Source organism: Asticcacaulis sp. MM231, assembly GCF_964186625.1.
GTDB lineage: Bacteria > Pseudomonadota > Alphaproteobacteria > Caulobacterales > Caulobacteraceae > Asticcacaulis.
In genome coordinates, this window is sequence record NZ_OZ075110.1 from 485,172 (window position 1) to 570,284 (window position 85,113).

The 85,113-nt window shown below is 56.3% G+C and carries 54 protein-coding genes and 5 pseudogenes; 29 read left to right on the forward strand and 30 right to left on the reverse strand.

All coding sequences use genetic code 11. The annotated features are described in order from the left end of the window. Positions 1-96: 96 nt before the first annotated feature. Positions 97-288 (forward strand): annotated as a pseudogene (locus ABQ278_RS21280) (transposase); the annotation flags it as partial. A gap of 222 nt (positions 289-510) precedes the next feature. On the opposite strand, the pseudogene ABQ278_RS21285 reads toward ABQ278_RS21280, so the two are convergent. Then, a pseudogene (locus ABQ278_RS21285) lies at positions 511-894 on the reverse strand (transposase); the annotation flags it as partial. Between the two features lie 204 nt (positions 895-1,098). Here ABQ278_RS21285 and ABQ278_RS21290 point away from each other — a divergent pair. Next, positions 1,099-2,148, forward strand: a complete 1,050-nt coding sequence (locus ABQ278_RS21290; protein ID WP_349323005.1) for a Fic family protein — start codon at positions 1,099-1,101, stop codon at positions 2,146-2,148. Positions 2,149-2,210: 62 nt separating this feature from the next. Here the strand turns inward: ABQ278_RS21290 and ABQ278_RS21295 are convergent. The 3 genes and pseudogenes from ABQ278_RS21295 to ABQ278_RS21305 all read right to left on the reverse strand — a co-directional run bounded on the left by ABQ278_RS21295 (position 2,211) and on the right by ABQ278_RS21305 (position 4,148). Next, positions 2,211-3,207, reverse strand: a pseudogene (locus ABQ278_RS21295) (IS5 family transposase). A gap of 367 nt (positions 3,208-3,574) precedes the next feature. Continuing rightward, complete coding sequence (locus tag ABQ278_RS21300; RefSeq protein WP_349323006.1) at positions 3,575-3,865, reverse strand: type II toxin-antitoxin system RelE/ParE family toxin; 291 nt, start codon at positions 3,863-3,865, stop codon at positions 3,575-3,577. Then, positions 3,849-4,148, reverse strand: coding sequence for a type II toxin-antitoxin system RelB/DinJ family antitoxin (locus ABQ278_RS21305; protein WP_349323007.1), 300 nt, complete (start codon positions 4,146-4,148; stop codon positions 3,849-3,851). The genes ABQ278_RS21300 and ABQ278_RS21305 overlap by 17 nt, the downstream gene beginning before the upstream one ends. An 889-nt stretch (positions 4,149-5,037) precedes the next feature. On the opposite strand from ABQ278_RS21305, the gene ABQ278_RS21310 reads away from it, so the two are divergent. Next, complete coding sequence (locus ABQ278_RS21310; protein WP_349323008.1) at positions 5,038-5,625, forward strand: class I SAM-dependent methyltransferase; 588 nt, start codon at positions 5,038-5,040, stop codon at positions 5,623-5,625. Positions 5,626-5,868: 243 nt separating this feature from the next. Here the strand turns inward: ABQ278_RS21310 and ABQ278_RS21315 are convergent, their stop codons facing one another. The 4 genes from ABQ278_RS21315 to rfaE1 form a co-directional block, all read right to left on the reverse strand. After that, complete coding sequence (locus ABQ278_RS21315) at positions 5,869-6,408, reverse strand: GNAT family N-acetyltransferase (RefSeq protein ID WP_349323009.1); 540 nt, start codon at positions 6,406-6,408, stop codon at positions 5,869-5,871. Then, positions 6,405-6,716, reverse strand: coding sequence for a DUF1778 domain-containing protein (locus tag ABQ278_RS21320; RefSeq protein WP_349323010.1), 312 nt, complete (start codon positions 6,714-6,716; stop codon positions 6,405-6,407). The genes ABQ278_RS21315 and ABQ278_RS21320 overlap by 4 nt, the downstream gene beginning before the upstream one ends. Before the next feature lie 428 nt (positions 6,717-7,144). Beyond that, on the reverse strand, positions 7,145-7,693 hold the full coding sequence (locus ABQ278_RS21325; protein WP_349323011.1) for an HAD family hydrolase: 549 nt from the start codon (positions 7,691-7,693) through the stop codon (positions 7,145-7,147). Further along, positions 7,686-9,173, reverse strand: a complete 1,488-nt coding sequence (gene rfaE1, locus ABQ278_RS21330) for a D-glycero-beta-D-manno-heptose-7-phosphate kinase (RefSeq protein ID WP_349323012.1) — start codon at positions 9,171-9,173, stop codon at positions 7,686-7,688. Before rfaE1 ends, ABQ278_RS21325 begins: the two co-directional genes overlap by 8 nt. A 621-nt stretch (positions 9,174-9,794) precedes the next feature. Here rfaE1 and ABQ278_RS21335 point away from each other — a divergent pair. The 3 genes from ABQ278_RS21335 to ABQ278_RS21345 all read left to right on the forward strand — a co-directional run bounded on the left by ABQ278_RS21335 (position 9,795) and on the right by ABQ278_RS21345 (position 22,353). Beyond that, entirely contained in the window at positions 9,795-18,986 is a 9,192-nt protein-coding gene (locus tag ABQ278_RS21335; RefSeq protein ID WP_349323013.1) for a hypothetical protein, read from the forward strand. A 144-nt stretch (positions 18,987-19,130) separates the two neighbouring features. Next, positions 19,131-20,957 carry a sulfotransferase gene (locus tag ABQ278_RS21340; RefSeq protein ID WP_349323014.1) on the forward strand — a complete coding sequence of 609 codons (1,827 nt, stop codon included), beginning with the start codon at positions 19,131-19,133 and terminating at the stop codon, positions 20,955-20,957. 61 nt (positions 20,958-21,018) lie between these two features. Beyond that, positions 21,019-22,353 (forward strand): tetratricopeptide repeat-containing glycosyltransferase family protein, encoded by a 1,335-nt coding sequence (locus tag ABQ278_RS21345; protein ID WP_349323015.1) that lies wholly within the window; start codon positions 21,019-21,021, stop codon positions 22,351-22,353. Between the two features lie 368 nt (positions 22,354-22,721). Here the strand turns inward: ABQ278_RS21345 and ABQ278_RS21350 are convergent, their stop codons facing one another. Together ABQ278_RS21350 and ABQ278_RS21355 are read right to left on the reverse strand one after the other, a co-directional pair. Continuing rightward, positions 22,722-22,961 (reverse strand): hypothetical protein, encoded by a 240-nt coding sequence (locus tag ABQ278_RS21350; RefSeq protein WP_349323016.1) that lies wholly within the window; start codon positions 22,959-22,961, stop codon positions 22,722-22,724. A gap of 8 nt (positions 22,962-22,969) precedes the next feature. Beyond that, positions 22,970-23,488, reverse strand: a complete 519-nt coding sequence (locus tag ABQ278_RS21355; RefSeq protein ID WP_349323066.1) for a nucleotidyl transferase AbiEii/AbiGii toxin family protein — start codon at positions 23,486-23,488, stop codon at positions 22,970-22,972. A gap of 203 nt (positions 23,489-23,691) precedes the next feature. On the opposite strand from ABQ278_RS21355, the gene ABQ278_RS21360 reads away from it, so the two are divergent. From ABQ278_RS21360 to ABQ278_RS21375, 4 genes are all read left to right on the forward strand, one after another. Beyond that, positions 23,692-24,051 carry a helix-turn-helix transcriptional regulator gene (locus ABQ278_RS21360; protein ID WP_349323017.1) on the forward strand — a complete coding sequence of 120 codons (360 nt, stop codon included), beginning with the start codon at positions 23,692-23,694 and terminating at the stop codon, positions 24,049-24,051. Further along, positions 24,048-25,910, forward strand: a complete 1,863-nt coding sequence (locus ABQ278_RS21365) for a HipA domain-containing protein (RefSeq protein ID WP_349323018.1) — start codon at positions 24,048-24,050, stop codon at positions 25,908-25,910. The genes ABQ278_RS21360 and ABQ278_RS21365 overlap by 4 nt, the downstream gene beginning before the upstream one ends. Before the next feature lie 628 nt (positions 25,911-26,538). Continuing rightward, positions 26,539-26,784: a type II toxin-antitoxin system ParD family antitoxin gene (locus tag ABQ278_RS21370; RefSeq protein WP_349323019.1), complete on the forward strand. Its 246-nt coding sequence runs from the start codon at positions 26,539-26,541 to the stop codon at positions 26,782-26,784. Between the two features lie 207 nt (positions 26,785-26,991). Continuing rightward, on the forward strand, positions 26,992-27,864 hold the full coding sequence (locus tag ABQ278_RS21375) for a hypothetical protein (RefSeq protein WP_349323020.1): 873 nt from the start codon (positions 26,992-26,994) through the stop codon (positions 27,862-27,864). 16 nt (positions 27,865-27,880) lie between these two features. Here the strand turns inward: ABQ278_RS21375 and ABQ278_RS21380 are convergent, their stop codons facing one another. The 8 genes and pseudogenes from ABQ278_RS21380 to ABQ278_RS21415 all read right to left on the reverse strand — a co-directional run bounded on the left by ABQ278_RS21380 (position 27,881) and on the right by ABQ278_RS21415 (position 36,251). Next, complete coding sequence (locus ABQ278_RS21380; protein WP_349323021.1) at positions 27,881-28,429, reverse strand: PadR family transcriptional regulator; 549 nt, start codon at positions 28,427-28,429, stop codon at positions 27,881-27,883. Positions 28,430-29,335: 906 nt separating this feature from the next. Then, positions 29,336-29,715: pseudogene (locus tag ABQ278_RS21385) on the reverse strand (transposase); the annotation flags it as partial. 229 nt (positions 29,716-29,944) lie between these two features. Then, positions 29,945-31,195: a HipA domain-containing protein gene (locus tag ABQ278_RS21390; RefSeq protein WP_349323022.1), complete on the reverse strand. Its 1,251-nt coding sequence runs from the start codon at positions 31,193-31,195 to the stop codon at positions 29,945-29,947. Then, positions 31,185-31,520: a helix-turn-helix transcriptional regulator gene (locus ABQ278_RS21395; protein WP_349313590.1), complete on the reverse strand. Its 336-nt coding sequence runs from the start codon at positions 31,518-31,520 to the stop codon at positions 31,185-31,187. Before ABQ278_RS21395 ends, ABQ278_RS21390 begins: the two co-directional genes overlap by 11 nt. A gap of 229 nt (positions 31,521-31,749) precedes the next feature. Continuing rightward, entirely contained in the window at positions 31,750-32,592 is an 843-nt protein-coding gene (locus ABQ278_RS21400; protein ID WP_349323023.1) for a DUF3658 domain-containing protein, read from the reverse strand. Between the two features lie 86 nt (positions 32,593-32,678). Further along, positions 32,679-32,771, reverse strand: a pseudogene (locus tag ABQ278_RS21405) (exonuclease domain-containing protein); the annotation flags it as partial. 413 nt (positions 32,772-33,184) lie between these two features. Further along, positions 33,185-34,645 (reverse strand): carboxylesterase family protein, encoded by a 1,461-nt coding sequence (locus ABQ278_RS21410; RefSeq protein WP_349323024.1) that lies wholly within the window; start codon positions 34,643-34,645, stop codon positions 33,185-33,187. Between the two features lie 70 nt (positions 34,646-34,715). Further along, positions 34,716-36,251, reverse strand: coding sequence for a carboxylesterase family protein (locus ABQ278_RS21415; RefSeq protein ID WP_349323025.1), 1,536 nt, complete (start codon positions 36,249-36,251; stop codon positions 34,716-34,718). Between the two features lie 698 nt (positions 36,252-36,949). On the opposite strand from ABQ278_RS21415, the gene ABQ278_RS21420 reads away from it, so the two are divergent. The 11 genes from ABQ278_RS21420 to ABQ278_RS21470 all read left to right on the forward strand — a co-directional run bounded on the left by ABQ278_RS21420 (position 36,950) and on the right by ABQ278_RS21470 (position 54,348). After that, entirely contained in the window at positions 36,950-37,480 is a 531-nt protein-coding gene (locus ABQ278_RS21420) for a hypothetical protein (protein ID WP_349313595.1), read from the forward strand. A 3-nt stretch (positions 37,481-37,483) separates the two neighbouring features. Continuing rightward, entirely contained in the window at positions 37,484-38,224 is a 741-nt protein-coding gene (locus ABQ278_RS21425; RefSeq protein WP_349313596.1) for a 4'-phosphopantetheinyl transferase superfamily protein, read from the forward strand. 240 nt (positions 38,225-38,464) lie between these two features. Beyond that, the gene (locus tag ABQ278_RS21430; protein WP_349323026.1) at positions 38,465-39,334 is read left to right on the forward strand and encodes a phytanoyl-CoA dioxygenase family protein; all 870 of its coding nucleotides are present in this window, start codon (positions 38,465-38,467) and stop codon (positions 39,332-39,334) included. Beyond that, positions 39,331-40,665: an MFS transporter gene (locus tag ABQ278_RS21435; RefSeq protein ID WP_349313588.1), complete on the forward strand. Its 1,335-nt coding sequence runs from the start codon at positions 39,331-39,333 to the stop codon at positions 40,663-40,665. The genes ABQ278_RS21430 and ABQ278_RS21435 overlap by 4 nt, the downstream gene beginning before the upstream one ends. A 66-nt stretch (positions 40,666-40,731) precedes the next feature. Then, positions 40,732-45,744, forward strand: coding sequence for an AMP-binding protein (locus ABQ278_RS21440; protein WP_349323027.1), 5,013 nt, complete (start codon positions 40,732-40,734; stop codon positions 45,742-45,744). Position 45,745: 1 nt separating this feature from the next. Further along, complete coding sequence (locus ABQ278_RS21445) at positions 45,746-48,763, forward strand: beta-ketoacyl synthase N-terminal-like domain-containing protein (RefSeq protein WP_349323028.1); 3,018 nt, start codon at positions 45,746-45,748, stop codon at positions 48,761-48,763. A 46-nt stretch (positions 48,764-48,809) separates the two neighbouring features. Beyond that, positions 48,810-49,907 carry an LLM class flavin-dependent oxidoreductase gene (locus ABQ278_RS21450; protein WP_349323067.1) on the forward strand — a complete coding sequence of 366 codons (1,098 nt, stop codon included), beginning with the start codon at positions 48,810-48,812 and terminating at the stop codon, positions 49,905-49,907. Continuing rightward, on the forward strand, positions 49,883-50,347 hold the full coding sequence (locus ABQ278_RS21455) for a 3-hydroxyacyl-ACP dehydratase FabZ family protein (protein WP_349323029.1): 465 nt from the start codon (positions 49,883-49,885) through the stop codon (positions 50,345-50,347). Before ABQ278_RS21450 ends, ABQ278_RS21455 begins: the two co-directional genes overlap by 25 nt. 101 nt (positions 50,348-50,448) lie before the next feature. Next, a complete protein-coding gene (locus tag ABQ278_RS21460; protein WP_349323068.1) occupies positions 50,449-52,209 on the forward strand; it encodes an ABC transporter ATP-binding protein in 1,761 nt (586 codons plus the stop codon). Next, positions 52,206-53,387, forward strand: coding sequence for a nucleotide disphospho-sugar-binding domain-containing protein (locus ABQ278_RS21465; protein ID WP_349323030.1), 1,182 nt, complete (start codon positions 52,206-52,208; stop codon positions 53,385-53,387). The genes ABQ278_RS21460 and ABQ278_RS21465 overlap by 4 nt, the downstream gene beginning before the upstream one ends. Before the next feature lie 52 nt (positions 53,388-53,439). Continuing rightward, positions 53,440-54,348 (forward strand): FkbM family methyltransferase, encoded by a 909-nt coding sequence (locus ABQ278_RS21470; protein ID WP_349323031.1) that lies wholly within the window; start codon positions 53,440-53,442, stop codon positions 54,346-54,348. Between the two features lie 248 nt (positions 54,349-54,596). Here the strand turns inward: ABQ278_RS21470 and ABQ278_RS21475 are convergent, their stop codons facing one another. From ABQ278_RS21475 to galA, 5 genes are all read right to left on the reverse strand, one after another. Then, positions 54,597-57,905, reverse strand: a complete 3,309-nt coding sequence (locus ABQ278_RS21475) for a DEAD/DEAH box helicase (RefSeq protein ID WP_349323032.1) — start codon at positions 57,903-57,905, stop codon at positions 54,597-54,599. Positions 57,906-58,434: 529 nt separating this feature from the next. Then, a complete protein-coding gene (locus ABQ278_RS21480; protein WP_349323033.1) occupies positions 58,435-58,701 on the reverse strand; it encodes a hypothetical protein in 267 nt (88 codons plus the stop codon). A gap of 120 nt (positions 58,702-58,821) precedes the next feature. Further along, positions 58,822-60,327: a tryptophan halogenase family protein gene (locus tag ABQ278_RS21485; protein WP_349323034.1), complete on the reverse strand. Its 1,506-nt coding sequence runs from the start codon at positions 60,325-60,327 to the stop codon at positions 58,822-58,824. 9 nt (positions 60,328-60,336) lie between these two features. Beyond that, complete coding sequence (locus ABQ278_RS21490) at positions 60,337-61,392, reverse strand: glycoside hydrolase family 76 protein (protein ID WP_349323035.1); 1,056 nt, start codon at positions 61,390-61,392, stop codon at positions 60,337-60,339. Between the two features lie 90 nt (positions 61,393-61,482). After that, positions 61,483-64,620 (reverse strand): beta-galactosidase GalA, encoded by a 3,138-nt coding sequence (gene galA, locus ABQ278_RS21495; RefSeq protein WP_349323036.1) that lies wholly within the window; start codon positions 64,618-64,620, stop codon positions 61,483-61,485. 23 nt (positions 64,621-64,643) lie between these two features. Here galA and ABQ278_RS21500 point away from each other — a divergent pair, with 23 nt between their 5' ends. Further along, on the forward strand, positions 64,644-65,537 hold the full coding sequence (locus ABQ278_RS21500) for a DMT family transporter (RefSeq protein WP_349323037.1): 894 nt from the start codon (positions 64,644-64,646) through the stop codon (positions 65,535-65,537). Positions 65,538-65,563: 26 nt separating this feature from the next. On the opposite strand, the gene ABQ278_RS21505 is transcribed toward ABQ278_RS21500, so the two are convergent. The 6 genes from ABQ278_RS21505 to iolG form a co-directional block, all read right to left on the reverse strand. Further along, positions 65,564-67,867, reverse strand: coding sequence for a GH92 family glycosyl hydrolase (locus ABQ278_RS21505; protein WP_349323038.1), 2,304 nt, complete (start codon positions 67,865-67,867; stop codon positions 65,564-65,566). Between the two features lie 110 nt (positions 67,868-67,977). Then, on the reverse strand, positions 67,978-70,851 hold the full coding sequence (locus ABQ278_RS21510; RefSeq protein WP_349323039.1) for a TonB-dependent receptor: 2,874 nt from the start codon (positions 70,849-70,851) through the stop codon (positions 67,978-67,980). A gap of 463 nt (positions 70,852-71,314) precedes the next feature. Next, positions 71,315-72,739, reverse strand: coding sequence for a 6-phospho-beta-glucosidase (locus tag ABQ278_RS21515; protein WP_349323040.1), 1,425 nt, complete (start codon positions 72,737-72,739; stop codon positions 71,315-71,317). Further along, positions 72,714-73,646, reverse strand: coding sequence for a carbohydrate kinase family protein (locus tag ABQ278_RS21520; protein ID WP_349323041.1), 933 nt, complete (start codon positions 73,644-73,646; stop codon positions 72,714-72,716). The genes ABQ278_RS21515 and ABQ278_RS21520 overlap by 26 nt, the downstream gene beginning before the upstream one ends. After that, a complete protein-coding gene (locus ABQ278_RS21525) occupies positions 73,643-75,067 on the reverse strand; it encodes an amino acid permease (RefSeq protein ID WP_349323042.1) in 1,425 nt (474 codons plus the stop codon). The genes ABQ278_RS21520 and ABQ278_RS21525 overlap by 4 nt, the downstream gene beginning before the upstream one ends. Before the next feature lie 14 nt (positions 75,068-75,081). After that, positions 75,082-76,068: an inositol 2-dehydrogenase gene (gene iolG, locus ABQ278_RS21530; protein ID WP_349323043.1), complete on the reverse strand. Its 987-nt coding sequence runs from the start codon at positions 76,066-76,068 to the stop codon at positions 75,082-75,084. Between iolG and ABQ278_RS21535 the strand changes: the two genes are divergently transcribed. The 6 genes from ABQ278_RS21535 (at position 76,067) to iolB (ending at position 82,908) form a co-directional block, all read left to right on the forward strand. Next, on the forward strand, positions 76,067-76,207 hold the full coding sequence (locus ABQ278_RS21535) for a hypothetical protein (protein ID WP_349323044.1): 141 nt from the start codon (positions 76,067-76,069) through the stop codon (positions 76,205-76,207). The two genes, iolG and ABQ278_RS21535, sit on opposite strands and share 2 nt — an antisense overlap. Positions 76,208-76,317: 110 nt before the next feature. Further along, complete coding sequence (locus ABQ278_RS21540; RefSeq protein WP_349323045.1) at positions 76,318-77,205, forward strand: MurR/RpiR family transcriptional regulator; 888 nt, start codon at positions 76,318-76,320, stop codon at positions 77,203-77,205. A 195-nt stretch (positions 77,206-77,400) separates the two neighbouring features. Further along, complete coding sequence (iolC, locus tag ABQ278_RS21545) at positions 77,401-79,341, forward strand: 5-dehydro-2-deoxygluconokinase (RefSeq protein WP_349323046.1); 1,941 nt, start codon at positions 77,401-77,403, stop codon at positions 79,339-79,341. Continuing rightward, complete coding sequence (gene iolD, locus ABQ278_RS21550; RefSeq protein WP_349323047.1) at positions 79,338-81,182, forward strand: 3D-(3,5/4)-trihydroxycyclohexane-1,2-dione acylhydrolase (decyclizing); 1,845 nt, start codon at positions 79,338-79,340, stop codon at positions 81,180-81,182. The genes iolC and iolD overlap by 4 nt, the downstream gene beginning before the upstream one ends. Next, entirely contained in the window at positions 81,179-82,087 is a 909-nt protein-coding gene (iolE, locus tag ABQ278_RS21555; RefSeq protein WP_349323048.1) for a myo-inosose-2 dehydratase, read from the forward strand. Before iolD ends, iolE begins: the two co-directional genes overlap by 4 nt. Next, a complete protein-coding gene (gene iolB, locus ABQ278_RS21560) occupies positions 82,084-82,908 on the forward strand; it encodes a 5-deoxy-glucuronate isomerase (RefSeq protein ID WP_349323049.1) in 825 nt (274 codons plus the stop codon). Before iolE ends, iolB begins: the two co-directional genes overlap by 4 nt. 16 nt (positions 82,909-82,924) lie before the next feature. On the opposite strand, the gene ABQ278_RS21565 is transcribed toward iolB, so the two are convergent. Beyond that, entirely contained in the window at positions 82,925-83,134 is a 210-nt protein-coding gene (locus tag ABQ278_RS21565) for a hypothetical protein (RefSeq protein ID WP_349323050.1), read from the reverse strand. A 295-nt stretch (positions 83,135-83,429) separates the two neighbouring features. Between ABQ278_RS21565 and ABQ278_RS21570 the strand changes: the two genes are divergently transcribed. Next, the gene (locus ABQ278_RS21570; protein WP_349323051.1) at positions 83,430-84,473 is read left to right on the forward strand and encodes a family 43 glycosylhydrolase; all 1,044 of its coding nucleotides are present in this window, start codon (positions 83,430-83,432) and stop codon (positions 84,471-84,473) included. The last annotated feature ends 640 nt before the right edge of the window (positions 84,474-85,113 follow it).

The following is an 85,113-nucleotide window of genomic DNA, read 5'->3' on the forward strand; positions in this document are numbered from 1 at the left end:
TCATGCTACTCGCCAATGTCCGTCGTTCGATATTTATGGAAGAAATCCATTCTTCTTTGCAGGGCGTCAATGTCGAAGTTATAGAGCAAGATCTACAAGTCGGCGCTGATCCGTCAGGCCTGGGAAGATAGCGGCCAGATCTATGGCTATCGCAAACTCCACGACGATCTGCGCGACCAGGGCGAGGATTGTTCTCCGAACCGCATAGCACGCTTGGCAAGCCTTGCCGGCATTGCTGCCCAGATTGGCTACAGGCGGCTTCCAGGCCGTTATGGCGGCAGCCCTGCCGACGTTGCCCCTTGAAATATTATTTAATCTCGAGTTCGCTCGGGCGGTCAACTTGCCATAACAAATGGACGCTACTTAATTTAACAGGCTGTGGAAATAGCGCCAATTTTTCCACCGATCATCGCTAGACGGTTCGAAGATGAGCCGTGATAAGGCCTTTTCAGCGGCCTTCTCGGCCGATTTTGTCTTAATCCGGCTTCTTTCGGCGGTTTACGGGCGCGATTATGCTGTCGTCAGCAACTTTGGTAGCCTCACCAGATTATAAGCGGTGGCTGTGAGGGTGAACATCCAGCCGACGCGATCCTTTCCGCGATGGCGTGTCTTGCGTATTCCGCCGCTGGTCTTGGCCCAACCGAACACTTCTTCGATGCGCTTGCGGACGCGCTGACTGACGGCGTAGCCGGAATGATGGGTGGTCCGACCGTCTATGGCCGAGCGTCGGTTCGTCGTGTTCTGCGCGACGTGTGGCGTAACCTTTATGTCCCGCAAGGCGGCAACGAAGTCGGCCGTATCGTAGGCTTTGTCTGCAGCCAATGTGATGCGATGACGCCCCTCCATGCGGCCAAGCATATCCAGTGCGGCCTCGCGCTCCGCGGTTCCGCTTGCATGGGGCCCCACAGTCTCAACAGCAGGAAAGGGATTCAATCGATCAAGGAAAGATGGTGGCCTGAAACACCGAGGATCTGGCGGCACCGCCAGCGACAATTAACCGGCAAGACTCTCTCTTAAGCCTGCCCAGTTTCTGTCCAACTCATGGGGTCCATAATTGGGTTGGCTAAATGGGTGGAATTGGGTGTATAATTGGATGTCATGATTAAAACCGACACATTGACGATTACGCCAGACATTCTCGGCCTGATTGCCGAACTTGATGAATTCAAGGGCGCTTGGCGTGCTTTGGGCACCTTAGCCCCCGAACGCTTGCTGGCCTTGCGCCGTGTCGCCACCATCGAGAGCATCGGCTCCTCCACCCGCATCGAAGGCAGCAAGCTATCCGATAAAGACGTGGAGCGCCTTCTATCCAAACTCGAGATTAAATCCTTCGAGACCCGCGATGAACAAGAAGTCGCAGGGTATGCCGAAGTGATGGAGATGATCTTTCAGGCATGGGAGGACATTACTCTCACTGAAAATCATATCAAACAGCTTCACCGCGACTTGCTCAAATACAGCGAGAAAGATGAGCGCCATCGCGGCGCGTATAAAACCCTGTCCAACAGTGTAGCCGCCTTTGATGAGAACGGCCAGAAAATCGGCATAGTCTTCGAAACCGCAACGCCGTTCGATACGTCACGCCTGATGGGCGAATTGGTCGAATGGACTACTGCCACCTTTGAGACCCGACAGCTTCACCCACTTCTGGTCATCAGCATTTTCATCGTTGTATTTCTTGAAATACATCCGTTCCAGGATGGCAATGGACGTTTGAGCCGTGTTCTGACTACCTTGCTTTTGCTTCGCGCCGGATATGCATACGTCCCCTATAGCTCGCTTGAAAGTGTGATCGAGCAAAGTAAGGAAGGCTACTATCTGGCCCTTCGCCAAACCCAAGGCACAATCAGAACAGAAACGCCCAACTGGCAGCCGTGGCTCGTCTTTATCTTGCGCGCACTTCAACAGCAAATGAAGCGCCTTACCAAAAAGGTCGAACGCGAAAAAATCATCCTCTCGGCAGTGCCGGAATTATCGGTGCGCATCCTGGAACATGCGCGCGAGCATGGCCGCGTCACTATTGGCGAAATGGCCAGGATCACAGGCGCAAGCCGCAATACCCTGAAAGAGCATTTCCGCCAACTACACGATGCAGGGCAGACGGTTCTGCACGGTCGTGGACGCGGTGCGTGGTATAGCCTGCGATAACCATTCGATTTCGGTTATCGTGAAATTTCGTTATTTTGGCAATAACTCAATCGCTTGTACGCTCAACCGAACACTTCTTCGATGCGCTTGCGGATGCGCTGACTGACGGCGTAGCCGGAATGATGGGTGGTCCGACCGTCTATGGCCGAGCGTCGGTTCGTCGTGTTCTGCGCGACGTGTGGCGTAACCTTTATGTCCCGCAAGGCGGCAACGAAGTCGGCCGTATCGTAGGCTTTGTCTGCAGCCAATGTGATGCGATGACGCCCCTCCATGCGGCCAAGCATATCCAGTGCGGCCTCGCGCTCCGCGGTTCCGCTTGCATGGGTCAGCGTGGCGTCGACGACCAGGCCATTGCGATTTTCCATTGTCACGTGACCCATATGGCAAAGCTTGGCGGCCTGGCCACGGGCCTTCTTATAAAGCCTGGCATCCGGGTCGGTGGTCGACGCGTGAGTTGCGTTGCTGCGCTTCTCGCCGTGGAAATCGCGCTCGGAGTTGCGTGCGGTGGCCTTTGGCGGCTGCTTCGCTTCAGCGCCAGAGCCGCTGCCGTCAGCGGCCACCATCGGTCTCGTCCTTGGGCTTGAAGCTCTTCATGCTCGCCCAGGCTTCGATCAAGGTGCCGTCGACCGAGAAGTGCTCGTCTGACAAGAGAGCCTTAACGCGCGGCTGGCTCAGCAAGGCGGCCAGGAACTTGGCGGCGATGTCGGCAACCAAGAGCCTATCACGGTTCTTGGTGAATACCGTGACGTCCCAGATCGGTGCGTCCATAGACAAGCCGACGAACCATCGGAACAGCAAATTGTAGTCCATCTGCTCCATCAGCTGGCGCTCCGAGCGGATCGTGTAGAAGGCCTGCAACAACAGGGAGCGCAGCAGCTTCTCCGGCGGGATCGATGGGCGGCCGATGGCTGAATACATCGCCTCGAAATCAGGGGACAGAACTTCCAACGCCTCGTCGACAATCGCGCGGATGGACCGCAGCGGAGGGTTTGTCGGGACGCGTGCTTCGCAGCTCACATAAGAAAACAGACCCGCCGTCTGGATATCACTGCCGCGCATGTCTTACTCCTGCAGATCAACCAATAAAGGATGGAATCACGGCAATACGCTCGCAGCAAGCGCCTTTTTCCGCATCCTGTTAAGCTTAGACGGTCAAATTAGTATTTATCAGATTTAATTTTTTTGGAGTAAGTGAATCAATGACAAACAGAACGGCGACATCAACTTAACTTTCCGATACGTCTCAGGCCTCGTATGATCAGCATGATTACCCCGGGCTTTGTCAATCTATTTATATCAATCGAATAATTGAAAACGAAAGCTTGCGGTGCCGTTTTTGGCGCCGATCTACAGGTAGATTTAGCTGGCCAGTATTGGCCATCTCAAGGGTCCTTTCGTAGGTCGAGATATGCTGACCTTGGTGGGGCTAAAGCTCCGCTGGAGGCCATTGCTGTGCGGCGTGCAAGATACGAAGAATGGTAACGGCGCGGGCGTTCTCACTGTACACCACGAGATAATTCGGCCGAATGACGATCTCACGCGTGCCAGGCACACGACCGGGCCTATAAAGTTTAGGCCTTGATGGCAGTTTTGCTGCTTTAACCTCGATTTCATCCTTGAGCCGTTGTGCGGCGTCAACGTTGTCATCCGAAATATAATCAATAATTGCCAGCAGGTCCCGGCGGGCGGTGTCGCGCCATTCAAGCTTTAGCGACACGGCGCTTCCGGTCGATTAGGGTTTGAACGTCATCCATGACCTGCTGATGAGGCAGCGGCGTCCGCGTATCATCAAGTGCCTCCTGTACCATGGCGCGGAACCAGACGTCATAGGATTCCGAAGGGGCGGTCAGACCGGTGGGAAGGCCTCCCTCCCTTGCTATGCGGGTTAGCAAGATCCGCACAGCATCGGACACGGTAAGCCCAAGGGCGGATAGCTTTTCAGCCGCGCGTATTTTGAGTTCATCATCTATTCGGACATGCAGCATAGACGTGTGTGCCATTGGCAGTTTCCCTCAGTTTGAAAGACTGATGCCACTATGTCTCTCATTTGAGATACAGGCAATAAATTTTATGTGAAATAGAGGGAATTGGATATTTCGCGTTAGTTGGCATGTCGCGAAGTAGTCGGTTCATTGTCATGACGTCCGCAGGTGGTTGGCCTACCGCAACCTAGGGGGATTTGGTGAACCATTGGAGACGCTCGACGGCACGGCCTATCGGCTTGATGGGCAGGGCCACATTAGTAGTGGCGACGTTTGCATTCGCGCTTCTTCTAGCGTCTTGTGGTGCCGCCTCGCTTTGCCAGAACGATATTAAGGAGCGGTCGATTAGCCCAAATGGCAAACTGGCTGCGGTAGTTTTTTCGCGAGACTGTGGCGCCACAGTAGGGGAAAACTATCAAGTGTCTATCATAAGAGCCGACGAAACACCCGATGGGGCGGGTAACGCACTCATATTGGACCACGGCCCAAGTCATTCAATATTGCCCAGCCCCATTTGGAGTAGTGACACGGAATTAGCAATCGCGGTCCCACACGGTGCACGTGTTTTCCGTAAAACTGAACGTGTTAACGGCGTGCGGGTAACATTTTCCAACTCAAATTGACGCTTGCTGTATAAATTTCCCTACCATGAGGCGCGTTTGCTGTAGACCTAAGCCGTGCGCTAAGTGCGTGCCAAGACAGGACAATTGTCGTATATCTTTGGCAATCATCGACCACTACCTAAGTTGGCAGAACGACCGCAACGGGCGCGCAACGGCCAACAGCAGACTTTGCATGTCCGAATGTGACAAAGGTTTTCCAACTTTCCGATTGACCGAAGAGCATTGTTTTCCCAATGTTCAAACAGAATCCCCCATCCTTACCGGTGAGAAAATTGACGTAACGCATGGCGATTGATCATTCTCTGGGTTGGGACAACATCGCCGAGCAGTTCATGGCGGCGCGTTCCAATATAGGTGCTGAGACGGTGCTGGCTTGGGCACGAGATACCATATCACCCGGCAACTCCATCATCGATGTGGGTTGCGGATCGGGTGTGCCGATTTCTAAAGTACTAATAGATGGCGGGTTTGAAGTCCTAGGTGTCGATGCATCGCCTAATTTGGTCGCAGCATTTGCTAATCGGTTTCCCACCGCTAAGGTAGCATGCGAACTGGCACAACATAGCGACTTCTTCAACCGAAAGTTTGAAGCGTGCGTCTCCATTGGTCTGATTTTCTTGCTGAATGAAGACGATCAGCGAGTGGTCATTCGTCGAATTGGGGCAACTCTAAAACAAGGGGGGCGCTTTTTGTTCACCGCGCCGTATGAGCAATGCGAATGGCGAGACGTATTAACGGGACGAGAGTCGAAATCACTCGGTTTTGACGCTTATGAGCGACTCCTCTTAGACGCGGGACTGCGTTTAATTGGTTGTCACGTCGACGAGGGGCAGAACAATTATTATGATGCCATCAAGCCTCCCTCAGTGTGAGCTTTTGGATAGGCTGACGCGCTGATATTCATCTCGGCCTAGGCCAACTTCGGAGCTACGTCGCTACGTCCGCTTACCCGGAAGCGGCGGTGCTTGATCCGAAGCGATCATCCTATTCTCTCCGAATTACTGGCGGGCGAGTAGTCTTAAGACATACCTGATGTCTTCGCGACCGGCGTCCAGCCGACGGTGTTCGGCGCCCATTAAGAGGCCCAGCGGCCGAGGGGCCGACCAGGGTGACAATCAGGTTAAGAATTCTTTCCGTAAGGTTTCTGCAGGGATGAACAGCCGCAGGGGCTGACTAGGCAAGGCCTGGAAGCCAAAACCTTCATAGATTGCTCTGTGGCGAACGACGGCTTCGGCATCTCCGTCGTCCAAGACGTCGAGTATGACCACGGCTATGCCCAGCTGTTCGGATATGTGCGCGATGCGGCGCATACAATCGACGAGCAGGTCGGCACCCAGACCGGAACCTTTGAAGCGGATGTCGCGACCGATCATGGAAATATAGGCAGCAGGAATGTTGCCATGACCCGGACGTGTTCGCGCGTATTTGGGGGGGAGATTCTCGTATGAGATCGAATGCGCATTTAGCGCATAGAAGCCTGCGACCGTGCCGGCGGCATCCGTCATGACAAAGACGCGTACATTGTCGGCGCGCGACAGCTTGCCAGCCGTTCGCTTGAAGAAATTGTCTACGGCCTCAACACCGCATGAAAAAGCCGCTCGATCGTGCTTCTCTGGATCGAGCGGCTCTATCTTAAAGCTCGGCGCGTCGGTCATATCATCGACTGGGTCCGGCCTTTGTAGCGAGCGTGGGCGGCTTGCAAGACAGCAGTTGGTGTTGCCGGCGTATCCAGCGCTGTGAAGAAGGTATGGAAGTCCGCGGCCTGAAGCTGAGTTTGCTCGTGAGCCTTGATAGTCTCCATAGCGGATCTATAGGCGGCGCTGATCATGAACGCGGAATCGTCAACGCCAGACAGGGCTGCGGCGCGCTGAATTGTTTCCTTCACGCGCGCATTAGTGCGAAACTGCATGCGCGCATCATTCGGTTCGTCGACGGCATCGGCCGGGTTATTGAACGCTAACATCTGGCCCTCCTTGGCACTTCCTATAATGTACGGCAATCTGGCGTACATTTCAAGGCCTCCAAATACGACAAGCATGTCTAGTTTAGCTGCCCGTCACACTGCCAATCGGCTTCCGCTTTCGGCATATGTCTCGTGACTGGCCGAATGTCCGTGTGGGCGCACAGGCGAGGTCGAGTTTTTCCCCATAATTGGATATAGCTCTGCGTCCGGACGAATAGGCTCAGCGCGGCTGTCCGCTTCCGAGCAAGAAATTGCAAACGGCAACGCTCGTGTAGCCATTTCCACATAGGGCGTCAGGCGGCCTTTCCGCTTTGCATCGCACCAATTGGAAACGGTCGCAAGGCAGGTATCCGCCCCGCGACCGCTGACATTACTTCCGTGAACGCTCTGTGCCGATCGTCCCTAATAAATATAAGGGCAGCGTCCCATCACGTGACGCCATGGACAAGCGATCTGGCGATTGAGGGAATATCAGGGAAAACCTCAAAGCCTTGGCTTGTCGCCCAGGGGATATGTGTATCTGCGTGCCCGCTACTGACGAGGAAGCCTCGCATCCCGAGATTGGCAGCAAGGAGCAGGTCTGTATCCTTGTCGCCAATCATAATCGACGCGGGCAGATCAATCATGAAGACGCTTGATGCCTGCTCCACGAGGCCAGGCCTGGGCTTGCGGCAGTGGCACAAGGCTTCGGGGGTGTGTGGACATATATAGAAAGCCGCAATATCAATGCCTTGGATGCGCAACATGTCATCAATACGTTGGTTTACAGAATGGGCCGCTGTCTCTGTGAAGTATCCGCGGCCTATGCCTGACTGATTGGTAAGAACGACAAGGCGAAAACCCTGCGCTGACAGCGCCTTAAGGCCCTGCGCGACCCCGGGCAGAAGCATGGCCTGGTTTGGATCTGAGAGGTAGTTGCGCTCCTCGATCAACGTACCGTCCCGGTCAAGAAAAGCGCAGCGCTGACGTTCAGACATGCGATCCGCCGCGCTTAGCCCTTTCAATGGTGTTGGATGAGGCCTTGCCGGGTACGAGTTGGGCCAACAAAACCTTACCTTGGTGAGCCAATACGAAGTCAGCGCCAACGACGGTCTGCAGCGTATAGTCAGCCCCTTTCACAAGCACATCAGGTTTGATGGCCATAATCAGCTCAAGGGGGGTGTCGTCCTCAAAAATGACAACCGCATCCACAGCGCCCAATGCCGAAAGAACGATCGCGCGGTCGTCCTCACTGTTTATGGGCCTGTCCGTGCCTTTAAGACGTCGAACCGAGGCATCACTGTTGAGACCTACGATCAGGCAGTCGCATTGGTCGCGCGCGTACATCAACAAGGAGATGTGACCGGGATGCAGAATGTCAAAACAACCGTTGGTGAAGCCGACAACCTTGCCTTCTCTGCGCCGGGTTCTCGCATAGCGCTCAGCCTCTGCCGGCGTCAGCATGATCGGCGTGCCTTTGCGCGCGCCGCGCTCCCCCTCCAAGGCAAGGATGAGTTCGTCCGGTGAGGTGGTCGCTGTGCCGCGTTTGCCGACCACGATCCCGGCGGCCGCGTTCGCCATGTGCGCCGCCTCTGCCATGTCTGTTCCGCAGGCCATCGCCGCCGCCAGAGTAGCGATGACGGTGTCTCCGGCGCCGGCGACGTCAAATACCTCAGTGACCCGGCTGCGAATATGAAGAAGCGATCCGTCCTGTGACAGAAGGGTCATCCCCTGTTCACCACGCGTAATCAAAACGCCTCTGGCCTGGCTGGCCCCGAGGTAAAACTGAGCGGCCGCTTCGGCTTTTTCATCCGTATCCGGATATATCCCGCAGGCATCCCTTGCTTCCTGGGCATTGGGCGTTATGAGCGTGGCGCCGGCATATCTGCTAAGGTCTGGCGATTTCGGATCGATGATGACGGGTACGTTCAGGCTGCGGGCGCGTTGAATCGCCTGACCCAGCAAGCCCTCCGTCAAAACCCCTTTGGCGTAATCCGACAGAACCAGAGCATTATGTTTGGGCAGATGCTCTATGACGGCTGAAAGGCATGCGGCTTCAGACAGGGAAGAAATAGCTGTCGTGACCTCCTGGTCGACGCGCAGCAAGTGATGGCCACGCACCCCAAACCGTGTTTTCACGGTTGTTGGCCGATCCTCTGCTACCACCATAATGGAATCGATGTCGCTGTTTTCGGCCAGGGTTCCCAAGAGCGTGGTTGCGGCCTCATCCTTGCCGATGACACCTATAAGCGTGCAATGGCCTCCCAAGGCGCTGATGTTGCGTGCGACATTAGCAGCGCCACCCGGCACGATCGTCTCGCCCTGATAATGAAATACCGGCGACGCGCTTTCCGGGGAAATCCTCGATACCCGACCTTCAACAAAGCGGTCCATCATGATGTCGCCGAGACAGAGCACCTTGGCATAGGTCATGGCCTTGACCTGTGCCGCGAGGCCTTGCGTATCGTCTATGGACATTGGCGCTCCTTTAAAGACTCCGCGGAGCCCGATCCAGTGTCAGCCCGCGCGGTTATGGGGCAAAGATTGCACTTCTCGGGCGGCAAACCATCGCCTAGCGTCTGAGTTGGCATAAAAGGCCTGGTGGATCAAGCGCATGCCATTCTGTCAAAACTGCACGAAGCGAGTTCACAGCCAGAGGTCACAGATCTAAGCTACAGCTTAACCGTCACGACCCGCATGGGTCGAGGTGATTCGTTTCGAGGCTTGAGAGTGCGAAATGACGTGCCGCTCCCGGGATGTCGAAACAAGCGCGGCAATACGACGATAACGCGCCTCAAAATTGTTTTGAAAAAAATATCTTTATAATCAAGACTGTATGGCGGGTTTTTCTGCTGCAGGCACAAGGCCTTTGCCAGAATTTTTATCGTGCTGAGCTTTTTTTGCATCCGCATTGTCACGGCGGCAGGGGCTGTATATAGCCGGCGGTAATAAGGTAGTGTTTTTTGTCGAGCCTGAAGCAATCTATTAATGAAATGTGACCTATTGGATATCCCAACAACGCAACGTTGTTGTCTGCCAATGCAGCGGCTGCGCAAGATATAAAATCCTTTGTCCCTGAGCGTAATTAAGAGTTCTGAAATGCACCTGATTGTTCATCAACGACACGTTACGGTTAGCCAGAGCCTGTCGAGATCGCTGTTGAACAGTTGCGCTGCCATGGCTTTGGCCTTGGCGCCTGCCGTCGTGACTGTAGGCGTGACGCTCGCACCTACCTCTCAGGCTCAAGCCCAGACCAAGACGTTGCCGGGGACCAGTTCGGGCATCACACTCAGTAATTATCCCGGATACACCAGCTTTCTGATCACGCCATCAACGACGGACAGTGCTATTTCCGGCAGCGCTGTCGCGGGCAGCGGTTCCAATATCTGGACCCTGACCAACCAGGGCACGGTTACCGGCAATGCTGTCCCTGGCATGTCCTTCGACGGCGGCGGTCTGGTGACCAACAGCGGCACCAGCTCGCAGATATCCGGCTCTATCGGCGTGAGCATTTTAGGTGCCCCAGGCACCGTGGTGAACGAGGGCACCATCACCGCCAGCAATCGGGGCATTTATTTCAATGCCGGCGGCACGGTCACCAATTCCGGCACCTCGGCATTGATCACCGCCGGCGGCTACGGCGTCTATATCCGGGATGGCGCCGGCACCGTCACCAATTCCGGCACCATCCGCAGTACGGGCGATCATGCCATCGCCATCTGGTATGCTGGCGGCAGCGTGACCAATGCCGCCACGGGCGTGATCGCGGGTGCCAACAGTGGCGTGACCTTCGGCTCCACCGGCGGCGTCAACGCCACGGTGACCAACAGCGGCTTGATTACCGGCACCAATTCATTCGCGGTGAATGTCGATCAGGGCGTCATCAACAACAACGCCACCGGAACCATATCGGGCAAGAGCGGCGTCCAGATCGGCACCACGGGCACGCTGATCAACGACGGCACCATCACCGCGAACGGGGCGTTCTCCGGGACGGTGGCCAACGATGCGAACAGCGCCGGCGTGCGCACCAATCAGTCTGCCGTCCTGATCACCAACAACGCCAGTGGGACTATTACCAGCGCCGCCTTGGGTATCCGTTTGGGCAACGGCGGCCGGGTGACGAATGCGGGCACCATCAGCGTGGGGGCCGCTGCGGGATTCGGCATCTATGCGGAGGTCGGCGTCGCCACCATCACCAATTCCGGGACGATTCTGGGCGGTTCCTCGGGGACGGGTGTCTACCTCGCCGCTGGCGGAACGGTGACCAATAGTGCTGCTGCGGCGATCATCTCCGGCGGGGCCAAGGGTATCGCCATCAAGGGCGCGGCCGGCACGGTGTCGAACAGCGGTACGGTGATCAGCGCTTCTGGCGTCGGCGTCGCGTTGTCGAAGGGTGGCCACGTGACCAACAATTCGGGAGGGACCCTTTCCGGCACCGTCGGCGTGACGAGTACCGGTGCCGTCACCACGCTGATCAATTACGGCACCATCATTGGCAACAGCGGCACAGCCATCCGCCTGACCGGCGTATTTAATGATTCGGTACAATTGCGGGCGGGTGCGGTGGTCACCGGCGTCATGGATGCCGGCTTAGGCACCGACGCATTGCAGTTCGGCGGTTCCACGGCAGGCACCATCGCCAATGTCAGTGCCATCAATTTCGAGACCGCCACGGTCACGACCGGATCGAACTGGACCTTTACCGGCTCTAATTCGCTGGGCACCGCCGCCTTGAGCAACTCAGGTCAGGTGGCGGTCGCCGCCGGCGGCACCTTTACCAATTCCGGCTCGTTCACCAATGCGCAGACGCTGACTGCCGCGGGGACCTTCACCAACAGCAGCGTGTTGACCAACAGCGGTATAGCCAGCACCGTCATTGTTGCCTCCGGCGGCCTGTTCGCCAATAGCGGGACCGTCACCAACGGCGGCACGGTCAATGTCGCCTCGGGTGGCTTGTTCAGCAATAGCGGAACCTTGACCAATAACCGCGTGCTCTCGATCGCATCGGGCGGCTCCTTCGCCAATAGCGGAATTCTCACCAACGCCGCCACCCGGACGATCACCAATGCGGGCCTGCTGACGATCACGTCTGGCACCTTCACCAATAATGGTCTTCTGACCAATACCGGCAGCATCGCCGGTGCGGTGACGCTCACCGCCAACGGCACATTGAACAACCAACTCGGCGGCGTCATATCCGCCACGGGCAATGCGATCGTGAATGCCTCCAGCGTGACACCAACGCTCACCAATTTGGGCACCATCACCTCGTCCGGCGGCACCGGCATCGCCCTGTCCGCTGGCGGCAAGGTGACCAACAGTGGCAGCGCCTCCTCCATCGCCGGCAACAAGTCCGGCGTTAACATCTCCGGGGGCGCGGGCACGGTCATCAACGATGGTGCCATCAGCTCTTCGGGCGGCGCTGGTTACGCTGCCGTCAATCTGGCGGGCGGCGGCAGCATCAGCAATACGGGCGCCGCCAGCGTGATCTCCGGTGCCTATGGCGTCAACCTGAGCGGCGGCACGGGCACGTTGGTCAATAGCGGCACCATTTCAGGCACCTCGGGAAATGGGGTGTTCTTCTCCGCCGGCGGCGCGGTGGCCAACCTCACCAATTACGGCACCATCATCAGCACGGGAGCCTCGGCCCTCTATCTGCAGAGCGGCGGCGTGGTTACCAACGCTGCGGGTGCGACGATCTCCGGCAAGAGCGTCGGCGCTACCATCCTGAACGGCTACGGTGCCGGTTCCACCCTCACCAATGCCGGCACCATCATCGGCACCGATACGGCCTCCGGCATCGGCGTCTTCATTGATGTGTTTGGCCAGAGCAATACGGTGATCAACAGCGGCACCATCATCGGCACTGGCGGCACCGCCGTGCAGTTCGGTCGCAACACCGATGATCTGGTGCGGCTGCTGCCGGGCGGCGTCTTCACCGGCGTGGTCGATGGGGGCGGAGGCACTGATACGTTGGAGTTCGGCGGCACGGCGGCGGCCAATTTCAACGGGTTTGGCGGCTCGAGCTTCATCAATTTCGAAGTGGCCAGTGTGTTGTCCGGCGCCGACTGGACCTTCACTGGCGACAATTCGGTCGCCTCGACCCTGTCCATGACCAACAGCGGCAACATGACGGTTGCCACGGCTGGCACCTTCACCAATGCCGGGACCTTCACCAATGCCGGCACGCTGACCGCCACAGGCACGCTGATCAACGCGAACAGCATGACCAATTCCGGCACCATTGCTGGCGCCGTCACACTGACCGGCACAGGCGTGCTGACGAACAGCGCGACAGGCGCCATCACCGGCCCTGCGACAGGCGTCGGTGTCTTTGGTTTTGCGGGAGCCTCGGGGCCCGTCCAGAATTACGGGACGATCACCGGGTACGAGGCCGTCTGGATGGATGGCGGCGGCATCGTCAATAATTTGGGGACCGGGTCGCAGCTTATCGGCTCGTATATCGGTGTGGTCGGCTTCAGCGGCGCGGTCACCGTGACCAATGCCGGCACCATCCGGGCAACCACGCTGTCCACCATCGCCAGCCACGCCTACGGTATCTATGCGCGAGCGGGCGGCACCATCACCAATTCCGGCAGCGCGTCGCTGATCTCTTCGCCGGACATCGGCATCGGCTCCGGCTCCTTCGGGGCCAACGTGGTGAACAATCAGGGCCAGATCATCGGCACCAACTATGGCGTTTGGCTGACCAACGGCACATTCAACAACACCATCACCAATAGCGGCACCATTTCCGGCGGTACCAAGGCGGTGGCATTAGGCGCCGGCGACGACCTCGTGACCCTGCAGGCGGGCGCCACCTTCATCGGCGTGGTGGATAGCGGCGCCGGCACCAATACCTTGGCCTTCGACGGCACCGGCGGCAGCTTCACCGGCCTCGGCAGCGCCAGCTTCACCAATTTCGGCCTGGTCTCGGTCAATAGCGGCGCCAGCTGGACCTTCACCGGCGCCAATACCGTTTCCTCTGGCGTGGGGTTCACGAACAGCGGCACCCTGGCCAACATCGGCTCTCTGAGCAACGCATCTTCGCTGACCAATCAGGGTCTTCTGAGCAATACAGGCACCCTTTCGAACAGCGGGACTTTGCTGTCGTCGTCGGGCACCTTGCTCAACAGTGGGCTTCTGAGCAATACGGGACGTATTTCCGGCACGGTCACGACGACCGGCGCGGGCGTGGTGCGCAACCAGTCTGGCGGCAGCATCACCGGCGTTCTGGCGGGCATCACGGGCAGCGCGTCTGTGGTGGACAACTCTGGCACGATCAGCGCCAGCGGCGCCTCGGGCACGGCGGTCGCTCTGAGTTCTGCGAGCACGGTCAACAATACGGGCAGTACTGCGCTGATATCGGGTGGGCTGACAGGGCTGTCGCTTTCGGGTGGTGGCACGATCGTCAACAGCGGCAGCATCGCCGGGGTTCTTGGCCAGGGCGTGGTTCTGTCGCAGGGCGGCAGCGTCTCCAACAGCGGTCATATCAGCGGTGCGACGTCGGGCATTGAGATCACCGGCGGCACGGCTCTGGTGACGAATACGGGCACGATCATCGGCAGCGGCGCTTCGGGCGTCGGCGTGCTGTTCTCGGGCGGTTCCGGCACGATTGACAACTTCGGTGAGATTTCGGGTGCAGGCGGTACGGCAATCAGGTTTGCCGGCGGCACCAACCAGTTGATCCTGGAAAACGGCAGTTCGCTGAACGGCATTGCTGATGGCACGCTCGGGGTCAACACCCTGCTGGTGAATGGCAGCGCTACGCTTGCCGGCGTGACAGCCATCGGCTTCCAGTATGTCGGCTTTATCAACGCGACTCAGGCCGTCGACAGCGCCTCGACCATCACCAACGCTTCGGTGATGTCAGGGACACTGACCAACCTGGGGACGCTGGACGGCGCTTTACAAATCACCAGTGGCGCCACGCTTGTCAGCAGCGGTGTCGTGTCGGTGGATGATGACTCGGTCAACAATGGCATCTTTGCCAACAGCGGCGCATTACGTGTCGCCTCCGGTGCGTCGTTCACCAACATCGGCTCTCTGAGCAACGCGTCTTCGCTGACCAATCAGGGTCTTCTGAGCAATACAGGCACCCTTTCGAACAGCGGGACTTTGCTGTCGTCGTCGGGCACCTTGCTCAACAGCGGGCTTCTGAGCAATACGGGACGTATTTCCGGCACGGTCACGACGACCGGCGCGGGCGTGGTGCGCAACCAGTCGGGCGGCAGCATCACCGGCGTTCTGGCGGGCATCACGGGCAGCGCGTCTGTGGTGGATAATTCTGGCACGATCAGCGCCAGCGGCGCCTCGGGCACGGCGGTCGCTCTGAGTTCTGCGAGCACGGTCAACAATACGGGCAGTACTGCGCTGATATCGGGTGGGCTGACAGGGCTGTCGCTTTCGGGTGGTGGCACGATCGTCAACAGCGGCAGCATCGCCGGGGTTCTTGGCCAGGGCGTGGTTCTGTCGCAGGGCGGCAGCGTCTCCAACAGCGGTCATATCAGCGGTGCGACGTCGGGCATCGAGATCACCGGCGGCACGGCTCTGGTGACGAATACGGGCACGATCATCGGCAGCGGCGCTTCGGGCGTCGGCGTGCTGTTCTCGGGCGGTTCCGGCACGATTGACAACTTCGGTGAGATTTCGGGTGCAGGCGGTACGGCAATCAGGTTTGCCGGCGGCACCAACCAGTTGATCCTGGAAAACGGCAGTTCGCTGAACGGCATTGCTGATGGCACGCTCGGGGTCAACACCCTGCTGGTGAATGGCAGCGCTACGCTTGCTGGCGTGACAGCCATCGGCTTCCAGTATGTCGGCTTTATCAACGCGACCCAAGACGTCGACAGCACCTCGACCATCACCAACGCTGCGGTGATGTCAGGGACACTGACCAACCAGGGCACGCTGGACGGCGCTTTACAGATCACCAGCGGCGCCACGCTTGTGAGCAGCGGTGTCGTGTCGGTGGATGATGACTCGGTCAACAATGGCATCTTTGCCAACAGCGGCGCATTACGTGTCGCCTCCGGTGCGTCGTTCACCAACATCGGCTCTCTGAGCAACGCGTCTTCGCTGACCAATCAGGGTCTTCTGAGCAATACAGGCACCCTTTCGAACAGCGGGACTTTGCTGTCGTCGTCGGGCACCTTGCTCAACAGCGGGCTTCTGAGCAATACGGGACGTATTTCCGGCACGGTCACGACGACCGGCGCGGGCGTGGTGCGCAACCAGTCTGGCGGCAGCATCACCGGCGTTCTGGCGGGCATCACGGGCAGCGCGTCTGTGGTGGATAATTCTGGCACGATCAGCGCCAGCGGCGCCTCGGGCACGGCGGTCGCTCTGAGTTCTGCGAGCACGGTCAACAATACGGGCAGTACTGCGCTGATATCGGGTGGGCTGACAGGGCTGTCGCTTTCGGGTGGTGGCACGATCGTCAACAGCGGCAGCATCGCCGGGGTTCTTGGCCAGGGCGTGGTTCTGTCGCAGGGCGGCAGCGTCTCCAACAGCGGTCATATCAGCGGTGCGACGTCGGGCATCGAGATCACCGGCGGCACGGCTCTGGTGACGAATACGGGCACGATCATCGGCAGCGGCGCTTCGGGCGTCGGCGTGCTGTTCTCGGGCGGTTCCGGCACGATTGACAACTTCGGTGAGATTTCGGGTGCAGGCGGTACGGCAATCAGGTTTGCCGGCGGCACCAACCAGTTGATCCTGGAAAACGGCAGTTCGCTGAACGGCATTGCTGATGGCACGCTCGGGGTCAACACCCTGCTGGTGAATGGCAGCGCTACGCTTGCTGGCGTGACAGCCATCGGCTTCCAGTATGTCGGCTTTATCAACGCGACCCAAGACGTCGACAGCACCTCGACCATCACCAACGCTGCGGTGATGTCAGGGACACTGACCAACCAGGGCACGCTGGACGGCGCTTTACAGATCACCAGCGGCGCCACGCTTGTGAGCAGCGGTGTCGTGTCGGTGGATGATGACTCGGTTAACAATGGCCAGATCAATTCAAACGGGCTTCTGATTAACACCACCACCCTGACCAGCAATGGCGCCATCGCGAATACCGGCACGCTCAGCAATTCAGGATCCGTGATTAATAATGGTTCGCTGAGCAATACCGGCAGCCTTGCCAATACTGGCATGATGACCAACAGCGGCGGTATGAGTAATACCGGCACCATCAGTAATTCCGGCGTTTTCAGTAACTCAGGGACGTTCAACAACAGCGGCGACGTGTTGGCATCGAGCATTGGCGTTACGGGCGGGGGAAGCGTCAATAACACCGGCACGATCATCGGCACCGATGATACCGGCGTAAGTCTGGAGGCGGGGGGTGTGCTCACCAACTCTAGCAGCGGCTTTATTCAGGGTGGCATTTTCGGTGTGCAGGTCGCCAGCGGCGGCACGGTCGTCAATGCAGGCACCATTCTTGACGATGCGATTGCCGGTCTTGCACTCGGCAGCCAGGCTTCCCTTACCAACAGCGGCGTGATTGGCGGGGTTATCGGCCTTCAGTTTACCGGTCAAGACGCCAGCGCTATCAACAGTGGTACGATCTATGGCACGGGCGGTATCGCTGTGCAGTTCGGCAGCGGCGCGAATGCCCTGACTCTGACCACCGGATCTGTCGTCAATGGAGATATAGACGGCGGTTATGGCGCGGGTCAGATCACACTTGCGGGTTCGGGAATTTTGGCCAGCCAACTGGCCAATTTCGGTGCCGGAAGTCGGCTATCCATTGCTGAGAAGGCTGTGTGGAGAGCCAGTGGCACTTGGACGATAGGGTCTGTGATGAACGCCGGAACGCTGCAGCCCGGTGCTGCCGGCAGTGCGTTGCAGGTCAAGGGCGACTTCATACAGACGGCTGGCGGTACGCTGCAGGTCGCTGTCAATGCGGCCGGCGAGAGTTCACAATTGCAGGTCTCTGGCAGCGCGACGCTCGACGGCACCTTGTCTGTGCTGGCGGCCAACGGCACCTATAACACCTCTACCGCCTACTCGGTCATTTCCAGCACTAGCCTGACCGGTGAGTTCAGCAGCGTGAAGACCGATCTTGCGTTCCTGACACCCCAGGTGACCTATAACCCGAACGGAGTCACCCTGACGCTCACGACCGGTCGTGAACCTGTGGACTTCTCCAGTGCGGCCAGCACCACCAACGAACATAACGTCGCCGTCGCTGTACAGGCGGGCGGAGAGGACACGACGCTTTATCAGGCAGTCCTGGGACAGAGCTTAGAGGGCGCCCGCAGCGCCTTTAACATGCTTTCGGGTGAAGCCTACGCCTCCGTCACCACGGCCTTGCTGGACGACAGTCGTGCCGTGCCAAAAACCATGCTGAACAGACTACGACAGCAGACCTATGGCGCTGCCGCCGGTGAGTTTGCCGCTCTGGGCACCGGCGAAGCGAGTACGGTCACGTCTGGAAGTGAGTCCTCAACCTCCACTGTGATCACATGGGCCGAAGCCTTTGGTGGCCGAGGCAAGATCAGAAACGACGGTAACGCCGCATCGCTGAGTCACGATCGATCTGGTTTCATGACCGGCATGGACGCGCGCTTCGGTCAGAATTGGCGGGCGGGGGCTGCGGCCGGCTACACAAGTTCAAGCCTCACCCTATCTGAGCGGGCGAGTTTCGCCGATGTCGATACCTATAACCTTGGCCTTTATGCCGGTCGCGCCTTCGGCCGTGTCAATCTTCGGTTGGGCGGCGCCGTTAGCTGGAGCCATGTTGACATGGGACGCCGGGTCACCTTCCCGAGCTTCGAGGACGCACTGATCAGCCATTACGATGCCCGTACAGCGCAGGTGTTTGGTGAGATGGGTTATGGCTTCGTCTGGAAAGGCGTTGCTATGGAGCCGTTCGCCGGCCTGTCGCGTGTCCACCAGACGCGTGGTGTCGCTCAGGAACAAGGTGGCGACGCGGCCCTGAACGTGCAGAGCGCCACCACGGAGATGACCTACTCTACGCTGGGACTGCGCTCAGGCAGCCACTGGATATTCAGTAACGGCGTCAGGCTCGTCCCACGCATGACCTTGGGTTGGCAGCACGCCTACGGGGATCTGAACCAGGCCAGCTATATGACCTTGACCAGCACAGGCAATAGTTTCAAGGTAAATGGTGTTCTGCTGGCAAGGGATTCGACTGTGGTCGAATTGGGCCTGGACTGGAAGGTAAGAGACGAAATCAAGGTGGGCCTCTCCTATCAAGGGACTCTCTCCGAAAACGCAGAGGACCATGCCGTCACCGGTGTCTTCTCGTGGGTATTTTAAGGTCGTCGCGCATCTTGACCGGCGTGGATTGCAACGCTGATCAATAGTTTCTATCAGGTTCTGCCGCTTCACCAACAAAGGGATGGGGCGTCAGACCACAGGGCGGCTTAGTAGGAAAAGCCGGACCAGTCCGGGATACAATATATGAATCGTTTACAGCCAAATTTCTGTGCCTGTGGCAGCGGGCTCAGTGCATTGCGCTGTTGCCAGGCGGATCTTCAAAATTTTGCCGCCACACCCTCCAGCCGTCACCTGTTGCCTCTTGTTGACGAAGCCATTAGCCGACATGCCAATGGCGCTTTGAAGGAAGCGGAGGCCCTGTGTCTTGAGGTGCTGGAACTTGCACCTGGTCAGGGCGGGGCGTTGGCCGTCCTCTATCAGATACGTAAGGCCGAAGGCGCTATGGCGGCCGCTGAGGCGCTGGTAAAGCGCCTGGTGTCGCTGGATCCCAACAATATCTGGGCCACTCAGGAACTCGCTTTGCTATTGTTTGGCAGGGGCCATCTGGCGGAAGCGGAAGGCCACGCGCGCAATGCCGTGCGTATTGCGCCCACCGATCCGGTTTCACATAATCTGATGGGCATGATTTTGACGGAAATGAACCGACCGCAGGTTGGCGAATTTCACTATCGAAGGGCGCTTGAACTTCTGGGGCACCGGCAGCCCATTCTTCTCGCCAACCTCGCCTGGAACCTGAAGAATCAGGGGAAGATGGCCGAATCGCGGGCGCTTTATGAAGAGTTGGTTGGCCTCGACCCATCTATTCTGCAGACCTTGCTCGGTTGGGCGCGCATGGAGGAAACCGACCGGGATTTCGCGCGCGCGGACGCGTTGCTTGATCAGGCTGAGGCCATGGCGCCTGGCCATCCCAGCATATGGTTGCATCGCGCGGTCGTGCGCGGGCGTACCAAACATTATGACGACGCCTTGGCCATACTTGATCGCATCGCTCTATCTAGTCCTGGAGCCGGGCTTGGCACCAATGAGATGCTGGAAAAGGGGCGTTTGCTGGACAAGATGGGGCGCTTCGATGAGGCTTTCGAGGCCTTTAGCAGCGGAAAACGTCTGAACGTGGACCAGGGTGGCCCGGTGTACATGGCGGCGCATGCCACGCAATTGGTTGAGCGACTGAAGGCCTACTTCACCAGCAGCCGCTTACGCATTGTGCCCCGCGCCACGACGCTTAAACATGACCCGAAGCCCATTTTCATCCTTGGATTTCCGCGCTCTGGCACGACGATGGTTGAACAGACCCTGTCGGCCCATCCTAAGGTGTCCGCCGGAGACGAACTGACCTTCGTTAATGATGTGGCTGATTTGATGCCCCGTATGTTGAATAGCCCTCTGACCTATCCCGAGGCCCTGGCGGACCTATGGATGGGGGACCAATGCGAGGGGCTGAACAATCTGCGGGATTATTACCTGCAACGTGTGAAGCAACTGGGTATTGTCGAGCCGGGCGCCACGCGCTTTACCGACAAGATGCCTCTGAATGAAACGCACCTTGGGCTGATTGCGCTGATGTTCCCGGATGCGCCGCTTATACATGTCCTGCGCCACCCTCTGGATATTGTTCTGTCGGTCTATTCTAATCACCTGACCCACGGTTTTTACTGTGCCAACCAACTGGAGACCATCGCTCAGCATTATGTTCTGGTGATGGATCTGGTGGCGCACTATCGGCGTGAAATGACGCTAAAATATCTGGCTGTAAGATACGAAGATATCGTCGAAGATCAGGAGCCCAATGTCCGTCAGATTTTGGCGTTCGCGGATTTGCCTTTCGACAAGGGATGCTTAAAGTTCCATGAAAATAAACGTTATGCGCGCACAGCGAGTTATGCTCAGGTAACAGAACAGCTCTATGACAAGTCGCGTTACCGTTACAGGCATTATCTGAAGCACCTGGCGCCGGTGATCCCGATTCTGGAGCCAACGATCGCGCGTCTGGGATATTCGATAGATGGCTAGTGTGGCGCAAGGTCAGCAGCCGTCCCTTCAGGGGGGGGGATCTCGGACGGTCGACGCGTGGTTGGCGGAAGCTGAGGCGCACGTACAATCGGAGCGTTTCGACGCTGCCGAAGAGATTGTGTCACGCGTCCTGGACGCGCATCCCGCCTATGCGCCCGCTCTGCACCAGGCCGCTATCCTTGCGCACAGGCGAAAGCAGCCGCAGTTGGCTTTGCATTGGCTCGAAAAGGCGATTGTCAGCGCGCCCGATCAGCCGATTTTTCATCGCAATATCTGCGAGCTCTATCGCAGTCAGGGGCGTTTGGAAGACGCGGTCATGCACGGCAGGAAGGCTGTGGAACTGGCGCCTGAAGACGCAGGCGCTCACTACAACCTCGGTGTCATTCATTACGATCGCATGGAGATCGACGAGGCGATTGCCTGTGCGCGTCATGCCTTGTCACTCCAGCCGGACATGGCAGCCACACACTTTGAACTAGCGGAAGCCTTACTGTTGAACGGCGCGTTTGAAGAAGGGTGGAGGGAATATGAATGGCGGTTTGATATGCCGAATTCCCCGTCCTTACTGCCCCACAAGGGTAAAACTCTGTGGGACGGTAAAGCCATGCCCGATGGCGCCTTGCTTCTGATCGGCGACCAGGGTTTTGGCGATACGATCCAGTTTTGTCGTTATGTGTCAGAGGTGGCGAAACTTTGCCCCAACCTCATTATGGCGTGCAGTTCCGAGATGCGGCCCATCGTGGCCCAGCAAAATGGGATCGTCCATTATGCCGATCGTTGGGAGGAGGTGCCGGCATTTGACGCCTATTGCTCGCTTTCTGGTCTCCCGCGCCTCTTTGGCACGGATTTGCAATCGATCCCGGCGCCAGTGCCCTATGTACATGCCGACGCCTCTTTGGTGGCCAAGTGGCGGAAAAGACTAGAGGCTTTGATCCCTAAAGGGTTTCGGACCGTGGGGATTGTATGGGCGGGAAGGCCAACCCACGGCAATGATCTGAACCGCTCGATGTCGCTTAAGAAGCTTGCGCCTTTGAGCGCTCTGGAACAGACCGTCCTTGTGTCGTTGCAAATGGGGCCAGCGGCCGCGCAGGCGGCGGATTACTACGGCAGGGCACCGCTGATCAATCTGGGTGCTGAAATTGTCGATTTCACCGACACCATGGCCATTCTGGAAATTCTGGATCATGTGGTCGCAGTCGATACGTCCATTGTTCATTTGGCAGGCGCTATGGGCAGGCCGGTTTCGGTCTTATTGCCGTTCGCACCAGACTGGCGGTGGCTGCGTGATCGCTCGGACAGCCCTTGGTATCCGACTGTTGAGCTGTTCCGTCAGACCTTTCCAGCCGACTGGTCTGGTCCCGTGGCGCGTGTGGCCGCTCGCCTTAAGCTCATCTAGTCCCCGCCCGTTCATTCATGGCGAGAGAACTCGCCACTCTATAGTATTGATTTTTCGCGGACCGGTTTGGTGGCTTAGTGTTTTCCGCCATGCGCCTAGGGGGTGGTCTTTCCCTAGGGGTAGAAAAGGACAGCGCCGGCCGTTGGGGCCATAGGCCGGCCTTTTGTGCTGTAGCCGGTTTGAGCACGGCTTTGATTTGGCAAAAGAGATTGGCCTCGGACAGGCGAGAGGATCTTACGCTGCGGAATGCTATTTTGATGAGCCGTTGACAGCTCGCCTGCGAGCCTGGCTAATTCGGCCACGCCATTCAATCCGTGGAAAAATTACCGCTCTACATCGCTTCTAACAACGGTATTGTCTGATAGGGATTACCCGTTGATCATCTCTTCCAGCTTGCTGATCGTCTTCATCACGGTATCGAAATCCGGACCATCACCCATGAACATTTCGCCCATCGCGGCGTAGTCGCGTTTTTGGTCATCAACCGGATTTCCTGTCGGCATGAGTTTAAGTGTGCCGAAGGCAGCGGTTTCATAGGATGCCTTGGCATCGCGGAATAGAAGGCTTTTGTTCCGTACAACAGATGCCAGCAAGTCCGGCTTAGCCAATGCGGTATCTAAACACCGGCCATGACCAGCATATGCAAATCGTAATAGTGGCGCGACATCCGGTCACGCATCTTGGAGCCGTGATGCAGCGCGTGCAGGATCGTCGCTTTTTCCCAGAACGTGCGTTCAGCTGCCAGCGTTGAGAAAGCCGTCTCGGCATTGACCAACAGATCAGGAAACCGTTCGGCCAAATAAGGCTTGATGACCCGCGTTTCGTTGGGCTCAATTTCACCGCGCGCGCCAAACTTCAGCTTGATTTGCGGCTTGATATAGCCGATTTCACCTTCACCAAACCGTCCGACTCCATATCCACCACGTCCGAAACCCGTCCCGTAATTGGCCAGACGCGGATAGCGGAACAGGATCGTCTGTGCATCGTCTTCCGCAACAACCAGCTTCCAGCCATCCACAGTGCCAAGCGCCTCGCTAATGGACGTTGCAAGTGCGGGGAGGGCGACCTCGGAAATATAGCGCTCTGCCGCTGCCGTCAGAGCTTCGGCACGGCGTTTGAGTTCATTTGACCCAATAGTTGCGCCTTTATCCGCAAATTACGTGGGAATTTTAAAGTGCCAATTTTGGCGCATTGGGACCGTTTTTTACCATTAAGGTGCCAATTTTGGCAATTAATTGGATGTATATATTTTACTCGCTATAAAAAGGACGTATAGGGCTGTTCGTAATTGGTCAAATATGGCATGTTACGCCCGAAAATCGTTTTAAGGCGCCAAATATGTCTACTAATAATGTGTCAATTGAAACGGTAGGTCACTTCGAGGCTCAACTCGGTGATCGATTATCGAAACTTAGATTGAGCCGCAATCTGACACGCGCACAACTCGCAAAGGAAACCGGTACCTCCCAACGAACGCTAGCCAGATTAGAGGCGGGAGAGGGGGGATCGCTTGATTCTTTCATTAGGGTGCTGTTAGCGCTTAACCTGGAAACGAATTTACTCAGTGTGCTGCCTGATCCGGCCGTTCGACCGATTGAACGTGTAAAGCTGCAAGGAAAGGAGCGTCAACGCGCGCGTCCGGTTCAAGCTGAGACTAAGCCTGCATCCGAATGGGCTTGGGGAGATGACGAGGAATGACAGACGCTCACGTCCGCCTGTGGGGCAAAAACATCGGTGCGGTCAGCTGGCTCAGCGATCGTCAGATTGGTGTCTTCCAGTATGAACCCGATTTCCTGGCTAGTAACATCCAACTTGCACCGGTTACCATGCCCCTAATTGCTGACCCGTATGAGTTTCCTGGCTTGCCCCGAGATGCTTTCAAGGGCTTGCCTGGCTTGTTGGCGGACTCATTGCCAGATAAGTTCGGAAATGCCCTGATCGACGCTTGGCTCGCCCAACAAAGCCGGCCGGCCAGCAGCTTTAATCCCGTCGAACGCCTATGCTACATTGGAACACGTGGCATGGGCGCTCTGGAGTTCCATCCGGTTATTGCGCAGGGCCAGAAGGGTTCGCGCACGGTAGAAATTGATGCACTCGTCACACTCGCCAACCTCGTACTGAACAACCGAAAGCAATTGTCCGGTGTGCTCACAGGAATTGACGATCACGAGACCTTACAGGACATTCTGCGCGTCGGAACTTCAGCCGGAGGCGCAAGGGCCAAAGCCGTTCTCGCCTGGAACCGGGAGAGCGGGGAATTTCGGTCCGGACAAATAAAGGCTGGGGAGGGCTTCACCTACTGGCTTATGAAGTTCGACGGCATCAGTAACAATAAGGACAAGGAATTGGCCGATCCTCAGGGGTTCGGCCGGATCGAATATAGTTTCTATCTGCTTGCGAAGGCCGCCGGCATCGATATGACTGAGAGCCGCCTACATCTCGAAGGGGGACGTGCTCACTTCATGACGCATCGGTTTGACAGAACTGAGAGCGGCCAGAAGATTCACATGCAATCCCTCGCCGGCATGAGGCACTACGATTTCAATGCGGCCGGCGCCTATTCATATGAGCAATCCGTCGAGACAATTCGCATGCTCTCCCTGCCGCAATACGACATAGAACAGCAATTCCGCCGTTCTGTTTTCAACATTCTGATCCGTAACCAGGATGACCACGTCAAGAACATCGCCTTCCTGATGAACCGTAAAGGGGAATGGCGTTTGTCGCCGGCGTTTGATGTCTGTTACGCCTATAATCCGTCTGGTCCTTGGACTAGCATGCATCAGATGAGCCTAAACGGTAAACGTGATGACTTCGAACTAAAGGATCTGCTCGATTTCGGCGAGTTTTGCGGTCTGAAGCGACCGACTGCTGAAAAGTTGGTTCGTGACATCCACGATGTCGTCGAGACATGGCCACAGTTAGCCGCCGAAGCGGGCGTTGACGATGACAGTATCAGGCGGATACGCGATACGATGCGAAGAGAGTTGGTGCTTCCATCACGTACCTCCAAAAAAGCCGAAAATTCGGGCTCTGGCCGGCGAAAAGCCCCCGCCATTTTTAATATCTTGGTGAAGGACATGAAGGGGCGGCCGGTAAGCGGCGCGCAAATATTTCTCCAAGCTGATAATGGGACGACAGTTGATGGGGAGACCGACAGTGAAGGTAAATGCCAGATCGAAGTGACAACACTGAGACCATATACGTTGCTCGCTGCGCATCCTGGTCACCCAGGCGAGATAGTAGAAGCTATCGATCCGACCACGCCAGTCTCCTTGGTGATGCGAGATATACCCGAGACGGGATCCCTGATCATCCGTTCAAACGGTTATATCCCAGGATTAAAAGGACGTCTGAATCCGGTCACGAACCCGAGCAGCCACTATTTCCTCTACGCTGACAATATTTCCATAGACGGTAACACAACCCAGCCCGCACCTTTTGAAATCGGCGCGCCGTTGGCACTGGAGGACGCTGAGGGCACGACACTCGATCTGACTGTCAGACGCTTTTCTGCGACTGTCGCCTTGCTGGATTATACTAGGTCAGATACCTGACAATAAGGCACCGGAAATCTAGGTGTCATTCTCAGAGCGATGTAGGTTGGGATACGTGTTGGACCTTACCCTTCAGCGTGACGACAAACTGTAATTCCGCCAGCGATGGGAGCACAAGGCGCATATGGCCGTGGTAACCGCCGTCAGATGGGGTCCAGCAAAAAGCATCGCTCTCCACTTTTTCCGGGCAAGTCCATGTTGAACACCTCGTCGCTGCGAGAGGTCATGCGTCAGAAGCCTGCACATTCAGGGAGATCGAAGGGAGGCCAGGGTGAAGCACTGTCTAACTGTCCCTCGTTGAGGCCCCGAAATCCGGCACGCTCAGGCTACCCGAATTTTCGGGCCTGACTGGACGGAGTAGGTTGAACTCTGGGGCTTAAGTGCCTTGCAGTGGGTGTTAATCGTCAATTCAGACGAAATTGTCCCGGACTGGCTGCGGCGGATGCACATGCCGCCGTTGCTTGAGGCCATCAAAGAACGTGCCGTGCGCGAGGGATTGGAATTATCGCACTGACAGTCTGCCAAAGTCCCCCTAGACAAATGCCCATGAATAAAATGAAAGGTTGGTAATTTGCGTTGGGCGTGTAAAATCGCACCAATAGTATGACGACCCCGTGGAGGATTCGACATGGCGACCGTGCGCAAGACTATCACCATAACTGACCAGCAAGACGCCTGGGTTAAATCTCAGATCGAAAACGGCAACTACACAAACGACAGTGAAATAATCCGTGACCTGATCCGACGAGAACAAGAGAGAACTGCCGAGATCGAGAGCATCCGAGCCGCCTTGATCGAAGCCGAAAACAGCGGAGAACCTCAACTCTTCGACCCCGAAGCTTTCAAGCGACGGATGCAACAGGCACATGGCTAGATTCCGCCTTGCACCAACTGCAGAGCGCGATCTGGAGCATATTTGGCGGTCCACCTAAATCAACCTTGGCGCATTATGTCGATCGGCATACGAAAATGGCCCAATGAGCTCTAAGCCGCGCAGGCTGGTATTAATCAAATCCACGCGCCTTGACTAATGGTACGCTTCGCACTAAATTGTGGTTTGGGTCAAAAGCGGGGTGAGCAAATGAAAGTGCGTCTAATTCTAGCCTGCCTCGGTTTGGCGGCATTGCCTGCTTTGGCCGCGGCAGATGCGTCGTCTCCGCTCAAGCGATCCTATCGCGAGGGCGAGACGCTCACCTATCGCATGACCACTGTGAATGAAGGCGTCCACTACTCGGCGGTGGCCAAAAGCGTAGCGACGAGCCAATCTGGTGTATTTCAGGAAGAGATTACATGGTCAGGGCTCACGATGAACGGTTCGCCTTCTCCGATGACGCCGGCGATGCAGGCTTACCGTCAGCCACTGTCACTTGATCCTGATCACATGCCTTCGCCCCCCGATTTGTCGGGTGTATCCCCTGCCCTTGTCGGGCCGGTTACCGATTTGATGACGGTGTATGTCGATCTGTGGCTGGCCAACAAGTTCAACGCTCTCCATAAGCCCGGTGACCACTTTTACTTCCCAAATCCAATGACGGCGTCTTGGGCCGACGGTGAGGCGGTGGTAATTGGCGAGGATGCTGTTGATTTCGATATGACCCTTGAAAGCGTTGACGACGCCCAAGGAACCGTTGTCTTGCTGGTAAGGCACGTCCCGCCACCGCAGCCGAAGATCCATATGCCCGCGCCGTGGATGCAGGCCCCTGTTGCGGATACGGCCAATAACTGGGTCGAGGTTCGGAAACTACCTGACGGATCCTTCAAGGCTGCCGTGGGGCAAGAACGGTTTGACGTACGCATTACACTCGATCGCGCCAATGGCCGGATTCTAAAGGCCCATATGGATAACCCCGTCACCACCTCTGAACGGGTCTGCAAGGATGCCGCCCTGACGCAGTGTGGCTCTCCAACGCCACGGCCCATTTTGCGCAAGGTAGATCTGGAGCTGGCGCCTTAGCGCACGTCCACGCCGGTCATGATTTCGGATAAGAGGCGGCGGAGTCGATCAGACGGTCACCGCGTGCCCATTCGGCCCAGTTGGCCGCGCTTTCGAGGTTTCTGATACCGTAAATCACCGCCACTTGGCTTTGTCTCGACAGGGATTGCCCAGCAGGACTTTCGATAAATTCCTGCAGGGCCTGCTTCTCGGACAAAGCTGCGGTTTCGAATGACGTAAGAAATGCGGCCGTCAGGTCTGGGCGGCCTTCCAGAAAGGGAAAGCGGAGCATCGCGGTTGACAGGTCTTTCGGATCGACGGGCAGGCAGAGCCAAGATTCAAACGCGCGCCTTCCGGCGTCAGTGATATGGAAGAGCCCCTTACCGCGCTCGCCTTTTATCGTCTCAATAAGGCCTTTGCGCACAAGGCTTGCCATGGCCGGGTAGATACTGCCCTGACTGCTTGAATAGTTTCCTATGGGGGTGGTTTCGAAGATCTTGCGGATAGCATACCCCGTCGCCGGTTTGCGCAGGACCAAGCCAAGAAGGGCGTAGTTTAGCGGCGTAAGTTTTTGACGTTCAGTCATTCAGTCATCCTGCGGCATCATTTACGCATTTGTTAAGTTAGAGCACCGAGTAGGAAGCTAACCGAAATGCCATGTGTTTGTTGCATTGGAGCCCGTTTTGGGTGCAGAAAATGATAGCCTGGCTTTAGGCTTTAGGGCCACGAGTTTTTCGACATTCGATAACGGGCAAGAAGGTCGTCGGTTCAAATCCGCCCCTGTACCCTTTCTGAGCGGTTTGGATTATTCTAGCCGTCACGGGTCGGCTGGTCGAGATTAGCCTTTTGCCCCCTGCGTCCTTGAACGCGTGGGGGGACATGCACCTCGATCGGTTGACTGCGGAGCACGCCCAGTGGGGAGTTGCGCCAAGGCTATATAGCCTGGAGCGCCAGTACAGGGAACGGCGAAGCGACGCAGCGAACTCGACATTGACAGGAAGCGCAAATGTTAGACGAGCCGACTTTATTTGTCGGTGTAGATTGGGCAAGCACAGAACATCAAGTTTGTATTTTGGGACCTTCAGGTCTGGAAATCTAACTAAATAACGACGCAGGACTGGCACAAAAACCTTCCCCGCTGGCGGGTGCCGTGGTTGCTTTCTGAAATGCCCGTTCAAAAAAAACCTAAAACCATTAAAACTTCCGCCAACTCGCACGTGCTTGGCCGCAAGGCATTTGCAGCAATTAGTGCAGTTGAAGGTCTGAAGTTGAACCGCGAAAGCTCAAAACGCTTAAACAGTCTTCGATCGGAAGATGTGAGCCCTGAAGAGAGACGGCAAGCTGTTATAAGGGCGTATTCCGAGAGCAAAGTTCATAAATGAGTTTCGGAGGCTACGACGCCTTCGACGATCCCTATGTTTACAAGGGGACAACTGTTCTGCGGAATAAGCTGAATATACGAGATGAATCAAAACTTGAGAGTTTTTGAGTTAGAGATGGCGCCGACCTTCAAACCAAAGCCTCGAAGAATGCCGCGCAGGCTTGTCTCGATATCCAAAAGCTTCGTTTGCAGAAGTTTACGGGCTGTCAGGATCGCACGAACTTCCTGAGCCGGTTGAGATTTGCAATGCACTGGCCGATACCAGCCTAACCGCATTAATTGGGCAATCCCACGAGCATCCTTTTTGTCAGTCTTGACCGGCATAATCTTGAAGGCTGTGCGCACATGCCCGTCTCGATCAGTTGGCACACCTGCCCCTGGGTGGTCATTTCGGCGTAAAGCCATTGCGACAACGGCCCGGCTTCCAGACCGACGAGTTCGAGCTCAATTCCGAAGGCCGCGAACCACGCCATCAGCGCTTCAGGGTCGCTCAGCGCGTCACCCTCACGACAAATTTTATGTGGAGGCGTTGATGCTATCCCGTCAACCATTGCTCTGGCTCTACGGCCGTACTCACGAATGCGATGACCACATGTTAGGCCAGACGCGGATCGTGTCCAATCAATCCGGCTATCCTAAGGCGCGAGGCCGTTTTGAGTGCGCCGATTTCGATCTGGCTGGACGGGTCGTAGGGGTTTGATACTCAACTAAAAAGTTAGGTTACGTGCTGAAGCCCTCGTACGCGAATGCCCCCGCCAGGGTTTGAGTATCCCCTTCGGATACCCCGCATCTGCGGCAAACTGCATACCATTGCTGCTTGAGGGTTTGCGTCATCGTGTCGATCAACGCTTGGGCTTCCCTATCCTGCATCAGGAACCGCGCAGCCTGCGTCAGCATGTTTCTGCCATTGGCGAAGCGCCCCATGTCACCGCACTCCATGGCGAGGTCACGGCGCTCTATCGAGATAGCCAGCGAAGGCGTCAGGTCATAGGCTGGTGACAATGCCCAATCGCGTTTTTTGGCAATCAGCGCATGGTTACGCGGGTGATCGTCGATATTCGAAATCAGGCCGTTGAAAACCATCCGCCGGAATAGCTCTCCTGCATCGCCCTTCGGCTGTGCAACCACACGCCGCAATTCTTCCGCCAGCAGTACATACGACCAGCGTTCGCGCTCCTGCGGGCTGTCACCCGCGCGCAGCAATGTTAGCGCGGAGACCATGCGCGCCCGCGCATAACCGTCGCCTGCCTTCTCTCGGTCAAAGCGTTTGACCATCAGCACATCCTTACCGGCGACCGTCACCAATTTGCTTTCCGCCGCTTGGATGCCGCATTGCTTCGCCAGTTCCAGCATCGCGTGCTCAACGCGGGCGCTGTTCCACCGGTCATCGTCACGGTTAAATTTGGCCAGCCATAACCCGTCTTCATCTTCAACTACCGCCTTCGGCCTCGCACCGCCCATCGATGTACCGAGAAGCAGCAGGTCTTGCACCTGTGCAATGTCCGGGTTAGCCCCGTCCGCGTGGGACGCAATCAGCTCATCGGCCAAGGTCTGTAACTTGGCCAGATCAATAGTTTTGTTGAAGGCGCGCATTGGTGCGGGTGGCACGGCATTTAGCCCAAAACCCAGCGCTCCCGCCCGGTCGTCTGGGGAGTGCAGCAGGTAATCGAGTTCGCCCATTGCCACCTGGCCGGAGTGCTTTTCAATTACGCGCCGTCCCCAAAAGTCGGGGCCCGAATCACGCAGAGCGCCAAACATGCCGTTGAGGCGTGTGGTTTCATACGTCGTGTCGGCCAGTTTCAATTCCAGCGGATCGAAGGCAACGGCGTTGGGATTATCCAGATAGCGCTTACCGTACACGAACCGGCCAAGCGCGTTGCCGCTCCTGTCTTGATCCAGCACCAGCCTGCCTGCCGTGATCGCTTTGGTGGTTCCGGGCAACGTAATGTAAACAAAACACTCAGAAGTCATTGTCTAAACCCTTTCCCGTGCGGGCGCGTTTCTTTTCTTTTCTGGCAGCCAGCGCGGTGCCTTCCTTGTCTTGTAAAGGATCGGCCAATTGTTCAAACGCAGGCAGCAGGTCATATATCCAAAGCAAGGCAGCATAGGTTGCCACACCGGTAGAGGCTTTTCCTTTTTCTGCATCCATCACCGCGCGCACACCTGTGCCGATGCGCGATGCCACTGTTTCCAGCGTCAGGTTGCGGCGTAGCCGCGCCGTGCGCAAATTATCGCCCACCTTTCGCAAGGCTTTCTCGACGTCATAGGGCTGTGTCGTGAGTAGCGCGTTGCGCATATTTCCCTCAAGGGCATGTTATCGCTGTCAATGTACTTTTGAGAGCATACCTGAATCTAACTAACATTTCAAGAAAGATGCTCTTTAGGGCATGAATAGCGCATTTATATGCCTTTAAGAGCATAAAATTTAAGTAGGGCTGCGCTCCTCGCGGTCAAGACCTTAGGGCAAGCGGATGCCAAAACCGTGTCGTCGCTGCGCTACAGCCCGCGCCATTCATGGTATCCGATCATTGACCGCTTTCCCCCCTCATTGCCGGGTGCAAGACTGGAAGTCTTACCTTGAAGTCGCGTGCATAAGGATCGCCAAGCCCTTCAAGTGCACCGCGTTCTACCAAGGCGTGGACCCGTGCGAACAGCACCAGATCGCCGCACTGGAATACCCCGCGTTCCCGGAAGCTTTCAACCATCATATCACCCAACACTTGGCCGACTAAGGAGCGATCAAAGGCCCAATCATTGGTGGCATGCTTCAGTAACTGCTTGTCGAAATAGTCGATCTGCGCCGAGACCAGACCTTCTGGTGTCATAACGCGCAGTGGTGCATTTTCGGTTCGCAATTGTTCCCATAAACTCGCCCAATTTGACAGGCTTTGCCGATCCGGGGTAATGGCACGATCCCACAGGGCGTACTTTGCAAAGAGCTCTCCACGGACCAATGAGACGCATTGCACTGGGGAAGTTATCCCAGGTGTACGGGGATCGGGAAGTGAATGATCGGTTAGATTGACCAAATTGAAGGCTGCATCACCGTTGCGCCGAAGCCATTCGAGGAATCCGCAATATTCCATAGTTGACCATTGCGAGAGCCACACAATTCGCGGATGCGTTGGATTGAGGGCCTTCTGCCAAAAAATCTCGATGCTGGTTCGATCGTCTTGGTCGATCTCTATTTCCAGTAAATCTTCAACGACATCCAATCGCGCATTCAGATCTGTATTGTCGAGCGGCCCTTGAGACCAGTCGTCTTGAAGGCCTACGACCTCCTCGTTACGTCCAGCTATAGCCAAGCCTTCACGTAGGGAGCCAGCGGCCGATAACGTGAAAACCACATGAAGGGCGGTATTGGTCATGGCGCTCCTTATAGCTTTGAATGATCATCGTGCCTTTGCGCCATAGCCTTACCATGCGCTGCCGCTCCACTAATAGTGGCGCTAATACCCGCCTCGTTGAAGCTGAACGCCACGACGCCAATTTCGATGACTTCGTCGGTCCGATGACTGAGCCCTGTCGTCTCGGTGTCAATTAACAAGCTGTTGATTATTGAACTGATGGGGTGGATGCCCCCTCCCACTGGGCAGTGTATAATGCCTGAACATCACATGGTGCGGTGGATACGCAAAGCGTCTGGAAAAATCTCAGTTTATCTGGCCCAGGGTTGGGCCTGCTCGTATCTAGCTCAACCACGTTCAGGCGCTTGCCTTGCTCGATGGTCTGGACTGGAAAAAGGTTCGAATGATGGCGGTCAAAACCCCTGAAATCCTTGGTTAAATCCGTGAAATTGTTCGGCGAAACGGCGTAAAAACCTAGGCAAATCAAGCCGATATGTGCTATGTTCGGACCCATGCAGACCCCCTATAAGTCAACGTCAATCAGACCCGATGGCGATTTTCCCTTACGAAGCGCAGCGTCAATGTGACGTATCGGGGGCACAAAGTGTGTCCATTATTCGCGCTGCGTCGCAAACAAAGTGAAATCAGGCAGGGGGTGTGCCTTCAGCTCTGCCTCATTCCCGATGCGAAGCACCGTAGGATGGGATCCGTCGTAGGCGGGCCAAGCGGCTAGGGCAGGGCCATTGGGGGTACCCGTCCGGGCGAAATGGAGCCAGGTATCTGCGAGTTGCGTTGCCAGTTGATGGTCTTTGGCAGTCCAGGGTCGCGGATCGGATTCAAGATTGTAAAACACGTATGGGACTTCGGCGCCGTGCCCCGCGCCACCGCCATAGGAGCAGGGAACCAGCGGTTCAGCGGGCTGGTGCGCAAAGAAGTAGAGGTAAGATTTGGACCGGCCGTACTTCGCCTGTAGGCCTGCCCAATACGCGATGCGCCACCCCCACCAGTCGTTCATAAGTTGATCGATAACGGCCCTTTCAGGTGTAGCGGCTATAATTCCCGGATAGGCCGCCAATAGAGCGGCGGATGGCTCGCGGCCCAGAAGCCTTTTCACCAGTTCCTGGACTTGAGAAGGCGTCAGATCATCGATTCCGTTGATCTCTTGGGTGAGGTCCTTGCCCTCTTCGGCATTCCACCCTGCCAACAGAGGCACATCGTTTTGATGGTGATTGCGATAAGTCGTTGTGAGGTCGTCGTGCAATACATATCCGTCGACAACCGTACGCGGCGAAAAGAAAGCTGCGTGGAGACTCTCGACGCTCATCTTGCGTAAATCCGCCAAGCTATTCGCGCCAAGGCTTTCGGCATACGACAGCCCCGTAGCTTCGGCCGCCGCCTGTTGATCGAACCGAATGTAATCGTCGGTATTAATCGGCAGAGAGTCATTACCACTCTGAGAGATGGCCCGATGAAAGAGCCCTTTGGCCAGCGGAGAAGCGATCAAGATCGCCACGGATTCACCACCAGAGGACTGGCCCATGATGGTTACTGAGCCCGGATCGCCACCAAAGGTGGTGATGTTGTGCTGCACCCAGTGCAGCGCGGCGATCTGATCCTGGAGCGCCTGATTGCCTGATGCGTGGTGCGGCGATTCCGCCGTGAGTTCGGGATGAGAAAAGAACCCTAGAACGCCGAGACGATAGTTCATAGAAACTATAACGGCGCCGCGCCTTGCCAAGTTGTCACAGCTATACTTTCCGGAACCTCCGTAATATCCACCCCCGTGAATCCAGACAATGACAGGCAGATTCTCGGCATCCTCAGGCGCCCAGACGTTGAGATAGAGACCGTCTTCGCTTTTGGTTTCGTTTAACCACACCGCAGTCTGGGCACACGCAGGAGAGAAGCTCGTGGCTTCTTTTATACCGTCCCATGGCACCACAGGCTGAGGTGCGCGCCAGCGTAAATCTCCGACCGGAGGCGCGGCAAAGGGAATGCCCAAGTAGGTTTTCAAACCTTCGGCATGTACGCCCACAATGGTGCCGCCCGTGACAGTTACCGGACTGGTGCGCATCAAAGTCTCCATGAATCTCAACGTTGTCGGCGTCCTGAACGAGAGCCGCTCCTAAGCAGACTTAAGACAATTAATCGGTCTGTTTCAGAAAGACGGAAAAATCGGGCAGGGGATGCGCCTTCAGTTCCGCTTCGTTACCGATGATCCGAATGGAGCTTTTTGATCCGTCGAATTCAGGCCATGTCGGTAACCCCTCGCTATTCGGGCGGCCGGTTTTGGCAAACTGCACAACGGTGTCGGCCAGTTGCGTCGCCAATTGACGATCCTCCTGGCTCCAGTTGCGTGCATCCACATCGAGATTGTCAAAAAGATACTGCAGTTCGACGCCATGACCGGCGCCGCACGCCCAATAGCAGGTGGTCGCGGGCTCCGTGGGACGGTGCGCGAAGTAATAGACGTAAGGCTTTGCGTGACCATATTTGGCTTGCAACTCAGCCCAATGCACTGTGCGCCAACCCCACCAGTCATTGGTCAATCGTTGAATAGAGGCGGTGGCCTCCGCATCGGTGGCGCCAGGGTAAGCCGCAAGCAAGGCCTGAGAGGGTGGGGCACTCAGCAAGGACGTCATATGCTCGACGTGCTTAGCTGCGGTGAACTCATTGGTACCGAGATAGATGCCGGCCAGGTCCTTGCCTTCCTCGGCGGTCCAGCCCGCCAATAGGGGGACGTCGTTTTGCAGATGCTTTTGGAAGAGCGTCGTCATATCCGAGGTGAGGACATAGCCGTCGACGTAAACGCGCGGTAGCCATGTCTGCGCCTGCAAGTCCTTGACGCTGAGTTTGCGCAAGTCCGCCAAATGCTCCGCGCCCGCGGCCTTGGCCAGGGTCACTCCATTCGCTTCAGCGACTACCTTGGAATTAAATCGGTGCGTATCGCTGGGATTGATCGGAAAAGCATCGTTACCGCTTTCGGCTACGGCGCGCTGGAAGAGGCCCTTGCCCAAGGGAGAGGATACCAGAATGGCCACTGACTCAGCACCTGATGAGCCGCCCATAATGGTTACACGCTCCGGGTCGCCGCCGAATTTTGCGATATTCGCCTTGATCCATTTCAAGGCGGCCACTTGGTCCAGAATGCCTTGGTTCCCCGAAACGTGCTGCGGGGATTCTTTGCTCAACTCCGGATGCGAGAAGAAGCCGAATATGCCGAGCCGGTAATTGAGGGTGACCACAATGGCGCCACGCTTGGCCAGATTGGCACCATTTTGAACCGGGACAGCGGCTGTGCCGCCCTCATAGGCTCCGCCATGAATCCATACTAGCACCGGCAGTTTCGTGGCTTTTTGCGGCGACCAAATGTTCAAATACAGGCAGTCCTCGCTTTTGGGACTCGCAATCCAGTCGACCTTTTGCGCGCAGGCTGCCGAGAACTCCGTCGCCGTTTTGACGCCTTTCCATGGCACGACAGCTTGCGGGGCGCGCCAGCGCAAATTCCCGACAGGAGGCGCGGCGAATGGGACGCCGAAGTAGGTCCGCAGCCCGTCTTTTTCCGCGCCGATTATCGAACCGCCCGTTACCGAAACCGGCGCTGTCGTTAGTTGTGCTTGAGCCTGTCCTGTCGAGAGCACGATCATGGCCATGCCGAACGCGATAGCGAGTTTACGCATACATATCTCCCCTTGTGATTATAGATTTTAGGTCTCCACTCCGCCCGGGTGGGCCTATTTGTAGGCCCGTCCTTTCGTGGTGTTGCGAACCTCGTGGTGGCGTCATGCCATCGCACCGTGCCGGTCACATGGATCGATAGGTCTCACTGGCACGCTCACGGTCCACCTGGCCGTGGTGGATACAAATCGATTGCGATGAATTCTGAACCGCATATCAGTCCTCTGACAACGTTATCATTTTTTTCACAACTTATCCGGTGGAGGCTTGCCGTCAAGCTAAAATCATATAAATTGGCAAGAACTTGGGGCGAGGCGAATAAAAATAGGTTCATTTTCAGATGTGAAAAAGAAACATTTGCAACAAATGTAACGCGTTTGGCTATGTATACTGTATTTTGTGCGACGCAATTGTGATTACATGCGTGAAAAGTTGCACAAAATAAGTGTATAATTTATTTCGTGAAAATTAGTAACCAACCGACAAAAGTGCATCTCTAAAGACGGAAGGTTAACCGCTTAAATCTTAGCCGAACGACCATCTGCTTTGCGTATGCAAAAACTACCATATGTGGAACTGTCATCTGCAAAATTTGTTTCGCCTGCGAAATGCATCAAAGCAAAAATATGGGCGTTACTCGTAACGCATAAATACAAACGGCGCCGCAAGGCGTGTAGGGAAAAAAGAGGGAAGCGGCGCCATGGAAGAAAAGGTGAGGACCTATGAATACCGCGAAGGTTTGGAGATGTTCTATAATGGCGAAGTTTTGGGAGAAGCCGTTTACTCGGCCCTGATCGCCTCGACCGAGGATCTGACCATTCAGTTGAAGCTTTCCTATCTTTTGCAATTGGAAACCGAAACCAAAGCCTGGCTTCGCCGGTACCTCCTCGCCGCCGGTATGAATGTCGTCGAACCTGATGATATCCGCACCATGGGCGCCTCACTTGCCGCCACGATGAACGCGATGTCATGGAAGGAAGGGATGCAGGCGATTTACACGATCGCGACAGACGACCTCCTACCGCATTATCGCAGATACGCAGACGAAAGCCGTTTGCGCGGCCGGCCAGACGAAGCGGCGGTCTGCGATCACATGGTCGAACACGAGGAGGCACAGGCCGAGTTCGCCCGACGGGAACTCGACGGGAAGGACTTCGCCTATTCGGTCGAACCCTTGACGCGCCACAGCAAGTATCCGCTCGAAGCGTTGGCCGTGACGGGCATGGGCTGAGCCATGGCCCTAACCGCCTTGACACTCGAAGATCCTACGCTGCCCGCCGCGGCCATTATTGCCGTACTGGAGAGCGGCCGACTGTTTCCGCCGGGGGCGAGCCTTGTTGCCGGGCGGATTCCAGATGTTGCGACCGTGGTCTATCCCGAGGAAGAGGTGAGCTTGGCGTCCGCGTCGGCAAAACGCCGCCGGGAGTTTTCGGCGGGCCGGACCGTGGCGCGCCGCGCAATCCGTGCCTTGGGGATCGAGGTTGAAGCCATTCCCGCGCGGGCGGACCGGTCGCCGGTTTGGCCGGACGGCATAACGGCCTCGATCAGTCACTCAGGGGACATCTGTGCGGCGGTTGCAGCCCGCAAAGGCGTTCTTCTCAGTATCGGTCTCGACGTTGAAATCACAGAACCGTCCGGCCGCGGACTAGCCCGATATATAGCAGGCGAGGAGGAGTTGTGCCGTGCATCGGGGGCTCTGGGTGAAGACGGCCTGGCTCTTCGTGTCTTGTTTAGCGCCAAGGAAGCGTTCTTTAAGGCGTGGCATCCGCTTTTCGGCACATGGCTCGACTTTCATGATGTTCGCGTGGGGCTCGGGCAAGGGGCACAAAATGGAACTGACGCTTCAGCCCTTAGCTTTGATGCGCCCAACATGAGCACGGTCAGACCGCTAAATTTTCAAGGTCGATGGCAGCTTGTGGAACGGGCAGTTCTCGTTGGCGTCACCTGTTCTCTGTCAGGCTCGGACACAGGTTAGGGGTGGCAGCCCGGATGCGTCGCCTTCGTGCCTGTTCTCTAAATCCCGCCAAATCTTATGGAGCTGCGCAATTTGGAAAAGTGGACGAATTGGAAAGGTTGCCAACAAAAATCGCCGTTATATCAAAGGCTTGCTAAATCCTAAGCTGAGTATCGTTACAACCGCAACCGTGTCGGGAAAAATAAGCTTGACAGCGATGTCAGGGGCATTTTACCAACTCCACATATAAAAATTTATTCCATGATAAAAATGGAAAGCCGCTTGCGGCATCGGGGGACTATGCTCAATTTTCGACCACAGGCTTATTGGGACACTGGAATTGTGTCTGTCGCAAGCGCGCTGAGCGCACAGGATATTCGCGAGATCAACGCCAAGGTTGACCTTTATCTCGCGAACCATACCTACGGCGTGGTAAGGGAAGACGGAGGCGATAGCGTCCGCGCGGTGCATGGCTTGCATCTGGTGGACCCTTTCTTCGGATCGCTTTCTGAACGTCCAGATTTCGTCGATAGCGTCGAGGAAATCCTTGGCGGATCAGTCTACGTCCATCAGTTCAAGATCAATCTCAAAGTCGCCCGTTTCGGTGAGAGCTGGCCCTGGCACCAGGATTACATCTTCTGGAAGGAGCTGGACGGTATTGGCAGGCCCGACCTCGTCAACCTGGCGATTTATCTTTCAGATGCTGACATTGACGCCGGCCCACTGCGGTTTTTACCGGGCTCCCACCATTGGGGGGATGTGTGTCAACGGGTGACACGAGACGCGGGGGCGAACGGCTCTGGGATTGACAGCGACTGGCAATCGAATGTCGCACGGAACCTGACCTTTCAGGTGCCTGCGCCGGCATTGCAGACGCACTTGGCACAGGTCGCGCCGATCACCGCGATCCGGTCAGCCGGCGACGCTGACATCTTCCATCCCCAGCTCGTCCACGGGTCTGGACCGAACACCTCCGCGTTCGACCGAAGGCTTCTTATTATCACTTATAATCGCACCGATAACCTGCCTGAGCTAGGCGCACGCCGGCGACCGGACTTCCTGTGCTCGCAAAGGTTTGAGCCTATTCGCCTTCCCACAAAAAAAGAAGTTTCAGAGGACGTGCGCATATGAAGGCTCTCAAGCTTAAGGAACTGGTGAGCTACGGCGTCGGAGACGCCGGGCAGGCCCTAATCGGTACGTTGATCGGTTTCTATCAACTCTACTATTTCACGGACATTCTGAGGCTTCCGCTTGGCAGCATCGCGGGTCTCTTCATGCTGACCAAGATTTTGGACAGCGCGAGCTTTCCCCTGTTCGGGCTTATGCTTGATCGCGTTTCGGGCGGCGTCGGCGCCTTCCTGAAATGGCGTCTTTGGCTCGTCATACCGTTCTTCGTCGTCTCTGTGCTTTTGTTCACCTACGATCCCAATTGGAGCACCGAGTTCAGGATCATCTACGCCTACGCCGTCGTGAGCCTTTTCGTGGTCCTAAGCGCCCTGATTTCGGTCGTTTACACGAGCCTGGTGTCTTCGATCGCGACACAGGCCAGCGACCGCGCCAGACTGTCGACCGTACGCTTCGTGTTCGCCTTCGGCGCCAGCACGCTTGCAACCTTCTTCATTAAATACCTGGTCGATTATCTCGGCGGGAAGACGGGCGGCGGTTTTCAGTCGGTGGCGTTTATCTTTTCGATTATGGCGACCGGCCTTCTCTATATCACCATGTCCGCGACCCGGAACCGGACCGTGGCGAGACCGGACGAACCTCCCCACGGTATCGGCAGCGCGTTCGCTATTGTCAGGAACCCGATGTTTCTGGGCCCTGTCGTCGCGACCTTTTTCGCAGGGCTTTTTGTCGCCTTTAAATCGCAGATGACGCTCTATTTTATCAACTATGCCATGAACCGAGAAGACATCGGCAACTTCATGCTGGCGGGCGGTACGATCTCTTGCGCCATCGGCGTCGGCTTGGTTGGATTTGTCATCAACCGCATCAATCGGAAATCTCTCTATGTTGTCCTGATGGCGCTCAACGCGCTTTTTGTCGGAGCGATCTATTTTGTCGACAGGTCCAATATCTACACCATCATCGCGTTCCATTGCCTGAACTCGGCCCTGGGCGGCGCATGCTCACCCGTCATCTTTTCCATCTATTCCGATGTCGTCGACTACCTGGATGAAACCTTGAATTTCAGGGCGCCGGCCCTGGTCAATTCGGTGGCCATGCTGGCGGGGCGCCTCGGCGGATCACTGGGCATGGTGCTTACGCCCGTGGGACTGGCCATATCTCAGTACCACCCCAATCAGCAGCAAACTTCAGGGTCGATCCTGGGAATCGCATTGATGTTCACGCTGGTTCCCGGCCTCTTCGCCTTCATTTCGGCCATGGCGATGGTGACCTATAAGCTCACGAACAGGGCCTCAGAGGATATTTCGGAGCGACTTGCGGGGGAGGCCGGGTAGATGGGGAGTGGGTCCAGAGCCAAGGTTGGCGCAACGACGATCCTTGACAGCCTGATAGCGAACGCCGTGGCCAGACCCGATGATGTCGCATGGGTGTTTCCTCAGGACGTGCGCGAGCTTTCGAACGCGGCCCTGCTGTCAGAAGTTCGCAGGCTTGCGGCCGGACTCGCGCGCTTTTGTGAGCCGGGCGACCGGCTAGCCATCCAGCTCCCTCAAGGTGCGGATTACGTGCTGGTATTTTGGGCCTGCATTTATGCGGGAGTGATAGCCGTACCACTTTATCCCGGTTCCAAGCGTGACGTTAAGGCACGTCTGTCAGCGACGATCGCCGATTGTGGGGCCAAATACACAATGGTCGCTCAGGCCGTCGATCCCAGCCATCTAACGGTCCGGGACCTCCAGGGCAGCGCCGATACAGTGACTGAACCTTCATCCGCACACTCTGGACTCGCCTATATTCAGTATAGTTCGGGATCGACCGGTGCGCCGAAAGGCGTGATGATTTCTCACGATAATATCCTAGCCAATGTCACTATGATCGCTGAGTTGGCGGCGGTGACATCGGATGACGTCTTTATCAGTTGGTTACCGCTGCACCACGACCTGGGGCTCGTAAACACCGTCCTGTTGCCGGCCTTTATGGGATGCAGGTCCGTGATTTCCACGCCTTTGTCGTTCATGCGCAATCCCCAATCCTGGCTTGGCCTGATGACGCAATATCGGGGAACCGTGTCCGGCGCGCCGAATTTTGCCTATCAGATGTGCGTCGACCGTATGCGAACAGGCGCGCTTGAGGGCCTCGATCTCCGTGCATGGCGCGTGGCTTTCAACGCTGCTGAACCTGTGCAGGTGGAGACGCTTCGCGCGTTTGCACAAGCCTACGAACCCGCGGGCTTCAGACGGGAGTCCTTCTTTGCTGCCTATGGGATGGCTGAGGCGACCGTTTTCGTGAGCGGTGCGTTCTGGAATCAATCCCAGGAGACAACCAACGCCCAAGGCGACAACGGCGGGGTGGTCGCGCATACCATCAATTGCGGAACCGTCCCTCCGGATGACCTGGTCGTGGTGGATGAGTCCCGACAGGTCTGTGCGGATGGGCAACGGGGAGAGATATGGATACGAGGCCGGCATGTCTCCGCCGGATACTTTGGCACAGACCAGGGAGAGGCCTCGCCCTTCGCCGTTTTCACTGCGGACGGTCGCGGACCCTTTTTCAAAACCGGCGACAACGGCGCGATCCTGGGCGGGCGTCTTTACGTCCTCGGGCGAATCAAGGAAATCATCATCCAAAATGGCCGTAATCTCTATCCAACGGATCTTGAGCATGTCGCGCACAACGTCCTTGCCGGGGACAAGCGTTTTGGCGTCGTCGCGGTCATTGGCAAGGCCTGGAAAGGGACTGAGGTTCCGCTGGCGGTTGTCGAGCTTCGCGACGCATCGGACGCAAATGGGGCGGAGGACCTGCGCCGTGTGGCCGGTGCGGTCTTTGACGCACTCGACGTGGTGCTGTATGATGTTCTGACCGTTCCGGCCGGCTCCATACAAAGAACCTCGTCTGGCAAGATCAAACGTGGCGAACTGCGCCGGATGCTCGAAGAAGGCCTTGTCGAGGGGCGCAGCCAGATGGAGCTTGGCGCGACCGGTACACCTGACGCGAACACAGCCTATGCCTTTGAACCACGCCTGATCGAACTGGTGCAAACTCTTGCCAATGAGGAGGTTATCGACCCCAACAGGTCGCTGCTCAGCTACGGCCTGTCCTCCCTCCAACTGAGCCAGCTCGCCGTAGAAGCCGAGACGATCTCGGGCGTGGCTCTGGCGGCGCGAGACATATTCGAGACACCTACGGTACGGCATATCGCCAGACTGATCCAGGCCCGCTTGTCCAAAGACGTTGTCACCGCAACGCCCGCGGCGCCGATCGGCCTGACCTGCAATCAGCAGATGATGCTTTCCGTCGATGTGTTGTCGCCCGGACATCGGGGCTACATTCTGCCGTTGGCGCTGCGACTCTCCGGAGATCTCGATCAGGCGCGCCTAGCGGCCGCCATGCGTCAGGTCGTTGCCCGCCATGACATCCTGCGAACAATCTATCCCTTGACGATAGAGGGCGTGCACAGCTCTGCCGTCTTGGAGACCGCGCTTGAGATTTCTCAAGAAACCGTCCCGGAGGCATCAATTTCGGCGGCGGTCTGCGCGTTTGCCAGTCGTGCCTTTGACCTTGCCGCCGATATACCGGTGCGTGCGAAGATATTCAGCCTGGATGAATCTCGGGACATAGTTCTGGCGCTCGTCATTCATCACATCGCCGCCGACGGCTGGTCACTGCACCTCCTGGCGCGGGACATCGTCAAGGCCTGTCTTTCGCTGGCGGAAGCAGGGCCTTGCGTGAGGTTCGATCCGCCTCAGATCGATCAGAACGTGGTCACAAGCAGCTTGGACTATTGGCGCGCGCATTTGGCCGGATTGCCATCGGTCCACAGCCTTCCTGTGGATGCCCCCAGGCAGTCGCATCGGGAGAAGAACGGTCGGCGGTATGATCTGGTTTTGCCGCCCAGGGAGGTCAATGCGCTGAAGGGTTTGTGTGCAGCGGAGGGTGCCACCCTGTTCAGTGGCCTTCATGCCCTCTTTGCCCTGGCCCTGGCGCGGGCAGGTAATGAACCGGACATTGTGCTGGGGACATTCCTCAGTGGCCGGGACCGCTCGGGCGACACGGTACGGATCGGTTTCCTTGCGGAGACGACCTTATTGCGCACCCGGGTCGATCTGGGTCGATCACTGCGGGACGTCATAAGATCATGCCATGGCGTCTTGCAGGAGGCTCGGCGACATCCCGGTGTCTCTTACATGGACCTGCTACGGGAATTGAAGCCTGCGCGCGAGGCCACCCACAATCCACTGTTTCAGGTTACGCTGAATCTTCATGACTATGCGTTCGATTGCCTCACTGAACAGGAGGCAGGGAAAAAAATAAACGCGAAGCGATTGCCGGTGGATCTCGGTGTGACGCGATTCGACCTTGGCCTCGACGTCTATGCCGAAGCGGACGCGATGCGCCTCTCGCTTGAATACGACGTCGACCTGTTTGAGGAGGCCTCGATCCATCGTTTGGCCGACTACATGTACGAACTGCTCCAGGCCGGTTTGGCGCAGCCGACCATTCCCACCGGGCTTTTGCGGGCCGGAGGGCTGCTTTCGTTTCCCGAAGCGGTCACGGAAAGAAGTTGGAGCAACCTTTATGACGCCTTCGATCGCGTGGCCCGTGAGAAGCACGAAGCGCCGGCAATCCGGTTCGCCGGGCAAACCTGGACATACGGTATGCTCGGTGAGGAGGTCGCAAGGATAGCAGAAGGACTGCGTGAAGGGGTGCGCGCGGGGGATCGTGTCATCATCTTCATGCGCCGTTCGCCGGCGTATATTGCGTCGCTTCTGGCGATCCTTTCCCTCGATTGCACCTATGTTCCGATTGATCCCGACTTCTACCAAGACTCAATCGGCGCGAAGATCCGCCATATTTCCCCGGCCTTCGTGTTGGTGGATGGCCACACTGCCGAGATGGTTGAGGATCTGAGCAACTCCGTAAAGTTGGTCAATGTGGCAGACCTCTCGCATCCAGCTTCTTTGTCAGTTCCGCCCGATCGAGGCGCGCAACATGCGGCCTATATACTGTTTACCTCGGGTAGCACGGGCGAGCCCAAGGCGGTGTCGATGGGCCATATACCGCTGCTCAATCTGATAGACCAAATTGCAAGCACAGCGGATTTGTCATCGCCTGTGGTTCTGAACTATTCGTCGATCGCCTTCGACATGCACTTTACCGAGGTGTTCAGCGCCCTTCTTCTTGGCGGTGTTGTCGTTCTGGCCGATGAAGCGACACGGTTGGATTCCTTAGGCTTGCTTAGGTTGGTAGCGGAGGAAGGTGTCACACTGCTAAACCTGTCCTATCCGGTACTTTGTGAGCTCGCGAGCGCATCCAATCAAAGCCGGATCGAACTGACGTCGGTCAATACGGTCTTCTCGACGGCGCAGCAGTTGAAGATCACGCCCGTGCTGAGGTCTTTCTTCCAGAGACATGGCCGGGCAAGACTTTATAATCACTATGGGCCGACCGAGACCCACGTGGTCACCATCGCCGCGCTGAAGGGGCCTTCGGAAGCCTGGCCCGACATTCCGGACATTGGTCAGGCAATCGGCGGTTGCCACTGCTTTGTCATCAATGCCTCCGGCACGCCGGAACCGCAGGGTATGGTCGGTGAGCTTTGCGTGGCGGGCCTGCCGCTAGCGGAGGGTTATTACGCCAATCCGACCATGACGGCCTCGCGCTTCATTTCCATATCTGACGCGTCAGGCAAGCCTGTGAGAGCTTACCGGACGGGCGACTTTGCTCGCAGGGCGCTTGATGAGAGATGGCAATATTTAGGCCGGAAGGATCACCAACTCAAGATACGGGGCTTGCGCGTTGATCTGCCGGATATCGAGGCGTCGATCCTGCAATGCACGGGTGTGTTGCAGGCGGCTGTGGTGGCGCGTGAGGTGGGCCAAGGCCACCGCCTTGTCGCTTATGTCCAGCCAGCGGATATGGACGCGACCGCGGCTGAAGCATTGCCCGTTCTGATTGAAGACACGCTTCGCCGCAGTCTTGCCTCCTATATGATTCCCGACATCTACATTCTTGTCGAGCGTTTCGACCTCAATCAGAACGGCAAGATCGACGTGTCACGGTTGCCTGCGGCCGCGTTTGGGGACGAGGTGTCCTTCGAAGGGCCGGCCAATGCGGAAGAAGCGTTTCTCTACAGTGTCTGGCGACGCGTGCTGGGGCATGACCAATTCGGGCGGCGGACCAATTTTTTCGAAGCGGGCGGCGATTCCATGGCGCTGATGTCGGTCAAGCGCGAACTCGATCTCCAGTTTGGCTTCGAGGTCGATTTGGTGGCCGTCTACGGTAGTCCTACCATTGCTGACCTAGCGTCCATTGGATCGCGACAAAGCGATGATCGTGACTGGCGCGGCCCGCGCCGGAAAAACCTGAACATACTCCGTCGCCAACGCGCGGTGCCCCAACGACAGTCCGGAGGATAGAATGGCTTCTGCAGCGGATCTCGACATTGCTGTGATCGGTGTCTCGTGTGAATTCGGAGGCGCGTCAGGCCTCGATGAATATTGGCGTATGATCGCCAACCAACGATCGTTCATTCGTCAGCTCGATGTAGATGAGATGGAAGACCGGGGCGCCCTACAGCAATTCGGTGCCGAGGATGTCGTGTTTCGGATATCGCCGTTAAAGGACATCGCGATTTTTGATAATCGCAAGTACGGCATTTCCAATCGCGACGCGAATATCGTCGATCCGCAGCTGAGGCTCCTGCTCAAGCATGCCAGCCTGGCGTTACGCAACAGCGGCTACGACCCAGCGCTCTACTGGGGACAAATAGGCGTGTTCGGCAGCGCTTCCATTTCCATGGAATGGGCTTGGGAGGTTCGTGACAGCCTGGGGGCCGGAAAGACGATGGCAATCAGTGAAGTGCCCTATGTTGAACGCGACTTCTACATGACGCGTCTCGCGTATCACCTCGGACTTCGCGGACCGGCGATCCTCTTGAATTCGGCGTGTTCATCCTCGCACGTAGCGATCCATACAGCCATCCAGTCTCTACTGGCCGGCGATTGCGACATCGCGCTGGCCGGTGCTGGGTCGGTGCGACCTTTCTGGGCCGGCTACCACCATCAGGAAGGTGGGTTCTTCTCGCCGACAGGCGTCTGCGCGCCGTTTTCGGACGCCGCAGATGGCACCGTTCCAGGCGAGGGCGCCGCGTTTGTCGTGCTTAAACGTCTGGAAGCGGCCCGGGAAGACGGTGACAAGATTTTTTGCGTGATCAAGTCGACCGCGATCAATAACGACGGCAATCAGAAGCCAGGCTACGCAGGGCCGTCGGAGCGGGGCCAGGCCGAGGTCGTCGAGGCGGCATTGGCGGGCGCCAACATCTCGCAAGACCAACTGGTCTATATCGAGACCCATGGCACCGGCACCAGGCTTGGAGACCCCATCGAAGTGTCTGCGCTCAACCGGGCCCTGAAGCGCTGGGGTAAAGCCGACCGCATCCACATCGGTTCCGTCAAGGCGAACATTGGACATACGGATGTGGTGGCGGGGCTCGCCGGCCTGATCAAGGCGGCCCTCATCCTGCGTCACGGCGAAGTGCCTCCCGAAATGCCCATCGACACGCTCAATGACCTGTGCCGTTTCGAGGAGACGCCTTTCGACCTGGCGCAGATCGCGACCGAATTGCCCGAAAAAGAAGGTCCGTGCGCCGGGATCAGCTCCTTCGGCATCGGCGGGACGAACGGGCATATTATCATTGAAGTCGGCCAAAAAGACTTCCCGCTGTCTTCACCGGTGGTGGAGGCGGGAACGCGGTTCGATGGCATCCTTCGCAAGCGCAATGCGCGCCGCACAGATCGGGCTTCCGGAGGCGCGACTATCGTCGAAGACGATTCCGGCGACGGTGCCGCCCCTGAAACGGAGACCATTCTCGCGATTTTGCGGGAGCATGCCTCGAAAGCCGATATTTCGCTCAGCGCGCCCTTACAAGACCTCGGCATAGATTCCATCGGTGTTGTCATGATTACCGAGGAATTGGACAACCAGTTTGGCCACACGCTTTCGGCTGCGCGGTTCGCAGAGTTGACGACAGTCGCGGACCTGATCGATGCCATGCGATCACCGGAGGGGCCGACAACAGAAGGGGGTTCCGAACGGCCACCGACCGTCATTCAGGACGTCTTCCTGGAGGGCTTTCCGGAAAGTTCCAAGCTGACCCTCGGCCAGAACAGGTTTTTCTATCCCAAGGTCGCCAACCCGTCGTCAGAGATGTGCGCCTCGATCATGGAGCTGATTGGAACCGTTCTCCCCGCGAAGGTGAAAGCCGCCATCGCCAAGACAATATTGCGCCATCAGGCCTTGCGGTCCCGATATCTGCAAGATTCCACAGGTCAGTGGTCCGTGCACTACGACGACTATCCCGCCGATGGCTATTTCAGGCACGTCAACATGGGGCCGTACGAGACGTTTGATACCGCTGTCTATTGCGACACGGTCTTCTCGAATGTCGATTTCTCCTTCGCGCCGCTCTTCTTCGCTCACATGCTCCAATTTGAAGGTGGTAAGTGCCTGCTGATACTGTTTTCGCATAAGGTGATGCTGGACGGCACCTCCTTCAGACTAATGATGAACGATTTCGCGGCCTTCTATCAAGACGAAAATCCCAACCTGCCATCGGCTACGCCGATTTCAATTTATGCTCAGTACCAGAACAACTGGTTTGAGACGTTCGACATCGAGCAGGACCGCGCCTACTGGCGACGGGACGAATGGGCACTTTGCGGCAATCTCCCGGTCGACCAGGAAGCCGGCATCGGGGGAAAAACCGGGGAGGAGACCGAAGCACGCGAATACGTGTCCGTTGACGACAGTGCCGCCCTGTTGAGCCGGCTGAAGGCGCACAGGGTAGGGCTGATGGATCTGATCCTCACCGCGGTGTCGACATTTGCAACGACCCAAGCCCGAAGCGATTGGACACAGATGTCCTGTACCTTTGGCGGCAGGTCGGATGTCCTGGGCGCTACAGGCCGCGACTTTTCCAGTACAGTCGGCTTGCTTGCACTGAACGGTCTTCTGCTGTTGCAAAAGCCGTCGGGGAAGACCGTGCTCGATCGGGTCGAGGATATGAAACACCAGTTGTCCGCCATTCCGTCTAAAGGACTGTCCTACTTCATCGGGTCCGATGCGCCGGTAAAGCTTGGTGTGGAGCGCGTGAACGTCGATAGCATGCCGTTGTATAACCGCGAGCTGACGGTCAATTTCCACGGCTACGAAGGTTACAACGTGCCGCACATCGAGACGGCTCAGGTGGTGCCTCTAAGCAATCATATTAACGTCCCGCCTGAATATGACCGCTGGTGTCGTCTCGAACTTAATTTCGGCTTCGAAAACAGCAGATTCTACATCAGCTGCAAGTATTCCGGGGTTCAGTACCGGGGAGAAACGATCGCCTCTTTCGTGGCTGAAATCCGCAACGAAATCATGGCCTTACCGGAATGATGGGGCGCAGCGATCCTACCGTAAAGTGTGACAGGGCGGAATTTTGATGGACTGGAGCCTTTTTCTCATAAACGCACAGCCGCCGGGCATGAGCGCCACTGAAGTCATCAGCAATGGCGTCGAGTATGCCGTGGCGTCGGAGGGGCTCGGCTTTTCAACGGCCTGGGTGCTGGAGCACCATTTCACCCAGTTCGGACTTGTCGGCTCGCCGCTGTTTTACGCGTCCTTCCTGCTGGGTCGTACGACGTCGCTGAAGGTCGGTACGGCGATCCAGGTGATTACCCTCGACCACCCGGTCCGACTGGCCGAGCAGGTTGCGCTAATCGACCAAATGAGTGGTGGGCGTCTGATATTTGGTTTTGGTCGGGGCTATTTTTTGAAGGATTTCGTCGTTTTCGACAAAGACCGCCTGAAGACCCGCGAGATTGCGGACGAATGGCTGCGGATTATGAAATCGGCATGGACGACCGGCCGCGCTTCGGCGGATGGTGAGCATGTTCGCTTCCCAGAGATCAATGTGTATCCGCGGCCGTACACGAAGCCGCACCCGCCGCTCTACACCGTCGCCCAAACCGATCAGACCATCGATTGGGCGGCAAGACAGGGAATTCCCCTGTTGTTGCCCTATGGATTCTCGGATCAGGATATCCTGGATATTCTCAATCGGTATAACGCCTTTGCCGAAAAAGCGGGTCTTGATCCGACAGGGCTGCCGCACGTTCTCACAGCCCTCGCCGGTGTGTCCTCCGACGGACGCCGGATCAAGGAGGCCGCGCGAGAGCGAACACTATGGTGGGAAGAAGCGAGCGAACGCGCCATGAAGTTTGGGGACACCTTGGCCTTCGAGCGATATGGGCGGCGCCCGACTGAGGGGACCACTTGGGGGGGGGGCGGGCTCTTCGACAGAGTGAACGCCTACATGGCCAATAGCCCTATTGGTACGCCCCAGGAATGTATCGATAAGCTGAACCGGACGGTGGAGACGACGGGTATTCGCCGAATTGCCTTGGCGGTCGAGGGCGCCGGCTCGAAAGCCGCGGTTCTGCAATCGCTGCGCCAGTTTTCGGAAGAGGTTATCCCGTTTGTCGGCGATGGCGGACAGGTAAGGGGAGGGCGGGCATGTCCGACCGAAACGGCGACGTAAGTCGGGAGGAGATCCTGCAATTCACGCCCCACCGTGATCCCATGTTGTTCCTTGATCGTGGCGAAGAGTATGTACCCTTCAATCGCATGGTGGGCATCAAGACCATCGCAGTCGACGAGCCCTTTTTTCAGGGCAGCCAGCCCCACGATGGCTGCTTTCCCAACACGCTCATTCTTGAGGCAATGGGGCAGGTGGGCGGCGTGCTCATGTCAAAATCTTTTGGCGCCGATCTTTCGGGCAAATTTGTCGCCTTTATTACCATGGATAATGTTCGTTTTCTGCGCCGGGCCCGGTTAGGGGACGTGCTGCGAATGCCGGTATCCATTACGAAGTTTCGCGACAATTTTTTCCGTTTTCATGCCGAAGCCTATGTGAGTGACCGCCTTACCGCCGAATGCGATTTTTCCGGCATTGCGGTCGATGCGCCGGTGAAAGCGTGAGTACCATGTCCCAGCCGCGGATCGAACCAACGACGAAGCCGCCGACAGTCGACACAGCACCAACGCGCGGGTCTCGTTCTGAGGCAAAACCCGATCACAGAGTGTCATATTTGAAAATCTGTCGGCGCATCTGGGCAGATTATTTGAGTGCGAAATCCGGGCCTCTTATAATCGCGGGAGGATGCGCGGTTGTCGCTGCGCTGGCGACCGGCGCGTTCGGCTGGTTTTTGGAGCCAGCTTTGGATCTTCTGTTTCGCGTTCCGGAATCTAAGTACCGCTCTCTGCCTGCATGGCTTCAAAATCATGCGCAGGTCGCTGTACCCCTGTGCCTTTTTGCGATCGGCGCGGTGAGAGTTCTGGCACAGGTAGGCTTAGCGCTCTGTGTCAACACCGCCGGGCATACCTTGGTCGGGCGCTTGCAATCGCAGTTGTCGTCGCGCTTGATCGAGGCCGATCTTAAGCATCTCCGTAAAAACCATTCGGGACAGCTCCTGTCGTCAATCTTATTCGACACGGGTTTGATGCGCGAGGCGGCGACCAACGGCTTCGTCTATTACGTCCAGCATCTCCTAATTGTCGCGGCCTCCTTGTTTGTGATGATCTCCATCGATTGGCGTATCACGCTTGTCGCCATAGGTGTGGGACCTCTGGTCGGCTACATCTTTTCGTGGGCAACGGCCTGGCAGAGGCTTGCGTCTGATGGCGCTATGACGGCGACGGCCAGCCTGAGTGAGCGGCTGAAAGAGGCCTTCGACGGCATAAAGATCATCAAGATCAACAACCGGCAGGCCGCCGAGCGAGCGCGCATCGATGCCATCATAGCCGAGCGCAGCGGGTTTATGATCAAGGGTGCCAATACCTATGCAGTTGCGGCGGCGCTCATGGAGGCCATGGTCCAAGCGGTTATCGCCTTGGTCTTTGCCTATGTCGGTTGGCAATCCCATTCCCAGAATATTACGCTGAGTGGCTTTCTGGCGTTTACGGCGGCGCTGGCCCTGGCGGGCCAATCCATGCAGCAACTCGCCAGCCTCCAAACGGTGATGATCGAAGGTCTGACCGCCGCCGACAAGCTTTTCGCCATCCTCGATGTGGCGCCCACGACGGCGCACGCCTCCCTGAACAAAACCTTGAGGGCCGATTTCAGGACGATCGAATTCCAGAACGTGTCATTCGCCTATGACGGCAAGCCCGTCATAAAGGATTTGAGCTTTACGGTTGAGCGAGGTCAGAGCGTTGCCATCGTCGGCCAGTCTGGGGCGGGAAAATCGACGCTTTTAAATTTGCTGGCGCGCTTCGATGATCTGACCGGCGGCCGTATTCAAATCGACGACGTCGATCATCGCGACTACACTCTGGCGTCCCTACGCGATCAAATGTCCTTCGTGACGCAGGAGACATTTTTGTTCGACGACACCATCAGCGCTAATATCGCGTACGGTCGCTCAGGTAGCAGCCCCGAGGACATTCGAAAAGCCGCTGAGCAGGCCAGCGCCCACGCGTTCATCGAAGCGCTGCCAAAGGGATATGATACCCGCGTTGGCGAAGCGGGGGTATCGCTTTCGGGTGGGCAGAGACAGCGTATCGCTATCGCGAGGTCGTTTCTGAAGAACGCGCCGCTGTTGTTGTTGGATGAAGCCAGTTCTTCACTCGATTCCGAAGCGGAATGGCAGGTTCAGCAGGCGCTTCAGAGGTTGATGGTGGACCGTACGACCTTTATCGTTGCGCATCGCCTCTCAACGGTCCGCAACGCCGACGAAATTTTGGTCTTGAGCGACGGAAGTATCGCGGAGCGGGGGACCCACAGCCTACTCATGGAACAGAAGGGCTTGTATAGCCTGCTCGCGAAACGGCAGTTTTCATGAGCAGGGGCGAGCGAGATTTTGTCAAATCGTCAGATGCGGCGCCAAGCACAAGGGAACCTGCCAGGCGGGCAATCCTTGTCACGACGGGGACGCGTGGCGATGCGGCCCCGTTTGTCGCTTACGCTAAGGTCCTGATGGCGGAGGGTTGGGACGTCGTCCTTTTGGCAAATTCCGACCATGCCGGTATGGCCGAACTCCACGGCGTTCCCTTTGAAGCTGTCTCCCCGCCGGACTGGCCACAGATCGGTCGAGATGGGAAAGCCTTTTTCCGTACTCAGGTCATCCCAGCATATGACCGGGTTTTCAGGTTCATAGCAAATGAAGCTCGCGATAGAGGCCGTCCGCACATTTTTAGCCGTACAGGCCATTGGGGCGCACAGTTTGCTGCCGAGGCATTGGACGTGCCCTTCACACGCATTGCCTTGCAGCCCTGTGCTATTCGGCGATATGGCCACCCGATCGCGTTCGGAGATCTGGCCATCATAAACGACTGGCGAGAAACACTGGGTTTGAACCGGTTGCCATTTCGCGGCTTCTTGAAGGAGAGATGGCAGAATACCTTGTCGTTTTTCCCTCAGGCGTATGGCGAGCCGCAGAGCCGGTGGGCGCAGGCAGGGGATTGCGTCGGTTTTCATTATCTGGACGATCCCGCTGAGCCTGCCTCCGATATCCGCACGTTTGTGGAGCAGGGGCGTCCCGTTGTTATGTCCCTCGGAACCGGCATGCAGGATACCGCAGTGTTCCTGCGTATCGCTGAAAATGTGGCCAAAAGGACGGATGTACCAGTGCTGTTTCTCAGCCCGTTTGTTGAAACCGAGGACACGCGACAGGATGGCCGCCTTCTGTGCCGAAAGCGGGTAGACCACGGTTATCTTCTGCCCCACGCGAGACTCATGATTCACAACGGTGGCATTGGGGCCGTTGGCCAAGGCCTAAGGGCCGGCATTCCCCAGGTGATCGTCCCGAGGCTTTATGATCAGCCGGACAATGCACGCCGGGTTCTGCGTATTGGTGCCGGCGTTCGTATTCTCCCGCCGCTGTTCTGGAAGGGTCCCGGCCTGGCCGTATTCGAAAACCGTTTGATCGCCCAGATCGAGCACCTGCTCGGGACATCATCCACCACGACGGCACACGCAAGTGTACTCGACAGCATGTCGAGCCAGAGAGACGGGGCGTGAAAATGCCACACCGACACAGTGCATATGAGTTGCCATCAAGGGGACTATGGGGATGATCGAACGCGAAGGACGGCCCGCACGGGGGAGGGGTGAAAAATGCGAAGTCTGTGATCGCATCTGGCAGTGGATCGGATCGCCATTCTGGCTATTGTCACGCGTCTATGTCTTCATCTTCGGGCGTGTGTTATTCCAGAGTTTCAATGACTTCGTTTTCGAAACGCTGCTGAAGGCGCGCGGCTACAACAACTGCTGCGACCTTAAGACGACGGGTGAACGCAACTTCCTCAAATTGGTCGCTCGCCTGAATCCGACCCATTGCATAGATGTCGGGGCTAATGTTGGAGCATTCTCACAACGTCTTTTAGAGACAACCGGCGCGTCCGTGCTCGCTTTCGAGCCTTTGCCTCTGGCTTTCGACAAACTTCGCCAACTGCAGGACCGTTACCCAAACCGGTTTGTCCCGATATCTAAGGGACTTGGCAGCGTACCTGGCATGTTCGATCTGGCCTTTGGGAAGGAGAATATCGAGCTTGCGACCTTTAGTTCCGATGCCCGGAAAATTGATTACGTAGAGTTTTTCAATAACGACACGGTTAAAGCAGAAGTGGTCACATTGGACGCGTTTATCGAGAGTACAGACATCGATTTTGACTTTTCAAACGTTGACCTCCTCAAGATCGATACGGAGGGCTTTGAACAACATGTTCTGCTGGGCGCCAAGAACTTCATTGCCACCCGTCGACCCAAGCTTATTCAAATTGAGTATAACTGGCATCAGTTGTTCACGGGGCATACCCTCTATAGCTTTGCAGCCTTGCTCTCAGGCTACGAGGCTTTCGTAATATTGCCGTATGGCACGAAGCTAAAAAAGGTGGACCCGTCAAAGCCCGACAACAACATCTTTCATTTCTCCAATTTTGTCTTCATTCGGAACGACGTAGAGTTTAGTCGCTATTCATAGTGCCTATTCAATATCAAAAACGCCTTCGCCTTTTGGAGGCAAGAAGACTGAAGCACATTGAGCAATTTGCGTGCCCGCGCGATATTCTCAGTCCGGCCACCATTGGCGAACAAGCCGCAATGGCGGATGCGATGGAAGCCACTGGGAAGCACATGGATATGGCACGCATTTCTCCTCAACGGGGGATGAAGATGAAATGCAACCATAAGAATAAGATACGGTTTGCTATTATGGTTACTGGAGGATGGCTAACCGAACAGGTTTTCAATATCAGCATCCGACAACATATCAACGGCCTGTGCGTCCTCGTTAAAGAGGGCATCCGCGATCCCTTGCTTGCGCGCTTTCATCTCGTCCATCTTGTCTTCTATAGTGCCCTCAGCACATAGCCGGTAGACAAAGACGGGCTTGTCCTGCCCGATGCGGTAAGATCGGTCAATCGCCTGGGCCTCTACGGCGGGATTCCACCAGGGATCGTAGAGAATAACGGTATCTGCATGCGTTAGATTAAGACCGGTGCCGCCGGCCTTGAGGCTGATCAGGAAGATCGAGCTACGGCCTGACTGAAAACCATCTACCTCCTCTCGGCGATTTTTAGTTTTGCCAGTCAACATACCAAATGTCAGACCGGCATTTTCGAGGCGCGCGGCGATCAGGTCGAGCATGCTGGTGAACTGCGAAAAGACGATGATGCGTCGACCTTCCTCTGTGAGGGCGCTCACCATTTCCATCAGTCTATCAAGTTTGGCCGAAGGCGCGCTTTCGGCACCAGGCACGTCCAGAAGGGAAGGGTCACAACAAACCTGTCTGAGTTTTAACAGCGCGTCCAAGACGATGATATGACTTTTGGCGAGCCCACGTTCGGAAATGGCCTGCCGGACCTTCTTGTGCAGGCTTAGCCGGATGGTGTCATAGAGATCGCGCTGTTTGCCCTGCAGGGTGATACGCTCGATGATTTCCGACTTTGGTGGAAGCTCTTTGGCGACATCGGCTTTGGTCCGGCGCAACAGGAATGGCTTTACGCGCCTGACAAGGAGTTTCTGGACAGAAGAGCTCGCACTTTTTTCGATGGGGGTGCGAAAATCGCGGGCAAAATTGGAGCGGTCGCCCAGAAAACCCGGATTAGCGAAGTTCATCAACGACCAAAGTTCGCCTAGGTGATTTTCCATCGGCGTACCGCTAAGGCAAAAACGGTGATCGGCCTTAAGCTTGCTGATGAGACGTGTTGTCGTAGCGGCAGGATTTTTGATAGCTTGTGCTTCGTCCAGAATAAGCGCGTACCATTGTATGTTTTCCAGCCATGCGTGGTCACGGGAGACCAACGGGTACGTTGTCAGCACGATATCAGCCGTTGGGGCCTCTTCTTGCAAGGCACGCCGGTCTTTGCCGTGAAGCACCATCAGTTTAAGGTCGGGGGTGAATTTAGCGGCTTCGGCCTGCCAATTGGCAAGCAGACTTGTGGGCGCCACGATAAGGGCGGGCCGGGTCAGCCTGACGCAGGCTTTTTCATGGGCCAGAAACGCCAGTACCTGCACCGTTTTGCCCAGTCCCATATCATCGGCTAGAATGCCCCCGAGGCCGGTCTCTCTTAAAGCATTGAGCCAGGCGACACCCGTTTGCTGATACGGTCTCAGGTCAGCTTTGAAACCGTCTGGCAAGGTCAGAGGCGCAAGCGTCTCCGGCACGCAGAGCTGGCGATAGGCGCTCTTGACGGTGCCGATATCGGTCGAGCCTGAGCCAGTATCGCCATCAAAATCGAGAAAGGCTCTGGACGCCTTATGGAGGCGGAATGCTCCAGAACTTGTCACCGAAAAGCCGCCCAGACGCAGTTCGTGCAAAGAGATGATCAGTGGCAACAGACGGGTGATGGCGACTGAGAAGTAGCGGCCCGCCCTGTTTCTAAAGAAGTAGTTATGGTCGAGATCGGCCATGGATCGCAGATCGTCAAGGTCAAGAGCAGGGTTCGATATGAGATCAGCCAGCAGGGGGGCCAGATTGACCTTTTCACCGTCGACTTCGATACCCACATCCAGCTCTAGCCAGTCCAAGCCCGAGCTTTCGCGGAAGTCAAAATCAAGATCGCGCGTAACCTTGCCAATCTGAAAGGGGAAATTCCTGTCGATCTCGATCTCAACGCCCTGGGACTGAAGCGCGGGCAAAATCTCGTCAAGAAACGCCAACCACTCCAGATCGTCTTCGAAGGTCAGGTGGTGTGCGTAGGTTTTGGCAAGTGTAGGATAAATGGATGTGGCCTTTATAGCATCGCACTGAATGAGGGCGGTAATCAGAGAGGCCTCGTAGTCGAAATGGCGAAGGGCTCTTACGATGCGGCCATCTTTAACGGCTTCGACGTGGGTCCCCACGTCGTTTGCAAGGGCGCTCCACGTTCTGCGAATATTGGCGTAACGCATGGCGATTTCGATCAGTGGCACACTGTAGCCTTGGCCATAGCTTCCCGCTTTCGCCGTCATCAGTCTCAGGATGCGCACGGGTGGCTCCTCAGTTTCAATTGACGGCAAGGGTGGTTTGGGTAAAAGGTCGCGCCCCTGTGGCAGGGCCGTTTGCAGGGCGATAGCGACTTGGGCGGCATGTTCGGGTTTGAGCGCGGGGGCCTCAAGGAGGGCCTTGGCCTGTTTCAGGCCTATCGGGAACTCTATATCCCCGATCCGGCATTGCTCGGTGTCAACGTAGACCATGAACTCACCGCTAAACGCACCTGCGCCTTTGACCCGCAATCTGGGACGAAGTTTGTAGTCTCTGTCGCTGAGCTCCCAGTCAATCTCTCCGGGCAGGGGCTCGCCGCGATGCAAGGGACCAGTTTCCAGATCCTCCCAGTAAAGCCGGCCCGTCGCTATAAGCCGCTCAAGCGTGTCGACACTTGGGAGGGTGAGCCCCGTTGAGGTATTGGAGTACCAATAGCTTTGAACCTTCCTGTTGAGCGAAAGGTAGAGATCGATATCCTCCTGTAGAATGTAGCCGGGCCTGACACCTCGCTCAGCCCGATCAAAATTAGCGCGTTCGAGACGCTTCGAAAGTGCCCCAGACCTGTTCTGTCGTGACACCATGACATCGACGCAGAGACCGGCGGGGCCTTTAGGCAACAGAACGGGGCGTAGGATGTAGACCACACGTTTATTGACGCTGGGAGGATAGGTATGCGGTGTAGCTGCCGTGATCACGCCGTTCATCCAGATCTGCGTCTCGTAGGGTAGGGCGGCTGCTTCAAGCTCAAGCGCGGTGCTGTCCGGCGTGGCTTCGTGCGCTTCGTCTGACTGGAAATAGGTGATCAAAGTCGCTGCGACGTGTTTACAGTTATAGCCGACCGGGCAGGTACAGGAGCCTCGAAGCGCCGGGGACGGGCTCATTATTGCCTGGAGGCTGACCTCGGTGATGTAAGAACTGCGTCCTGAGCCTTTGACGCGAGATTGCAGGAAATTCTCAGAGGTCTTGCTTATGTCGAGGACGTGTCCATCCAGCGCATAGGCAAGTCCCGCCTGAAAGGTACGGGTGTCTATCAACCGCTTTAGCGTGCGGACGTGATCAATGGGCGCGTTCAAGTGGTCTCGCAGGTGTGGTGTGCAGGCGTCCAGGCTATTGAGCAACAACCGCTCACCGAGACAAGCCGGAAAAAGGAAGAAAAACCTATTTCAGCCACGCGACTATTTCAATTTGAATTTCTTATGGCCGTGTTTCAGTGGCGGGCCGGACGACCGGGTTCATCTGTCCTCACTTTCACCAGTCGCGCGCTCCCCCAACGGAAGTCTGCAAAAAAAGACGGTTATGGAGCGAATTATACAATCTCGCTTTGGCGGGACGCAGCGCATTCGCGAGATAAAATGCGATCCAGAAAAAGATGAAGTAGCGGCGATCGTGACGCTATCGGCCGCACGGGTTCGTGAAACCACACTGGATGGTCGATCGAATTCGGACGCGTGGTCATGGAGAATGAGTGGCTATGAGACGCTAAAAAATAGATAGCCAGGAATTGAGGGTCATTAACCGGCCCAATTTAAGATAGGGGCGGACATATCGCGCTCGTAGGATGTACGCTGTTTTCTATTTTCCAAAATGGTATCGACAATTTTCTCATATTTTGTCGTTGCCTGGAACAAGTTTTTCGCCACGCGAGGCCACATTTTCACCCAAATTCAATACGAATTTTTTTATCGTATTGAATTGACAATCTCCCGGGGAATAAAAACTTAGCGACGAAAAAAAACTCGCGCTGTGAAAGAAATCTGACAAGTGAGTTCCGTAAAACCGAACGTCTGCACCCGCGGCTCCATCAACCTGAGCCACTGCGATCGTTTTTTTATGTACGTCCAACCCGACAAAGAGTGTAGTCTGTTCCATGGTCCGCCTCCAGTGTCTGGGGATAGGCTCCCTATGAGCAACCCCCGTTGCGCTTGACGCCTTAGTTGACACTTCGAGGCGGGCCACTTCAATTGGCTAAGGCCTCACGGACATGATGGTCTAAGTCCTTTGAGCTGTCTTTAATGCGACGGTGTGGGCGGGCATTTCGCTCAATGCCTGCAGGCATGTTTGATGGATTTGTTTCAGGGCTGCCAGCATGCCCGCTTCTGGGACCCCACCGACCAGTGGATCAAAGGTTTGCGGCACGAGGCCTTGGCCCAGCATGACGGACATCCAGTTCTCCTCCTGAAATACGGTTTGATTTGGAAAAGAGGTCAGCCCCCGCTCACAAAACAAGTCTATTTTTTCGGCCAATGATGGGGGAATGCTCATATGACGTAGATAATCCCACATCGGTTCGCCGTGGCGACCATTGACGTGATAATGAAAGATCAGAAAATCGCGGATCGTTTCAAACTCCTCGCTCATGACGCGATTGTAAAGCCTCGCGGACACGCCATCTATCCGGCGCGTCGGAAATACCGTGGATAATCGCGTGAGTGCGTTCTGAATCAGATGAATACTGGTCGATTCAAGGGGTTCGAGAAAGCCTCCCGATAGACCTATCGCCAGGCAGTTTTTTACCCAAAAGGCTTGACGACGCCCTGTTGTGAATTTCAGGACGCGCGGATCTGCCCTAGGGGGCGTATCAAGGGCTTGAATCAAACTTGCCGCAGCGGCTTCGTCGCTGATGAAGTCGCTGGCGTAGACGTAACCGTTCCCCGTGCGATGCTGTAAAGGGATACGCCAGTGCCAGCCGGCACTTTGCGCGGTCGATTGGGTATAAGGTTTAATGTCCTCGCTCCGCCCTGACGGTATGGCCACGGCGCGATTGGCGGGCAGGTGGTTCGACCAGTCCTCAAAGGGGACATTCATTGCCTCGCCGATGAGTAAGGCGCGGAAGCCTGAACAATCGAAAAAGAAATCGCCCGCCACCTCGCGGCCATCGCTGAAACACAAGGTGTCGATACCACCGTCTTCAACATTTCTTTTGGCCTTGGTAATGGTCGCTTCTAGCCGCTGCACGCCGCGTGATTCTGACAGACGACGCATGTAGGCGGCATAAAGGCCTGCATCGAAATGATAGGCATAGGCCAGGGTGGATTTGGGTGATGCAGGATCCGCAGAGGGCCAGTCGAATTTACCGGCATAGGCAGCCAGGGTGTTCAGGCTGTAGTCGGCAAAGGCATGCCCCTGACCCATTTGCCGGGCTCTGATCCAGAAGGGGTGAAATGAATGGCCATTAATTTTGGCGCCTGTGTATCCGAACGGATGCATATAGCTGTGGCCGGGTTCACGCCAGCCACAAAACTCGATGCCGAGCTTGAAGGTGGCCTGCGTGGCGCGCATAAACTCGGCCTCGTCTATGCCGAGGCTGTGATTAAAAGCGCGTATGGGAGGGATGGTGGCCTCACCCACACCGACCGTGCTGATGTCGGCGGATTCAATAAGGGTGATGGTCGTCTGATGGGGGGAAAAAAAACGCGTCAGAAACGCGGCTGTCATCCATCCCGCCGTACCCCCGCCAACGATAACCAGCCTTTTTATCTCAGAATGATCAGGCATCTTATGATCCTATTGCAAAGCGTTAAACAGATCCAGAACGCTGTGCTGCCGGCCGGCGCTCCTGATATCAAACGGTCCGGCCCAATGCAGACCGTAGGCGCTGGCGCCGTCGTTATTTTGTCGGGTGACCGTTTGTGCCTGGGTCATAAGGTAGGTTCGATAAGGGTGATGGCCGATGACGCGGCTCAATTCGCCGAGATTGCGCACAAAGATGCCCTTGAAGGATGTGCTGTCGAGGTCGCAGGTCGAAAGCGGCTCGCAAGGTTCCGTAAGAATGCCGCCCGGCGAGAGATGCGGGCTGGCAATGACGGCATCGGCGATTTTCTGTGCCTCTTTCAGATAGGCTTGATCTTCAGTGGCGATCGCGAGTTCGGTCAGGCCACCCAGAATAACGCCTTGATTGTAGGTATAGGTGGCGCCCGCATTGTTGGTGCATGTAGGGGTATCAAGGCCATCATTGACCAGGCTATTTGGGTTGACCATGCCGCTGGCTTGCAGCCACCGCCAAGTGGCGATCGCGCGATCAAGATAGACGGTGTCTCCTATCGTCCGGTTATGGAGCGCCGCGGTGAGTTTTATATAGAGCTCATTGCTGATGGCATTTTTGTAGGTCTTGGTTACATCCCACCAAATACCGCCGCCACAAACCTCATCCCAGTAGCCACGAATATAGGCTTCGTCTGTGCGTGCCAGATCGAGATACATAGGGTCATGAGTCAGATCGTACATATCTATCAAGGCTAAAGCCCACCAGGCCGTATCATCGGTTGAGTCCCCCTTGAAGTCACCGAACTGATAGGACTGATTTTTCCTGAAGCTATCCTTCACGATCAGCAGGTAGGCCTCCGTACCAGTGGCCTGCATATAATCTATAAGGGCCGTCAACACATTGGCAGATTGCCACCAGTTGACATCCTGCCATTGACCCGTCTCGTTATTGTAGTCAACAGACAGAACTTTTGCTGCGCCATCTGCAGCGTGTGTAACCGAGACATCGGCGCTTTGGGTCTCATGACTTGCAAAGAGCGTCAGAGCAAGAGAAGTCAGAATAAGCCATAAGCGCATTATGTTCTTCCATCTCCATAAGGGCCAGACGTCATGTACGAGGCCGACTTTAGGCCGGTGCGGCTGATGCTTTCTGCGCACGGTCATGACTCAGAACGCTTGGAACCGCTGACGGACAATCACGTTTTGCTGAAAGGCATAGGGCATATTTGCCAGGGTTCTAAATAGCAGATTGATGCGCCGCTCGCCTGCCCTGGGTGGCAAGCTAACGCTTAAAGAACCTTCGGCAGGATCGGCTTTGGTGCCGATCAAGGTGGTGTCGTCATAAACGTCCACGGCGCCGGTTAGGCGGGGAAAGTCGATGATACCGCCCTCGGCCTGCACCTTGGCGAACGGCGTGTAACGGGCAGAAACGAGTGTATAGCCATCTTGGGGCTGCCCGGCTTGCAACTCACGCGGCCCGAAATCGTGCCACAACGTCATATCAATAAGTCTGTTCTTGAGCGCGTCTTCCCGCGTAATCTCTGGCGGAGCGTCATACCAATAATCAAGGACTTGAACAGATGTGGTGGTCGCCTGGCGCGCCGGGGCTTGCAGTGGCGCGATCCCGACACGAGATGTCGCGGCTTTTAGCCCTTCGGCTTGTGCCTGTAAGATCAAATCACCTGCGTGCGCCTGCGTCAGTACGATCACCTGAGCCAGGCCGTTGAAGAGGGCGCGTTGGTTACCCTTTTCCGAGGCCGCACTATTGGGATCGCCATTGCCAAGACCAATAATTTCGCCGTTGGTTACGGAAAAATGCACAAGGTTTTGCGCGATGGGGACGGCGCGTCCACGGGCGTCCACCGCCTCAATGCGAAAAGCCACCGCGTCAAGTCCGTCGCCCTTGGCGGTTTTCCGGTCTGGCGTCACCTTAAGCGCCACCGCTTCGCCGGTGGTCGCCACGCGCGTTCGGGCGACGACCTTACCGGCCTGATAGGCCAACGCCTCAAGGCGCCCTGGTGCGTAGGGAACCTGCCAAAAATTCATCTCGTACGTATCGACCACCTGTCTTCCGAGTGAGTGTCCATTTAGAAAGAGCTCAACATCATCGCTGTTGGCGCACACCATGACCTTAATCGGCTGGCCCTCACGGCCCACCCAGTTCCAGTGTGGCACGATATGAAGAACCGGCTGTGTCTTTATCCATTGCGTCTGGTGAATGTAGAAGGCATCCTTTTCAAAGCCGCACAGGTCCATAATACCGTACATCGAAGAATTGGTCGGCCATCCCCAGGGTGAGGGTTCACCATGGTAATCGAAACCGGTCCACACAAAGCCACCAGCGATGAAGTCACGTTCTGCGATCATCTTCCAGGATCCACGGTGCGTGGCCCATCCCTTCGGAGGATCGTCATAGCCAGACGTCAGCCGTCTGTCCTTATCCGTGACATAGGCACCGCGGACACTGTAGTTGCTGGTATCCTCTGACGAGGTCAGCGCAATATCGGGATGCGCCTTGTGGAAAGCGTCATACTTGTCCTGCTGATAGTTAAAACCGACAACATCGACGGCTTGAGAGACGTTTATCGCAGAGAACATGCCGCTGTTCATGGCGGCCGTCACGGGGCGCGAGGTGTCGAGCCGTTTCACCTCGTGGGCCATGCGCCTCACCATTTCATATCCGGCAGCCGAGCCCTGCATCGGTTCTTCGTTGAACACTGACCACAGGATAATGCTCGGATGGTTGCGATCACGCCGCACCATCCAGCGTACATGATCCATGTACTCCGGAGAGGGATTAAAGAGGCGGTTCTCGTCCATGACCAGCAAACCATACTGGTCGCAAAGATCAAGAACGACGCTGGAGGGCGCGTTATGGGTGCAACGCACGGCGTTGCAGCCCAGCTCTTTAAGACGCCGAATACGATAATCCCAAAGGGCATCGGGTATCGCGGTGCCTACACCGGCATGATCCTGGTGGATGCACACACCCTGAATTTTGAGCGGCTCGTCATTCAAATAAAAGCCTGTTTGTGCATCGAACCGCGTCGTGCGAAAGCCGCAGGTCGTTACGAGCCTGTCCACACATAGGTCGCCGTCCATGACGCAGGTTTCGACGGTATAGAGCGTCGGGCTCTCTACACTCCATAATGCAGGACTATCGTGTCTGAGGCTTAGCTTAGCCAGGCTTTGATCGAGGGCCGGCACCGTGACGGATAGGGTCTCGGTGTCGATGATCGTACCCTCTTTATCTTTCAAGCTGACCTTTACAGATAGGTTTCTGTTGTCTTTTGCCGCGCTATAAAGCGTGACCTCCACAGGCAATGTCCAGCCGGACGCCAGTTTTACAGGATGGGCAAAGACCCCATCGGTGATGATATGAACCGGATGGCGCTTGACGATGCGCACCGTACGATAAAGGCCCCCACCTTCGTACCACCAGCCCTCCATAGCCTCGGCATCAACGCGTATGGCTAAGGTGTTGAGCGCGCTGCCGTAAGTTGTAAAGGGGGTCAGGTCGATGTAGAGACTGTTATACCCGCTCCAGTTATGGGCGATAACGTTACCGTTGTACCAGATGGTTGCGTGGGTGGCGACGCCTTCAATCTGAAGTTCAATGTGCTTAGCCGTATCGTCGGGCTCAAAACGCAAGACATTACGATACCAGGCTATGCCGCGCTTTCGATAGCCCTGGGCGCGATTGAAACCTTCTTCAATGGGCTGGAAACTGACAAAATCATGGGGCAGGCGTACAATGGGCCACTCTGAGTCGTCAAAGGTCGGCGCCGCAGCGCCCCACGCCTTGCCGGCCTTGGCATTATCGTAGGAATCGTCCTGAGATAAAATGTCGGGGAAGGGCACGTCGCCCTCATGAAAGCGCCAGCCGCTATCGAGCAGGAGGCTCTCCCGCGGCGAAGCCCCCTGGGCTTCAACAGCCAAAGCCGGACGCCCAAAGGCCAGACCTGCCGCAACCAGAGTACTGCCACCTACCAAAAGGTCTCGTCGGTTTATAGACATGTGCGCCTCAAACTTTCGCATGATAGTTGCCACAAGATAAGCATGTCCAGCCAGCGAACCCCATCTGGTGTTGGGCCACAAAGCGTTATCGACTTTTTTAACAAAGAGAGACAGGCCGCGCAATAAATATTCCAATTTAATAATTCGTAGAATATTGATTGCGCAATGCGGGTATGTGCCATAGTCTAGACGCAGCCTTACCTTATCGCCTCCACCAATATGTTTAGTCCCTTTTGCACCCCTTTTTTTCATGGCCACGCTGACCCCAGACTTGATACGGCTCGGCATGTAAGCCCTGGTCCGATCACGTTATGAGGCGGGTAGGATCATTCTTAGGCTCAGGCATAGCCTTTGCGCTTTTGGCCTACGCGGCGTTCGCTTTGAGTGATGCCTGCGTCAAGGCGCTGCAGGGGCGTGTTGTGCCCTGGCAGCTTGGCTTTTATGGCAGTGCCTTGTCATTTCTGATTTTACCCTTGATGTGGCGACCCGGTGACAGGCTCAGTGATCTTATACGCCCGCGGCGGCCGGCGACCTGGTGGTTGCGAGGCGGGCTTGCGACCGTCAATATGTTCGCCAGCATCATAGCTTTTAGCCATTTGCCAATGGCCGAGGCCTTTGCTTTGATTTTCCTGATGCCGCTCCTTATCACTATTCTGTCCGTGCTGTTTTTACGAGAGCGGGTCAATGTGAAGGCGTGGTTCGCGGTTATCCTGGGCTTCGTCGGCGTAGTGACAGTTTTGCGACCGGGATTCCGTGACATTGGCATTGGCCACATAGCTGCCATGCTGTGTGGCTTATCGGGGGCAGGGCTGTTCGTGCTTTTGCGGCACACGCGGGACGGTGAAAAGCGGATCACCTTGTTTGGCGCCGGTGTGCTGTGCCCTATGATGGTAAGCTTCTTACTCATGCTGCCTGGCTACACCCCGCCTGACCTTTGGGAATGGGTGATTGTTAGCGGATACGCCCTGCTGGCCGCCCTGGCTAACATGCTGATGATGTACGCTTCGCGACTCTCGCCGGCCAGTCATCTGGCGCCGACACAATATTCCCAAATGCTCTGGGGTGTTGGCCTGGGCTATGTGCTTTTTGGCGATCATGTCGATGCCTGGACCTATGTTGGTATCGGCTTGATCTGCTTCGCCGGGCTGTGGCGTTTCCTGCCCAAGCGCTGGCTACGCGCCTTACTGCCCGTAGCCCCAAGGTGATGCGGCGCTGACGGCGCCTTGTCACCCTAAACCACCGTGAACGAGGGGGGCCTATGCGCCTTGTCCGCGCCAAACTTAAGATTGGGTTTGGGGCCCATTTCGAACATCAGCACGCCGCCTGACATGAGGTCGGCATGACTGATCCAGGACCGTGAGTGCGGTTTGCCATTCCATTTAACGCTTTGAATGTAGATGTTGGCCTCATTGGTTTGCGGTGCCAGAATACGCAGTGTCTTGCCATTGGCGAGCGGAATCTCTACGCGCCTGAAGAGTGGTGATCCGAAGACATAGATACAACTGACCGGATCGACGGGATAAAAGCCCATGGCGCTGAGAATATACCAGGCGCTCATCTGACCACAGTCTTCATTGCCAGCCAGGCCGTTGGGATCGGCGCGGTATTGCGATCTTAACAACATGCGAACCCGTGCCTGGGTTTTATAATGTGAACCGGTATAGGCATAGAGATAGGCGATATGGTGGCTGGGCTCGTTGCCGTGAATGTACTGACCGATCAGGCCTGTCATATCCGGTGGGGCATCAGATGGCAGGTCGGAGGATGCATTGAACAGGGCGTCGATCTTGGCTTCATACTGCGCATCGCCCCCGAACAGCGCCATATAGCTATAGATATCATGCTGGACGCCAAACGTGGCTTGCCAGCTATTGCTTTCTGTATAATCCCACCAGACCTTAGGGTCATGCCCCATGCCGCGAGGGTCAAAAGGCTCGGCCCACGCGCCTGTTTTTAAGCGGGGCCTCGCGAACTGCGTGTTCGTGTCAAATACATTCCTGTAGTTTTTGGAACGGAGGCGAAGGGCGGAGGCCGCCGGCTTATCGCCCGCCGCGTCAGCGATCTGTGCCATCGACCAGTCATCATGGCAGTATTCGATGGTTTTTGAAACCGACTGATCTTCCTGGTCCGCAGGGATGTAGCCCTGAGCACGATAGGCATCCAGACCTGAGGTTGAGGTCTTGAAGGCAAGCTCTTTATAAAGGCGCCAGGCTTTTTGCACGTCGATACCTGGCAGGCCCTTAACGATAGCTTCGGCGATGACCGAGTCAGAGTGCCAGCCGATCATGCAGTGGGTTTCTCTTCCCTGCAATGGCCATACGACCGGACCATAGGGGCTCTCCACACCCTGGTCTATCAGGTTTTGCGCGAAGATCGCGGCCCGTTCCGGGGCTATGAGGGTCATCAGGGGATGCCAGGCACGATAGGTGTCCCAGAGGGAATAGGTCGAAAAGTTGTTGCGCCCTGTCGGCAGCTTGTGCACGGCCGAATCCATGCCGCGGTAACGTCCATCGGCATCGCAGAAGAGGGTTGGCGCCATGTGGGCATGGTAAAGAGCTGTGTAGAAGATCTTGCGGTCTTGATCATGGGGCGTTTCGACCCGGATACGTGACAATTCGCTTTCCCATGCCCTGTCCGCCGCTTGACGCAAGCTTTCGAAATCCCAGTCTGGAATGTCGTGCGTCAGATTGTTCAGAGCGCCCGCGATATCCACCGCCGACACCGCCACCTTGACCATCAGAGGAGCCGAGAGGCCTTCACCGTATTTGAGCACGGCCTTCAGGCAATCGCCTTCAACACGCTCGCCGTCTACCCGCTCATCTTTGCTAAAGAGCTCCAAAGAGTCAAAGGGTTGTGAGACCTTAAGGGCAAAGTGGAGAATCCGGCCGTCAGCCCACTGATTGACGCAACGTGTACCCACAATCGTGTCATTTGAAACGCGTTCCATGTGAGCGAGATAGACGACCGGGCGCTTGTAGACATCTTCCCGCGCCCCGTGTTGCCAGTCCAGCAGCACATGGGCGGGCCGTCCGGCCGGAAAGGTATAGCGGTGCAGCCCGGCGCGGGCAGAGGCCGTCAGTTCGGCGTGAATGCCGCTATCAGGGAGGGTAAGGCTGTAATAGCCCGGCGCGGCCGTTTCCTGCTCGTGGCTCACGCGCGCGCGATAGCTGCCTTCCGGCGCCTCAAGCGTGCCTGGCTTGAGGCTGACCTCGCCTATCCGCGGCACCACGAGCAGATCCATCATATCACCGACGCCCGTACCGGAGAGGTGGGTATGGGAAAAGCCAAGGAGGCTTTTGTCCTCGATATAGTAGCCCGAAGAGGCGTCCCATCTGGCGTTGTCCGTATCGGGCGAGAGCTGCACCATGCCGAAGGGCAAGCTGGCCCCTGGATAGACGTGCCCGTGCCCGCCCGTGCCGATCATCGGGTCGACGAAGGACGTATAGCGTAGAGGTTTCGCGCCGGCGATGGCGTGAAAGGGCAGGCTGGCGGCCACGCCTGTTGCGGTGGCTAGGAGTTGGCGGCGTGAGATCATGGTGGCGCTCTTGAACACTGCTAATGGCGAAAAAAAGCTCCGGACAGCCATGCTGCCCGGAGTTCCGGTGACCTGGCCTGGCTGTTCAGGCCCTGGGAGACGGTGCCGGATTAGTAGGCGTATTTCAAGGTCAGCAGAGCCGTACGTCCCGATTGAATGATATCGGAAATGGCTTTGGATTTTTCTCCGATATGGGAATAGTAGGTGTAGTTCTTGAACAGGTTGGCGATGGACAGATCAAGCTGAACGACGCCAAAATCATAGCCTGCGTGCACATCGAGATGCTGTACCGGATCAACCCACAGATTGTCCCATGAGCCGCCCTTGCCCAGAACGTCGTAATTGGCAACGTAGGCACCGGAGTAATGGTAGGTGATATCGACCGTAACCTTTTCGCGGGCGTAGTAAAGACCCAGATTGGCCGTCACGTCCGGAGCGTTCTGCATACGCTCATCATGGCCCCAACTGGTGCCAATATCGGCTTTGGAGGTTTGTAAGGCCAGATTACCACCGATCGACAGGCCATTGAAAGGCGCGGGCATGCCGTCAAATTTCTGTTGCCCTTCAAACTCGATACCCAGGACCGAGGCATCGCCGCCGTTTTTCGGCTGGCTGATCAAAACCGCGCCGCTACCCGAGGTGGCACTGTTGATATAGCCGGTGCCGCTGTCGTAAATATAGTTGCTCAAGTCTTTGTAGAAAATACCAACACCGTAATAGCCGCCATTGCTGGTGCGCCACGTGCCGTTGGCATCGAAGTTGACCGCATCGATCGCTTTCAGGTCAGGATTGCCTTTTGTGATGGTGGTCGTGCCGGTCGACGGATCGTATTTGCTGCTGGAGCTGCCCCCAAGCTGAAACATCGGCGGACGCGTGTAGCTCGTCCAGATCGAGGCACGATAGACCGTTTTGGCGTCAGGACGGTAATTCAGGAATACGCTTGGAAGAACCTTGGTAAAGCTGGCCTTATTGGACTGGAATTCGCCCGGTACTTCAATCACGTTCGTCGAATCATCGGGATCGGGCTCGAAGTTGCGCACCCAGTAGGTATTTTTGACGTCCGTCAACTCGTATCGGATGCCGGGGATGATTTCGAGCGTATCTGTTGCGAACTTGCCCATCACATAGGCCGCGCTGACGGTCTCGGTGCCCGACAGTGTGTTACAGTTGTAATTGGTAAGCACGCCCAGTGCTGTACCGCCACCGGTACAGATGTCGCTTGCGGCATCAAGCTTTGCCTGAGTATCCGTGAGTGCGTTGTAGCGTGCGGCGACGACCTGATGGTTGACGATAGGCACCAGATAATCATACTTGCCAGGGAAGCCGGGATAGTAACCGATGATGGCGGCTGTATCGGCGCCGAGGCTGGACGCCGGATCGGGGTCTGTGACCGTATAATCGCGATTACTGACATCGCGGTTGCTCGTTACGTATTTCGCGCCAAACGAGATCGATTGCAGAAGCCTCTGGTCGAAGTCATAGCCGCCATCAAAGCGCGCGCCGTATTTTTCCTGCTGGCTGAGACCCGATGTCACTTCATAACAGCAAGGCGCTGGCATGGTGCCGGGATTGAGGGCTGTAGACTCCATGCCGGGCGTCAGGTGGGCGACCGGGAAATTATCCGCGCCATAGGTGACAAGCGTTGCGGCTCCGTAAGGTGCTGCACCACTGCTGGTGGAACCGGCGGGAATAGAGGTGGTCCACATTTCCAGATGGTTGGGGCGGTCGTTGCGGCCGAAGGAGTAGAAGACGTTCGGTTCAAAGTGCCACTTGCCGACGCGCTTCTTTACACCCAGGTCGAGCGTGCTGAGATTGGAGTGCAGAGGGTTGGTTTCATACCACAGACGGTTGGATACCGCCGGGATGGTCGTTTGATAGAGGCCGTTGCCAACGGCGATATAGCCGTCTTTAAGGTTACCGTCAGCATCCAGGGGGCTGGTGCCTTCATTGCGCACCGTGCCTTCACCTACGATTTGATTGAGGCTCGAATTCTGTGTCGTCCAGTCATGGGCGTAGGTGAGGTGCATATAGTAGCTGGTATCCACGTCCGGACGCCAATCAAGTGATACCGTGCCGCCCCAGAGTTCGGTATGGCCGCTGGAAACGCCGACATTGAAGCCCGTCAGGATAAGATCCTGAATGGGGTCCATGCCTGACGGGATATTGCCATTGGCGTCCACATAGGACAGGGCGTAGGCCCGGTCACCGCCGGACGCTTCCATAACGCCGCCGAGTTCCGAATTGGCGTAGTGGCGCAGATTGTAATAGGCGCTGACATAGACACCGAAATTCTCTTCAGCGCCGAATTTGCGCGAAAAGTCGGCCGCAGCGCCGTAACCGGTGCTGTCTGCACCCAGATCGTCCGCCTGGCTTTCAAAATTGCCACTTACAGAGAGCGAGCCTCTTTGCTTGCCCTTGAAGTCAAACGCCGTTGGCGTGCGGAAATCAATCGTTCCACCGATCGCGTCGCCATCCATATTGGCGGTCGATGTCTTATTGAGAACAATGGTTTGCAGGCCGGAGGGCGGAATGAGGTTGAGTTGAACCCCGCGCGAATAGGGCTGGGCCTGGGCCACGGCCACGCCGTTGATCAGGTTGACATTGTACTCCGAATTCATACTGCGGATCGAGACATACTGCCCTTCACCGCGCGACGCACCGTCGATACCGCCAATGAACGAGTTGCCGGTCATCATGACGTTGACGCCCGGCATGAGACCAAGAATTTCTGCCGCATTGTGCACAGCCGTACGCTGAAGGTCGGCCGCTGAAAGGACGGAAATTGAATTGTCCGATTTCAACTGCATTGTTTTCGCTGTGAACCGGTTGCTGACGATCACGACCTCGGTGCTGCCTGTTTCTGCTGCCTTCGCATCGGGTGCAGCCTCCTGCGCCCATGCCGAGCCACATAGAAGGCCTAGGGTCAATACGCCTGAGCCGAGCGCCGTGGCGCTCATAAGCGTGGCGGTGAATGTCTTTCGCATGATCGTATCCTGGGGCTAGAATGACATAAGGGCAGGTCCAGGCGCGCTGGACGGACGGTGAAACAAAGGATTCCGGCGCTGACTCAACGGAGAACGGTTCCGTTTGTGGCAACACCGGTAGCGGGTGTGTAAGGCGACCCACATAGGTGACGTGTCCAGATCTCTCGGGGCCAGGTTGATAAACTTGGCGAAACGAAGGTCGTTTCGTCGAGGTGCCGGTTTGGCGGGTTGCGTATGTTTGACATCCTGAGAGTCAAGACTGTGTCTGAAAGTTGGAATAAAAATTTCATAAAGTCAAAATAATTTATTTTTATTTCAAAATATTCCGAAGGCTAAGGGTAGCTTTAATATGTTGATTAATAACGATAAAATAAAATAACCTTGCGCAGTTCTGCGCAAGGTTATCTGAAATTGTTAGAAATGATGCAGAAAGGACACAAAAAATCCCAGCCGGCGAGAGGCACTAACAGTGGATGCAGGTCGGATCCAAAAGGTCATGCAAAAGGGGATCAGAGGCTTCCCAATCGCCAATCGCCGGGTGCAGCAGGAAGGCTTTGCGAGCGATCAGCCTGGCCAGAGGATGGGAAAGGGCGTTGTCTTGATGGTCGGCGGCTGTCATGGCTGATTTAATGGCTGCCCGCTCATAGGCTTTGACGGCATGGACCAAACCTTTGACCTCGTCCGGCAAACGACCCAGCGGTTCTGGGATGATAGAGTTTCGGCTCACCTGACAGGGGGTTTCGATAATGTCAGCAGCGGCTAGATCGCTCAAGGTGCCATTATTGCGCGTGTTGACTATGATGCGAGAAGGCGCCTCAGAGCTCAGCGCTGTAATCACATCCATCGCTATCTTATGGTATCCGCTGGCAACACGGAAGGGATCTTCATCAAAGGTTGCCTCAGCGTCAAAAGCCGAGCCGCCCTTGGCTTCGAGGCGCATGTAAGATCCTGACCGTCGGTTGAGATAGGCGGCATAGGTGGCGATCGCGTCTTGATTGGAGCCGGCGCGCAGTTCTGCATCCAGGGCTTTCAGTAGCGATTCATTGAGTTTTTCAACCTCGGCACCGCGGCTTCCACCATGCATCTTTTGCTTATCCAGCGCCTTGCGACGATTATAATAGAAATAAAGGTACTCTGTCGGGATGAGGCCCAACTGGCGTATCATATCGCCGTCAAATAAGGGGACATGATAAAAACTGGCCAGAAGCGCATCATCCGCCAGAACCTGGGCGGTGATGTCCTCGCCGCGCAGGCGGATTTTGCGAATCCAACCGAGATGATTGAGGCCTATATATTCGCAATGCACCTCATCATGGCGGGCGCCCAAGGCCCTGGCAATGTGATGCATCAGTTCTGTCGGCGTGTCGCATATGCCAACGACCTTGGCGTTCGTATGGGTGGACAAGGCCTGAGTGATGAGTCCGGCCGGATTGGTGAAGGAGACTATCCAGCCTTCAGGGGCATATTTTTCAACAATACGCGCTTGTTCGAGAACAACGGGCACGGTCCGCAGTGCCATCGCCGCGCCGGCGGGGCCGGTGGTTTCCTGGCCCGGATAATTGTTTTTAATCGCCGCCAGTTCGTCCGCGGCACGCGACGTGATGCCGCCTACACGGATGGAATTCATGATGTAGTCGCAACCCTCGACAGCGGCCTCTATCTTGTCGGCGACAGTGATCTTGAGTGTGCCCCCTTCGCGGGCGACGATAGCCCGCCCCAGAGCCGCCATGAGCTGAACCCGGTTTTCGTCGGGATCATAAAGCGCCATTTCCCGGATACCCAGGTTTTGGGCAATGTCATTAATGCCGAAAATAACAAGAGGTGTTCGAATGCCGCCTCCACCAATCAGGGATACTTTGCCGTTAAGCCCGTTCGTAGGTTTGGTCATAAAAACTCCTGTACATAGAAAGTGGCGGCAACCCGTTCAGGGCGCCTGCGGATTGCGTGGATAGGGCGCCGCTTATGCAAGCGCGCTGCAGGCGGACAAGGGGCGTACAGTCGTCCAGAAGTCCGTCAATAAAACCGACATTGAACGCGTCGCCCGCCCCCGTGGTGTCGATGGCCTTAACGATGGGCGGGTGCGCATGATAGCGTTGGCCGGCGTATTCCGTCATAGCGCCGCGTGCTCCCAGTTTTAATGTGGTGGCCCTCAGGCCTAAGGCTTTTGTGCGGCTGAAGTAGCTGTCTTCGCTGGCCTGACCACACAACAGCTCGGCTTCTTTCTCGTTAGGCAGGAAATGATCTATCTCGCGCAGTGTGGCGGCGTTCACCGGATCGCCCAGCCACTCAGGTTGATAGCCCACGTCCAGTGACGTGGTGCAGTTCGCCGATTTTAGGCGTGGCAACATGTGTTCAGCCACCTCACGGCTCAGAGGCATGGAAAAATGGACATGACGCGCACGTGTCATATGCCCCACGGCCTGATCAGACATCAAGTGTGCCCCGAGGTCGCGGTTCAGGCCTGTGTGGGTAAAGAAACTACGATCCTGAAGGGTCGATACACTCACGGTCACGCCTGTGGCGCCCTCCATCGCAAGCAGGCTGTCATGGAGTACGCCGAATGTGTTCAGTCGGTTATAAATCCACTGTGTGTCGCTGCTACCCATAAGGCCCATCAGGGAGACGGAGCGGCCGATCCGGGCCAGACCGCAGGCGGTCGTAGCCGCGCCGCCACCGAGTTCCTTGGTGTAGGCGTCTGTCAGCACCTCTTCACCCGGGCGAGGCCAGCGGGCGAACCCGCTGAACACATGGTCGAGATAGATTTCGCCTACAACCGTTACATCCAGCGCTTTCATGACTTTGCCTCAAAGGGCCAGTCTTTCTGATGGAAAGCCAAGCCGAGGAAAATCGCTGCGCCGATGGCAAACAAGCCCATGCCCATAAAGATATAGATCAGCTTGGAGGTCGTGACGATATAGATCCAGCCCGCAAGTGAGATCAAAGCCGGTATCGGGAAGAGTGGCATCTTGTAGGGTTTGGCATCCGTGCCGGTTCCACTCAGGTGGTAATCCTGTTGGAATTGCTCCTGTAGCTGCTTGCGCCGTAGAATGACGGCCAGGCACTGGAAACTATACTGAAAGAGAGTCTGGACCACGATAAGAACCGAAATGAGGGCGTTCAGGGACAGAAAGCAGGCGATCGCTGAGGCAACACCCATGACAACCAAAGAGACCGTTGGGAAGTGGCCCTTGGGATGCACGGCCGCAAAGATTTTGAAAAATTTTCCTTCAAGCGCGGCGGCATACGGAATGCGTGAATACCCCAGCAAAACGACATAGGCCGAGCCCCATCCCGCGATCATGATCAAGATGGCGACAATAATGCCGCCGGTGCGGCCGTAGAGGTGGGCCATGAAGTCCGCCACGACCGCCTTCGACACCATGGCTTCGCGCCAGGGTACGACACCCAGGATGGACAGGTTCAGGCCACAATACAGTAAGGCGATCAGGACGATGGCCCAGAGGATTGATCGCGGAATAACCTTGCGGGGCTGTTTGACTTCACCGGCCAGCATACACACATTGCTGTATCCGCCGTAATCATAGACCGCGATCAAGGTTGTCGAACCCAATCCCATGAGGAAGCCCGTGGTCATGTTGAAGGCGCCGGGCGGAAAATCAAAGGCGATGCGGGCATCGAAATGGGTCATGCCGGCGAAGATGATCCATAGCAAGGAAACGACCACGATGGCGGTCGTGATGAGAGAAATGATCTGTATCTTACGGATGTTGCGATACAGGAGCCATGTGTTCAAAAGGCAAAGAGCGGCTGCGCACAGCGTCAGGGTCGTGGCCTTAAGCTGCGGAAAAAGATAACTGAGATAACTCACAAAGCCGACGGCGCCAGCGGCAACATTAAGCGGGCCATTCATGAGAGATTGCCACAAGAACAAAAAGCCGAACATGTTGCCGAGCTTTTTTTCGTCAAACAGGCGACGCAAATATTGATAGGAGCCGCCTGAATGCGGCATGGCGGCGCCAAGCTCGGCCCACACAAAACCATCGCTAAGGGATATGACAGCGCCCAGAATCCAGCCGATCAGGGCTTGTGGTCCACCCATGGCTCCCAAGGCGAGGGGGATCGTAATGAAGGGACCAATACCCACCATGTTGAGCATATTGGCTGACAGGGCGCCCCAGAATCCCAATTCGCGGCGTGGCTTTAACGTAGCCGCCACCGTGATGTCGGCGGGGATGACGGGGGGAGGGGCTGCCATACCAGTTTGTCCTTTTAGAGATGTACAACCTGACCGGTTGTCGCTGAACGGGCCGCGGCCTCAGCCAAGGCGAGGGCGCGAATCGCGTCCTGATAGCCGACGCGTGGTTTTGAGGCGCCGGTGATAATGTCGGCAAAATGATCGGCTTCGGCGCGATAGGCGTCGGCGTAACGCGACAGAAAAAAGTTCTGGAAGGTGTCTGCCTGAGCGCCATCCTGACCCCAGTGCGATACAGTGGTTTCGGTCAGATTGTCAGCTTTAAGCAGGCCTTTTGATCCATAGGCTTCGATACGTTGATCATAGCCATAACCAGAGCGACGTGAGTTGCTTATGACGCACATCTTGCCGGAAGCCGTTTTGAGTACGGTGCGCGCCGTATCGAAATCCCCAGCGCTCCCTATCGCCGGATCGATCAGACAGGCGGTGGTTGCGAAAACCTCAACGGGTTCTTCGTCGAGCAGAAAGCGAGCCATATCAAAATCGTGGATCGCCATGTCCTTAAACAGCCCCCCGGACACCTTGATATAAGAGACGGGTGGGGGGGATGGATCGTGACTGACGATCAGCAAGGATTCCAGGCTGCCAATACGCCCGTCTAGGATGTGTTGCTTAAGTGTAGAGAAATGCCTGTCAAAGCGACGGTTAAAACCCAGAAGAAGGGGGACGTTGTCGCCACTCATGACCTCTGCAGCGCCGAGCGCCGCGGTCAGATCGAGATCGAGAGGCTTTTCACACATGACAGCCTTGCCTGCGGCCAGCGCCTGGCGCGTATGGTCCAGGTGCTGATCCGTGGGGCTGGCCACCACGACACCCGCTATCCCGGGGTCGCTTAAAACCGCGTCCAAGCTCAGAATGTCTGCCCCGACCTGATAGGCGAGAGCTTGGGCAGAGTCTGGCACGGGATCGACGATCGCCTTCACACGCATTTTGGCGTGGGCAGCAATATTTTTAGCATGTATTCGGCCAATCCGGCCGGCTCCTAAAATGGCGATATCTAACATGATCAGCAGCTCTGAGGTTAAGGGGTGGGTGCAAACCAAAGATTTAAACGAAAAAGTCCGGCTACCTAACCCTCAAAACGGCAAGACAGGCATGGGCAAAAAAACAATTGCATTATTTGGAACAAATATTCCAAAATAAGTCAACATGGAAAAATATTCCGGCAACCAACTTATGCCAATGTTCAATCTATTATTGTATGGTATGCCAGAAGAAATTACCTCTAAGCAGGACCATTCTAAGGATTAGCCATGAAGTCAGGCACGGCTGAGACAGCCAAAATCGCCCCCAAAAAAATGTCGCCTCCCCAGACCAGCGCGGATCTCAAGGCGCAGGTGATGGCTATGCACAACTCGTTCAGCAAACGGATGAAACAGATTGCCAGTTACGTTCTGGATCGCCCGGAAGAATTAGCCTTTGAAACACTGGCTGTCTTTTCTGAGCGCTCAGGCGTCCAGCCGTCCGCTATTGTTCGCTTTGCAAAGGCGCTCGGCTATTCTGGCGCCAGTCAGATGCAAAAAGTGATCCGTGACGGGCTTCTTGCCAGCAACATGACGCTAGGTTACGGCGAGCGGGTCCGTCAGTTCAACAAAAAAGTCGGACAGGCCAGTTCCACAGGAGGGGCTGATATATTGGCTGAATATGTCGATGCTGACAGCCTCTCCTTGCAGAATCTGAAAGAAACGACGAGCGCGGATGACGTATCGGCGGCCGTCGCGCGGATCATTGCCGCTGATACCCTTTACATCGTAGGGTTTCGCCGGGCGTTTCCTGTCGCGGCCTATCTGGCCTATTCCTTTCAGAAAATGGGCAAGCCCACCATATTTATTGAAGGTGTTGGTGGTTTTTCCCAGTCGCAAACCCGCACCATTCGGCCGGTCGATATCATGCTGGCCGTCAGCTACCAACCTAGCGCCGAAGAGACTCTGGCCTGCGCCGAGATCGCCCATCAGAACGGCGCACCGATTATTTCGATCACGGATTCTATCGTCAATCCTATTGCCCGTATGTCTGTCCAGGCCTTCCAGGTGCGTGAATCTGAGGTGCGCGCTTTCCGTTCTCTGACGGCGTCTTTATGCCTTGGGCAAACCTTGGTTGTTGGCTACGCCTTCGCCTCAGCCGAAGCCGACGGCTTGTGATTATAGTATAAAATGATCGCGGCAATGAAATGATAATTGCAAAATGAAAAAAAATAGAAAATATAGTTCTTAGTGGCGATGGCATGATGCCTGAGACCGCCACCTTTATTGCGACCCTCGTGACAAAGACCTTCGATGGTCGCCGTCAGGAACAGGTCGGGGCGATAAGGCGGATTGAGGGAACGAGGAAGCCAAATGGACAGTACAGAGCGGTCACCTACCACCTATGTGTCTAACAAAGACCTCGACCTTATTACGCTGGGGCGTTCCAGCGTTGACCTTTATGGTCAACAGATCGGCGGTCGTCTGGAGGATATGTCCTCTTTCGCTAAATATGTTGGGGGCAGCCCCACCAATACAGCTATAGGCGCCTCACGCCTTGGACTAAGGTCCGGCCTCATCACCCGGGTTGGTGCTGACCATATGGGGCGCTTCATTCTTGAACAACTCGTTCAAGAAAACATTGATACCCAAGGCGTGACGACAGATCAGGAGCGCCTGACGGCGCTTGTTCTCTTAGGTATCGTCAACAAAGACACGTTCCCACTGATATTCTACCGCGAAAACTGCGCGGATATGGCGCTCCAATCTGATCATCTTGACGCTGCCTGGATTGGATCTGCACGCGCGCTTTTGATAAATGGCACACATCTGTCGCGTGATCAGCCGCGTCAAGCCAGTCTGGAGGCGGCGCGCCTGATACGCGAAGCAGGCGGCAAGCTGATTTTTGACATTGATTACCGGCCTGTCCTTTGGAACCTTCTGCCGAAAGACAATGGTGAGCTGCGTTACATCGAGGAAGGTTCTGTCACCCAAACCCTGCAGAGTGTGGCTGCGCTTTGCGATGTCATTATTGGCACCGAGGACGAGATTCGTATTTTGGGCGGCCGCGATGATATCGGTCTTGCACTCGACGCCATACGTGCGCTGACACAGGCTCTGATCGTCGTGAAGACGGGCGCCAAGGGGTGCACAATCTTGTCCGGAGCGCCGGAGCGTCGCATAGATGTGCCGGGGTTTGCTGTCGATGTACTCAATGTTTTGGGGGCGGGGGATGCTTTTGCAGCCGGCTTTCTGAAGGCGTGGCTTACGGGGCAAGACCTTTATACCTGTGGTTTATGGGGGAATGCGTGTGGGGCCATCGTTGTCTCCCGTCACGGCTGCTCTCCGGCCATGCCGACGCAGGACGAACTGACGTATTTTATGTCAGCCGCAACCTATCCCTTGCCACCTGAAGCGCAGGCGCAACTCGACCACATACACTGGGCGAGCACCCGACGATCAAAATATGACGAATTGACCGTCCTGGCGATCGACCACCGCGATCAGTTTGAGGAGATCGCTGCAGAACTGGCTGTGGGGGCTGAGCGCATTTCGGACTTCAAGCAACTCGCCGTAAAAGCCCTGCATGCGACGGCAAAGGGCGCTCCGGGCTTCGGTGTTTTACTGGATAGCCGATATGGTTCGGTGGCCCTGGATGAGGCTGCGAAGCTGGGCTACTGGATCGGTAGGCCGATAGAGACCCCGAAATCCCGCCCGCTGACATTTGAGTCTTCGGCCGATGTTGGCATGGAAATCTTGCGCTGGCCGAGCAACCAGGTCGTCAAATGCCTGATCTATTATCATCCTGATGACGATCCGGTTCTGCAGGCGGCACAAGAGGCGCAAGTTTTACGTCTGTTTGACGCCTGCCGACAGACTGGCCACGAGCTGATCCTTGAGGTGATTCTGCCGACGGATATTGAGGCCGGAGATGATACAGTGGCGCGTGCCATGCGACGTCTTTATGAGATCGGTATAAAACCCGACTGGTGGAAGCTTGAGCCCGCCGTCAGCCAGGTCGCATGGGATAATATCTCTGCCGTTATTCAAGACTGCGATCCGCTCTGCCATGGGGTTGTTCTGCTTGGCCTGTCGGCCCCCTCCGAGAGCCTGGTTGAGGCGTTTCGAGTGGCGGCGGCCTATCCGTGTATCAAGGGCTTCGCTATCGGTCGCACCATCTTCCACGATGTCGCGGTTGAGTGGTTCCGTGATCGCTTAAGTGACGAACAAGCGATTGCAGCCATGGCACAAAAGCTGTCTAATCTGGTCCATGCCTGGCGTACAGCGCGCCAGGTGTTGGAGCCAGCAGCGTGACATCAACCCGACAAACGGCGGCACAGGCGATTGTCCGCTTTCTTTCGAATCAATATGTTGACGTAGATGGCTTGGTGCTGCCCTATTTTGCGGGCGTGTGGGCCATCTTTGGTCATGGCAATGTGGCAGGACTTGGCGAGGCGCTTTATGACGTGCGCGAAACCTTGCCAACCTACCGTGCGCATAATGAGCAGGCGATGGCCCATGCAGCGATCGCCTTCGCCAAACAAAAAGCCCGCCGGCAGGCCTTCGTCTGCACGACGTCCATAGGTCCTGGTGCGACAAACATGGTGACGGCGGCGGCGCTGGCCCATATCAATCGCCTGCCCGTTCTTTTTCTTCCTGGCGATGTTTACGCCAATCGCCGGCCCGATCCGGTGCTGCAGCAGATCGAAGACTTTGGTGACGCAACCGTTTCTGCCAATGCCTGTTTTCGGCCTGTGTCTGCCTATTTTGATCAGATCACCCGTCCAGAGCAAATTCTCTCGGCCCTGCCGCGCGCGATGTCCACCCTGACCGATCCTGCCCGCTGCGGCCCTGTTACGCTGTGTCTCTGTCAGGATGTCCAGGCAGAAGCGTATGACTATCCGGACAGCTTTTTTGACAAGCGGGTATGGAGCATCCGCCGCCCGGCGCCCGATGCCGCTGAACTGGCGAATCTGGTGTCTCGGCTTAAGGCGGCGACGTCGCCGGTCTTGATCATAGGCGGGGGTGTAAAATACGCTCTGGCGGAGACAGCCCTATCGGATCTGGCGCTTCGTCATGGTTTGCCATTTGCAGAAACGCAAGCCGGGAAGGGGGCCATACCCTGGGATCACCCGTGCAATCTGGGTGGCTTGGGCGTGACAGGATCACAAGCCGCAAATCTCGCAGTACAAAACGCGGATCTGATCGTTGGAATCGGTACCCGGTTGCAGGACTTTACGACGGGATCAGCCGGTCTTTTCGGGGTCAATGCCAAACTGATTCAGATTAATATCGCCGCATATGACGCGCATAAGTTTGCAGCCGAGACGGTAGTTGGGGACGCAAAGGTGGTTATGGAGGGTTTATCCGCCGCCCTGGACGGTTGGGTGGCGACGTCTTCTAAAAGCTTGCAGGCGGCTCGTAGTGCATGGACGGCGAGCGTAGACTCAGCCTTGCTGCCACCCGTCTCAGGCCCGCCCAATGAAACACAGGTTCTGGGGGCGCTGTGGCGTCAGGCCGGTGATGATGCCGTTGTTGTCGGTGCCGCCGGGGGGCTCCCCGGTGATATGCAAAAGGTCTGGAGAACCAAAACGTCGGGGGGATACCATATGGAATATGGATATTCCTGCATGGGGTATGAAATTGCCGGAGGTGTGGGCGTCAAGATGGCTTCGCCCGAACGCGAGGTTTATGTACTGGTAGGCGATGGAAGCTACCTGATGATGAATGCCGAGATTGCCACGGCGGTGATGATGGGCATTAAAATTATCATCATTCTGATCGATAATGGGGGATACGGTTGTATACACCGGCTACAAACCTCTACAGGCAGCCAGCCCTTCAACAATCGATTTACAGAGTCTTATCACCGCACGTTGCCAGCGATTGATTTCGTGGCCCATGCCCGCAGCCTTGGCGCCTATGCCGAAAAAGCCACCACGATCACTGAATTTGAGGCAGCCCTTGTCCAGGCGCAGGCGCGCGACCTGACCTCTGTCCTTGTTATCGAATCGGATCCGGATGTATCCTCATCCCTGGGCGGTGCGTGGTGGGATGTGGCCATTGCGGAAGTGTCGCAAACAGCGGCTGTCCGTGAAGCACGCGGGCGCTACGATAAAAAAATCAATCATATCAGGAGGAGACAGCGCAAATGACGATTCGCTTTGGGGTCAGCCCTATCGCCTGGATTAATGACGACATGCCTGAACTTGGGGCAGAGACATCTTTGCAGCAGGTTCTGCAAGACGCCCAGGCGATTGGCTTTGTTGGCATCGAACTCGGAGGGCGCTTCCCTAAGGCGCCCGAAAGCCTGAAACCTCTTTTGGAGACGTACAGTCTGGATCTCGTGGGGGGCTGGTATAGCGCTTCACTCCTGACGCGTACCGCGCAAGAAGAGATCGAGGCCCTGCAACCCCATCTGGCCCTTCTTAAGGCTATGAACTGTTCAGTGTTTATCATTGCCGAAACCAGCAATGCGATTCATGGTCAGCGTGAAACAGCTTTGCAGGAGAGGCCGCATTTAACTGAGGCGCAATGGCGCGTGTTCGGTCAACGGCTTACGGAAGTGGCTGACTATATTTATGCGCAGGGGTTGAAATGCGCTTACCACTATCATCTCGGGACGGTGGTTCAGGATAAGGCCGACCTGGCCGCTTTTTTTACCTGTACCGGGCCACAGGTTGGCATAACACTCGATACTGGCCATGCAGTTCTGGGAGGCATTGACCCTTTTGATGTCATCGAACACCATGCCGATCGCATACAACACGTCCATGCCAAGGATATTCGCCAGAGCATCTTTGATGAGACGGCGGGGCAGGCCGACAGCTTTCTGAATGGGGTGCTGGCAGGCATGTTTACCGTACCCGGAGATGGCAGTATCGATTTCGCACGCCTCTTTAGCGCCCTTGCCAAAATAGGTTACGACGGATGGATTATTGTTGAAGCGGAGCAGGATCCCAAAAGGGCAGATCCGCGATTGTATGCGCAGAAGGGATTGGATACCCTTAAGCACCTGTCACAAGCCGCCGGCCTTTCGGAATTGGCCCTAAACCCATGAGCCATCTGAAGGTTAAATCAGCGCCTTGCGACGAGTTTGGCGTTGTGATTGATATCACGCCTGAATCCGCAGGTTGGAAACACGTCGGTTTTCGTATGGTGAAGTTGCTGGCTGGCCAGACTTATCGTGGACGGGAAGCCAGTCGTGAAGCTTGTCTAGTGGTCTTGAGCGGTGATGCGCATATCACCGTGCGGGAAACAGACTTCGGTCGCGTGGGGGGACGCAAGACCGTATTCGAGGATGTCGCCCCGGGTGCCGTCTATGTGCCGCCGGATGAGCCATATAGGGTGGTGGCTGAAAGTGCTGTTGAACTCGCCGTCTGCACAGCCCCCGGGAGCGCAGGCTTTTCAGCGCGGACGATTTCGCAGGACGAGATGGTGCGCCAGGTGCGAGGCACGGGCACCAATACCCGATATGTACGTAATATTTTGCCCGAAGATCAGCCCGCTTTTAGCCTGCTGGTGGTTGAGGTTGTTACACCCGGCGGTCATTGGTCGAGTTATCCCCCTCACAAACACGATAGCGCGAGACCGGGAGATGAAACGGCGCTGGAGGAGACCTATTATCATCGCATCAATCCCCGACAGGGGTTTGCCTGTCAGCGCGTATATACAGATGACCGACGCTTAGATGAAATGATTCTGGTTGAGGATGAGGACGTGGTGATGGTGCCGGAGGGCTATCACCCCGTCAGCGCGGCTCACGGCTACGATCTTTATTATCTCAATGTCATGGCAGGGCCAACGAGGGCATGGCTTTTCCACAATGATCGTGATCACGCATGGATGCTCTCAGACTCGGCTCAATCTGCGGTGCGTTAACGCACCAGAGGAAGCGTCATAGCGTATGGCTTTGCCAATATGCCAAATCAAAGCCGACCTGACGATGAGCGGCCTCGGCTTTTAGCAACCCGGTCAGGATCTCGGTGATGGAACGGTTGCGTCGGAAGCCAATCGTGACGGCCCTTGTCGTGTTTTTCCTGAATTCGATTTCTGGATTACCGAATCTGAAAATTGTCGGCGAGAATGAGGTCGAAATACCGACCAACAAAACGCTCCACTTCTCCGGCTAAGCGTTCGCGGTTGGGGCAATCTGGCGGCACTTGACGTATTAACTGACGTGCTCTCACATCGTCCGTCCCGGAGCGTGGCTTTGACGCGGCGCTGAATGAGTCTTAAAAAAGCGAAATGCCCTAGTCATTTTTATTTGTCTGACTATATTGCTGGCTGCTAAACGTCTTAAGAGTTCAATAGCGAACAATAAATACAGGGAACACGGACACGACGCTCTGCTTGAGAATAACATTATCTGAGGCCCAGAGTTTGTCCGTGTAAGAATGAAAATGAATACTTTTTCACGCCGCCGTTTCCTTATTGCAACTGTCGGCACTGGTCTCATCACGCCTGAGATAGCTGCTAGGGCGGCGGACACGGCCAGCGTGAAAATCGTTAATCCGCTGGTACGTCAGCGCGCCGATGCTCAGATATTTCGGCATGATGACGGCTGGTATTATATGATGGCTTCGGTACCGGAATATGATCGACTGGTGATCCGACGGTCGAGGACGCTGGCGGGCTTGCGAGACGCTCAGGAGGTCCTCGTCTGGCGCCGCCCGGAAAGCGGCAAACTGGCCGGTTATATCTGGGCGCCGGAACTGCACTGGTTTGACGGCCGTTGGCACATATATTTCGCTGCGGGTGATGGTGACGACAAGTTCCATATCCGAACCTATGTTCTCTCTAATTCCGCTAAAAATCCGCTCAGCGGCCAATGGGCGTTTCTGGGGGCGTTAGAAACGCCATGGGATAGCTTCAATCTCGATGCGACAAGTTTTGTTCACAAAGGGGTACGGTATCTGTGCTGGGCTCAGCATGAACCTGGCATTGATACCAATAGTAATATCTATCTGGCGCCCTTGGCCGGCCCTACGACCTTTGCGGCCAAACCGGTTCGGTTGTCGATACCGACGCTGCCATGGGAAATTATCGGCTACAAGGTCAATGAAGGTCCGGCGCTTCTGGCGCGCCATGGGCGATTATTCCTGACCTATTCGGCCTCAGCCACGGATGCGAACTATTGCCTGGGTATGCTGACGGCCAATGAACACGCGGACATCATGGAGCCGTCCTCATGGGCGAAATCGCCGGCGCCGGTGTTCAGGAGTTCCCCTGAGCATAATATCTGGGGGCCAGGTCACAACGGGTTTGCCGTCGATGAAAAAGGCCGCGATATGTTGGTTTATCACGCCCGTGACTATCGTGATATCAAGGGGGATCCGCTGTTTGATCCTAACCGTCACACACGTATTCAGGTCATCCGTTATAGCGCAGATGGCGTGCCAGATTTTGGCGTACCTGCCGCGATCGGGCCGCTTGCCGACACGTAGCTATTGATGGCTATGTGTGAAGCGGCGTCCAAAGCAGGACGCGCGTGAAATCCAGTCGCTGTTAGATCACAAAGTTTTTTTGTGAGGCGTCGACGTCTGATCGGCGCCGATCAGGACACGCCTGTGCATCCATCATAGCGTTGAAACGAAAATCTTGCAGGTGGCATTTTGGACATCGATCCACAGGCGGGAACCACCTTATGATTTCGGATATGATCCGGCATGATCGGAACACGATCTAATGCCCGTAAGGTCATGTGACCAGTCTATATCCGCTCAATAAATCGCATTTAATCAATTTGTCTGTGGGTTGGCTCAGCCGCGATGGCTGCCGCGCGGCGGTGTCATCATGATTGACACAATAAGGCGACGCCTGTTGCAAACTGTAAAACGCTTTCGGTGGCCACCTGTATCTTCCATATAAAATATACTTATATTCTACAGCATGTTGGTGGAAATGCCACGCGGTTTCACGCGAGAAAAACGTCTGAAAAAATGTCTCTTTTCGAACACATGTTACCAGCAATCGAAAATTTTCTCTTCTCTGTAATGATTGGCTCTTGAAAAATAAATAATATTGTCGGACATAACTGGCATAAAATAAACGCATTAATTCATAGTGCGTATCACGGAGGAAACA

Coding starts and splice junctions, on each gene's coding strand:
- ABQ278_RS21290 (WP_349323005.1), top strand. CDS start 1,099: ATGATTAAAACCGACACATTGACGATTACGCCAGACATTCTCGGCCTG.
- ABQ278_RS21305 (WP_349323007.1), bottom strand. CDS start 4,148: ATGGCACACACGTCTATGCTGCATGTCCGAATAGATGATGAACTCAAA.
- ABQ278_RS21310 (WP_349323008.1), top strand. CDS start 5,038: ATGGCGATTGATCATTCTCTGGGTTGGGACAACATCGCCGAGCAGTTC.
- ABQ278_RS21315 (WP_349323009.1), bottom strand. CDS start 6,408: ATGACCGACGCGCCGAGCTTTAAGATAGAGCCGCTCGATCCAGAGAAG.
- ABQ278_RS21320 (WP_349323010.1), bottom strand. CDS start 6,716: ATGTTAGCGTTCAATAACCCGGCCGATGCCGTCGACGAACCGAATGAT.
- ABQ278_RS21325 (WP_349323011.1), bottom strand. CDS start 7,693: ATGTCTGAACGTCAGCGCTGCGCTTTTCTTGACCGGGACGGTACGTTG.
- rfaE1 (WP_349323012.1), bottom strand. CDS start 9,173: ATGTCCATAGACGATACGCAAGGCCTCGCGGCACAGGTCAAGGCCATG.
- ABQ278_RS21335 (WP_349323013.1), top strand. CDS start 9,795: ATGCACCTGATTGTTCATCAACGACACGTTACGGTTAGCCAGAGCCTG.
- ABQ278_RS21340 (WP_349323014.1), top strand. CDS start 19,131: ATGAATCGTTTACAGCCAAATTTCTGTGCCTGTGGCAGCGGGCTCAGT.
- ABQ278_RS21360 (WP_349323017.1), top strand. CDS start 23,692: ATGTCTACTAATAATGTGTCAATTGAAACGGTAGGTCACTTCGAGGCT.
- ABQ278_RS21365 (WP_349323018.1), top strand. CDS start 24,048: ATGACAGACGCTCACGTCCGCCTGTGGGGCAAAAACATCGGTGCGGTC.
- ABQ278_RS21370 (WP_349323019.1), top strand. CDS start 26,539: ATGGCGACCGTGCGCAAGACTATCACCATAACTGACCAGCAAGACGCC.
- ABQ278_RS21375 (WP_349323020.1), top strand. CDS start 26,992: ATGAAAGTGCGTCTAATTCTAGCCTGCCTCGGTTTGGCGGCATTGCCT.
- ABQ278_RS21380 (WP_349323021.1), bottom strand. CDS start 28,429: ATGACTGAACGTCAAAAACTTACGCCGCTAAACTACGCCCTTCTTGGC.
- ABQ278_RS21390 (WP_349323022.1), bottom strand. CDS start 31,195: ATGACTTCTGAGTGTTTTGTTTACATTACGTTGCCCGGAACCACCAAA.
- ABQ278_RS21395 (WP_349313590.1), bottom strand. CDS start 31,520: ATGCGCAACGCGCTACTCACGACACAGCCCTATGACGTCGAGAAAGCC.
- ABQ278_RS21400 (WP_349323023.1), bottom strand. CDS start 32,592: ATGACCAATACCGCCCTTCATGTGGTTTTCACGTTATCGGCCGCTGGC.
- ABQ278_RS21410 (WP_349323024.1), bottom strand. CDS start 34,645: ATGCGCACCAGTCCGGTAACTGTCACGGGCGGCACCATTGTGGGCGTA.
- ABQ278_RS21415 (WP_349323025.1), bottom strand. CDS start 36,251: ATGCGTAAACTCGCTATCGCGTTCGGCATGGCCATGATCGTGCTCTCG.
- ABQ278_RS21420 (WP_349313595.1), top strand. CDS start 36,950: ATGGAAGAAAAGGTGAGGACCTATGAATACCGCGAAGGTTTGGAGATG.
- ABQ278_RS21425 (WP_349313596.1), top strand. CDS start 37,484: ATGGCCCTAACCGCCTTGACACTCGAAGATCCTACGCTGCCCGCCGCG.
- ABQ278_RS21430 (WP_349323026.1), top strand. CDS start 38,465: ATGATAAAAATGGAAAGCCGCTTGCGGCATCGGGGGACTATGCTCAAT.
- ABQ278_RS21435 (WP_349313588.1), top strand. CDS start 39,331: ATGAAGGCTCTCAAGCTTAAGGAACTGGTGAGCTACGGCGTCGGAGAC.
- ABQ278_RS21445 (WP_349323028.1), top strand. CDS start 45,746: ATGGCTTCTGCAGCGGATCTCGACATTGCTGTGATCGGTGTCTCGTGT.
- ABQ278_RS21450 (WP_349323067.1), top strand. CDS start 48,810: ATGGACTGGAGCCTTTTTCTCATAAACGCACAGCCGCCGGGCATGAGC.
- ABQ278_RS21455 (WP_349323029.1), top strand. CDS start 49,883: ATGTCCGACCGAAACGGCGACGTAAGTCGGGAGGAGATCCTGCAATTC.
- ABQ278_RS21465 (WP_349323030.1), top strand. CDS start 52,206: ATGAGCAGGGGCGAGCGAGATTTTGTCAAATCGTCAGATGCGGCGCCA.
- ABQ278_RS21470 (WP_349323031.1), top strand. CDS start 53,440: ATGATCGAACGCGAAGGACGGCCCGCACGGGGGAGGGGTGAAAAATGC.
- ABQ278_RS21480 (WP_349323033.1), bottom strand. CDS start 58,701: ATGGAACAGACTACACTCTTTGTCGGGTTGGACGTACATAAAAAAACG.
- ABQ278_RS21485 (WP_349323034.1), bottom strand. CDS start 60,327: ATGCCTGATCATTCTGAGATAAAAAGGCTGGTTATCGTTGGCGGGGGT.
- ABQ278_RS21490 (WP_349323035.1), bottom strand. CDS start 61,392: ATGCGCTTATGGCTTATTCTGACTTCTCTTGCTCTGACGCTCTTTGCA.
- galA (WP_349323036.1), bottom strand. CDS start 64,620: ATGCCGAGCCGTATCAAGTCTGGGGTCAGCGTGGCCATGAAAAAAAGG.
- ABQ278_RS21500 (WP_349323037.1), top strand. CDS start 64,644: ATGAGGCGGGTAGGATCATTCTTAGGCTCAGGCATAGCCTTTGCGCTT.
- ABQ278_RS21505 (WP_349323038.1), bottom strand. CDS start 67,867: ATGATCTCACGCCGCCAACTCCTAGCCACCGCAACAGGCGTGGCCGCC.
- ABQ278_RS21510 (WP_349323039.1), bottom strand. CDS start 70,851: ATGCGAAAGACATTCACCGCCACGCTTATGAGCGCCACGGCGCTCGGC.
- ABQ278_RS21515 (WP_349323040.1), bottom strand. CDS start 72,739: ATGACCAAACCTACGAACGGGCTTAACGGCAAAGTATCCCTGATTGGT.
- ABQ278_RS21520 (WP_349323041.1), bottom strand. CDS start 73,646: ATGAAAGCGCTGGATGTAACGGTTGTAGGCGAAATCTATCTCGACCAT.
- ABQ278_RS21525 (WP_349323042.1), bottom strand. CDS start 75,067: ATGGCAGCCCCTCCCCCCGTCATCCCCGCCGACATCACGGTGGCGGCT.
- ABQ278_RS21535 (WP_349323044.1), top strand. CDS start 76,067: ATGATCAGCAGCTCTGAGGTTAAGGGGTGGGTGCAAACCAAAGATTTA.
- iolG (WP_349323043.1), bottom strand. CDS start 76,068: ATGTTAGATATCGCCATTTTAGGAGCCGGCCGGATTGGCCGAATACAT.
- ABQ278_RS21540 (WP_349323045.1), top strand. CDS start 76,318: ATGAAGTCAGGCACGGCTGAGACAGCCAAAATCGCCCCCAAAAAAATG.
- iolC (WP_349323046.1), top strand. CDS start 77,401: ATGGACAGTACAGAGCGGTCACCTACCACCTATGTGTCTAACAAAGAC.
- iolE (WP_349323048.1), top strand. CDS start 81,179: ATGACGATTCGCTTTGGGGTCAGCCCTATCGCCTGGATTAATGACGAC.
- iolB (WP_349323049.1), top strand. CDS start 82,084: ATGAGCCATCTGAAGGTTAAATCAGCGCCTTGCGACGAGTTTGGCGTT.
- ABQ278_RS21570 (WP_349323051.1), top strand. CDS start 83,430: ATGAATACTTTTTCACGCCGCCGTTTCCTTATTGCAACTGTCGGCACT.